Here is a 113,880-nt window from a genome sequence, read left to right on the forward strand (position 1 = left end):
AAAGACCGTGACCTGCCCGTCTCCTGGGTGGTCAACGCCACCGGGCCCGGTTCGGTCTGCGCCCGCGACCCGCTGCTGACCCGGCTCATGGGCGACGGCCTGGTGCGGGCCGACCGGCTCGGGCTCGGCGTGGAGGCCGACGCGCGCGGCCGCCTCGTCGACGCCGTCGGCCGCGCCGACGACCGGCTCGTCACCCTCGGGCCGGTGCTGAGGGGCAGCCGCTACGAGACCACGGCCGTCCCCGAGATCCGCGGTCAGGCCGCGACACTCGCCCCCCACGTCATCGACGCGATCGCGCGCTGCCCAAGTGTGATCTAGATCACATAAGCGAATTGTGTGTTCACCGCGTCTTAATAGCGGGGAAATCACACATTTCAAAGGGGAAAATGTTGCCGATTTCGGGAGCTTTACGACGGGCGGTCATCCGACTCCTGGAGAAACGCGATCAGCGACGGGCCAGAAAGGCGCCACCGCCCGACACACGCGAGATCCGCATTCTCCTGCTCCACGCCTACGGTTTGGGCGGCACCATCAGAACGGTCTTCAACCTGGCCGCCCACCTGGCCGAACGGCATGACGTCGAGATCGTCAGCGTCGTACGCGAACTCCCGGAATTCTTCTTCGAACCGCCGCCCGGCGTGCGCATCACCTATCTGGACGATCGGGTGAACGGCAGAAAAGGGGTGCTCAACCGCTTCCGCAGCCGCCTGACGCCGCCCGACGAGGCCGCCGCCCACTGGTTCACCCTGAAGACCGACCTCGCCCTGGCCCGCTACATCCGCACCCGCCGCGGCGGCGTCCTCATCGGCACCCGCCCGGCCCTCAACCTGCTGATCGCCCGGTTCGCCGGACCCGAGGTGATCACCATCGGCCAGGAGCACGCGAACCTCCCCTCGCACGGCGAGGAGACCACGAAGCAGATCGTCCGCCGCTACGGCCGCCTGACCGCCGTGGCCACGCTCACCGAGACCGACCTGCGGTCGTACCGGAAGGCCCTGAAGAAGCGCCCGGCCCACCTGGTCCGGATCCCGAACGCGGTGCCCAAGCTGAACGCCGCGACGGCGCGGCGCACCGCGCCGGTCGTGGTGGCGATCGGGCGGCTGGCCCACGTCAAGGGCTACGACCTGCTGATCCGCGCCTGGGCCCACGTCCACCGCGCCCACCCCGAGTGGGAGTTGCGCATCTACGGCTCGGGACCCCGCCACGACAAGCTCCAGGCGTCGATCGAGAAGAAGGAGCTGACCGGCTGCGTGCGCCTCATGGGCCCGGCCACCGACGTGGGCGCGGTGCTGGCCGAGGCGTCGATCAACGTGCTCAGCAGCCGCCGCGAGGGCATGCCGATGACCATCCTGGAGGCCATGAGCGTGGGCGTCCCGGTCGTCGCCTACGACTGCCCCACGGGCCCGGCCGAGATCATCACCGACGGCCACAACGGCCTGCTCGTGCCGGCCGGCAAGATCCACGCCATGGCCGACGCCATCGGCCGCCTCATCGCCGACCCCGATCTGCGCACCCACCTGGCCGAGAACGGCCTGGTCACGGCCAAGGAGTACGACATCGCCGCGATCGGCCCCCAGTGGGAGGAACTGCTCACCGCGTGCTCAGCGGCGTCTCCTCGGCCAGACGGGACAGTTTCTCCGGGTTCCTGACGTAGTAGACCTCGGTGATCAGGCCGTCCTCGACGCGCATGGACATCAGCCCGTCGAGGACGCCGTCGAGGTAGGCGAGGAAGGCCGGGCAGCCGTTGGCCTCGACCGGTTCCAGCGTCATCATCGCGCCGTAGGAGCGGAGGATGCCCGCGTAGAAGCGGATCATCTTGTCCGCGCCCACGAGGGGCCGGTGCATGGCCTGGACGTTGCCGCCGCCGTCGGCCAGCAGCACGACGTCGGGGGCCAGCAGGTCGAGCAGGGCCTGCGGGTTCCCCGTCTCGATCGCCTGCCGGAAGGCGGCCATCGCGTCTCTGGCCTGCGTCCGGCTGGGCACGCCGCGGGGGCGGCGGGCGGCCACGTGGGCGCGGGCGCGGTGGGCGATCTGCCGGACCGCCGCCTGGGTCTTGCCGACGGCCTCGGCGACCTCGGCGTACTCGAAGTCGAAGACCTCGCGGAGCACGAAGACGGCCCGCTCGGTCGGGGTGAGGGTCTCCAGGACCAGCAGCATCGCCGTCGACAGGCTGTCGGCCAGCTCGACGTCCTCGGCGACGTCGGGGGCGGTCAGCAGGGGTTCGGGCAACCACGGGCCGAAATAGGTCTCCTTGCGGCGGCCCAGGACCCGCAGCCGCCCGAGGGCCTGCCGGGTGGCGATGGTGACCAGATAGGCGCGCTGGTCGCGGACCGCCGAGAGGTCCACGCCGGTCCACTTCAGCCACGTCTCCTGGACGACGTCCTCGGCGTCGGCGGCCGAGCCCAGCAGCTCGTAGGCGACGGTGAAGAGCAGGGTGCGGTGGGCGACGAAGATCTCCGTCGCGGAATCGGTCATATCCATGAGATGCCGGAACCGGTCGTTTCGTGACATGTCACAAAGAAGTCGCGCCGAGCATCTCCTGTCCGAGGCAGTCGAGACAAGGAGACGGCGATGCAGATCGTGGTGATCGGAGCCGGATACGCGGGCACCTACGCGGCGAACATCCTGGCCAGGAAGACCAAGGCCGACATCACAGTGGTCAACCCGCGTGGCCACTTCGTCGAGCGGGTGCGCCTGCACCAGCGGGTGTCGGGCACCTCCCCGGCGCACGCCCCGCTCACGTCGATGTTGCGCGCCGGGATCACGACCAGGATCGGGACGGTCGAGAAGATCGGCGACGGGCTCGTCACGCTCGACGACGGCGCCTCGCTCGAATTCGACCTCGCGGTGCTGGCCGTCGGCAGCACGGCCCAGCCCATGCCGGGCACCATCCCCGCCGGCACCTGGGAGGGCGCGGAACAGGCGCGCGCCGCGCTCGCCACGCTGCCCTCCGGGGCGGTCGTCACGGTGATCGGCGGCGGCCCGACGGGCATCGAGACGGCGGCCGAGATCGCCGCCGCCCGTCCTGATCTGCGGGTCCGCCTCGTGGGCACCGCGGTCGCCGGCGGCTTCACCGAGGGGCCGCGGCGCCGGGTGCGGGCCGGGCTCGACCGGCTCAGGGTGGAGGTCGTCGAAGACGGCGTCACGGCGGTGGCCGACGGGCAGGTCGTGCTCCGGTCCGGTACGGCTCTCGCCACCGACCTCACCCTGTGGGGCATCGTCTCGGGCGTCCCCGACCTCGCCGCGCGCAGCGGCCTGACCGTCGACGAGGAGGGCCGCCTCGTCGTCGACGAGTTCCTGCGCAGCGTCGACGACCCGCGGGTCTTCGCCGCCGGCGACTGCGCGGCCGTGCCCGGGGCGCGGATGTCCTGCCAGGCCTCGGAACCTCAGGGCGCCACAGCGGCCCTCAACGTGGCACGGACGATCCAGGGCCGCGAGCTGACCCCGCACGTCGTGCGGTTCGTCGCCGTCTGCGTCAGCCTCGGCCGGGCGGACGCGGTGGCCCAGTTCACCCACTTCGACGACTCTCCTCGCCGGGCCTACCTGGCCGGACGCACCGGGGCGGTGCTCAAGGAGCAGGTCACGCGGGGCACCGTCTTCGGGGCGAAGGCGGGTATCCCGTTCAGATAACTCGAAATACATCCGATCTGTGAGCCACAACGACGGGATCAACCGGTCAGGAATCGCCCGATAGTCGAGGAAACATCGGATGCCAAGCCTTGTTTCAGGGTTGTTTCGATGCTATTTCCTTGACTTGACCCCCCTCACCTGACCGGAGGACCCGTGCGCCGAAGATTATGCATCGCCGGATTGGCGGTGTTCGCCATGGTGGCCGGTATGACCGCTGTCACCCAGACGCAGGCGTCCGCGCTGGCCCTGCCGCCCACCGACGACCTGACCCTCTGGTACAACTCCCCGGCCACCAACTGGGAGACGCAGGCCCTCCCGATCGGCAACGGCCCGCTGGGCGCCAAGGTGTTCGGCGGCGTCGCCTCCGAGCAGCTCCAGTTCAACGAGAAGACCCTGTGGACCGGCGGCCCCGGCGCGCAGGGCGGCTACAACCACGGCAACTGGACCTCCCCCCGCCCGGGGGCCATCGACAACATCCAGGCGCAGATCGACCAGCAGGGCCGGATCACTCCTCAGACCGTGGCCAACGCTCTCGGCCAGGGCAAGACGAACTTCGGCTCCTACCAGACCTTCGGCGACCTGTTCCTCGACTTCGCCAACCCGCCCACCAGCACCAGCGAATACCGCCGCGAGCTCAGTCTCCGCGAGGCCATCGCGCGCGTCGGCTACACGGCGGGCGGCGTCGAGTACACCCGCGAGTACTTCGCCAGCAACCCCGGCAACGTGATCGTGGCCCGCATCTCGGCCAACCAGACCGGCCGGGTGTCGTTCACGCTGCGGCACACCTCGCCGCGCAACGACAAGACGGTCACCGCCTCGAACGGGCGGCTCACCATCAAGGGCACGCTGGCCAACAACGGGCTCAAGTTCGAGGGCCAGGTCCAGGTCGTCAACCAGGGCGGCACGCGCACGGACGCCGGTGACCGTGTCACCGTCACCGGCGCCAACAGCGTGCTGCTGGTCCTGTCGGCCGGCACGAACTACTCCGACGTCTACCCGACCTACCGGGGCGCCGACCCGGCCGCCGCCGTCACCTCGCGGGTGACGACGGCCGCGGCCAAGAGCTGGGACGAGCTGAAGGCCGCCCACCTGGCCGACTACAAGAACCTGTTCGACCGGGTGAAGCTGAACATCGGCCAGACCAACCCGACCGTGCCGACCAACACGCTGCGCGCCAACTACACCGGCGGTTCCTCGACGCAGGACCGGGCGCTGGAGGCGATGTTCTTCGCGTACGGCCGCTACCTGCTCATCTCCTCCTCGCGGGAGAACGACATCCTCCCCGCCAACCTGCAGGGCGTGTGGAACAACGTGGTGAACCCGCCGTGGGACGCCGACTACCACGTCAACATCAACCTGCAGATGAACTACTGGCCGGCCGAGCAGACCAACCTCCGCGAGACCACCCGGCCCTACGACCGTTACGTGAACTCGATGGTCGCCCCCGGCCGGGTCACCGCCCAGAACATGTACGGCGCCCGCGGCTGGGTGGTCAACAACGAGACCAACCCCTACGGCTTCACCGGCGTGCACAACTACCCGCAGTCGTTCTGGTTCCCCGAGGCCGCCGCCTGGACGACCCAGCACCTCTACGACAGCTACCGCTTCAACGGCGACGTCAACTACCTGCGCAACGCCGCCTACCCGGCGATCAAGGGCGCGGCCGAGTTCTGGCTCGACTTCCTGCACGTCGACCCGCGTGACAACCGCTTGGTGGTCTCGCCGTCGTACTCGCCGGAGAACGGCGACTTCTCAGCGGGCGCGTCGATGTCGCAGCAGATCGTGCGCGAGGTCTTCACCAACGCCCTGGCCGCCGCCCGCACCCTGGGCGTCGACACCGCGCTCCAGAACGAGCTGACCACCGCGCTGTCGCGGCTCGACCCGGGCCTGCGCATCGGCCGCTGGGGCCAGCTCCAGGAGTGGAAGACCGACTGGGACTCCCAGACCGACACCCACCGCCACGTCTCCCACCTGTTCGCGCTGCACCCGAGCAACCAGATCCTCCCGGGCACGGCCGAGGCCGGCGCCGCCCGCGTCTCGCTGAACGCGCGCGGCGACGGCGGCACCGGCTGGTCGAAGGCCTGGAAGATCAACTTCTGGGCACGTCTCCTCGACGGCAACCGCGCCCACAAGCTGCTGTCGGAGCAGCTCAAGTCGTCCACCCTCGACAACCTGTGGGACACCCACCCGCCGTTCCAGATCGACGGCAACTTCGGCGCGACCTCCGGCGTCGCCGAGATGCTCCTGCAGAGCCAGCACGACACCGTGCACGTGCTGCCCGCCCTGCCGTCGACCTGGGCCAACGGCTCGGTGACGGGCCTGAAGGCACGCGGCGACATCACCGTCGACACGACGTGGAAGTCGGGCGCGGCCGAGACGATCACCCTGCGGACCGCCCGGACCAACCCGATCAAGGTCCGCACCGCCGCCGCCACGGGCACCTACGCGGTCAAGGACGAGACCGGCGCGACCGTCACCGCCACCCGGACCGGCGACACGCTGAGCTGGAACGCGACCGCAGGGAAGACGTACACGATCAGCTTCACCACGGGCGGCGGCGGCACCACCCAGACCGTCGAGGGGGAGGCGTTCACCTCGCAGTCGGGTGTCCAGCCCGCCGGGCACGCCACCGCCAGCGGCGGCCAGACCGTCGGCTACATCGACAACGGCGACTGGGCGGCCTACTCGCAGGTCAGCACCGCGGGCCTGCGCACCTTCAGCGCCCGGGTCTCCTCGGGCGGCCCCGGCGGCACGATCACGATCAGGGCCGGATCGCCGACCGGGACCGTGCTCGGCTCGGTGGCGGTCGCGCCCACCGGAAGCTGGGACACGTTCGCGACCGTGTCGACGACGTTGACCGGGACCGGCTCCGGCCCGCTCTATCTGGTCTTCTCCGGCGGGGCGGGCAGTCTGCTCGACGTCGACACCATCACGGTGTCGACCACCGGCGGCGGTCCCCAGCCGGTGACCGTCCAGGGTGAGGCCTGGACCTCGATGAGCGGCGTGCAGCAGGCCGACCACCCGAGCGCCCAGGGCGGATACTCGGTCGGCTACATCGACAACGGCGACTGGACGGCCTACTCGGGGGTGAACACCTCGGGCCTGCGCAACTTCAGCGCCCGGGTGTCATCGGCCGGGGCCGGCGGCACCATCCAGATCAGGTCGGGCTCGCAGACCGGCACGCTGCTCGGCTCGGTCGCGGTGGCGCCCACGGGCGGCTGGGACACCCACGTGACCGTCTCCACCACGCTGACCGGATCGGCCTCCGGGCCGCTCTACCTGGTCTTCACGGGAGGCGCGGGCTCCCTGTTCGACGTCGACTCCTTCACGGTGTCCTGACGTGAAAGGGGCGTCCCGGGCGGGGCGCCCCTTTCCTACTTCTCCGTACGGACCAGCTCCGGCCGGAAGGCGATGATCAGGCCGAGCGTGGCGTAGCCGACCAGCAGGTGCGTCGCACCGACCACGTCGCCCACCTCCGGGCCCAGGATGCCCATGGCCGGGATCGTCACCACGGCCCAGCTCTCGGCGACCACCGGCCACACGCGGGCCAGGCCGCGCCAGCGCCCGGCGAAGGCGACCTTGATCCCGATCACGAACATGCCGAGCATCGAAAGCGGCCAGAAGACGTCGAGGATGGCCAGCCAGTCGGCGTCGCGCTGGCCGGGCAGGAGGGCGTGCAGCAGGCTCCAGACCATCGCCGGCACCAGCAGCACCCGCTCGGCCTGCAACATGCCGCGGGCCAGCCGGCTCGTCCCGGTCGCCCGGGTGCGGATCATGAGGGCCAGCAGGCACATCAGGCCGAACTGGAAGGCCAGCCCGCCCAGGTCGGTGAGCTTCCAGCCCAGGTCGGTGGTCGGCTGGAAGCCGTAGAAGAGGCTGGCGGCCGACCAGACCAGCGCACCCGACGACAGGCCCAGGGCCAGTCTGCGGGTGGTGGTCTCGGTCTCGGCGGGGGCGGCGGTGAGGGTCATCGTGCGTCCTTCGTCTCTCGGGAACGACGACCATGCTGCGGATCGGGCGGCCCGGACCGTCAGGGCACGGCGTCCTGTTCCGGTGCCCGGTACAAATGGGACACGAGTCCTAGGGACTTCGCTGACCTGCTGCGGGACACTTTCCTGGTGCGGAAGGTGCTCTTCGCGGTCGCGGTGGCCGCCCTGCCCGCCGCGGCCCTCATCGACGTACGGGTCCCGGCGGCCCATCGCGCCGGGCTGGTCCTCCAGCCGGGCGCGTTCGACGCGCTGGCCGGGATCGCGCTGGCGACGGCCGGATTGGTCGTGCTCGGCAGGTTCCCCCGGCACGCGCTCGGCCGGCTGATGTCGGTGTTCGGCGCCTGGTGGGCGCTCGACGGGCTGGCGTCGTCGTGGCTGGCCTACTCGACGCTCGAAGGACTGCCGGGAGACTCGGCGGCCTTCCTGATCTACCAGCGCTTCGGCGCGGGCCTCCTGCTGCTGTTGCCGCTGCTCCTGCTGCTGTTCCCCGAGGGGAGGCTGCCGACGGGCCGGTGGCGGGTGGTCTCGCTCGTCAGCCTGGGTTTGACGAGCCTGCTGCCGCTGGCATTGGTCGCGGCGCCGTCGCGGATCGCCCAGGCCACCTCCGAACCGGGCCCCCTTCCGGCGGCCCTGCGCAGCGTCGACCTCGACCTCCTCTATCTGCCGCTGCCCGACGAGGTCTGGACCGTCGTGTTGCGGGTGGCCCAGCTCTGCGTGCCGCTGAGCCTGGTCGCGCCGTTCGTGGTGGTCGTCCGGCGCTACCGCGCGTCGGCCGGGCTCGACCGGGCGCGGCTGCGCTGGCTGGTCTGGGCGGGCGTGGTCGACCTCATGGTCATGCTGACGTTCCGGCTGCTGCCGGGTTCGTGGACGGCGATCGGCCTCACGGTCGGCGTCGTCCTCACCGCCGCGGCGGTCGCGGTCGGGGTCGTCCGGCCCGACCTGGTCGACGTCGACCGCCTGCTCGGCGGAACCGTCGTGTACGCCCTCCTGCTGGCCCTGACCTTCGTGCTCGACCTGGTCGTGCTGGGCAGCGCCGGGCAGTACCTCGGCTCCCGCCTGAACGACGGCGAACGCCTGGTCATCGCCGTGTTCGCGGTCGCCATCGGCTACGCGCAACTGCGCCACCGGTTGCAGCGGCTGGTCCGCCGCTGGGTCGTGGGCGACCGCGACGACCCCTACCACGTGGTCTCCGGCCTGGCCGAACGGCTGGAGGCGACCGACGACTCCGAGGCGCAGCTCCTCACGCTGGCCCGCACGGTCAGGCGGGCGTTCCGGACGTCGTACGTCGGCGTCGAGATCACCGACGCGCTCCTGGTCGAAGACGGCGAACGCCCGGCGGAGACCCGGGCGCTGCCCATCGCCTACCGGGGAGAACGCGTCGGCCGGCTGGTGCTGCCCGCCCGGGTCACCCGCCCGACGTCGGGCGACGAACGGCTGCTCGCCGACGTGATCCGCCAGGCCGCGGCGGCGGCGCGGGCCGTCCACCTGGCGGAGGAGCTGCAACGCGGCCGGGAGAGAATCGTCTCGGCCGTCGAGGACGAACGCCGCCGCCTGCGCCGCGAGCTCCACGACGGCCTCGGCCCGACCCTGGCGGCCGTCGCCGCCCGCATCGACATGGCCAGGATCACCGCCCGCCGCTCCGGCGACGACGCCGACCAGATCCTCGGCCAGGCCCGCCAGGAGCTCACCGGCCTGCTCGCCGAGGTCAGACGCCTGGTCCACGGCCTGCGCCCCCCGGCACTCGACGACGTCGGCCTGGTCGGGGCCATCCGCCAGCTCGCCCCCGACCTCACGATGCGGGTGGAGGAACACGGCGACCTGACGGGCCTGCCCGCGGCGGTCGAGGTGGCCGCCTACCGGATCGCCGCCGAGGCCGTCACGAACGTCCGCCGCCACGCCCGCGCCACGACCTGCACGGTGACCCTCACCCGCGCCGACGGCGTCCTGAACGTCGAGATCACCGACGACGGCGTCGGCCTGGGAACGGCCACGACGACCGGCGTGGGCCTGGTGTCCATGCGCGAACGCGCCGCCGAACTCGGCGGCACCTGCGTGGTCGCCCCGATGGAGCCGAGAGGGACCCGCGTGCTGACGAGCCTGCCCGCCCGCGACGAGGTGACGGTATGACCATCAGGGTCCTGGTCGTCGACGACCACCCGGTGTTCCGCGAGGGCTTCGCCGCCCTGCTGGGCAGCATCGACGAGATCGACGTCATCGGCACCGCCGCCAACGGCGCCGAAGCGGTGACCCGGGCGGTTCGGGAAGAGCCTGACGTGATCGTCATGGACGTCTCGATGCCCGAGATGGACGGCATCGAGGCCACCCGCCGCGTCCTGGCCGACCGCCCGGAGACCGGCGTGGTCGTCCTGACCATGTCGGAGGAGGACGGCACCATCTTCGACGCCCTCCGCGCCGGCGCCCGCGGCTACCTGCTGAAGGGCGCCGAACCCGACGAGGTCGTGCGCGCCATCACGACGGTGGCCGGCGGAGGCGTGGTCTTCGGCGCCGTCCTCGCCGGCCGCATCGCCGACTTCCTCGCCCCGCGCCCCCCGGCCACCTCGGGCGAGACCTTCCCGACCCTGACGGCCCGGGAGCACGAGATCCTCGACCTGGTCGCGGCCGGCCTCTCGAACGCCCAGATCGCCGCCCGCCTCTTCCTGTCCCAGAAGACCGTCCGCAACCACGTGTACGCGGTCATGGGCAAACTCCAGGCGGCCGACCGAGCCGAGGCCATCATCCGAGCGAGAGACGCCGGCCTCGGCCGCTAGACGGCTACCAGCGGTTCCCGATCTGGGGAGCGATCAGTTCGTCGTAGATCTCGTTGACCGCGGCCAGGGTCTCGCCGCTCAGGGGGGCGAGGTCGGCGGCGGCGCTGTTCGAGCGGGCCTGGCCCGGGTTGCTGGCGCCCGGGATGATAGCGCTCACACCCGGCTGGTCGATGATCCAGCGCAGGGCGAACTGGGCCATCGTGGCGCCCTCGGGGACCAGCGGGGCCAGGCGGCGGACCGCTTCCAGGCCCGTCTCGAAGTCGACGCCCGAGAACGTCTCGCCGACGTCGAAGGCCGCGCCGTGGCGGTTGTAGTTGCGGTGGTCGTTCTCCGGGAAGGTCGTGGCGGTGTCGTACCGGCCGGAGAGGAGGCCGCTCGCCAGCGGGACCCGGGCGATGATCCCGACCCCGGCCTCGCGGGCGGCGGGGAGCACCTCCGCGAGCGGGCCGAGGCGCAGCATGTTCAGGATGATCTGCACGCTGGCCACGCCCGGACGGGCGATCGCCTTCAGGGCCTCCTCGCGGGTCTCCACGCTGACCGCGTAGTTCTTCATGCGGCCCTCGGCGACCATGGTGTCGAGGGCGTCGAAGACCTCGTCGCTCGAGTAGACCGGCGTGGGCGGGCAGTGGAGCTGGACCAGGTCGAGGGTGTCGACGCCCAGGTTCTGCCGCGACCGGTCGTTCCAGGCGCGGAAGTTGTCGAGGTTGTAGTTCTCGGGGGTCTGCTCGACCCGGCGGCCCATCTTGGTCGCCACCAGGATGTCGGGGTGGTCCTTGATGAAGCGGCCGATGAACTGCTCGCTGCGGCCGTCGCCGTAGACGTCGGCGGTGTCGAAGAAGTCGACGCCCGTCTCGACGGCGGTCTCCAGGACGGCGAAGGCGGTCTCCTCGCTGACGTCGCCCCAGTCGGCGCCGAGCTGCCAGGTGCCGAGGCCGACCACGGACACGTCACGGCCGGTCCGGCCGAGTCTGCGGTGTTCCACGTCTTTCCTTCCATAGTGGAATCTGCAGGTCCGAGACTAGTCACCCGAGATCAGGGCTTCCGACTCCAGGACGTCGGCGACGACGTGGTCGGCCCCGGAGCCGCGCGGTTCCCGGGTGACCCAGATCGTGCGCAGCCCGGCCGCCCGGCCGCCCTCGATGTCGGCGGCGTGGTTGTCGCCCACCATCCAGCCGCCGCCCGCCAGGGGCAGGCCGCACCGCTTGGCGGCGATCTCGAAGATGGCCACGTCGGGTTTCCTGATCCCCTCGACCCCGGCCACGGCGAACCCGTCGACCGCGTCGGCCAGCCCGGTGGCGCGGAGTTTGCCGAGCTGGTTGTCGGCCATGCCGTTGGCCACGATCCCGACCTTCCACCCGGCGGCCCGCAGCCGGGCCAGCATGGCCAGCACCTCAGGCCGGCACTCGACCAACTCCGGCATCCGGGCCCGGTAGGCGGCCCACAGTTCCTCGGCGGACGGGGCGAGGTCGAAGTGATACTTGATCCACCGGAACATCAGGTCCCGGTGGGGGATGTCCAGATCGAGCAGCCACCGCACCCCGTCGTCACCCAGGCCGTGGGCGTCGGCGAACTCGGCGGCCCAGGCGCCGAACGCCCCGTCGAGATCGATGAGCGTGTTGTCCATGTCGAACAGGACCAGCCGTTGCACGCGGCCGACTCTATAGAGGTGCCCTGAATGAAGCACGTGCTGGCGGCCCTGACCCTGCTGGCGACCTCGCAGTGCGCGGCCGATCCGGAGGCCGTCTATCTGGTCGCCAACCACGACCAGACGGTGACCGTCCACAACACGATCGGGCTCGCGGTCAGCGACGACCTCAGGCTGCCCGAGGTGGCATACGTCGAGCGCATCTCCGCCGCCGACGACGGTTTCCACGTGCTCGGCCTGACCGGCGACTTCGAGCCGCGCTACTTCCGCCTCCGCCGGCCCGCCTACACGCCCGAGCCCGTCGACGCCTTGAAGGGCGTCGGCACCACCAAGCACGCCTGGGCGATGACCCGCGACGGAACCAAGGTCGCCTTCGAGACGGTCACGAGGCCCTCGCTCGTCGTCCGGGACGTCGGGACCGGTCGCCAGACGGTCACGAAGGTGCCCGACCTGAGCCGGCTGGCCTGGTCTCCCGACGGGAGACGGCTGCTCCTCACGATCTCGCTGCCCTGCACCCCGCTGCCTCCGTCGGAATCGGGCCCCGCCTCCTGCCTGCCGGAACAGCAACTCCGGTTCCTGGACGCCGACCGCCCCCTGAGAACGTTCAAGGAGATCACGGCCGATCCGGTGGTCACCGGCGACGGCATCCTCGTCGGCGTCCCCGGCGAGATCCTCCACCTGGCCCACGACGGCACGATCCTCGACCGGTTCAAGGGAACAGGACGGCTCTCCCTCCGGAAGAACCAGCTCATGATCCAGGGTGGCGGACGCCTCACCATCGGTCCCCTGACCGGCGGAAACCGGCGCGACTTGCCGTGGGAGGACTCGGTCATGGCAACCGCGACCTGGTGACGCCATGATCACGTTCGCCGGACCACGGGGGCCCGGCGGGAACGTGAGGAATGACCGATGAGCTGGGTTCTGGCCGCCTTTCTGCTGGCCGAGGTGCCGGGGGTGCCGACCGTCGCCGAGGCGCTCGACCGATTGGAGACGCTGGAGGTCGCCGAGGAGCGGAACGCGTCGACCTATGACCGGGTGCTGTTCCCCCACTGGTCGACCGTGTCCGGCACCTGCAACACCCGTGAGACCGTGCTCCGGCGCGACGGGGTCGGCGTCGTCACCGACGAGGCCTGCCGGGCGGTGTCCGGCACGTGGCACAGCCCGTACGACGGCGGGATCTGGACCATGGCCGCCGACGTGGACATCGACCACATGGTCCCGCTCAAGGAGGCGTGGCGGTCGGGGGCCTGGGCGTGGACGACCGAGAAGCGGCGGCGGTTCGCCAACGATCTCGACGGGCCGCAGCTCTGGGCGGTGACCGACAACGTCAACCAGGCCAAGGGCGACAAGGACCCCTCGGATTGGAAACCGCCGCTGCGGGACTTCCAGTGCGTGTACGCGAAGTCCTGGATCGCCGTCAAGCACGCGTACACGCTGACTTTGCAGGCCGAGGAGAAGACGGCGCTCCTGGACATGCTGCTCACCTGCTGAGGCAACGACTCGGGAAAATGCCTTCAAACCGCCACGAACAGGTTGTTAGTTTCGGCAGAAAGGGGGGTGGTTGTGTTGACCAGTGCCCGGGAGGTCAAAGACCGCTGCATCGAGGCCTACAACCGGCACGACATCGGCGCGATGTTGCGGGAGTTCTCGCCCGCGGGTGTCCTGGTCACGCCGACGGGCATCCAGGAGGGCCGGGAGCAGGTCGCCTGGTACTACGCCCACTGGTTCGCGGCGTTCTCGGATCTGAAGGTGACCGCGTGGATGTTGCCGACGTCCTGCGACCCGGCCGTCACCGAGTTCACGATCACCGGCACCCATGACGGGCCGTTCCTGCTCGTCGACGGAGCGGAACTGCCCGCCACGGGGCGGCGGATCGCGCTGCGCGGGGTGTCGGTCTGCACGATCGAGGACGGCCTGATCGTCACCGACCGCGACTACTACGACCAGCTGGAGCTCTACAGCCAGCTCGGGCTGCCGGTGGGTGTGGGGGTCTCTTCCTAGACCGCCGGGGCGGGTTTGCGCGCCTCGACGACCAGGGGGAACGGCCGGGGATAGGGGGCGCCCACGCCGAACTGGCCCGCGAGGGTGTCGGCGAAGGCGGCCGCGATGCGCAGTTCGCCCTGGCCGTTGGGGTGGGTGCCGTCCCAGGTGTGGGCCGAGGCGACGAACTCGGCGTGGGTGGCGGCGATGACGATCGGGGAGCGCGCGGTCGTCATGTCGCCGGCCGTGAGGATCAACCGGCGGTTGAACTCCGACACGCGCGCGTTGAACTCGGGGTCGACGGAGGCCCGGTGGGTGTCGAGGACCGTGCCCAGGACGATCTTCACGTTCTGGTTGCCGGTTCTGGCGTTGGAGATGAAGGCGCGCAGGTTGGCCTCGTTCTGGTCGGCGGAGTGGCCGTACCAGAAGAGGTCGTTGATCCCCAGCAGGACCAGCAGGTATTCGGGCCGGTGGGCGGCCACCTTCTGGCCGATCTCCGCCATCTCCAGGCAGTAGGGGCGGCCCCACTGGGCGTTGTGGTCGGGGTCGAAGTCGGGGTCGGCGTAGGTGCCGTCGCCGTCGCCGGGCTCGGGGGTCGCGATGGCGTCGAGGTCGTTGCGGGGGCCGACGAAGTCGAGGGTGACGCCGTGGTTCTTGAGGTGCTTGAACAGCCGGTAGCGCCAGGTCCAGTCGCCGCTGCTGCCGTGGCTGATGGAGTCGCCGACGATCATCAAGGTGACAACGCTCATAATCACTGAATGTAGCTGTATGAACACGGTTCGTCATTCAGGAGTTGTCATGCTGCCGCTGCACATGCGCCGTCAGGAGTTCGACCCGCACCCCGATCTGACCGGGCTGATCCACCAAGAGGGGCTCGCCCGGGTCCCGACGCTCTACGGCGGACCGGAGGCGTGGCTGGTCACCCGCTACGACGAGGTGCGCGACGTGCTGCGCGACCCCGAGACGTTCAGCAACGCGCTCAGCCTCAACCTGCGCTTCCCCGACCTGCCGGAGCCGACCCCGGAGGAGGAGGTCCAGATGCGCGCGGGCGCGATGCTCATGATGGACCCGCCCGAGCACACCCGGCTGCGGCGGATGCTGACGCCCGAGTTCACGATGCGGCGCATCCGCCGCCTGGAGCCTCGGGTGACGGAGATCGTGCACGACCATCTCGACGCGATGGAGGCCAAGGGGCCGCCGGCCGACCTGGTCACCGACTTCGCCATGCCGGTTCCGTCGCTGGTCATCTGCGAACTGCTGGGCGTGCCCTATCAGGACCGGGCGGCCTTCCAGGAACGTACCGCCACGATGATGGACATCGCCTGCCCGCCCGAGAGACGGCTCAGCGCGCAGCGGGAGGCCCGCGACTACATGGCCGACCTGGTCGCGCGGCACACCGCGACCCCCGGCGACGACCTGCTCGGCATGCTCATCCGGGAGCACGACCTGGAGATCGACGAGCTCATCGGGATCGGCGGGCTGCTGCTGATCGCGGGGCACGAGACGACCGCCAACATGCTCGGCCTGGGCACCCTCGCCCTGCTGCGCAACCCCGACCAGCTCGCCGGGTTGCCCGACGACGTCGACGGCGCGGTGGAGGAGCTGCTGCGTTACCTCAGCATCCTGCACGCCGGGGTCGCCAAGGTCGCCACCCGCGACGTCGAGCTCTCCGGCACGAAGATCCGTGAGGGCGACGTCGTGGTGGTCTCGCTCCCGGCCGCCAACCGCGACCCCGCCTTCGCCGAACACCCCGACCGGCTCGACATCGGCCGGGAGAACCACGCGCACGTCGCCTTCGGCTACGGCGCGCACCACTGCCTGGGCGCGCCGCTGGCGCGCATGGAGATGCGCATCGCCTTCCCCGCGCTGTTCGCCCGGTTCCCGGGCCTGCGTGAGACCGGGCCGGGCGCGGAGTTCCGGTCGCATCACTTCGTGTACGGGCTCTCGACGCTTCCCGTCGCCTGGTAGGCGGCGCCGAGAGCCCGAAACTTTCAGCCCACCCGGCAGGAGACGGTGGGCCAGGTGCTGTTGCCGTTGCGCATGATCGTCACGCCCCAGTTGTTGCCGCTGCCGTTCGGGCGCGCGGTCAGCGTCTGGGCGTTGGGGTAGCTCGCGGAGATGTTCCACGTCGAACTGATCTTCGAAGGCGACGGTACGTTCATCGTCACCGTCCAGTTGTTCGAGCCGGTGACCGAGACGTTCAGGTTGTAGCGGTCACTCCACGACTGGCCCGCCGAGAGGCTGGCCGTGCACGAGCCCCCGCCGCCGGTCGGGGTGACGGTCGGCGTGGGGTTCGGGCTGGGGTTTCCGCCGGTCGGGGCCACCGCGCGGCCGGTTGAGGTGGAGATCATGCCGGCGCAGAGGTTGCGGCTGGCCAGGTTCTGGGCGATCTGCGGGATGGCGTTCACGGTGGTGGCGTAGCCGTCGTGCATGAGGATGACCTGGCCGTTCTGCAGGCGGCCGGCCGCCTGGACGATGGCCGAGGTGCTGGCGCCGTTCCAGTCCTGGGAATCGACGTCCCACAGCACCTCGGTCAGGCCGAGCTGCTGCGCGATCGAGCGCACGGTCGCATTGGTCTCGCCGTAGGGCGGGCGGAACAGGCGCGGGGCGGTGCCGGTGGCCGACTGGATGGCGGTCTGGGTGCGGGAGAGTTCCGACTGGATCTGCGAGCTGCTCATCTGGGTCAGGTGCGGATGAGTGTAGCTGTGGTTCGCGACCCACATCCCGGCGCTGACCTGGGCGCGGACCAGCGCGGGGTTGGCGGCGGCGTTCTGGCCGGTGTTGAACATGGTGGCCCGCAGGCCGGCGTTGCGCAGCGCGTTCAGCAGGGTGTTGGTGTTGCCTCCTGGGCCGTCGTCGTAGGTCAGGCCGACGTAGCCGGCGCTGCAGTCGGCGGCCTTCGCCGGGACGGAGACGAGTGCTCCGGCCAGGGCGACTGCCGCGGTGATCAGGATGGTTCTCAGACGCATCGCGAAACCTCCGGGTGGCGTGCGGTTACCGACGCATTCTGAGAACGTGTCCCGAAAATTGTCAATGTGTAACAGAAACTTTCGGGGCTTGACGGGAGCAGGGCGTCCGACGCACGATCATCGTGCCTTCTGGTCAGGAGGAGGCTTTCCGTTCACCGCTCCCGAGCCAGGTGTTTGTGATGCCGAAAATCCTCCTGCGCGCCGCATCTTTGCTGGTGCTGGCGCCGCTCCTCACTCCGACCGCCGCCCATGCCGACCCGCCCGCGCCCGTCCCGGTGACCGTGAACGCCAGGGCCGGGCTCGCCGTCGTCCCCGAAACCGGAATCGGCGCCAACCACGCCATCTGGGACACCACCCTGGGTTCCAACGAGACCGCGGACCTGCTCAAGGACGCCGGGGTGCAGCTCGTGCGCTACCCCGGCGGGTCCTACTCGGACATCTACCACTGGGAGACGCACACCGCCCCCGGCGGCTACGTCGCGCCCAACACCGACTTCGACACGTTCATGGCGGGCGCCCGGCGGACCGGCGCGGTGCCGATGATCACCGCGAACTACGGCACCGGCACCGCCGAGGAGGCCGCGGGCTGGGTCGAGTACGCCAACGTCACCAAGGGCTACGGCGTCAAGTACTGGGAGATCGGCAACGAGAACTACGGCAACGGCCGCTACGGCACCCCCTGGGAGGCCGACAACCGCGCGGACAAGAGCCCGGCCGAGTACGCCCGCCAGGTGGTCGCCTACGCCGACGCCATGAAGGCCGTCGACCCGACCATCAAGATCGGCGCGGTGCTGACCACGCCGGGCGAGTGGCCCGACGCCATCACGGCCTCCGGCGACGCCGGGCCGTGGAACCAGGTCGTCCTCACCAACGCCGCCGCGAAGATCGACTTCGTCATCCTGCACTGGTACCCCGGCGCGACCAACCGCACCGACCGCATCGCCGACATGCTCCAGCTCGCCAAGGAGCAGGTCGCCAGATACACCGGCCGCTCCGACATCGGCATCGCCATGACCGAGTTCAACACCGGCAGCAGCGCCAACGGCGCGACCACCCAGCCCGGCGCGGTCGCCGCCGCCGACTCCTACGCCCAGCTGCTCGCGGGCGGGGTGTTCTCGGTCGACTGGTGGAACGTCCACAACGGCATCGGCGCGATCAGCCAGGTCGCCGGCCACACCGACTACGGCGACTTCGGCCTGCTGTCGAGCGCCGGCTGCACCAGCGACGGCACGGTCTGCGAACCGGCGTTCAACACCCCCTTCGCCCCCTACTTCGCGCTCCAGATGATGAGCAGGTTCGTCCGCCCCGGCGACCAGTTCGTGAAGGCGACCAGCGGCGACCCCGCCGTCGTCGCGCACGCCGCCCGCCGCCCCAACGGCGACCTGGCGGTCATGCTGCTCAACACCTCCCACGACACCGCCCACACGGTCAGCCTCGGCTACCAGGGCTTCACCCCGTCGGCCGCCGCCCCCACGGGCTGGCTGCACACCAACGGCGCGACCGCGTTGTCCACCACGCCCTCCACGACCCTGGCCCCGCTGTCGATGACGACCTTCGTGGTCAAGGCGTCGTCGAACCCGTCCGGCCTCCCGGGACGCCCCGGCCAGCCGGTCGTCTCCGCCGTCACCGGCACCACCGCCACCGTCACCTGGCCCGCCGCCACGGCCGGATCCCGGCCGATCAGCAAGTACGAGCTCCACAACCAGGCCGGCGGCCAGCTCGGCGAGACCACCGGCACCACCCTCAACCTGACCAACCTGACCCCGAACACCCGCTACGTCCTCAACGTGATCACCCGCGACGCCGGCGGCGGCACCTCCCGCCCGTCGGTCCCGCTGGTCTTCACCACCGGCAACCCCGCTCCCGGCGGCTGCAAGGTGACCTTCACCGACGCGTCGAACTGGGGCAACGGCTATGTCGGCTCGCTCGACGTCACCAACCTCGGCGACCCGATCGACGGCTGGACCCTGACGTTCACCTGGCCCCGCCACTGGCAGAGCCTGGGCAGCGGCTGGAACGGGACGTGGACCCAGTCGGGCCAGACCGTGACGGTGACCAACGCCGACTTCAACAAGACCGTCGCGACGGGCAGCACGATCAACATCGGGTACGTGGGGAACTACTCCGGCCCGAACGTCTACCCGACCGGCTTCAAGCTCAACGGCCGCGTCTGCGGCTGACCGCTGATGGGCCGGACCGCCCGATATCCGAACCGGGTCCCGGGCAGGCCCGGCCCGTCACCGACGCGCCCGCAGAGAACCGGACGCGGCCGGCTGATCAAGCCTGTCGGCTGACGCGGAGCGTATTCGCCACCCGATGGAATGTCCGTCGGCGCTCACGGGGAGCGCCGCCGTCGGGTGGCAGAAGCCGGGCTCGGCGGCCGACGCGGAACGGACGGGCGGCTGAATGAGGCGTCTGCTGGTGGCGCTGGCTCTGATGGCGACCGCGGGGAGCTCGGTCGAATGGAAGGCCGTCTACCTGGTGAAGAACCGGGACCACACGGTCCGGGTCTACGACACCGGCGGCGCGGCCGTCACCGGTGTCATCAGGTTGCCGGGGGTGGGCAGGGTGCTGCGCGTCGCCGCCGCCGACGAGGGCTTCCACGTGGTGACCGAGGCGGTGGAGTATGGACCGGACTCCTACTTCCGATTACGGCCACCCGGCTACGAACCCGAGCAGGCCGACATCCTGGCCGGACACGGTCTGGCGGTCACCCGCGACGGGACCAGGGCCGCCTATATGACCGGCATACCCGAGCACCCCACCCTGGTCATCCGCGACCTGCGGACCGGGCGCGAAAAGACCAGGAAGTCCGACCCCGTGATGCGGCTGACCTGGACCCCCGACGGGAGACGGCTGCTCCTCTCGACCATCCCCATCTGCGACGACACGAGTGACTGCATATTCCCGGAGACGCTCCGCTTCCACGACTCCGAACGGCCCGTGAAGACGTTCAGAACGATCACCGCGCCACCCGTGATCGCCGGCGATCGGATCGTCGTCCCAAAGCGCGGCGGAATCGTCGAGTACTACGCGACGGACGGCAGGTTGCTCAGCCGCATCCGGACGCCGGGTGAGATCGCCCAGTTGTCCGTCAGGGACGACCGCCTGCTGGTCGTGATCAAGGGCGACCCGATGAAAAGCGGCGGAACTCGCCTCGTCACCGGTCCGCTGACCGGCGGCGAGTGGCATGACCTGCCGTGGGACGCCACGATCATGGAGACCGCCGCCTGGTGATCAGACCTCCCTCGCCGGGGTCGAGCCGCGGAGGATGATCTCCGTCGGCAGGATGACCTTGCGCGGGGCCGGGCCGCCGCTGATCATGGCGAACAGCATCTGGGCCGCCGTGCGGCCGATGTCGTCCAGGGGCATTCTGACCGTCGTCAAAGTCGGGGTCGTGCGGGCGGCGAAGGAGCGGTCGTCGAAGCCGGTGACCGCCACGTCGTCGGGCACGCGCAGGCCCAGGCTGTGGGCGGCGTCCATGACCCCGGCGGCGATCGTGTCGGAGCCGCAGACCACACCCGTCGGTCTCGACGGGTCGCCCAGGATCTTGAGCGCTTCGGCGGTGGCGGCGTCGGTGTCGAACGGCACGCGGATCTCGCGGGCCGAGGTCACGGCGTCGCCCGCCGCCTGGACGCACTTCCAGAAGCCCGCCGAACGGAGTTTGCACGCCGACACGTGGGCCGGGCCGTTGAGCAGCACGAGTTCACGGCGGCCGGTGTCGAGCATCAGCCGGGTCAGGTCGTGGGCGGCCGAGTCGTGGTCGGAGTCGACCCAGCCGACCCCCTCGCGGTTGGTGCGGTGGCCGATCAGCACGGTCGGGGCGCCGATGCCGGTGAGCTGCTTGATCAGGGGGTCTCGGGGGCCGGCCGCCGGGAGGACCACCCCGTCGACCCGTCGCCGGGTGACCGTGTCGACCACGTGGGCGGCCTTCTCGGCCGACTGGGTCAGCAGCAGGATGTCGTAGCCGGCACGTTCGGCGGCGTCGCCCAGGGCCCCGATCAGAGCCGGATAGATCGGGTGCATGACGACCTCGGAGGCGTGCAGCGGGAAGACGACGGCGAGGGTCTGGCTGCGCCCGGTCGAGAGCATGCGGGCGGTCGGGTCGACCTGGAACCGGTGCTCTTCGATGATCTGCTGGATGCGCTGCCGGGTCTCCTGGCCGACCCCGGCCTGGCCGTTCATCGTGCGGGAGACGGTTCCGGCGGAGACGCCCGCCAGGGCCGCTATGTCCCTGATTGTCAGCTTTCCTTCCTTTTTGACGTTGATCATCCCCTTGTAAGAAACGTGGACGTAACCTCTTGTGCTCCACCTCGGCAAGGTTCACTATACAACGCAACCGGTTGCGTAAACCGGTTGCGTAACCGAGGAAGGATCCTGCCTTGACTGATCTGGGGATCGGCATCGTCGGACTGCACAACCACTACCACGCGTATCCGTTCGCCGACTATCTACGGCGCGGCGTCGACGGCCTCCGTCTGGTCGGGGTGGCGGACGAGCGGGCCGACCTGGCCAAGGAGTTCGCGGCCCAGTACTGCGACGGCGACTGGACGACCGACTACGAGCAGCTCATCCGCCGTGACGACGTGGACGCGGTGATCGTCACCTCCTACACGTCGGCGCACGCCGACCACGTGGAGCTCGCGGCGGCGGCGGGCAAGCACGTGCTGCTCGACAAGCCCATCGCGACCACCATGGCCGACGCCCGGCGGATCGTCGCGGCGAGCGGCCAGGTCAAGGTGATGATGGCCTACCTGCTGCGTTATCTGCCGGCCTACCGGAAGGTGCTCGACCAGGTCCGGCAGGGGGCGGTCGGCGACCTCGTGTCGGGGTTCTACTCGATCCGGTTCCCGGTCGGGGCGATCACCGACAGCCCGAACACCGACACCCAGGGCTGGTACGCCGACCCGGTGCGCGGCGGCGGGGGCGGGTTCCTCGACCACGGGGTGCACTTCACCGACTTCTTCCGCTGGTTCTTCGGCCAGGACGCCGTCTCGGTCACCGCCCACATCGGCTCGCTGACCTACAAGGACCTGGGCGTCGAGGACTACGGGATCGCGACGTACACGATGGACGGCGGCGCGATCGTGACGGTGGAGAGCACCTGGCACGCGCCCGACTACTTCGGCCCCCTGTCGAGCCCCGACCACGCCTCGCTGAGCGGTACCCGGGGCGAGATCGAACTGCACTACCAGAAGAGCCCGCAGGTGGAGGTCCAGGGCGTCGACGACCCGTGGAAGGGCCGGCACTACTTCGACCTGGTCGGCGAGGAGCGCTACGAGGCCTGCTACCGCGACCTGCTGGTCGCCTTCCGCGACTGGGTGAACGGCGCGGACCTCGACGGGGTGCCCACGGCCGAGGACGGGCTGAAGGCCCTGGAGATGATCATCGGCGCCTACGAGTCCCACGAGACCGGCCGCCGCGTCTCCCTGCCCCTCGGGGAGGACACCAAGTGACCGTCAACGTCGCCCTCATCGGTGCGGGGCGGATCGCCCGGGTCCACGCCGACGCCTACCGGGGTGTCTCGGGCGGCCGGCTGGTGGCCTGCACCGATCCCGTCGAGGCCGCCGCGCGGAGCCTCGCGAAGGACTTCGATCTCGAGGTCGCCCCGAGCATGGAGGCGATCCTGGACAACCCCGACATCGACGCCGTGCTGATCGCCTCGCCGAACGCGCTGCACCCCGACCAGACCGTCGCCGCCCTCAAGGCGGGCAAGCACGTCTTCTGCCAGAAGCCCATCGCCCTGACGCTGGAGGAGGCCGACCGGGTGGTCGCCGAGGCCGCCACGGTCGACCGGATCCTCCAGTACGGCTTCATGCTCCGCTTCACCCCGCCGATGCCGCAGCTCAGGCAGCGGATCACCGACGGCGAGCTGGGCACCCTGATCGCCGCACGCGCGGCCGTGTTCGGCTGGGAGCCCACCGGCGACTGGTTCTACGACCCGGCCCAGGGCGGCGGGGTCATCCTCGACACCCTCGTCCACTTCGCCGACCTGGTCCTCTGGTTGTTCGGCCCGGCCGAGAAGGTCTACACCGACGGCGGCGCCTACGTGCTCGACGGGGCCAAGCGCTTCGGCAGCCCCGACAACGCCACCGTCCAGGTCCGCCACTCGACCGGCGTGGTCACCTCCATGTACGTCACCTGGACCGCCGGGCACGGCAACTTCACCATCGAGACCTACGGTTCGGCCGGCAGCGCCGCGGTCGACCTGGTCAGCTCGCAGATCACCCGCACCTTCAACCGGGACAAGGGCTTCGGCTTCCCCGACCTGGTGTGGGACTACGGCTACCGGGGCGAGCAGCAGCACTTCGTCGACCGGATCGCCGGGACGGCGACGGAGGTGGTCGGCGGCGGCGTCGTCGAGGCCCGCGACGCGCTCGCCCTGTGCCTGGCCGCCCAGCGGTCCCTGGACGAGGCCAGGGTGGTGACCTTCCCATGACCATCGGAGTCGTGGTGGTCGGCGCCGGTTTCTGGGCCACCCAGATGCACCTGCCGGCCCTGGCCCGGATTCCCGGAGTGAAGATCACCGGCGTGGTGGCGACCAGCAGGGAATCGGCGGAGAAGGCCGCCGCCCCCTACGGCGCCCGTGCCTACACCGACCTGGACGAGGCGGTCCAGGACGCCGACGTCGTCGACGTCGTGGCCCCGCCGGACGTCCACCTGCCCGCGGTGAAGACCGCCGCCCGCCACGGCAAGCATGCGATCTGCATCAAGCCGCTGGCCCGCTCGCTGGCCGAGGCCGACGAGATGCTCGCGGCGGTCGAAGTGGCCGGGACCCGGCTCTTCTACGCCGAGAACGTGCCGTTCATCCCGGCCGTGCAGGAGGCGAAGAAGGCCGTCGACGCCGGGCGGATCGGGGAGGTCTTCCGGGTCAAGGCGTGCGAGGGCATCGGGAGGCCCCACTCCGACTGGTTCTTCGATCCGGTGCGCAGCGGCGGCGGGGCGATGCTCGACATGGCCGTCCACAGCCTGGAATTTTGCCGATTCTTCGCGAACGCCCCGATCACCAGTGTCTATGCGGATGCGGACACCTATGTGTGGGGCGACCGGACCTCCGCCGAGGACACCGCCCTGCTCACCGTTCGCTTCGGCAACGGGGTTCTCGGCCAGTGCGAGGACAGCTGGAGCCTGGCGGGCGCGATGGACTCCCGTTTTGAGGTTTTCGGCACCGAGGGCCGTATCCTCATCGACAACCTGCACAGACAGCCGTTGCAGGTCGTCGGCGCGACGGGGTGGTCGTTCCCCCTGCCGATTCCGGGGCTGCTCGCCGACGGGCACCTCGACATGCTGACCCATTTCACCAACTGCATCCGGACCGGCGAGCCCTCGGTCTCCGAGGGCCGGGTCGGCCGGGACGTCCTGGCGGTCGTCGACGCGGCGACCCGATCCCTGGCCAGCGGGCGCCGGGAGAACGTACACCACCAATCTGAAGGGCAGTCGTCATGATCCGGGTCGGGATGATCAGTTGGGCCCACGTCCACGCGGAGTTCCGGGCCAAGGCGCTGAGCGAGATCCCCGGCGTCGAGGTGGTCGCGATCTCCGACGATGACGTGGCGCGCGGCCGGGCGGCGGCTGAGCGATGGGGCGTCGCGGACTTCCACGAAGACTGGCGTGACCTCGTCAAACGGCCAGACGTCGACATCGTCATGGTGCACTCCGAGAACTCGCGGCACCGCGACCAGGTGATCGCGGCGGCCGAGGCCGGCAAGCACGTCTTCTGCGAGAAGCCCGTCGCGACGAAGACGGAGGACGCCAGAGCCATGGCCGAGGCCGTCCGGAGAGCGGGGGTGGACGGCACCGCCGCCTTCGTCAGCCGCTTCAGCAAGGAGGCCGACCGGGCGAAGAAGATCGTCGAGTCGGGCGTGCTCGGGAAGGTCCTGCTGACCCGGAGCTTCATCGGCCTGGCGGGGATCGCCGAGATCGGCTGTCCGCCCGACATGACCGAGTGGATGAACGACCCCGTGCTCGGCGGTGGCGGCGCCTGGATCGACGAGGGATCTCACGGCGTCGACCTGCTGCGCTGGCTGGTCGGCGACATCACCGAGGTCACCGCGATGACCGCCAACCGGAACAAGCCCGGCCTCGACGGCGAGGACATCGCGGTCGCGCTGGCCCGCTACGCCGACGGCGGTCTCGCCGAGATCGGCACGGTCTGGAGCCTGTCGGCCGACATCGGCATGCGGAACTCCCTGGAGATCTACGGGACCGAGGGCACGCTCGTCATGCGCGCCACCGACCCGTTCCCCCGGGTGGAGGTCTACCGGTCGGGCGACGACCCCCTCTACCGGGGCTGGACCACGCCGCACATCGAACCCGACGTCAGCGAGCCGCACGACTACGGCTCGTGGCCGCCTCACGTGCACCACTACAAGCGGGAGGTCGCCTCCTACGTCAACCGCGTCCAGCAGGGACTGCGGCCCTTCGGTCCCACACTCGACGACGGCCTGGCCTGCCTGGCCGTCATCGAGGCGGGCTACGCCTCCGCCGCCTCGGGGGGCACGGCGGTGCCAGTGAAACACCTTTGAGTAAGGAGATGCCCGATGTCTCGACGATCCCCCCGGTGGCCGATAGCCCTCTTCACCGCACTGACTCTGACCGCCTGTGGTTCCACCGGCGGCTCCACCACCACCGGCGACCCGAACGCCGCGCCCGCCCAGCCCGGCGGCCCCATGGGGAAGTTCCCCGGCGCGAAGCTCGTGCTCTCCCGGTGGGCGGGCGACCCCTGGACCAGCGGGCAGAAGGAGGCCGCCGCCGAATGGTCGGCGGCCACCGGCGGCACCCTCGACCTCGACGCCGTCCCCTATGAGAACCTGCACGACAAGCAGGCCCTGACCCTGTCGGGGGCCGGCGGCTACGACATCCTCTACGTCCACCCGAGCTGGTTCGGCGAGTTCGCGAAGGCCGGGCACCTGGCCCCGATCGACGGCTACCTCGCCGACGCCAAGCGCAACCCGAGCGGCTACTCCGCCGCCTCGTTCCTGCCCAACGTGCTGGCCCAGGGCGCATACGACGGCAAGCAGTACTGCGTGCCCGACTTCGTGTCGACGACGCTGGTGGCCTACCGGAAGGACGTCTTCGAGGCGGCCGGCATCCCCGCGCCGAAGACCCTCGACGACGTCGCGGCGGCGGCCTCGGCGCTGAACGGCAAGGACGGGATGGCCGGCATCGCCATCCCCGGCAAACGCGCCGGGGCGGTCGCCGACATCATGGGCTCCCTGCTCACCGCGCAGGGCAACTGGTGGTACGGCGCCGACCAGAAGACCACCCTCGACCGCGCGAAGGCGGCCAAGGCCGTCGACTTCTACGTCAAGGCCGCCAAGGCGGCGCCCAGCGGCGTGCTCAACTTCCACGTGGACGAGGCCGCGACGGCCGCCGCCCAGGGCAAGGCCGCGATGATCATCTCGACGACCCCCTCGCTCCAGGCGCTGGAGGACCCGGCCAAGTCGGCCACCGCCGGCAAGTGGGGCTACGCGCCGATGCAGTTCACCGACGGAAAACCGGCGGGCGAGCTCATCTACTGGAACTGGTGCATCGCGGCCGGTTCGAAGCACCAGGACGCCGCCTACTCGTTCCTCCAGTGGTACACCAGCGGCGCGCAGCAGGCGAAGGTGGCGCTGGCCGCCGCCACCGCCGGCGCGACCAAGGACTTCTACACCAACGCCGACGTGCAGGCGAAGCTGCCGTTCCTGACCGCCATGAACGAGGCGCTGACCACGTCGAACCCGCAGCCCAGCCTGCCCTCGTGGCCGAAGGCGCAGGACCGGATCGAGCTCGCCGTCCAGGAGGCCATCCAAGGGAAGCTCACGCCCGACCAGGCGGCCGACGCGATGGTCCGGGCCGTCCAGGAGACGCTGGGCGGTTGACCGAGCAGCGGGCCCGGAGGTCGGCCGGGCCCGCTCACCACGGGAGAAGGCATGCGAAACAAGGGACTGGGGCACTGGATGCTGGCCCCGGCGCTGCTCCTGCTGCTCGCGTTGATAATCGTGCCGCTGCTCTATTCGGCCGGTTTGTCGGCGTACAGCTGGAATCTGACCGACATCGACCTGCCCAAGCAGTTCACCGGGCTGGCCAACTACACGAAGCTGTTCGGCGATCCGACCGTGGGCACGGCGGTCCTCAACACGGTGATCTACGTGGTGTTCGCGGTGGGGATCGAGCTCGTGCTCGGGTTCGTCGTCGCCGCGGCGCTGTTCGAGATGACCAAGGGGCGCAAGCTCGCGAACGCGCTGATCCTGCTGCCGATGATCATCGCGCCGGTCATCACGGCACTGCTCTGGCGCTATCTGCTCGACCCGCAGTTCGGGCTGGTCGCCCAGCTCACCGGCACCTCGATCGGGTGGTTCGGGGAGGCGAACCTCGCGCTGCCCGCGCTGATCGCCGTGGACGTCTGGCAGTGGACGCCCTTCGTCATCCTCATCCTGCACGCCGGGATGTTGTCGATCGGTCAGGAGCAGTTCGAGGCCGCCTCGATCGACGGCGCCGGACGGCCCACCGTCTACCGGCGGATCGTGATCCCGGCGATCGTGCCGCAGATCATGATCGTGCTGCTGTTCCGCACGATGGACACCTATCGGATCTTCGACACGGTGTTCGTGCTGACCAAGGGCGGTCCGGGGCTCTCGACCGAGACCATCGGGCTCTATACGTACCGGACCGGGTTCTCCTATTTCGACATGGGTTACGCCATGGCGCTGAGCATCTTCATCCTCGTCACGGTCGTGATCATTTCGAGCTTCTACATCAGGCTGCTGCGGCGGCGGGAGGTGCTGCGATGAGACGGCGAGACTGGTGGGTCGTCGGGAGCTACGCCGTCGTCGGGCTGTTCCTGCTCTGGGTGCTGGTGCCGATCGTCACGGTGGCGCTGAACTCCGTCAAATCGCCGCAGGACATCTTCTCCTCCTCGCCGACGTTGTCCTTCACCCCGACCGGCGACAACTACGGGAAGGTGCTCGGCGAGCTGAGCTTCCAGACCTTCCTGGTCAACAGCACGATCGTGGCTCTCGGCAGCACGCTGCTGTCGGTCGTCGTCGGGGTGCCGGCCGCCTACGCGCTGGCCCGGCTCCCGGTGCGCGGCCGGGAGTGGTGGGCCTGGCTGATCCTGTTCACCCGCATGGTGCCCGCCGTCGCGCTCGTGGTGCCGATGTTCGTCATCTTCCAGCGGCTCCAGCTGCTGGGCACGTACACCGCGCTCGTCGCCGCGCACACCACGTTCAACCTGCCGATCGTCATCTGGATGATGCGGTCGTTCTTCGAGGAGCTCCCGCGTGACCTGGAGGAGGCGGCGCAGGTCGACGGGACCGGGCGGTTCGGCGCGTTCCTGCGGGTCGCGCTGCCGCTGACCTCACCCGGGCTGGCCGCGACCGGCGTGCTCTGTCTGCTGTTCTCGTGGAACGAGTTCCTGTTCGCGCTCGTGTTGTCAGGCCGCGAGACGCAGACGACGCCGATCGGCGTGGCCTCGTTCATCGGGACGGTCTCGGTCGACTGGGGCGGCAGTTCGGCCGCCGCCGTGCTCGCCATGATCCCCGTCTTCGTGCTGGGGCTGGCGGCCCAGCGGTTCCTCGTACGCGGCCTGACCTTCGGAGCAGTGAAAGGATGACCATGATCATCGGCGCCCAGTACTACCGGCCGCCCAACCCCCCGCGCGCCGACTGGGACCGCGACCTCGGCCGGATGCGCGCGGCCGGGCTCGACACGGTGAAGTTCTGGGCGTGCTGGAGCTGGCTGAACCCGGCCCCGGGAGAGTTCGACTTCACCGACCTCGACGAGCTGATGGACCTGGCCGCCGGGCACGGGCTCGGCGTGGTGATCAACACCATCCTGGAGAACGCGCCCTACTGGCTGGAGGAACGCCTCCCGCACGCCCGGTACGTCGACCACGAAGGCCGCGCGATCCGGCTGACGGCCGCGATGAACACCCCGGGCGGCGGCTGGCCGGGGCTCTGCTTCGACGACGAGGAGGTGTGGACGGCGGCCACGGCCTTCCTGGAGGCACTGGTGAGCCGCTACCGGAACCATCCGGCCCTGCGCTTCTGGGACGTGTGGAACGAACCCCACCTGGAGCCGGCCTCGTACTTCCCGGACCGGATCTACTGCTACTGCCCGGCCTCGCTCGCCCGGTTCGGGACGTGGCTGCGCGCCCGCTATTCGCTCACGGAACTGAACACGGCCTGGTCACGGCGGTATTCGTCCTGGGAACAGGTCGCCCCGCCACGGGTGTTCGAGGCGGTGCCCGACATGATCGACTGGCGGGAGCACTGGTTCGCCAACCTCGCGCGATGGCTCGACCGGCGTTGTGAGATCGTGCGAGGGGCCGATCCCGACACGCCGGTCATGACCCACGTGGCGCTCAGCGGCTTCACCGGCCAGCTCGCGACCCACACGCTCGACGAGTTCGACCTGACGGGTCCCGTCGACCTCTTCGGCACGTCCAGCTTCCCGACCTGGCTGATGGGCGACGACCCGGTCGAGCACCTGTTCAACCTCGACGCGGCCCGGGGAGCCGCCGCCGGAAAGCCCTTCTGGCAGGCCGAACTCCAGGGCGGCCGGGGCCGGCGCGACGGCTACCGCAGCACCGGACACCCGGCCGCCGACACCGTGGGCCTGTGGATGTGGAACTCGATCGCCTCCGGGGCGACGGGCGTCGTCTTCTGGCAGTGGCGGCCCGAACTCCTCGGCCCGGAAAGCCCCGGGTACGGGTTGTGCGCTCCCGACGGCTCGCCGACCGACCGGGTGAAGGCGGTCACCGACTTCGCCTCGGCGGTGCGGGACCTGGGCGAGGTCGTGCCGGAGCCCGGCCGGACCGGCCTGCTGGTCTCCCGGCGCTCCGCGCTGCACGCCTTCGCCACCGACCGGGGCATGGACCTCTACCGGGACGCCGTGATGGGGGCCTACCGGCTGCTCTGCGACGCGGACGTGCCGGTCGAGATCCTCCACGACACCCGGGACATCCCCGACCACATCGAGGCGATCTACTGGCCGATGCCGTCGGTCGCCTCTCCTGGCCTGGCACGGGCCCTTGAGGCGTTCGTCGCCCGGGGCGGCGTGCTCGTCGCCGAGGCGGCGCCCGGCGAATACGCCCCGAACGGCGCGCGGCTGCCGCGCATCGCACTGGAAGACCTGTTCGGCGTGCGCCACCTGGACGCCGATCTGGCCTCCGGGGAGATCGACTTCGCCGGTGTCGCGCTGCCCACCTGCTGGCAGCGCGACCATCTGGAACCGGCCGGCGCGGAGGTGCTGGCGTCCTTCGCCGACGGCTCCCCGGCGATCACCCGCCACGGCACCGCCGTGCTGGTGGGGACGTACTTCTCGCTGGCTTACGGACGGAAGGCCGACGCCGCGCTGCGGTCGGCGGTGTGCGGCCTGCTCGGCGCGACCCCGGGCACGCCCGGCCTCTACACCCGGCCCGTGACGGTCAAGGGCCGCCCCGCCGTCGTCGCGGTCAACTGGACCCACGAGGACCTGGAGACTCGCGTGGGGGAGGTGACGATCACCGTCCCGGCCAGGAGTGGTCAGATCAGTTCCGTCAGGTGAGCGAGCATTCGCTCCACATCCGGCTGCACCCCCGTGAACAGCCGGAACGATCCGGCCGCCTGGAAGACGACCATCCCGCTCCCGTCCAGGGTCCGGCAGCCGAGCCGCCGCGCGTGCCGCAGCAGCTCGGTCTCCAGCGGCCGGTAGACCACGTCGGCCACCCACAGCTCCGCGCGCAGCAGCCCGGCGTCGAGCGGGAGGCCGGGGTGGGCCGCCATGCCGACCGGGGTGACGTTGACCAGCCCGTCGGCGTCGGCGAGGAGCGCGGGCAGTTCGGCGGGACCGGCCGCGCGGAGCCGGCCGGGCTCGGCGGCGTCATGCGGGAGAGCGGCGCGGCGTCCTCGCCCCGCCTCATGGCCGGGCTGGTCGATCGGCGGGTTCAGGCGGGCGGCCAGTTCCGCCGGGCGGGTGGCATCCACGTCCACCACCGTCACGCGGCCCGCTCCCAGGGTCAGCAGGGCGTGGGCGACGGCCGCTCCCGCCCCGCCCGCGCCCAGTTGCACGACGTGCCGGGTCGCCGCCCCGGGCAGCCCGCGCCGGAACGACTCGGCGAACCCCGTCCAGTCGGTGTTGTGGCCGATCGCGCGGCCGTCGCGGAAGAGCACGGTGTTCACCGCGCCGAGCTTCGCCGCGTCCGGGGACAACTCGTCGAGGTGGTCGATCACGGTCTGCTTGACCGGATGGGTGACGTTGAGGCCGTCGTACAGGGACAGCCGCGCGGCCGTGATCAGGTCGCCGATGGGCTCGGTGAGCTCGATGCGCCGGTAGAGGTAGCGGAGCCCGTGGTGGTCGGCCTCGTGTTCGTGGAGGGCGGGGCTGAGGGAGGGGCCGATGCCCGTGCCGATCAGGCCGATGAGGTAGGACGTCATTGCGGTCCTCCTATGTACGAACTAGTGAGTTAACTTATAACCCACTTCGTCACCGCCCGGCACCCTTGAGATAGGCCACGACCATCTCGCCGACCATGGTCCGCAGCCGTTCGCGGTGTTCCGGCGCGGTCATGTCGCGCCCGAAGAGGGCCCCGAAGGTGTGCTGGTTGGCGACCCGGAAGAAGCAGAACGAACTGATCATCATGTGGACGTCGATCGCGTCGGCCTCGGTGGTGAAGTCGCCGCCGGCGTGGCCCGCGTCGAGGATGCGGGAGATCAGGTCGAGGACCGGGGTGCCCAGGTTGGCCAGCACCTCGGACTTGCGGATGTGCTCGGCCCGGTGGACGTTCTCGATGGCCACCAGCGCGATGAAGTCGCGGTGGGCGTCGTGGTGGTCGAAGGTGAGCTGGGCGAGGGTGCGGATCGCCTCGACGGGGTCGAGGTGGTCGACGTCGACCGTCTTCTCGACCGCCCTGACCTCGGCGTAGGCCTTCTCCAGCGCGGCGATGTAGAGCTGCTCCTTGCCGCCGAAGTAGTAGTAGATCATCCGCTTGGTGGTGCGGGTCAGGTCGGCGATCTCGTCGACCCGGGCGCCGGCGTAGCCGCTGCGGGCGAACTCGGCCATCGCCACGTCGAGGATCTCGGCGCGGGTGCGGTCGGCGTCGCGCTGGCGGTCCCCGGGGGTGGACATCGGGCTCCATGAGGTGGGCGGGATCTACTCGCGCCTCATTTTATGGCCGTGCTGCGCCGCCAGCCTGACGGGCGTGTTCGCCGCGCCATAACCGGAATATCGGCCGATGCGCTGCACCACCTCGAAGAAGACCCGGCCGATGGTCGCCGTGTAGAGGTGCAGGAACTCGCCGTCGTCGGTGCGGTCGTAGAGGACGTCGGTGCCGCGCAGATCGGGGGCGCCGGGGAAACGGGCGTCGAGGTCGTCGTAGTAGTTGGCGGGGATGGGCAGCGGCGGCTCGCCGGCCTCCGTGAGCCGCCGGGCCATGCCGACGACGTCGTCACAGGCGACGGCGACGTGTTGCCACGGCACGTTCGAGGCGGTGTCGGCCATGTTGAGCGCCACCATCACGCTGCCGTCGGCGTTGGTCATGGCCCTGCTGCGGACCAGGCCGTAGGGGTCGGGCAGGTCGAGGCTCTCGTGCGGGCGCAGCCCGAGCACGCACCGGCACCACAACGACGCCTCGGCGAAGGGGGCGGTCAGCGCCACATGGTCGATGGCGGACTCGCCCGGTCCGGACGCGCAGAAGACGACGCGCGTGCCGTCGGGGGCGTGGTCCGGAGCCGACAGGGCCGCCACGTGGGCGTCGGCCGCCGCCGGATCGGGGGTGACGATGCCGACCGCGCGCAACTCGGCCGCGTCGCCGCCGTCGACGAGCCGGGCCCGATCGAAGCCGAGCACCTCGACCAGACGACGCAGCCGGTCGCCGTGGCGGCCGGTGGCGAGCTCGACGTAGGCGAATTCGGTCAGGTCGGGCGGAGCGTAGCCCACCAGATCGCCGCCCCCCAGATCGCCGTGCTCCAGGAACCGCAGCGACAACATCGCGTCGGCGGCCGTCCGCGTCGGGTCCGAACGTCGGAACACGTCGTTGAAGACCTCCAGCGACAGCGGCCCCCGGTATCCGGCCGCCAGGACGTGCCGGGTGAAGCCCGCCAGGTCGAAGTCGCCCTGACCGGGGAAACAGCGGTAGTGCCGCGACCACTGGAGGGTGTCCATGGTCAGCCGGGGCGCGTCCGCGAGCTGGAGGAAGAAGATCTTCTCTCCGGGGATGGCTTCGATGCCGCCCGGATCGCCGCCCTTCGACAGGATGTGGAAGCTGTCCAGGCACACCCCGAGCGCCGGGTGCCCGGCCATTCGGACGATCCGCCACGACCGCAGATAGTCGTCGACGTGACGGCCCCAGGCCAGCGCCTCGTAGGCGATCCGGATGCCGTGCCCGGCGGCGCGTTCGGCCAGCAGGCGCAGGTGTTCGGCGGCCAGGGCGTCGTCGTCGATGGTCTGGGGCGACACGTTCGAGCAGACCAGAAGCAGGTCGGCGCCGAGCCGGGTCATCAGCCGGAACTTGTGCTCAGCCCGGCGCAGGCCGGCGGCCAGCCGGTCGGGGGGCAGCGCCTCGAAGTCGCGGAACGGCTGGTAGAGCTCGATGCGCAGGCTCAGGTCGGCGGCCATGCGGCGGATGTCCTCGGGGGAGAGGGGGCAGGCGACGAGGTCGTTCTCGAACAGCTCGAACCCGTCGAACCCGGCCGCCGCGATGGCCCGCAGCTTCTCCGGCAGCGTCCCGCTCACGGAGACGGTCGCGATCGACTTCCGCATAGGGCCCTCACAGATAATGTACGAACTAGTGAGTTATTTGACTCCATCATCTTGACACGCTCATGGTGCGAACGCAGCATTGCGGCCACACGTTATGAACTATCCAGTTAGGACAAGCTTCATGACCCAGGCCACCCCCCGCCGCGCCGCCGTCGCCGCCTGGATCGGCAGCGCCCTGGAGTACTACGACTTCTTCATCTACGGCAGCGCCGCCGCGCTGATCTTCTCCAAGGTCTTCTTCGACGACTCCGACCCCGCCACCGCGACCCTCCAGTCGCTCGCCTCCTTCGGCGTCGCGTACGCCGCCCGCCCCGTCGGCGCCCTCATCCTCGGCCACATCGGCGACCGGTTCGGCCGCCGCCGCATCATGGTCTTCACCCTGGTCCTGATGGGGGTGGCGACGTTCCTGATCGGCTGCCTGCCGACCAGGGAGCAGATCGGCGGCCTCGCGCCCGTGCTGCTGGTCGTGCTGCGCGTCCTGCAGGGCCTGTCGGCGGCGGGCGAGCAGGCCGGCGCGAACTCGATGACGCTGGAACACGCGCCCGAGAACCGGCGCGGCTACTTCACCAGCTTCACCCTGAACGGCACCCAGTTCGGCCAGATCCTCGCCACGCTCGTCTTCATCCCGGTCGCGGCGTTGCCCGAGGAGCAACTGCTGTCATGGGGTTGGCGGGTCCCGTTCTGGTTCAGCGTCGTCGTGGCCGTCGCCGGCTACTTCATCCGCCGCCACCTCGACGAGACCCCCGCCTTCCAGGCGCAGGTCGACGACGGCTCGGTGCCGAAGATGCCGCTGGCCGAACTGTTCCGCACCCACTGGGCCGACGTGCTGCGGGTCGTCGGCGCCGCCCTGATCGCGACGGTCAGCACCATCTTCACCGTCTGGGCGCTCAACTACGCGACGAGCGACGCCGTCGGGCTCGACCGCGGGGTCATGTTGTGGGTCGGCGTGCTGGCCAACGTGGTCGCGCTCGGCGCGATCCCGCTGTGGGCCCGGTTGTCCGACCGCATCGGCCGGCGGCCCGTCTTCCTGGTCGGCGCGATCGGCAGCCCGATCATGATCTTCGCCTACCTGGCCGCGATCAACTCGGGCAACTACGTCCTCATCTTCCTGGTCGGCTGCCTGTGCTTCGGCGTCGTCTACTCGGCGTCCAACGGCATCTGGCCCGCTCTCTACGGCGAGATGTTCACCACCCGCGTCCGCCTGTCGGGCATGGCCATCGGCACCCAGATCGGATTCGCGGTGGCCGGCTTCGCCGTCGCCTCGGCGGCCGGGATCATGACCGAGGACGGCTGGCTCGGGCTGCAGGGCTGGGTCGGCGTGGGCGTCTTCACCGCCGTGCTCTGCGCGGTCAGCACGATCTCCGTGCTGACCGCGAAGGAGACGTACAAGGTGCCGACGGCCGACCTCGGCCGCCGCGAGACCGCCGGAGTCAGTTGACCGCGTCGAGGCCCGGCGAAGTTCAACCGACCCGGGCCTCGCAACGCTCAAGCTGAAGACTGCGGATATAGATTTGAAATTATGGGAGGCCGGGCGCGCAGAAGGGCGCCGAAGCGTCATGCAGCCAGGGGGATCCTTGCGCTGAGCGCCGGCACGATGTTCTTCAGCATTGCCTCCAATTTCGACAGCTTCCCCACGATCTCACAAGTCGTATGTGGGGGACTTGCGTGTCTGGGTGCAGTTCTAGTGGCCATTAACGCCTCGACGGCCAGGCATCCTTTTAAAAAAAGCAGAAGTTGGACTACATCCGAGAATAACTCTACTTGAGATTATTAGGGCTCGCGAACGAATAGCCAGGTCACGGGCTATTCCGCAGTTGTTTTGGGCAACCACACCCGCATCGTCGCCGGACCGTGGTTGCCCCACTGGTAGTAGGGGCGCAGCCGCAGGCTGATCGGCTCGGCCTCGGCTCGCGGGCGCGGGCCGTACGGCCAGGGCTGGTCTTCGGACGAGGTCAGGGTGGCCGAGACCTCGATCTCCTCGTCGACGACCTCGGGGGCGCGGGAGGTGTCGACCGTGATCCGGGTCAGCGGCGGCTGGTCGCCGGGGGACTCGGCGCAGTAGACGAGCGGGCCGCGTTCGACCGCGACGCAGCCGCGCAGCGCGTCGATGCGGGAGTCGGGTTCGACCCAGCGCGGGGTCATGCGCAGGTCGACCGAGACCTCCTCGCCCGGCGCCCAGACGCGGGACCATTCGGCGGTGCCGCCGCCGGCCCAGATCGGCAGCCGCAACGACAACACGCGCAGCCGGTCGGGGGCCTGGACCACGCGCAGAGTCGCGGCGCCCCGCCAGGGCATCTCGGTGTCCACCTCCACCACGAAGCCGTCGTGCTCCACGCGGGCCGGGGTCAGGTGGTGGATCTGCAACCCGGCGTCGGTGCCGGTCGCGACGTAGGCGGGCAGGGCGGCGAAGGTGCGCGCCAGGTTGGTGGGGCAGCAGGACACCGCTCGCCAGGAGGCCCGCAGTCCGCCGTCCGCGCGCGGGCTGACTCCCGATGTGGCCTCTCCGGCGACTCTGACCTGCAGCGGGTTGGTGTAGAAGAACGACCGGCCGTCGAGCGCGGGCCCGGCCGCGATGACGTTGTAGAAGGTGCGCTCGGCCAGGTCGGCGTAGCGGCGGTTGCCGGTGGCCAGCAGCAGGCGGTGCGCCAGCATGAACGACGCCACCCCGGCGCACGTCTCGTTGTAGGCCCGGTCGGGCGGCAGCTCCCAGTCCTCGCCGAACGACTCGCCGTTGTGCCGGGAGCCCATGCCGCCGGTCAGGTGGGTGCGGCGGGCGATGGTCCGCTCCCACTGGCGTTCGACCAGGTCGAGCAGGTCGCGGTCGTTCGTCTCGACGGCCAGGTCGACGACCGCGCCGGCGAGATAGAGCGCCCTGACCGCGTGGCCCCGGAAGACCTCGGCCTTCCTGACCGGCACGTCGTCCTGGAAGTAGGCCCGGCCCAGTTCGATGTCCGCCAGCGCCGGGGTGCCCCGGCGGTCGATGAACCGGCGGGCCATCTCCAGGTAGCGCTCGGTCCGGGTGACCCGGTAGAGCTCGATCAGGGCCATCTCGATCTCGGGGTGCCCGCAGACGCCCCGGTTGTTCATGAACACCGCGCAGACGTGGTCGGCGGCCCGCTTCACCAGCTCGAACAGCTCCCCGCCGCCGGACGCCCGCGCCTGGGCCACCCCCGCCTGGATCAGGTGGCCGTAGCAGTAGAGCTCGTGGCCCCACTCCAGGTCGCTGTAGCGGGCGTGGCCCCACTTGGTGTTCAGGTAGCCGTCGGACTCCTGGGCGCCGGCGATCACCGAGGTCAGCTCGTCGAGGCGGGGGTCATGGGTCCAGGCCATGCCCTCCATCAGCTTGTAGACCTCGGAGTCGCTGAACTCCCGGCCCCGGCGCGAGGCGCCGGTGAAGTTGGCGGCCCAGCCGACCCGGTGGATCCACTCGTAACAGTGATCGATGATCGTCTTGGTGGGCAGCGAACCCCAGAAGCCGGGATTCAGACGTACCGAAGAGACCCCCAGAGGCGTCAGCACGCCGCCCGACGGAACGACAGGACTATCCACGCAGAGCTCCAGACATGAATCCGCGCACGTAGTAGCGCTGGAGAACGAGGAACAGAACCAGGCAGGGAACGGCCATGACCATGACGCCCGCCTGGAGCACGCCGTAGTCGATCGCGCCGAAGGTGCGCTGCGTCATGCTCACCACGGCCACCGGCAGCGGGAAGCTCGCCCCGTCGCTGAGCAGGATCAACGGCGCGAAGAAGTCGTTCCACGACGCCAGGAACGCGAACAGCCCGACGGTCACCAGGCCCGGCCGGACCGCGGGCAGCAACACCGACAGCAGCACCTTGACCGAACCCGCGCCGTCGACGAGCGCCGACTCCTCGATCTCCCGGGGGATCGCCTCGAACGAGTTGCGCATCATGTAGAGCGCGAACGGCAACTGGAACATGACGAACACCAGGCTGAGCCCGAGCAGCGAGTTCTGCAGACCGACATAGTCGAGCAGGACGTAGAGCGGGATCAGGATGGTCGCGTAGGGCACCATGAGGATCGCCAGCGCGGCCAGGAACAGCAGGTTCTTCCCGGGGAAGTGGAACCGGGCGAACGCGTAGCCGCCGAGGGTCGCCACCAGGAGCGTGCCGACGACGGTCATCCCCGAGATCGCCAGGCTGTTGCCGACGTAGGTGGCGAGCCCCTCGCCGAACCCGGTGATGCTCCGGTAGTTGGCGAGCGTGAGCCCGTCGGGCCCCTGCACGGAGGCCCAGCCGCTCCAGATCAGCGGGAACAGGAAGATGACCGCCAGGGCCAGTCTCGGCGAGTAGTACCTCATCGGGTCGTCGCCCCCCTGAGGATGCGCATCTGGACGGCGTTCAGGGCGACCAGCACGACCAGCAGCACCACCGACAGCGCCGCCGCGCCGCCCAGGTCGAAGCGGAAGAAGGCGTTGCGGTAGACCACCATGACCATCGACACCGTGCTGTTGTCGGGCCCGCCGTTGGTGAAGATGAAGAACTGGTCGAACGCCAGCAGCGACCCCGTGATCGACAGGATCAGCATCAGCGCGAGCGTCGGTCGCAGCAGCGGCAGGGTGATCCGGGTGAAGATCTGCCACCGGTTGGCCCCGTCGGCGCGCGCCGCCTCGTACACCTCGACCGGGATGGCCTGCAGACCGGTCAGCAGGATCAGCATGTTGAACCCGGCGAACCTCCACAACACCAGCAGGATCGTCGAGGTCAGCGCCATGTTCGGGGAGCCGATCCAGTTCACCCCGAGGAAGCCGAACGGCCCGAAGTCGTTGTTCAGCAGGCCGTAGAACAGCAGCGCCGCCGCGGCGAACCCGACCGCTCCGGGCAGGAAGAACGCGGTACGGAAGAAGCCGACCCCCGGCCGGCGGTCCTGCACCAGCAGCGCCAGCCCGAGCGCCACGGCCGAGAGCAGGATCGTGATGATCACCGTGTACTTCAGGGTGAACAGCACCGAGTCGAGGAACAGCGGGTCGTCGGGGATCTTCGTGTAGTTGGCCGGGAAGTTGGGCCTGGCCGGGCCCAGCAGCGGCCACCGGTGCAGCGACATGATCACGACGAGCACCAGCGGCGCGACGAACAGCACCGCCACGATGACCGCCGTGGGAGCGGCGTACGCCCACCCGGCCAGCGCGCGGCCGCGCCGGAGCCGGGGGGCGGTCGAAGACGGACTGCTCACTGGGTGAGCGACTGGTTGAGGGTCTCGTTGAGTTCGGGCAACTTCGCGACGTCCCCGAACAGCGCCTCACGGGCGAACCGCAACCACGGCCCCTGCGGGTCGTTGTACGTCTCGCCGAACTTCAGCGCGTAGGGCGTCTGGCCCTTGCCCACCAGCGAGTTGATCAGCACCACGCGGGGGTCCTCGGCCGAGTACTTGTTGTCGGCCAGGTCGGTGCGGGCCACCACGTCCTTGTTCTTGGCCATGATCTCCACCTGGGCCTCGTCGGAGACCGTCCAGGCCAGGAACTCCCAGGCCGCGTCGACGTTCTGCGAGGTCGCGGAGATGCCGACCGAGTCGCCGCCGACGAACGTCGATTCGCCGCCGTCGGGCCCGGCGATGGGGGCGACGCCGATCCTCATGTCGGCGGGCATCGAGCCGAGCGTGGTGGACGGCATCGGCATGACGCCGATCTCGCCCTTCGGGAAGAAGCCGGTCCAGGTCGGGCCCTGCTCCTCCTTCGTGGTCGGGCCGGTGACGCCGTTGTCGTACAGGCTCCGGTAGATGGAGAACACGTCGGTCATGGGCGGGGAGGCGACCGTCGACTCGGTGCCCTCGGCGTTCATGACCGTGCCGCCGGCCGCCCAGACCGAGGGCCAGAAGGTGAAGACGTAGCAGCCGCCGCAGTTGCCGCCGAAGAACGTGCCGTGCACCTTGCCGTCGGCGCCCAGCTTCTCCTGCACGGTGGTGGCCTGCTCGGCGAACTCCTTCAGGGTGGTCGGGCCCTTCTCGGGGTCGAGCCCGGCCTTCTCGTACAGGTCCTTGTTCCAGAACCAGACCGACAGGTCGAGGGTGTGCGGCAGGGTGTACCGGCGGCCCTCGTAGGTGCCGAGCCTCATGTGCGAGGGCGCCAGCGCGTCCTTGAACGGGAGCGCCGCGACGCGGTCGCTGATGTCGGCGAACAGGCCCTGCGAGGTGTAGTTCGGCACGAAGATGACGTCGGCCGCGAACACGTCCGGAAGCTGCTTGGCCCCGGCCGCCGCGGCGATGCGCGGCTGGTAGTTGTCCGTCGGAATGACGGTTAGTTTGACCTGGTTCGTGTGAGACTTGTTGTACGCCTCCACCAAGCGCTCACTCTGCGCCTGGGTGGCCGCCCGGGTCCACATCGTGATCGTGGTCGGACCGGCGGCGCTGGGTTCCTGGGCGGCAGAACCACATGCGGCCATGGATGTCGCGAGGAGTGCCGCCGCGGCGAGCGCGGGGAGTCTTCTGGGCATGGGGGGTTCCTCTCGACCGAAAAACTGAAAAGGTTTTCGGAAATGTAGCCGCAACATACGCCCCGATCGGGGACGTGTGAAGCCCTTGCTCTGTCACAAATGCGCAGCTACCTTCTGCGGGTATACCACCACTACGGAAAAGGCTTTCGATGCAACGTATCGCCACGATCAGCGATGTGGCCCACCTGGCCGGGGTGTCGATCGCCACTGCGTCGAAGGCGCTCAACGGCAAGGACCAGGTCCGCGCCGAGACCCGGCAGCGTGTCCTGGAGGCGGCGGAGCAACTGTCGTTCAAGCCCAATCCGGCCGCCCGCAGCCTCCTGGGCGGCCCCACCCGGACCGTCGGCCTGCTGACCAGCGACAGCGTCGGCCGATTCGGCATCCCGGTGATGCTCGGAGCCGAAGACGCCTTCGGCGCCGGCGAGATGGCCGTGCTGCTCTGCGACGCGCGCGGCGACTCCATCCGCGAGCAGCACTACATCCGCACGCTGCTGGCCCGCCGGGTCGACGGCATCATCGTCGTGGGCGAGAGCACCGACTCACGCCCGTCGATCAGCCGTGACCTGGGCGTCCCGGTCGTGTACGCCTACGGCCCCTCCGACGACCCCGACGACGTGTCGTTCGTACCGGACGACCTCGAAGGCTCCCGCACGGCCATCAAGCACCTGGTCACCCTCGGCCGCCGCCGCATCGCCCACGTCACCGGCCTGGCCACCTACCAGGCGGCGCGGGAACGCGCGGAAGGCGCCGCCGACGCGCTCGCCGACGCGGGGCTGGAACCCGGCCCGGTGTTCTGGGGCCAGTGGTCGCAGCGCTGGGGCCGCCAGGCCGCCGCGATGGTGCTGCACGCCGACCCCGAGGTCGACGCGGTGTTCTGCGGCAGCGACCAGATCGCGGCCGGGTTCGTGGAGGCCGCCAGGGAACGCGGGCGGCGCATCCCCGAGGACATCGCCGTCGTCGGCTACGACAACTGGGAGGTGCTGGCCGCCGAGAGCCGCCCCCCGCTGACCACCATCGACCCCAACCTGGAGGTGCTCGGCCGCACGGCGGCCCAGCATCTGTTCGCGGCCATCGACGGCCGTGCCACCCCGGGCGTGCACCGCATGCCGGTACAGCTCGTCATCCGCGACTCCACCTGATCCTCGCACCGCCACCCGGGCGGCGCTCTGGAGATGTTAGCGCTAACATCGAGGAAAGGAACCGCTCCCGTGAAACGCCGATTAGCCGTCCTGACGCCCCTCCTGCTGTTACTCGGCCTCACCCTCCCCGCTCAGGCGGCCGCCCCCATCACCACCCAGATCTACACCGCCGACCCCGCGGCGCTCGTCGTCGGCGACACGCTCTACCTCTACACCGGCCACGACGAGGCCTCACCCACCGGCCAGAACTTCGTCATGCGCGACTGGCACGTGTACTCCTCCACCGACGCCGCCACCTTCACCGACCAGGGCGCCCGCCTGGCGCTCTCCAACTTCTCCTGGGCCGGCCTCGACGCCTGGGCGAGCGAGGTCGAACGCGGCGCCGACGGGCGCTACTACTGGTACGTCTCCGTCAACGGCAACGGCCCCGGCTGGATGAACATCGGCGTGGCCGTCGGCAATAGCCCCACCGGCCCGTTCACCGACGCCATCGGCGGCCCGCTGATCAGCGACTCCACCCCGAACTCCAGCCCGCTCAACATCGATCCGACCGTCTTCACCGACGACGACGGCCAGGTCTACATGTACTGGGGTTCCTACTACGGCCTGCGCGCGGCCCGACTGAACAGCTCGATGACCTCGCTCCAGGGTTCGGTCGTCACCCCTTCGGGGGTGTCGAACTTCTGGGAGGCGCCGTGGATGTTCAAGCGCAACGGCGTCTACTACCTGGCCTACGCGGCCAACGACTCGGGTTGCGCCAGCCCTGGCTACGCGTGTATTCGCTACGCGACCGCGTCGAACCCGCTCGGCCCGTGGACGCACCGCGGCGTCGTGCTCGACATGGTCAGCTCGACGACCAACCACCCGGCGATCATCGAGTACAAGGGCCAGTGGTACATGGTCTACCACAACGCCGCCGCGCCGGGCGGCGGCGACTTCCGCAGGTCGGTGACGCTCGACAAGCTCTACTTCAACGCCGACGGGACGATGCGGAAGGTCGTCCAGACCTCGGGCGGCACCTCGTCGAACCTGGCGGCCTCGGCGACGGCCTCCACCTCCTACGTCTCCTCGTGGGAGACCTTGAACGCCGTCAAGGACGGCTTCACGCCGACCAGTTCGGCCGACCGCTCCCACGGCGTCTACGGCAACTGGAACCAGCAGGGCACGCAGTGGGTCGAATACCGCTGGCCCACCGCGCAGACCATCTCGAAGAGCGCCGCCTACTGGTTCGACGACGACCAGGGCATCGACCTGCCGGCGTCGTGCCGGCTCCAGTACTGGAACGGCTCGTCCTACGTGAACATCGGCTCCTGCGGCGTCGCCGCCAACCAGTTCAACACGATGACCTTCCCGCAGATCTCGACCACCCGGCTCCGGCTCAACATGACCTCTCGTACCGGTTTCTCGACCGGCATGATCGAATGGACGGTGGGCGTGTGAGGTTCCTCCGCGTTTCCGCAGCTCTGGCACTGTTAGCCGGGCTGATCGTCGCAGGACCGGCCGCCTCGGCGGCGCAGACGATCGGCTTCCCCACGTTCAGCGGCGGGACCGTCCCGGCCGCACCGGTGTCCTACACGACCGGCGACATGATGCGGGCCGTGTACGACGCCGAATCCTCCGGCACCGACTTCTGGATGGACCGCCTCCTCGGCAGAACAGGCAGCGACCCGGCCGGGAACTGGCTGATGACGCGGGGCCGGGCGCTCTACATGAAGACGCACAACCCCGGCACGCTCGGCTTCTCCGGCCAGGTGGCGTACTGGGAGGCGATCGGCGGGTCCTCCGCCTTCACGGTCGCGATCACCCCGGGGACCTTCTCCGAGCAGGTCTCCCAGCGGTTCCAGGCGCCGTCGTACTGGCGCAGCGTGCACACGAGCGGGTCCCTCGTGGTGACGCAGCAGAAGTTCATCACCGACAACAACGTGGCCGTGGCGAACCTCTCGATCGTCAACAACGGCTCCTCGTCGTCGACGCTCCAGATCAGGGCCACCTCGCCTTACGCCACCAGCGGCTCGGGCAACGAGCTGACGGGGCAGGTGAACGCGTACAACAACCTGACCACGCTGTTCCCCCGGCTCAGCGGCGACAACTTCACCGTCGCCGGCGGCGGCCTGAACCGGTCGGTCACCGTGGCGCCGGGCGCGACCGTCACCGCGAAGGTCGTGATGGGCTTCGTGACCAACGAGATCCCCGAGTCGCTCACCGAGTACAACGCCTACCGGGGTTACCCGAACGCGACCGCGTTCGCGACGCACGTGCGGGCCTACAACCTGTGGTGGGCGCAGAACCTCCCGTACATCGACCTGGCCGAACCGGCGATCAAGAAGAACGTCTACTACCGCTGGTGGTTGATGCGCTACAACAACCTCGACGCGGACATCCCCGGCCAGACGTTCCAGTTCCCGGTGTCGATGGAGGGCGTGCTCGGCTACAACAACGCGATCGCGCTGACCCAGCCGATGCACATCGACGACCTGAAGTACCTCCGCACGCCGCTCTACGCCTACGGCAACTGGTTGTCGACGGGACAGACGTCCAGGAACGGCCGGTTCATGGACAACCCCGGCGACCCGGAGAACTGGTCGAACAGCTACACCCAGTACATCTCCGAGGCGGCCTGGCGGGCCTACCAGATCCACGGCGGCCAGCCGGCCATCGCGGGCGCGCTCGCCAGGTATGCCGAACGTGACGTGAAGGGCCAGCTCAGCTACTACGACACCGACGACAACAAGCTCATCGAGTACGACTGGGGCGCCCTCACCGGCAACGACGCCGACGCGGTGTCGTTCCACTGGAAGCCGGGCCGGATGGACCGCGCCGAGTCGGCCTACCAGTACAGCGGTGCGCTGGCCGCCGCCCAGGCCTACACCGCCGTCGGGAACACCGCCAAGGCCGCCGAGATGCAGACGCTCGCGACCGACATCCAGAACGCCATCGTGAACGTGCTCTGGAACCCGTCGCGCCAGCTCTTCGAGCACCGGCTGAAGTCGACGAACGAGCACGTGCCGTGGAAGGAGATCAACAACTACTACCCCTTCGCCGTGGGCGCGATCCCGAACACCGCGACCTACCGGCAGGCGCTACGGCTCTACGACGACCCCGCGCAGTATCCGATCTTCCCCTTCTACACCGCCAACCAGGTCGACAAGGCCGCCGCGGCGGCCCAGGGAGAGCCGGGGTCGAACAACTTCTCCACGATCAACTCGACCGTGCAGTTCCGCCTTTATTCGTCGGTCCTGCGCAACTACCCCAACGCGTGGATGACGGCCAACGACTACAAGAAGCTCCTGTACTGGAACACCTGGGCCCAGTACATCGGAGGCAACACCGCCTGGCCCGACGCCAACGAGTTCTGGGCCGACTGGAACGGCTCCTCGGTGCAGTACCGCTCGTGGATCCACCACAACATCCTCGGCAGCAGCAACTGGACGGTGATCGAGGACGTCGCCGGCCTGCGCCCCCGCAACGACGCGAAGGTGGAACTCTCGCCGATCAACATCGGCTGGACCCACTTCACCGTCAACAACCTGCGTTACCGCAACGCCGACCTGACCATCACCTGGGACGACCCGGCCGACGGGGTGACCCGCTACCCGGGCGTGCCGCAGGGCTACTCGATCTTCATCAACGGCACCCGCGTCGCCACGGTGAACTCCCTGGTGCCGTTCACGTGGGACCCGGCGACCGGCGCCGTGACGACGTCGGGCACCGTCGCCCACAACCAGGCCTATTCGGGCCTCCAGACGCCGTCGCAGGTGTCGTTCACGGGAGGCCGGATGGCCGACGTCCTGGCCAAGGCCGGGATCAACGTGGCCGCCGGCCTCATCCCCGCCACCGGCAGCGCCTCGACGACGGCCTCGGGCAGCAATACGGCCGGCGCGGTCGACGGCCTGCCGGTCAACGAGCCGTTCTGGGGCGGCACGGGCGCGACGACCGACTGGTACGAGCTGAACCTGGGCTCGTCGCAGCCGGTCAACGAGGTGCGGTTGTGGTTCAGGGACTCACGGCCGGCCTCGGCGACCTACCGCGCGCCGTCGGCGTACACGATCCAGTACCTGAACGGCTCGACATGGACGGCCGTGCCCTCCCAGACGAAGACACCGGCGACGCCGAGGGCGAATTACAACGTGGTCACCTTCCCGTCGGTGTCGACGGCCCGGATCCGCGTGTCGGTGACCAACGCCGGAAGCGCCAAGACAGGCCTGACCGAGATCGCCGCCTACAACCGCGGCGGCACCCCGCCCCCCGTCACCAACCTGGCCCTGTCGGCGACGCCGTCGGCGTCCTACACCTCCTCGTGGGAGTCGGTGGCCGCGCTGAACGACGGCATCCAGCCGCCGTCGTCGAACGACACCGTGAACCCGCGGTGGGGAACCTGGCCGGAGACCGGCCAGCAGTGGGCGGAACTGACCTGGCCCTCCGCCCAGACGCTCGGCCGCGCGGAGGTCTACTTCTTCGACGACGAGCAGGGCATCGACATGCCGTCGGCCTGGAAGCTCCAGTACTGGAACGGGTCGTCCTACGTCGATCTGCCGGGCACCTACGGCCTGGCGAAGAACCAGTTCAACTCCGTCTCCTTCACGCCCGTGAGCAGCACCCGCCTGAGAGTGGTGCTGACCAGCACGGGCACGGCGTCGCTCGGGCTGCTTGAGGTCAGGGCGTTCGCGAACTAGGTCCACCGGCGGGTGCCGTCACTCTCCTGGACGGCACCCGCTCTCACCTGTCCCTCAAGATGGGAGCGCTCCCGAAATGCGAACATCCATTCTGGCCGTGGCCTTCTCGGTCATGGCCGCACTGGGCGTGATCACCGCCCAGCCCGCGCAGGCGGCCGTCGCCTGCTCCGTGTCCTACGCGAAGACGTGGGACAACGGCGGCGCCTTCGGCGCCAACGTGACGATCGACAACCACGGCGATCCCCTCAGTTCGTGGACCCTGCGGTTCACCTGGCCGGGCAACCAGAAGGTCGGCCAGGGCTGGAACGGGACGTGGACCCAGTCGGGCCAGAACGTGACCGTGACCGCACCGGCATACGCGCCCGTCCTGTCCACGGGCGCGAGTGTCACGGTCGGGTTCAACGGAACCTACAGCGGGGCCAACGTCGCGCCGGGTTCTTACTCGGTCAACGGGGTGACCTGCGGCGGGCCCGGCACTCCCAGCCCCACCCCTACTTCTTCGACCGGGTGGAATCCGCCCACGAACCTCGTCACCCCGCTCAACCAGGTGTGGTCGCACGTCGAGAGCACCTACGGGAACCTCTACGGCTTCCGCAACTACGGCTGGGACCAGGTCATGGCCAACCGGGGTTACGTGAACTACTGCGTGCGCTGGGACTCCCCGGCCTCGGTGACCGCCGCGCAGCGCGACGCCATCCACGCCGCCCTGCAGCGGCAGTTCAAGAAGTGGATGGACGTCATGGCCGGGCACAACGCCTGGCCCTACACCGACGTGCCGGTGCGGGTCGTCGGCTGGGCCATCAGGGACCGGGCGCAACTCCAGTGGACCGACAACTCCGTCGACGTCTACGTGGGCGACATCCGCGAGAACGCGCCGCAGTGCGCTCCGCCGTGCGGGCGGTTCTTCAACCAGGGCGGGACGTACCCGAACTGTCCGGGCGGGGCGGCGCGGCACTACGACATGTCGTTGTGGCTGACGGCCGGGATGGGCGGCGGAGCGGGAGGTGACTGGGGGCAGCGTATGGGGTCGGAGTACTTCATGAACAACATCAACGCCTCCAACATGCACATCTTGCTGCACGAGATCGGGCATACGTTCGGGCTGGACGACTTCTACGACTGGACTCCTACGGGGGTGGGCGGGTTTCTGATGAAGGCCGGCAGCGCATCCCAGATCACGGAGTTCGACGCGTGGATGTTGCGTGACTTCTGGCGTCACGTGAAGAGCAGGTATGGGCTCTGATTAGGGAGAGGGTGCGCTCCTTCGGCCGGGCGCACCCTCATCTCGCGCCCCTCTGGATAGTCGTCGAGTTTGATCGCCTGCAGGGCGCGGGCCCTCCGAGGCGAGCTCGCGGATGGGTTCGTCTTTCTCCGTCATACCGCGAGGATTGCCCGGCTATCCATCATGAGGTTCGTTGGGTGAAGGTGCTGCGCCGTTCGAGTTCGAAGACCTGGGCGGTGGCCGCGCAGTGCGCCAACGCATACCGCCATTTTGGTCGGTGGCGCGGCGCACCATCATGGGCATGGCCATTGGCGGGAGATTGCAATGAACCGTCGAAGTCCTTCTTGTGGCCTTCGACTCGTGCAACGCCTGTCGAGCAGGCTCCCTTGCCAAAAGGTTCGCCGCCTTGATAGGGCTGTGGCGCTCCTTCGAAGATCTGAATCGCCTGAAGTGAGGACTAGCGGAAAATATCCTCTAGCCGCTCCGCCGAAATCGCGCGTTGTGCCCAGATCTCAAGTTTGTCGGGGTCGGTGCACTCGGCGATCTGCGCACGCATCTCGGCGGTCAGCACGAAACCGCGATGTTCGGCGGTGAACAGCAGCATCTTGCGGAAGGTCTCGGCCTGGCCGGCCGCGTAGTTCGTCACCGCGACGATGCTGTGGCGTTCGGGCTCGATCATCGTCATGAGAGTCTCCAGCTCCCTCTTCGCGGCCTCAGACAGACGCTTGGCCACGTACTCAACGTACACGACGGTCTTGGACGGCTCGATGGCGTTCAACGCGTGGACGACGGCTTCGAGCACGTCACGGTTGTGATCCCCGTGAACCGCGCCGGACAGCACGGCCAACTCGGGCGACTCGCGGGCGACCTTGGGGTCGGTGATCACGGGGACGGCGTCGGGGCCGATCACCAGCGGGGTCAGGGTCAGGCCGGGATGGCCGATCGGGATGGGGGCGGTGTAGCGGCGGGCGGTTTTGCGGTCAGGGGCGTACACCACCAGGGTGGTCGGGCAGCGGCGGCGGGCCCAGAGGTTGGCGACGTAGGGAAACCAGTCGTAGACCTTGTCCTTTTCGAAGCGCAGCTGGACTTCGACGATGACGGCCATGACGACCTTGTCGCCGTCGAGGAGGAGTACCACCGAATCGCAGTGGTGCTCGGTCACCTTCGTCTCGTTCAGCGCGGAGGAGTCCAGACGCAGCGAGGTGTGTTTCGGGGGATCGACTCCTAATTCGCTGAGAAATCGGGTGACGAGGGAGGGGGAATCCCGGATGAGCTCCAGGGGGACCTCGTGCTCGGTTGACACCATGGCGAGGAATTTACCTCAGCCGTATCGAACTGGCGATCGAACATTTCCCTCGAAATTCGGGCCAATCCCACCAATTCACGAGTGAAATATCACGGGCGCCCGCTAAGCCGTCTGCCCACCGTCAAGCGGAATACGGGCCCCGTTCAAATACCCCGATTCATCTCCGGCGAGGAACACCGCCATGTCGGCGACGTCCTCCACCGTCCCGATCCGCCGAGACGGGATCGCCTCCAGGTCGACATGCTCGCGGGCGGCCAGCGACATCGGCGCGTCCACGATGGGCAGCGTCAACGCGTTGGCCGTCAGCCCATAAGGCCCGTACTCGTGCGCCCATGTCTGCGTCAGGTTCTCCAGCGCCGCCTTGCTGGCGTTGTAAACGGACGCCCCCGGCCACGCCCGCGTCACCCCGATGCTGGAGATGTTCACGATCCGCCCACCGGGCTTCCTGATCAGGTACGGCACCACGTCACGCGTCACCAGGAACGCCGCCCGGAAGTTGAGCCCCACGATCCGGTCGAAGTCGTCGTCGGTCACCTGGTCGGTCACCGTGTCCCCGAAGGCGGCGGCGTTGTTGACCAGCACGTCCAGCCCGCCCTGCGCCTCGACGGCGGCGACGAGGGCGGCCCGGGTCTCGGCCGAGGTCAGGTCACCCGGCACGAACGTCGCGGCCCCGATCTCCGCGGCGATCCGTTCCCCGAGGTCGGCCCGGCGGCCGGTGAGCACCACGGTCGCCCCTTCGGCGCCGAAGCGCCGCGCGATGCCCTCGCCGATCCCCGAGGTGCCACCGGTGACGAGCGCGATCTTTCCTGAAAGTCTCATGACTCCGACGCTAGAAGCGCAGCGTTCATAAGATCAAAGACCGTTTCTCAATGCGTGGATAAGCTGAACGCATGAACTTCGAGCTGCGCCATCTGGAGGGCTTCGTCGCCCTGGCCGAGGAGCTCCACTTCGCCCGCGCGGCCGAACGCCTCCACATCGCCCAGCCGGCCCTGTCCCAGCAGATCCAGAAGCTGGAATCGGTCCTGGGCGTGCAGCTCCTCATCAGGGAGAAACGCCGCACCCGCCTCACCCATGTGGGGGAACTGTTCCTGGTCGAGGCCCGCCGCACCCTCACCCAGGCGAAGACCGCACAGGCCGTCGCCGACCGGGCCAGACGTGGTGAGTTGGGCCGGTTGAGGGTGGCGTACATGCCGACGACCTCGTCGGGCCCCTTCCTGGCCATGCTCGCCGACTTCCGCGACCGGCACGCCGGGGTCGAGGTCGACCTGCTCGAACTCCCGCTGGGCACCACGAGCCAGCCGCCGGACGTGGACGTCGCCTTCATCTCCCGGATCGGCAGCATCGACTGTCCAGAGGGCGCGATCCTCTCGGTCGAACCGTTCATCGCGGCCCTCCCGGCGAAACACCGCCTGGCGTCCCACGCGGTCATCGAGATCGCCGACCTGGCCGACGACCCGTTCGTCTTCCTCGACCTGGCCGACTGCGCCGAATGGGGCCGCACGGTCCACGACATGTGCACGACGGCCGGCTTCCGCCCCCGCGTCACCCACCGCGTCTGCCAGGTCTCCACCCAGCTCATGAGCGTCGCGGCCGGGCTGGGCGTCGCCCTGGTCCCGGCCTCGACGGAAGGCCTGCGAAGAGAGGGCGTGGCCTTCGTCCCGCTGAAGGGGCCGACTGCGAAGATCACCGGAGCGGCACTGTGGCGCGGCTCCGACTCGTCACCCGTCCTGGCGAGGTTCGTCGCGAGCCTGCGCACGGAAGACGTTCGCGGCGTGCCAGGCGAAGTAGTCCCTGCTTGAGCCGGTCCACGCCGCGACCGGGCGACCGGCCAGGCGGCGGGCGTGCTCGTTCAGGTGGGGGTGCCCGATGAGCTCCGGGCTGAGCTCGACCACGCCGTCGTCCGAGATCCCGATGTAGCCGTGCTCGTAGAGGCTGTCGCAGCCCAGCGTGCAGGCCAGCATGGCGACGTTGTCGAGGTCACGCCGCTCCCGCTCGTCACACGCGGTGCGCTTCTTGATGTGTGCCGCCACGAGGAGGCGTTCCGGCAACTCGGCGCCGCACAGGGCGCACTGCGACGCGCCCCGGGCCAGCAGCAGACGGCGCAGCACATGCTGTTCGCCACGTCGCAGGACCACTACGTCATAGCCCAGCTTGCCGGTGTAGGCGGTGCGCCGGCGCGCCTCGACCGCCAGTGCCGTCGTGCCGAGGCCGACGGCTGTCAGCAGAGGTCGCTCGTCGGTGCCGTCGAAGTGGTCGAGCAGCAGCCGGTCGACGGCGGTGCTCACGGCCAGCCGGGAACCGGTGAACAGCTGGTGGCTCTCCTCGGTCAGGCCGCCCGTGGTCTCGGGGTGGGCGTTGAGCCATCTCAGCCGGGGGTCACCGTGCTTTCCCTTGGCAGGCGGGGTCGCCGACAGCTCCCATAATCCGCTTCCGGCCAGGGCGAGGAACGGCAGGTGGGCGTTCTTGGGGGAGTCGGTCGGGTGGCCGAAGTCGTCGATCAGGGATGTGATCGCGGTCCGCGCCTCCCGCCAGGGGACCTGGCGCGCCTTTCCCTCCACGGCGCGGCCGATCGCCCACAACAGCGTGAGGGGCTGGTGGCGCTTGGTGGTGCCGTCGGGAGAACGCTGGACGTTCAGCGCGTCGAGCGACAGGAGCATCTTCTCGACCGGGCTTTCCACGTCTCCGGACAGGTCTCTGGCCAGCAGCTCAGGGGTGTATCCCGGCACCGCGACCCGCAGTCGCAGGCGTTTGCGTTCGTTGCCCGACTTCCTGGCGTCCGGATGCATGCCGATCCGGCCCTGCTTCCTGGTCAGGAGCAGACGGATCTCCTCGTCACTCGCCGTCGTGGTCGCGAGCGGCAGCGGCGTGTCGATCAGCCGCCGGTCGGCCTCGTTCAGCGAGGCGGTCTGCGCCGAGTCGACGAGTGCGTCCTCGATCACCGCGCCGAGTTCTCTGAGCCGGGAGATGAGCAGGACGAGCGCCCGGGTGTAGTCGGAGTTCCGGGATGCGCCGGTCTTCGTCTTCCCGCCGGCGCTCTCAAGGATGATCGCCAGGAGATCGCCGTCCTGCTCCACCGACCAGGCGGCGTTCAGTACGGTTCCGTCGAGCTCCGTCAGCTGCATGGGAGTCGATTTTCCCGGAAAGGGCCGTGCGGCGAAATGCCACACGGCCCTTTCGTGTACTAGCGGCGAGGTCTGGGCTGGACGTGCGGCGGGCCCGCGAACACCAGATCAGACTTGATCGAGTTGTAGGCCCGCTTCGGCTGGTAGTTCTCGTCGTACAGCGTCGCCAGGCCCTCCGGCGGGTCGGTGAACCACGTCGGCACCCACGAGTGCTTGTCCGTGAAGCCCCACACCGTGTACGACAGGCAGTTCCGGTTCAGCAGGCACGCCTGCAGCAGCACGCTGAAGTTCGACGCCGACGCCTGCAGGCGCGGGTTGATCTCGTTGGAGTCCCCGGCCTGCACCCCGGCCGTCATCTGGCTCCGCACGTCGACCTCGGTGAACGCCGACACCATGCCGAGGTCCGAGAACGCGTCCAGGACCTCCTTCACCTGGAAGGCGTCGAAGTTCCCGTACTGCGTCCCCAGGTGCCCCTGGGAGCCGAAGCCGTCGATCGGCACGCCCTGGGCGCGCAGGTTCTTGATCAGGTTGTAGATGAACCACACCTTGTCGGAGGGGCCCCGGTCGCCGAAGGCCTCCATGTTGTAGTCGTTGTAGAAGAGCAGCGCGTGGGGGTCGGCGGCGCGGGCCCAGCGGAAGGCGTCGGCGATGTAGGTCGGGCCGAGGTTCTGGGCCCAGAAGCCCTTCAGATGGATCTCCGACGGGCTGTCCCACGGGTCGCTGGCGGCCTCGTTGACGACGTCCCACTGCCAGATCTTGCCCTTGTAGCGTTTCACGACGGTCGTGATGTGCTTCTTGAGCAGGTCGCGCAGCTCGGTCTTGGAGATCGTGCCGTTGGCGACGCCCTCGGTCAGCCACGCCGGGAGCTGGTTGTGCCACACGAGCACGTGCCCGCGGACCTTCTGGTTGTTCTTCTTCGCGAAGTCGATCAACGCGTCGGCGGGGCCCCAGTTGTAGGTGCCGCGTGTGGGTTCGAGGCTCTCCCACTTCATGGCGTTCTCGTGGGTGACGCTGCTGAACTGCTGGGTGGCGATGGCCTTGTACTGGGGTTCGGCCAGGGCGTCGTTGCTGATGGCGGTGCCGATCGCCAGGTTGTGCCGGGCGGCCAGGGCCTTCAGGCTCTGGTCCTGTACGGCCGGAGGCCGGCCGTTGGCCGACACGGGTCCCTGGCTGAGCACAGCCACGAGTCCGAGCGCCGTGGCCGCGATGACCACCAGTCGTCTCATCGAACTCTCTCCTTTGGGGGGTCAGGCTCCAAAATGTTTCGGAGATGTTCCGAAACCGGATGCTAACCGTGTCGGGCAAAGTGAGAAAGACCCAGTTTGAAACGCCGAAAAGTTTCGATGGTATTGACAGCCGGGGCGTTTGTTAAACTAGGCGGCAGGTCGAGAGGCGCTGCAACGGGCTGGTCAACGCCCGCCACGCTCGGCTGGAACCACCCCGACAAGGTCGCCTCTTCCATCGTTCGGAGGAGGCTCAGTGGATCTTCGTCAGCTGCTCGCCGACCGGGTCGCGGTGCTCGACGGCGCCTGGGGAACCATGCTCCAGGGCGCCGGGCTCACCCCCGCCGACTATGGCGACGAGCGCTATGCGGGCGACCCCGACATGCTCAACGTGACCCGGCCCGACGTGATCCTCGACGTCCACCGGCAATATCTCGCCGCCGGCGCCGACATCACCACGACCAACACCTTCACCGCGACCAGCTTCGGGCAGGCCGACTACGGCGCCGAGCAGTACGTGCGGGAGCAGAACCTCCAGGGCGCGCGGCTGGCGCGGCAGGCGGCCGACGAGTTCGGCGGGCGGTTCGTCGCCGGCTCGGTCGGGCCTCTTAACGTCACGCTCTCGCTCTCGCCGAAGGTCGACGACCCGGCCTACCGGGCGGTCACGTTCGACCAGGTCAAGGCGGCCTACGTCGAGCAGATCGCGGCGCTCGCCGAGGGCGGGGTCGACCTGCTGCTGATCGAGACGATCTTCGACACGCTCAACTGCAAGGCGGCCATCGCCGCCGCCCGCGAGGTCGCGCCGCAGCTGCCGCTGTGGATCTCGGTCACCATCGTCGACCTGAGCGGGCGCACCCTCTCCGGGCAGACCGTCGAGGCCTTCTGGCGGTCGATCGAGGCCGCCGAACCGCTGGTCGTCGGGGTCAACTGCTCGCTGGGCGCGACCGAGATGCGGCCCCACGTGGCCGAGCTCTCGAAGATCGCGGGGGTGTACGTCGCCAGCCACCCCAACGCCGGCCTGCCCAACGCGTTCGGCGGCTACGACCAGACGCCCGAGGAGACCGGCGCGCTGCTCGGCGAGTTCGCCCGGCAGGGCATGGTCAACATCGCCGGCGGGTGCTGCGGCACCACCCCGGCCCACATCGCCAAGATCGCCGAGGCCGTGAAGGGCCTCAAGCCGCGTGTGGTGCCCACTCCCGAGAAGGCCACCCGGTTCTCCGGTCTTGAGCCGTTCGCGATCGGGCCCGACACCGGGTTCGTGATGATCGGCGAGCGCACCAACGTGACCGGTTCGGCCAAGTTCCGGCGGCTCATCGAGGGCAACGACCACCAGGCGGCCGTCGACGTCGCGCTGGAGCAGGTGCGCGGCGGCGCCAACCTGCTCGACGTCAACATGGACGCCGACCTGCTCGACAGCGAGCAGGCCATGACGACCTTCCTCAACCTGATCGCGACCGAGCCCGAGGTGGCCCGGGTGCCGATCATGGTCGACAGCTCGAAGTGGTCGGTGCTCGAAGCCGGGCTCAAGTGCGTCCAGGGCAAGGGCGTGGTCAACTCGATCAGCCTGAAGGAGGGCGAGGAGGTCTTCCTCGACCACGCCCGGCAGATCAAGAACTACGGCGCCGGCGTCGTCGTGATGGCCTTCGACGAGCAGGGCCAGGCCGACACGACCGAGCGCAAGGTCGCGATCTGCGCCCGCGCCTACGACCTGCTCACCCAGCGGGCCGGGTTCGCGGCCGAGGACATCATCTTCGACCCCAACGTGCTGGCCGTGGCGACCGGCATCAGCGAGCACAACGCGTACGCGAAGAACTTCATCGACGCCCTCCCGCTGATCAAGGAACGCTGTCCCGGGGTCCGGATCAGCGGCGGCATCTCGAACCTGTCGTTCTCCTTCCGGGGCAACGACGTCGTCCGCGAGGCCATGCACTCGGCGTTCCTGTTCCACGCCGTCAAGGCGGGGCTCGACATGGGCATCGTCAACGCCGGGCAGCTCGCCGTCTACCAGGACATCCCCGCCGAGCTGCTGGAACTCGTCGAAGACGTGATCTTCGACCGGCGTGAGGACGCCACCGACCGGCTCGTCTCCTACGCCGAGACGGTCAAGGGCAGCGGCACCGCCCGGACCGTCGACCTCTCCTGGCGCGAGGCGCCGGTCGAGGAGCGGCTCGCGCACGCGCTCGTCCACGGCATCGTCGACTTCATCGTCGAGGACACCGAGGAGGCGCGGCAGAAGTCGGCCCGGCCGCTCGACGTCATCGAGGGGCCGCTGATGGACGGCATGAAGATCGTCGGCGACCTCTTCGGCAGCGGCAAGATGTTCCTGCCGCAGGTCGTGAAAAGCGCCCGGGTGATGAAGCGCTCGGTCGCCTACCTCGAACCGTTCATGGAGCAGGACAAGTCCGAGACCGGCCAGGGCACGGTGGTGCTGGCGACGGTGAAGGGCGACGTCCACGACATCGGCAAGAACATCGTCGGGGTCGTGCTGGGCTGCAACAACTACAAGGTCATCGACCTGGGCGTGATGGTCCCGGCGGCCAAGATCCTCGAAGTCGCCGAGGCCGAGGGCGCCGACGTGATCGGCCTTTCCGGCCTGATCACGCCCTCGCTCGACGAGATGGTGTCGGTGGCCGCCGAGATGTCCCAGCGCGGCATGTCCACGCCGCTGCTGATCGGCGGCGCGACCACCTCCAAGCAGCACACCGCGGTCCGCATCGCGCCCGCCTACGACGCCCTCACCCTCCACGTGCTCGACGCCTCGCGCGTCGTCGGCGTGGTGTCCGACCTGCTCGACCCGGCGCGGGCCAAGGAACTGGCGATCAGGTCCAAGGCCGACCAGGCCCGGCTGCGCGAGCAGCACGAGACCCGCATCCGGCAGCCGCTGCTGTCGCTGAGCAAGATCCGGGCCAACCGCACCGCCGTCTCCTACGACGACCTGCCGGTCCCCGAGTTCACCGGGGTGCGCCGGGTGAGCCCCTCGATCGCCGAGCTGCGCGAGTTCGTCGACTGGCAGTTCCTCGGCCTGGCCTGGGGCCTCAAGGGCAAGTACCCCGCGATCCTGGAGCGGCCCGAGGCGCGCGAACTCTACGACGACGCGTTCGCCATGCTCGACCAGATCATCGCCGACGGCTCCTTCCGGGCCGAAGGGGTCTACGGCTTCTGGCCGGCCCACTCCGAGGGCGACGACATCGTCATCGGCGACCGCCGGTTCCCGATGTTGCGGCAGCAGACCCAGAAGCCCGAAGGACGCCCCAACCGGTGCCTGGCCGACTGGGTGGCCCCTGAGGGCGATCACATGGGCGGCTTCGCCGTGGCCATCCAGGGCGCCGAGGCCCTGTCGGCCCGCTACGAGGCCGACAACGACGACTACAAGTCGATCATGGTGAAGGCGCTGGCCGACCGCCTGGCCGAGGCGTTCGCCGAGTGGATCCACCTCAAGGCCCGCCGCGAGTGGTTCGAGCCCGGCGCCGAGCCCGCGCTCGAAGACCTGCACGCCGAGAAGTTCCGCGGCATCCGCCCGGCGCTCGGCTACCCGGCCACCCCCGACCACAGTGAGAAGCGCGACCTGTTCGAGCTGCTCGGGGCCGACGAGGTGGGCATCGGCCTGACCGAGTCCTACGCGATGACCCCGGCGGCGGCGGTCAGCGGCCTGATCCTGCAGCACCCCGACGCCCGCTACTTCACGGTCGGCCGCCTCGACAAGGACCAGATCCACGACTACGCCGCCCGGCGGGGCATGCCGGTCGACGAGGTGGAGCGCTGGTTGCGCCCCAACCTCGCCTACGAGCCCTAAAGAGCCCCGAAGGCCTTTGACGGCCGCCGAGGTGCCGGTTCGGGCACCTCGGCGGCCGTCGCTCAGGCCGTGGCCGGGCCGGGCGTCGCGGATGGTTCACTCATCCGCGTGCTTCATGGGGAACGAGTGGTGCTCGTGGGCGATCTGCCACGCCCCGTCGATCTTCTTGAGCCCGAAGGTGAGACGCAGCCGCGCCGGGCCGTCGTCGGCGGCGTCGGCGCAGCGGGCCAGGGCGTAGGCGAACGCCACGTCGGTCCCTTCGACGACGTCGAGCGACTCGAGCTCGAAGACCGCGCCCGAGCGCTGCCACTCGAAGAACTCGGGCCAGGTGGCCCGGTAGGCGTCGAGGCCGTAGACCCCCTCGTAGGGAGGGGGCACGTCGAACATGGCGACGTCGTCGGTGTGGTGGGCGGTGACCTGCTCCAGGTCGCCCTCGTGGGCCGCGCGGGCCCAGGTCTCGATCAGCTTGCGGATGTCATCCATACCCCTACAACCCGCAGAACTTCACGAATTCGTCGCCGATGAACGAGACGACCGAGGATATTTTGGCGCCACGGAAGACGAGGATGTCGAGGCTGGCGGGAAGCTCCACGCCGTCGTCGATCACGTAGGTGACCCAGACCTTCGGCGAGGCGGTCGGCACGAACCGCCAGCCGTACTGGAGCGGCCCGTCGGCCAGGAACTTCCGGATCTCCGCGTGGCCGTGGTAACGCTCGTCGAACGGCGGCATCGTGAACCTGGCGTCGTCGGTGAGCATCGAGACGATCGCCTCCAGGTCGCCGGCGGTCCAGGCCTCGGCGTAGCGGGCGGCGGCCTCCCGCTGGCCCTCCTCGCCGAGCGAGTCCTGTTCGGCCAGGACCGCCCGTGCCCGCCTGACCGCGCTGTGCACGGCGGCAGGCGAGGTCCCGAGCATGTCGGCGGCCTCACGGGCCGAATAGCCGAGCACGTCGCGCAGCAGCAGCGCGGCCCGCTGCGTCGGGGTCAGGTGGTGGATGGCGGCCACGAAGGCCAGCTCGACGCTCTCCCGGACGAGCACCTGCGCCTCGGCGCTGTCGACGAACATCGGGGGGCCGAGCTCGACCGGCTTCTTCCGCTGCCCGATGAGGGTCAGCGCCCGGTTGGTCGCGATCTTGTAGAGCCAGGGCCGCAACGAGCCCTCGAACCCGTCGAGGTTGCGCCAGGCCCGCTGGAGGGTCTCCTGTACGGCGTCCTCGGCGTCGTCCATGGAGCCGAGCAGGCGGTAGCAGTGGGCCCGTAACTCGTCGCGGTAGCCGGCGACTTCCTCGAAAGACGTCACCCCGCCGATTCTGCCGAACCGGCGGGGTGAGAGACGGGCGTCAGTCGCCCAGGTTGATCCCTCCGAGGACCTTCGGCGCGAAGCTGAAGTCGGCGTCCTCCAGGTCCAGCACGTACTTCTCGGCCGGAGCGTCGATCCAGACCTTCTTGCCCCAGTTGGTCAGGTGGGTGTCGGAGGCCAGCACGACCTTCTGGGTGCTCTTCGCGCTGGGCGACTCGAGCTCGTCACGGGTCGTGATGCGGCGGATCAGGCCGTCCTTCGTGCCGATGTACAACTTCCAGTTGGTCGTCCACAACAACGGATAGTCGGGCAGGCCGAGGTCGAGCTTGATCTTGCCGGCGTAGACCGTGGTCGCCACCCCGTCGACGACGCCGCCCGGCTTCTTCGACGTCGTCGTCTTCAGCAGCGTGCGCAGCTCCTGGGGCGACAGGACGTTGACGGCCGTGCTGCCCAGCCCCGACGCGTTGCCCTTGCCCTTGACGCGGAGCCAGCTCTTGCCCGGGGGCATGTCGAAGAGGTCGACGAGCCCGCCGCTCAGGTAGGTCGCGCCCTTGAGGTTGATCGTCTGGGACGAGGCGTCGGGGAGCTCGCCGAACAGGTCGGTGAACTCCTTCGGCAGCTCACCGTCGGCGGAGCTGGTGGCGATGGTGTTGCTCGCCGTCACCCGCGAGCGGCCGAACTGCAGGTCGCCGTAGGTCCGGCTCTTGAATCCCAGCGAAGGGGTCAGCTTGCTGACCGAGTTGAAGTGGACGCCGCGGGCGCTCGTGAGTTGCGCCGCCAGCGCCGCCACCGGATCTGCCGCCTTGGCCTGCGCCGCCCCCGTGGTCAGCGCGGTCACCATGACGAACGCCGCGGCGGTCGCGATTAATCGCCTCATTGTTGTGTGCCACCCCGTTGGTTGTGATGTGCCGGTAACCCTGTCCTATCCGGACAGGGTTATCAAGCGGACGTTACGAAATCGGTTCCATTAGTTAGTCGAGGTGACGAATCGCTGGTCAGGGGCGTAAATCCAGACCTGCTTGCCCCATTCCGAGAGATGGGTGTCGCGGACCGTGCGGTCTTTTCCATCCTTTTTCGCCGTGTCACTCGTGACCCGCCGAATCAGACCGTCACCGCCGATCCAGACTTTCCAGTCCGTCACACGGGTCTTCCCGCGTATGCGGCCTTCGTAGACCGTCGTCGACACCCCGTCGAGGACGCCCCCAGCGGATTTCTTCTTCGCCGATTTCAGCAGTGCACCGATCTCCGCCACCGAGAGCGCGTGGACGGCGGGGTCGTCGAGCCCCGCGGCCGTCACGTCGCGCTTCAGCTTCCATCCGCCGTTGTCGTCGTCGTGGTAGACGTCGTCGCCGACCCAGATGGTCTCGCTGATGTTCTCGTGCCGCTCTTCCTGCGTGGCGGTGGGTCCGAGGACCCGCTCCACGATGGCGCGGTTGGCCTTCACCCGGGACCATCCGAACTGGAGGTCACCGTAGATCTTGTAGGTGGCGTCGTCGGTTCTCTGCACCGTCTCGTAGTGCACCCCGTGGGCGCTTTCGAGTCTGGCCGCGAGTGCCTGGAGGGGGTCGGCGGGCGCGGCGGCGGCCGGGGTGGCGAGAACCGTGCCCACCATGGCCGCACTCCCGGCGAATGCGATTAATCGCCTCATGGCGGACAGCGTATTGGTGCGAAGTCCTCAGGTGTTGAACTTCCTGACCGTTATCACGAAACCTTCACATCAGACGCCGTCGCCGAGGTCGGTGAGCACGTCGCGCAGCAGGTCGGCGAGGGCGCGCAGGCGTTCGGGCGGGACGGGCGACAGCAGCTCCCGATGGGCCTTGGTGGTCTCCAGCGCGAGCTGTTCCGACTTGGCCACGCCTTCGGGGGTGAGCCGGACCCACGACGACCGGCCGTCGGCCGGATCGGGTTCGCGGTCGACCAGCCCGGCCGACTGGAGCCGCTGGAGGATGTTGCTGGTGCCGCCCGTGGTGAGCATCAGGTGGTTCGCCAGGCCGCTCGGTTTGAGGCGGTAGGGCGGGCCCTCGCGGCGCAGGGTGGCGAGCACGTCGAAGTCGGCGTAGGTGAGGCCGTGGGCGCCCAGGACGCGGGCGGTGACCTCCTCGATCATGCCCTTCAGCCGGGCCGACCGTTTGACGATCTCCAGTTCGGTCGTGGCGGCCTCGGGGAGCTCGGCCCGCCACCTGGTGATCATCTCGTCCACACGATCCATGGCTTGAGTCTAGATGCCTTGCCTGATAGCTTTCTAAAAAGCTTTCTCGAAAGGAATCTCGTCATGCGCACCCTCATCACCAACGCGACCCTGCTCGACACCGACCCGGAGCCCCGCGTCGTCGACGGCGACCTGCTCATCGAAGACGGGCGCATCGCCGCCGTCGGCCGCGGCCTGAGCGCCGACCACGTCGTCGACGCGGAGCGGGCGATCGTCATGCCCGGCCTGGTCGACGCCCACAGACATGTCTGGCAGAGCGTGCTGAGATCGCTGAACCCCGACGCGACGCTCGGCGAATACCTCGACCTCGTGCTCGGCCGGCTCGGGCCCTCCTTCACCGAGGACGACGTCCACGCCGCCAACCACTGGGGCGCGCTCGACGCCCTCGACGCCGGCATCACCACCCTGTACGACTGGTCGCACGTCCCCCACCCCGAGGCGGCGCTCGACGGGCTGGCGAAAGCGGGCGTGCGGGCCGTGTTCGCCCACCCCGACCGCGAGGCGCTGACCCGGCTCCGCCCTCCGGCGCACGTCACCCTGGCCCTGGCCGCCACCGGTCCCGTCTACGGGCCGGTCGAGGAGGCCGTACAGGACTGGAAGACGGCTCGTGAGATGGGCCTGCACATCAGCCTGCACGCCACGGGGACGGGCGCGGTGGAGAGCATGCACCGGCACGGGCTGCTCGGGCCCGACGTGATGGTCGTGCACGGCAACGGCTTCACCGACCAGGCCCTGCGCATGATGGCCGACGCGGGCGCCACCGCCACGGTCACCCCGGCCGTGGAGGCCCAGATGGGGCACGGCGCCGCGGAGACCACCAGGTTCCGGGCCAGTGGGATCGCGACCGGGCTCGGGGTCGACACCGTCGTCACCGTGCCCGGAGACCTGTTCTCGGTCATGCGGGCCGCGCTGCCGGGCACCCCGGCGGCCGAGGTGCTGAAGATGGCGACCATCGAAGGCGCCCGCGCCATCGGGCTCGACCGGGAGATCGGCTCGCTCACGCCCGGCAAGCACGCCGACCTGGTCATGATCTCCACCGACACGCCCGGAATGGCGCCGGTGGGCGACCCGGTGCGAGCGGTCGTGGGGTCGGCGGGCCGGGCCGACGTGCGGGCCGTCTTCGTGTCGGGCCGCCGGGTCGAGACGACCTCGGCGCGGGCCAGGGAGCGGGCCGAGGAGGTCAGGGCCCGGCTGACCGCCTAGGAGTGGCCGCCGTGCTCGGCCGTCTCGACGTGCCCGCCGAGGCGGGGGACCAGCCCGGTCAGCTCCTTCTCCGGGCCGACGACGACCCAGCGGGTGCCGACGAGGTAGGTGCCGCCGTAGGCCTGGGCGCCCTTCAGCCAGTCGGTCTGGTTCTTGTCGGCCGCGAAGGTCAGCACCACCGACTGGTAGGTCGGGGCGGCACACATCGCCTGGCGCATGTCGGGCTGCTTGCCCTGGATCTCCGGCGTGCAGCCGATGACGCCGGTGATCTCCTCCAGGGTGTGCGCCGGGGCGACCGCGTGGTGGCCGGTGGCCTGGGACTCAGCGCCCCCGATGGCCCACCAGATCACGGGGATCGCCGCCAGCGCGAGGATCGGCAGCGTCCAGCGTCTGGTCACGACTAGCGGCATGACCGTCCTCCTTCTTCGGTGAGAGCCGCGCCGTCGCGACGGCGACGGCCGCGATCGCGGCGTAGATCAGGGCGCCGAGCCACTGGTCGCCCACGGGCAACCAGGTGATGTCGCCGAGCTGCGAATACCAGCCCCGGCCCTGGTCGGGGCCGAACAGCAGATAGAGGGCGACCAGCGCCTGGGTCCCGGCCATGACCGGCCAGATCCCGCTGCAGAGGGTCGTGTACGCCGCCACGGCCAGCCCCAGCAGCACGAGCAGCCGGACCGCCTGCACCGACTGCGACAACTCGAACAGCGGCGTGGTGAACAGGGCAAGCGAGGGCACCGTCGCGGTCACCAGGCCCACCCAGGCCGGTGGCCGCCACGGCCGCCACGCCATCGCCAGCATCGCCGGGACCAGCACGCCCACGATCGCCCACTGCACGAGCTGCGCCGACACCATCGCGCGGGCGTAGGTGCCCAGGCCGCCCACGGTCGCGTAGGCGAACAGGGCCAAGCCCGCCGCCCACATGACGGGACGCCGCCGGTCGGACCAGCGGAAGTAGGCCGCGCAGGCGAGCGCGACGGCCAGCAGCAGGATCGGGTCGGGCCGCCATTCGGTGACGAACCGTCCGGGGGCCAGGATCGGCAGGTAGAAGCCGAGCACGCCGTGGGCCGGCGACTCCCCGGGCGGCGGCGGGGTGCGCGAGAGCGCCACGGCCAGACCCATCGTGGCGGCCATCAGCACGACCTCCCCGGCGGCCAGCCGCAGGAAGGGACGCCTGGTGGTGGTGAGGGCCGCGATGGTGCGGGTCCGGTGGCGTAGGCCGAACCACCCCAGCGCGCCCATCGCGGCCAGCTTGAGGAGGACGAGAACGCCGTACTCCGACGTCCAGAGCAGCTCCACCCGGCCCAGCCGCACCCACGCGTTCAGCAGGCCCGACAGGGCGACCGTGACGTAGCACCACAGGGCGAGCGTGCTGAACCGCTCGACCGCCCTGACCGGCGCGTCCCGCATGAACACGAGCAGCCCGAACAGCCCGCCGACCCACAGGACGACCCCGCCGAGGTGGACGAGCAGGCTCGACACCGCGAAGTCGTGGTCGACGGCCGAGGCGGAGTGGCCCGCGTAGGCGGGCGGCAGCACCGCGGCCACCGCCACGGCGAGCAGCACCCACGGCCGCCCCCGCGCCACGAGGCTCAGGAGGACGATCGCGAGCGCCAGGACGTACACGACCAGGAACGACAGGCCCTGTGGGACGTACAGGACGAAGGTCGAGAGCATGCCCGACCGCAGCGCTTCGAGCACCGGCGCGCCGACGAAGTCCGACAGCGTGAGCAGCACGGTCGCCGCCGCGCTGCCCGCCCACGCCAGCGCCCAGCGGGGGACCGCCCGCGCCACGACGTCCTTCTCGCCCAGCAGCACCGCCGCCAGCAGCGACCCGACCGTGCCGACCGCGCACAGGTCGTGGACCAGCCGCATGATCGGCAGCCCCCACGTGGTGAAGGCGCCCGGCGACGGGAGCCCCCGGATGGCGGGCAGGTCACGCGGCCCGCCGAACAACTGGACGAGCACGAGGGCGCCCAGCCCCGCGGCCAGGGCCAGCGCGCACACGAGCACGGGTCGCCTCACGCCCGGAGATACGCCGCCCGGCGCGATCGGGTTCGGCCAACAAAAAGGTAACAATGTGCGATGCCTGCCGCCGACCGGCCCGCGCCCGCATTGAGCTGCGCTTTTCCGCCACGCACAGTGGAGGCATGGTGACCTCCTACCGCGAAGTCGTCGACCGCATCTACACCCTGGCCCGGTTACATGCGCTGTCGGTCAGATGGCGCGAAACGACGACGGCGAGTCGCCTACTCTTGCTGTACGACGGAACCGAGGTGGTCGTGGGGCGGTCGTTGGTCCCGATACGGAACATCACCCGTGCGGCTCTTGACGACGTCGAGCACGACCTTGAACACGTCTTCGGAAGGGGCTGGTTGCGGTGACCACCGCCGTCCACCGGCTGACCGTCAGGGTCAGCAGGGAACGTGCTCTCGACCGGGACGTCGAGGTCTGGTACGCCCGCCCGGTGGACGCCCCGATCCGCTCCGGCGTGTCGGCCGAGACCCTGACCGAGCTCCGCGAGGCGGTCGACGGCGTGAAGCACTTCATCCTCGACGTGTCCGCCGACACCATGGTCGAGGTCGACTATCAGTACGACCTCCCGGGCGTCTCGCCCGAGGTGTGGCAGGCCCACCGCGAACTGCTCGCCCACCTCGACAAGGCCGGCCTGTCGGCCGCCGACAGGGCGGCCCTGCTCGCGGGGTGACCCGGGTGTTTCACGTGAAGCCGAGCCGCCGTCTGATCTCCGTGATCTGCTTCGGCGTCGTGCGGCAGCAGCCGCCAATGTGGGTCGCGCCCGTCCAGTCGCCGACGGGGAAGCCGTCGCCCACGCCCTCCCACGTGCGCTCCCGGGCGTTCCAGGTCTCGCCCGAGTTCGGGTAGACGACCCGCGCCCCCAGCGTGATCAGGTTGGCGATGTAGGCCGGGTTGGTGCAGTTGGCCCCGACCGGCACGTCCATGGCGGCGGCGGCTTCGGCGAACGGGGTTCCGTCGCTGATGGTGTGGTCGTCGCGGCACGAGAAGCTGATCCAGCCGTCGACCCCGGTCTCGTGGAAGAGCCGCAGCAGCGCTCTGGCCTCGGGCAGCGAGGGGACGGTCTCGGCCACCACCAGGTCGGCGCCCGCCCCGGCCAGCAGGTGGAAGCGGTCGCGGTGCCAGGTGTACAGCTCGTCTTCGGTCAGGCCGCCGTAGTCGCCCGTGTACTCCTGGCCGTCGGCCAGGTAGGCGCCATAGGGCCCGACGCTGGCCGCGACCAGGCCCGCGCCGTGTTCGTCGCGGGCCTGCCGGGCGAGTTCGACCGACGACACGATCAGCGCCTCGGCCTCGGCGACGGACGCGCCGTGCCGGGTGAAGCCCTCGACCGTCGCCTGGTAGCTGGCCGTCGTCGCGACGTCGGCCCCGGCGGCGTAGAAGTCGAGGTGGGCCCGGCGGATCACGCCGGGGTCGTCGGACAGGAGCCGGGCCGACCAGAGGTCGTCGCCCAGGTCGGCGCCGAGGGTCTCCAGATGGGTCGCGAGCCCGCCGTCGAGGATCATGCGAGCGCCTGCATGACGGGCGTGTAGACGCGGGAGACGTCGGTGGTCATCGGGGTGCCGTATTCCATGATGGTCGTGCTGAAGGCGGGGGTGAGGCCGTGGTCGCGGGCCCAGCGCGCGGCGGCGGGCAGGAACGCCTCGACGCGGATCGGGCCGGTCGCCTCGGCGGCCAGGTCGGAGAGCAGGTCTTCGGCGTCGGCGGCCGAGGCCGCCACCACCGGGCCGAGGATGGTGATATGGCCGTTGTGCCAGGAGGCGCCGAAGCCGCCCTCGGTGACCCGGAAGCTCTCGCAAAAGCCCGGCAGCCGCGCGAACAGCTCGGCCCGGGGTGCGCCGTAGACCTCCTCGTCGAGCTTGACGACCGCCGCGAGGTCGGCCAGTTCGGCGGTACGCCGGGACGCCGTGCCGGTGAACGTGCCGGTGTAGACGTCGCAGACGCCGGTCGCGCGGAAGCCGAGGCGTTCGTACAGGGGGCGGCCGTAGGCGGTGGCGGTCAGGGTCGCGGTGTCGGTGCCGGCCACGTCGAGGGCGTGGCGCATCAGCCGGCCGCCGAGGCCCTGGCGTTCGTAGCGGCGGGCCACCAGCATCATGCTGATCGCGGTCACGCGGGTGCCGAACCGGACCAGCGCGACCGTGGCCGCCAGGCCGTCGCCGTCGGGGGCGTCGACGCCGTGGACCTCGCCGATCTCGTAGAGGAGCCGGCACTTCTCGCGTTCGGGCGTCCAGTCGCGCTGGACCGCGAGGTCGAGGAAGTCGTCGAGCCGCTCGACGCCGAGCCGGTGGATCGAAAACGTCATTCGTCAATCAATCGGTCGAAATAGACACGGTCCGCACCCGGGCCATCGTAGTCGGCGATCGGTTCGCTCACGCGGAACCCCATCGCGGTGTGGAAGGCGATCGAGCGCGTGTTGCGCGGCGAGGTGATCGCGGCGACACGGGTCCGGCCGGCCGAGTGGACCAGGGAGAAGAAGCGCCGGTAGAGCTCGCGCCCCACGCCGCTGCGCCGGAAGGTCGGGGCGACCCCGACGTAGTGGATGTAGGCGAGGTCGCGCTGCCCCTGCGAGAGGAAGCCGACGAGGAAGGCCACGAGGTGGCCGTGGGCGTACACGACGAAGCTCGTGTTGTGGAAGTGGTCGAGGAACAGACGCGTCAGCCCACCCTGGACCGGCGCGCCCCACCACTCGTCGACGACCGCCTTGATGGCGTCGTAGTCGGAAGGCTTCGCCGGGCGAACCTCTATCTCGGACACGAGCCTATTGTGGGGCGCATGCGACAGATCAGGGCCAACGACCTCGGGGTGGCGGCGATCAGCTTCGTCGAAGGGGTGCGCGACGGCCGCCCGTGGGCCGACTACCTGGAAGTGATCGGCCCCGGCGCCGTCGAGGTGATCCTGACGCAGCTCAAGGGCTGGGCGGTCTCCACCGACGTCGACCTCGGCCGCGAACTCCTCGCGCGGGGCGCCCGCAGGCTCCGGCACGCCCACTCCATGTACGCCGACCTCACGGCCCTCCCCTCCGCCCCCGGCACCCCGCCCGAGGGGGTGCGGTTCACCCCGGTCGACCGCTCGCCGGAGGACATCTATCCGGCCATCAGCGCGGCCTACCCGCCCGGCCACGTCGACCACCACGCGCACGACCGCGACCAGGCCATCGCGACCGAGCTGATCCCGCTCCTCGACGGCACCATGGTCGGCCCGCTGATGCCGTGCAGCGCGCTGGCCGTGAACGACGCGGGCGCCGTCGTCGCGGGCGTGTTCGTGAACGACTTCAAGACCGTCCCGTGGGTGACCGAGGTCTTCCGCCACCCCGGCCTGTCGGTCCCGGGCACCGGCGGGCGGCTGCTCCGGCACGTGCAGCTCAAGGCCGCCGCCGACGGGCTCGACCGGCTGGGCCTGGCCGTCAGCGACGGCAACCCGGCCCAGCGGGTCTACAGCCGGCTCGGGTTCGCCGTCACCCACACCTCGTTCACCGTGGTGATCGGAGAAAGTCCCTGACCGCCCGCTCGTAGGCGTCGGGGTCGACGTTCCACGACCCGGTGTGGCCGCCGCCCTTGGTCTCGACCAGCGTGGTGAGGTCGGGCCTGGCCCGCGCGAACGCCTGCGCGCGGTCGACCGGCACGGTCGCGTCGTCGTGGTCGACGAAGATCAGGATCGGCAGGTCGAACTCGGCGGCGTGCTCGACGTGGTCGAGGTCGTCGAAGCTCAGCCCGGTACGGGCCATGATCACCCACTGGCCGACCGTGGTGAGGAAACCGGGCACCCCCATCTGCCGCGCGCCCAGCGCGATCGGCGAACGCCAGTCGAGCACCGGGCTGTCGAGGATCAGCGCCGTGACGCCCGCGCCGGGCAGCCGCCTGGCGGTCATCGCGGAGATGCCGCCGCCCATCGACCAGCCGTAGAGGACGAACTTCTTCGCGCCCTGGCCGCGCGCGTAGTCCATGGCCGCCCGGACGTCCTCCCACTCGGTGTCGCCGAGGTGGAACCGGCCGTCGGGGCTCGCGGGGGCGCCCTCGTCGTTGCGGTAGGTGATCGCGAGCACCGGATGGCCCAGGTCGTGGAGCGTGGGCAGGATGCGCAGCGCCTCGCCTCGGCCGCCGTTGCGGCCGTGCACCGCGATCACCCACGTGTCCGACGTGCCCTCGGTGCGCCAGGCGGGGAACACGCCCAGCGGCGACTCCACCCCGACCTCCTTGTAGGGCACCCCGACCGACTCGGGGGTGCCCGCGCCCCACATCCAGCGGTCGAGGTAGGCCGACACGCCCGGCCGCAGGTCGCCGCTGCGCACCTTCTCCACTTCGCGGGTGACCGTGCCGGCCCCGACGGAGATCGCCTCGCCGAGCACCGCGTTGCCGCCGGCCCAGGTCAGGCCGTAGGTCCCCGGCGCGTCGGTGTCGCCGCCGCCCTTCAGCGTGACCTGGCCCTCGCCGACGGCGGTGACCTCGATCGGATAGTTCGAGGTGTGGACGGGATCGATCACGAGACCCGAGTAGTAATAGCCGGCCGCGCCCAGGGCGAGCGCCACGACGACGACCGTGCCGGTCGTGCCCAGCAGCACGCGGCGCCGCCATTTCGTCCGCATGGGTGCAATTTATACGTGGGCCTAGCATCGCTGGCATGGAAAAGCACGAGACCAGAGCCTTCTTCGCGGTCCGCGCCGCGACCTGGGACGACACGTTCCCCGACGACGGCCCGGCCTTCGCCGCGGCCATCGCGCACCTGGGGCTGCGACCCGGCCAGGTCGCTCTGGACGCGGGCTGCGGCACCGGCCGCGCGATGCCGTTGCTGCGCGAGCACACCGACCGGGTCGTGGGGGTGGACCTGACGCCGGAGATGGCCTCCAAGGCTCGGGAACGCGGGCCGGCGCTGATCGGCGACGCCTTCGAGTTGCCCTTCGCCGACGCGACGATCGGCGGCATCCTGGCCGCCGGCCTGATCGGTCACCTGGGCGACGCCCGGGTGACGCTGCTGGAGTTCGCCCGCGTCGCCCGCCCGGAGGCCCGGCTGGCCCTGTTCCATCCGGTCGGCCGCGCCGTGCTGGCGGCCCGGCGGGGCCGCGAACTGTCGCCGGACGACATCCGCGCCGAACACCGGATCACCCCCCTGCTCCGGGCCACCGGCTGGGAACCGGTGCACTTCCACGACGACGACGACCACTACCTGGCCGTGGCGCGGAGGACTGGTTAGAGGTGCCCCTCACTCGTTGGATGCGAGAGCCGAGCGGCCGGTTGGCGCCGGGTACGGCGCGGGCGGGGGGGCGGCGGGCGGTGCCGGGTGGGCGGAGCCGTAACGGGAAGAAAGCTGGCACAAGCAAGGTGTTAGGCGTGGAATCGTTGGCATTTGCGGCCTAAGGTGAGAAGGTGCTGAAGCGTCTGGTCGTCGTCGTGTCGATGTTCGTGCTTGCGGCCTGCGGGTCGTCGTCGTCCCCTGCCGAGACCGAGCTGACGGTCTTCGCGGCGGCGTCGCTCACCGGGACCTTCACCGAACTCGGCAAGCGGTTCGAGGCCGCGAACCCCGGCACGAAGGTGACCTTCAACTTCGGCTCCAGCGCCACGTTGGCCCAGCAGATCACCCAGGGCGCGCCCGCCGGCGTGTTCGCCGCCGCTTCGCCTGCGACGATGAAGACCGTGGCCGACGCCGGCCTCGCGGGCACGCCGACCGTGTTCGTGAAGAACAAGCTGGAGATCGCGGTGCCGCCGGACAACCCCGCCAAGGTCGAGAACCTCAAGGACCTGACCGATCCCGAGGTCAAGGTCGCCCTGTGCGCCGAGCAGGTGCCGTGCGGCGCCGCCGCCGTCAAGGCGCTCGACGCGGCCGGGCTGAAGGTCACCCCGGTCACGCTGGAGCAGGACGTCAAGGCCACCCTCACCAAGGTCGAACTCGGCGAGGTCGACGCGGCGCTCGTCTACAGGACCGACGTCATCGCCTCCGCCGGCAAGGTCACCGGCATCCCGTTCCCCGAGGCCGACCAGGCGGTCAACGACTACCCGATCGCCACCCTGAAGGACGCCTCGCCCCTCGCTCGGCGGTTCGTCGACCTCGTGTTGTCCCAGCAGGGCAAGGACGTGCTGACGAAGGCCGGTTTCGAAGCGCCGTGAGAAGCCGTGTCCCCTGGCTGCTGGTCGTCCCGGCCGTACTGGGGATGGCGTTCCTCGTCCTGCCGCTGGCGGGGCTGCTCGTGCGGGCGCCGTGGTCGACGTTGCCGCAGCGGCTCTCCGAACCCCAGGTGCTGGAGGCGCTGCGGTTGTCGCTGATCACCGCGTCCGTCGCGACGGCGGTCTGCCTGGTGCTCGGGGTGCCGCTGGCGTGGTTGCTGGCCCGCACCGACTTCCCCGGCCGCCGGCTCCTTCGGGCGCTGGTGACCGTGCCGCTGGTGCTGCCGCCAGTGGTCGGCGGGGTGGCGCTGCTGCTGGTGCTCGGGGGGCGCGGGCTGGTCGGGCAGTGGCTGGAGTCGGCGTTCGGGTTCTCGTTGCCGTTCACGACGGCCGGGGTGGTCGTCGCGGAGGCGTTCGTGGCGATGCCGTTCCTGGTCATCGCGGTCGAGGGGGCGCTGCGCGCGGCCGACGTGCGTTACGAGGAGGCCGCCGCGACCCTGGGCGCCTCCCGTTTCACCGTGTTCCGCCGGGTGACGCTGCCGCTGGTCGCGCCCGGCGTGCTGGCCGGGGCGGTGCTCTGCTGGGCGCGGGCCCTGGGGGAGTTCGGCGCGACGATCACGTTCGCGGGCAACTTCCCGGGCCGCACCCAGACGATGCCGCTGGCCGTCTACCTCGCGCTGGAGACCGAGCCCGAGGCGGCGATCGTGCTCAGCCTGGTGCTGCTGGCCGTGTCGGTGCTCATCCTGGTCGCGTTGCGCGACCGGTGGGTGGGGGCGGCGGCATGACGCTGCGCGCCCGGATCGTGGTGCGACGACCGGCCTTCCGGCTCGACCTCGACCTGACGGTCGGCCGGGGCGAGGTCGTCACGCTGCTCGGCCCCAACGGCGCCGGCAAGACGACGGCCCTGCGTGCCCTCGCCGGTCTGATCCCGCTGACCGAGGGGTCGATCGAGCTCGACGGTGTGCGCATCGAGCGCGAACCGGCCGAGCGGCGTCCCGTCGGCGTCGTCTTCCAGGACTACCTGCTCTTTCCCCACCTGTCCGCGCTCGACAACGTCGCCTTCGGCCCCCGCTGCCAGGGAAGGTCGAAGACCGAGGCCCGGTCGCTGGCCCGGGAACTGCTCGACCGCATGGGGCTCGCGGAGTTCTCCTCGGTACGCCCCCGCAGACTCTCCGGCGGCCAGGCCCAGCGGGTGGCGCTGGCCCGGGCCCTCGCCGTCGAGCCGCGCCTTCTGCTGCTCGACGAGCCGCTGGCCGCCCTCGACGCCCACACCCGCCTGGAGATCCGCTCCGAGCTCCGCCGCCGCCTGACCGGCTTCGACGGCGCGACCGTGCTGGTCACCCACGATCCGCTCGACGCGATGGTGCTGGCCGACCGGCTCGTGGTCGTCGAGAACGGCGCGGTGGTCCAGGAGAGCACGCCGGGGGAGATCGCCCGCCGTCCCCGCACCGACTACGTGGCCCGGCTGGTCGGCCTGAACCTCTTCCGGGGTGAGGGCGACGGCGACCGGGTGAGGGTCGGCGACCTGGTCTTCGCCGCCGAGGAACGGGTGAGCGGCCCGGCGTTCGTGGCGTTCGCGCCGGGCGCGGTGGCGCTCTACCGCACCCGTCCCGACGGCAGCCCCCGCAACCTGTGGGAGGGCCGGATCGACGGCATCGAACGGCATGGCGACCACATCCGCGTCCACGTCGACGGCCCGGTGCCGGTCGCCGCCGACGTCACCCCGGCCGCCGTGGCCGAACTCGACCTGACGCCCGGCCGCCGCATCTGGGTCTCGGTCAAGGCCACCGAGACGCACGCCTACCCGGCCTGAAGCACCTCGTCGGCGAGCCGCTCGGCGGCGTCGGGGCGGCCGTGGCGCCGGGCCTGGGTGGCGAGCGCCGCCCGGCGCGCGGGGTCGGCCAGCAGCGGGGCGACCGCCGCTTGTAGCTTCTCGGGCGTCACCTCGCCGAGCAGCGCGACCGCGGCCCCGGCCCGCTCCAGGTAGGAGGCGTTGTGGGCCTGCTCGTTCCCGGCCGAGGTGGCCAGCGGGATCAGCACGGCCGCCTTGCCGAGCGCCGTGACCTCGGCGATGGTGCCGGCGCCGCTGCGGGAGACCACCACGTCGGCGAGCGCGAGCACGTCGGGCAGCTCCGCGCCCACGAAGCCCTTGACCTGGTAGCGGGCCGCCAGGGCGGGCGGCAGGGTGCGCGCCGCGGCGGCGACCTGCTCCTGCTCGGCCGGGCCGCACTGGTGGATGACGTTCGCCCGCTCCAGCAGCCACGGCAGGATCGCCGTGACGAGCCCGTTGATCTGCCGGGCACCCTGGGCGCCGCCGGTGACGTACACGGTCGGCAGGGCGCGGTCGAAGCCGTCGGCCGGCGCGCGGTCGGCCCGGCCGGTGAGCACCTCGGCCCTGACGGGGTTGCCGGTCACCACGGCCCGTCTGCGCGCCGGTCCCGAAAGCAGCTCCAGCGACGCCTCGGCCGTCACCGCGACGCGGGCCGCGCCCCGGGCGAGCACCCGGTTGGCCAGCCCGAGCCGGACCGTCTGCTCGTGGATGACCAGCGGCACCCGGCACACCCGCGCCGCCACGCCGACCGGCACCGCGACGTAGCCGCCGGTGCCCAGCACCACGTCGGGACGGAACCGGCGCACGATCGAGACGGCCTGGAAGACCCCGAGCGGCACCCGGAACATGTCGCGCACGTTCTCGGCCGACACCATCCCCAGCACACTCCGGGCCCGGCGCACCTTGCCCGTCGCCACCGGCGCGAACGGGATGCCCTCGGCGGTGGCGACCCGCTCCTCCAGGCTCCCGGCCGCGCCGACCCAGAGCACCTCCAGCCGCCCGCCGGTCCGGGCCCGCAGCGCCCGGACGGTGGTCAGCGCCGGGAAGGTGTGCCCGCCGGTGCCGCCCCCGGAGACGATCAGGCGGAACGGTTCTGCCTCGAAGATCACGACCTGGGACGATAGCAGTCAGATCCGCAACCGGGTGATCCCGCTGGGCCGGCGGCCACCCACGCGGGCGGCCGCCGTCCGCCGGGTCGGTCACTCCTCTTCGAAGACGTCCTCGAAGACCTCTTCCACGACCTCGCCGAGGATCATGCCGCCGACGACGCCCGCCGCGGCCCCGGCGACCACGCCGCCCATGCCCATGCCGCCGCCGTGGTGGTGGTCGTCGTGGTGGCCGTAGTGGCCTCCGTGGTGACCGCCGTGGTGGCCGTAGGAGCGCTGGGCCAGCCAGTCACCGAAGACCGACGTCCAGTCGGTGCTCAGGGCCTCCTGGTGGGTGGTGGGGAAGCGGCCGATCGCGTCGTGGCCGCCTTCGATCACGATCTCCAGGTGGTGGGGGTCGGAGATGAAGGTCACCTCGATCTCGCCGTACTGGTGGGAGGTGAACTCGATCTCCTGGTAGAACGGCAGCGTCTGGCGGGAGCCGGCGATGTGCCCGGCCTCCAGGTCGGCCGAGCGGAAGTGGAAGCCCAGCCGCGACAGCGACTCCAGCACGTGCACCTGCGCGGGCAGCGGCGCGACCTCGATCATGTCGAGGTCGCCCTTGTCGACCGCCTTGGCGATGGCCAGTTCGGTGCGCACGCCGACCGCCATGCCGCGCAGGCCCTCGCTGATCGGCGTCTCCCACGGCACCGGGAGCTGGAACGGGATCGTCCGCTCCTCGCCGGTCCGGAGGGTGAACGGCCCGGAGACCGGGAAGCCGAAGAACTCGCGCAACCCGCTGCTCTCGCCTTCGCTGTGCTCGATCTCGACGCGGGCGACGAGGCTGAGGGTGATGTGCTCGATCTCCGCGTCGACCTCGCCACCCTTGATGCGCACCTCGCCGGAAAGGGCCCCGCCGGGCTGGGTGCGGGGGTTGTGCAGAACGGTGTCCACCGAGGGGGCGCCGACGCCGAATGCGCTCAGCATCCGTTTGAAGACCACGATTTCTCCTGTCGAGTTGGACGTCTCGGCCGCACGCCAGAACGCTCAGCGGCGGCGTACGGTTCCGCGTTCGAGAAGAAGATCGAGTTTGGCGTGGAGTGCGGCGACCTCTTCGCGAAGTTCGACCAGCTCGGCCTGGGCCAGCTCCTCCGACGGCGACGGTTCGGCGTCGTTCATGGCGTTGACCACGACGGCGATGAAGAGATTCAGGGCGACGAACGTCGAGATCAGGATGTACGAGATGAAGAACACCCAGGCCCACGGCTTGTGCGCCATGACCTCCTTGGCGACCGTGCCCCAGTCGTCGCCGGTCATGATCTGGAACAGGGTGAACAGCGAGTCGGGCAGCTCGTCGAACCGCTCGGGCGCGATCTCGCCGAACAGCTTGGTCGCGATCACGGCCGCGATGTAGATCATCAGGAGCAGCAGCCCGATGATCGACGCCATCCCCGGCACGGCCGTGAGCAGCGCGCTCACCACCCGCCGCATGCTCGGCACGGCCGACACCAGTCGCAGCGCGCGCAGGATGCGCAGCGCCCGGAGCACCGATGTCGGCCCGGACGCGGGGACCAGCGCGACCACCACGATGATCAGGTCGAACCAGTTCCACGGGTCGGTGAAGAAGTCGCGGCGGTAGGCGTAGAGGCGGGCGAGGATCTCGACGGCGAAGACGGCCAGGGCGATGTGGTCGATCGTGACGAGCAACCAGCCCACCTGGGCCATGAGGGTGGCGCTGGTCTCGCAGCCGATGGTTATGGCGTTGACGACGATGAGGACGACGACGGCACGCTGGACGGCCGGGCGTTCGAGGAACCGGCGAACACGTTCATGTCTGGCTAATTCCACGCGAAAGATCATCCCACCGGACGAGTCGGTCAACCCCTCCCGGGTCAGAGCGCGGAACCACCACCGTCGACGGGCACCACGGCCCCCGTCATGTACGAGGCCTTGTCGGACGCCAGGAACGCCACCACCTCGGCGATCTCCTTGGGCGCCGCGGCGCGGTGCAGCATCGTGCCCTCGTCGAACTCCTTGGCCCGCTCGCCCAGGCTGTGGTACATCGAGGTCTCCACCGGGCCGGGCGCGACGGCGTTGACCCGCACGCCCCGGTCGGCGAACTCGGCCGCCCAGGTGCGGGTGAGCTCGTTGATGGCGGCCTTGGTGGCGCCGTACACCGACAGGAACGGCACGGCCACCACGGCGGCGATGGTCGAGATGTTCACGATCGCGCCACGCCCGCGCTCCATCATCCCGGGGACCAGCGCCTGGGTGAGGAAGTAGGGCGCCCTGAGGTTGAGCGCGAGGGTCTTCTCGAAGACCTCGGGATCCTGGCCGACGGTCGCGGAGACCGGCGCCATCCCGGCGTTGTTGACGAGCACGTCGACGTCGCCCGCCTCGGCGGCCAGGTCATGGAGCTCGTCGAGGTCGGTCAGGTCGGCGGGCACGAACCGGGCCGAGCCCCCGTTCTGCACGATGTCGTCGACGACCATGGCGCCCTTGGCGGCGTCGCGCCCGGACACGATCACGTCGTCGCCCTGGGCGCCGAAGACACGGGCGCTCTCGGCGCCGATGCCCTCGGTGGACCCGGTGATAAGCACAGATCTCATGGAAACCCCCGATGAACGGTCCTAAAGGACATAACCCCTGAAACAGGGTATTCGTTCCGCTCGATTCACATTGACCACAGCCGCAATCGGGAGTTCCAAATTCGTTTTCAGGCATTTGGTGGACAATCATCACCAAAAACGGACTTCGTGGCTACTCAAAGTTTGGGTATGTGTCTTTTGGGGTGTAGTTTGCTGAACGCTACGAATCGATGACGTTTAAGGGTGTATCCGCGGATGGATGATCGTATACCGGTCAACTGGCCCAGAGGCACCCTTATGGACCGACTCAGTCCTGACGATCAGAAGGCGCTGTTGGCGCTCGCCCCGGCCACTCCACGGATGGCGGGGGACCCCATCATCTATCAGGGTGATCGCGAGACCTCCGATGTTTTCTTGCTCAGATCCATGCCTGGCCAGCGGCACACCGCATGCGTGAAGGTGACGGCATACCTGGAATCCGGTGGATCCGCCATGCTCGGCATCCGAGTGGCCGGCGACGTGGTCGGCGAGCTCGCGGGGCTGCGACGTCAGCCCAGGGTGGCCATGGTGACGGCGTGCAGCCCGATGATGGTGCACGCGATCAGGTCCCAGGCCTTCACTGACTTTCTCGACCGAAGTCCGGCCGCCTGGAATGCGGTGGCCCGGATGATCGCCGATCGTCTCGATTGGGCCAACCGGCGAAGAACCGACTTTGCGCAGTTCAGCGTGCCAGTGCGGGTCGCTCAGGTGCTGGTCGAGCTGTCCGGTCGTCACGGGGTCGACACGGCTGACGGGAAGCGGGATATCGGCATTGATCTCACCCATGAGGAGATCGCCAATCTCGTCGGCGCTCGCAAAGATGCCGTATTTAAAGCCGTCCGACGTTTCAAAGATCTCGCACTGATCACCAACCACGGCCGAAAGATCGTCATCAACCCAATCGGTCTGGCTGATTTCCGGTAAAGCGTACTGGTACGTCCCGCTCTGGTGTGATCTTCGCCAGACTCCTCTACCGAGATCTTCTTCTCGAAACACCAGAAGGTGACGTGATGCTTGCTTCCGATTTTCACCGCAACCTGGTCGTGGCGTTCGACGCCATGAGATACGGCCAAGGCGACGACCTGTGGCACGCTTCGGTCCAATCCGGCCTGTCCCACGTCTTCGACCGGGGCGCACGCGAGGCCGGATTACGCCGAGAGACCTGGGCCCGTCAAGAAGCCGGTGACGGCGAGGTCAGCGTGATCCCGGAGACCGAGCCCGAGCTGAAGATCATTGACGATCTGATCCGCAGGGTCCGCAAGGCGCTGCATGATCACAACCGCGATCGTCGTGACGATGCCCGTCTGCGGGTGCGTATTGCGATCGGACACGGCGTGGTGAAGCGCGGGGAACTGGGCTTCGTGGGCCAGGTCGTCGTTACCACCTGCCGGCTGCTCGACGCCGCTGCCGCCCGCGCCGCCCTCGTCGCCAATCCGCGCGCCGATCTCGTGCTTCTCCTCACTGACCGGCTTTACGAGGACGTCGTACGTCAGCTTCACACCTCCTACCGCCCCGAGTCATTCACCCGGCTGGAGGTGCCGACCAAGGAACGCACGGAAATCGCCTGGATGTGGATCCCGTCCGAGGATTTCGACCAGAAAGGAACCCCTGACATGGACAACCTCCCCGAGGTCGCCGACACCCTGTGGAAGCTCGTCGCTGGAGGCGCCCTCGAACGTCTCGGCGCCTACGGCACCGAGAACGGGATCGGCGGAGCCCGTCGACTGATCACGAGGATCCGAGAATTCCGCGCGAAGCACGGTCGCCCCTCCGAGCCGGAGTCTCGCGACGATCTTCTGGAGTCTCTGGAGGCGCTGGTGCGCGTCGACGCCGCGGCCGAGCGGATGGTGCAGCAGTTCAACGCGGAGCAGATCACCGTCACCACGATCCATGGGGGCGTGCACGGCCGGGAGATCAACTTTGGCATCCGAAACTGACGGCCCGGCCGAGGAGGTTTCTGCAGAACCCGACGAGTCGCCGGAGGTGACCGACGAGGGATTCGCGCACTTCTATCAAGGCCAGATCGTCATCAACCACATACACGACAAGATCGGCCAGGCGTCTTTCGGCATCTCCGGCTCGCGGCCCGAATCCCGGCGCACGTCCGGACCCGTGCCCGCGTACGAGATGACGGAGGCCCGCACCTGCTTCGTCCGCCATGACGTCTATGACTCCGCGGGCGAGAGACTCGAGATCGACTACTTTCTGGCTCTCGTCGGCGGCCCGGGCACGGGCAAGCGGACGGCGGCGCTCAACCTGCTCGACGGTGTTCTCGGCGGGCGGGACATCGTCGAACTCAGCCCGGCCTACACCCTGGAGAAGCTGGCGGCCCGCGAATACCGGCGCGGTCATGGCTATCTGCTGTGCGGCTGGCCAAAGGACGACGTCGACGAGGGCGTGGCCGACTTCCACGTGCGAGAGATCCGGCGTCGCGTCCGCGACGCGAGGGCATATCTGGTGATCACCGCGAGGGAGACCTCGCTGCCAACCGGTGACCAGGTGCTCTGGTCGCCGGCGCCCGCCCGCGACATCCTGCTGGCCCACCAGGTCACCCAGGAGGTGGCCGACATCGCGGCGAATCGCATCACGCCCGATCACGCCATGGCCGACGTGGTTGCCCTGGCGCGCGAGTTGTCCCGCGGGACGTCGCTCAACGAGGCGCTCGACGGCCTGGAGTCGGCTGGACGGCGTGACGTCGTCGCCTGGTTCGGACAGCCGCGGACCAGGGGCGAGATCTTCGAGATGGCGGCCATGGCTTTCGCGGCTCGCGTGCCGGAACGCGAGTTCGAGACGCTGCACGCGAGGCTGGAGTCGATCGCCGGTTTCGGCGAGGAGAAGGTTGAGTCCATCTCGGGCGACGATCTGATGCCGACGCGGCACCGCCTGAAGGAGGACGCGCTTTTCAGCCTGTCGCAGGGGCGCAGACTGGAGTTCCGGGTGGAGGGCCATCGAATCCACGTGATGCGCGAACTCCAGCAGACGCAGGGTATGCGCCTCTGGGATCCGGTGACCGAGTGGCTGCATGAATGTGCCGCCCTGCGCGCCCCCCTGACCCAGTTGGAGATCGCCCGAGGGGTGGCGATCCTGGCTCTGGTCACGGACTACCCGTACGTCGAGAGCACCTTTCTCACGCCCTGGGCAGCCGGCGAGGGCATCATGCGGAGTCAGGCCGCGGCGGCGATGGCGATCTCATGGTTGTGCCTCGATGAGACCACTCGTCCCCAAGCCCTGCGCACCGTCAACTGGTGGGCGAACTCCTCTGTTGTTCGGCTCAGGTTCACCGCCATGCTGGCCTACTCCGGCGAGCTGGGCATCCGATTCCCGTTGGAAGCGGTGCGGCTGTTGTGGAGTCAGATCAGGGAGTCGGGCGGTCGCGCCCGATATGCCGAGAGCGCCTTGGCCCGCCTGTTCACCTCACTCACCGAAGCCACCGGCAACGCGCTGCCGATGCTCGACTGGCTGGTTCGCCAGATCACGAATGACAAGCGGGTGGGCCGGGTGATCGATCCGTTGCTGAGGGCGATCAACGGCTTGCTGGCGGCCCGTGCCGACGGCTACGGGGTGCCCGCAGCCACCGCCCACCTGCGCAGCCGGCCCGACTCGTCCGGGCCGCTGGCCGGCCTGTGGGCGCGAGTCCTGGTGAACCGCCCTCACCGCAAGCGCGCCCTGGCCGCCCTCTACGACACCGTCTGCGCGTTCGACGAGAAGGACGAGGAGGACAGGGAACGTGTGCGGGCGCTGTTCGCCGCGCTCGTGGCCGCGCTCCCCGCCCACGAACGGCCGCCGCTCGCCCGTGACCTGCGGGCCTACGCGGTCTCACACGACACAGAAGAAAGCCGACTGGAGATTCTCCTGTCGCTCCTCCGGGTCTTCCTGCACCCGGCCGCCATTTCCCCAGATCCCATTGGAAGACGTTCATGAGTTACCCCATGGTCAGCCAGGTCCCCCTCGATCCCGTCACGAAGCAGGGGTTCCTGAGCAGACCCCGCCGCCAGATCTCCACCATGCCCCGACCCCTCCCGCACCAGCGACTCGTGTTCGAGTACGACGGCGCGTTTCTGCTGGCCGACCGCCTGTTGAAGGGCGACGAACCCTACGTCGTGAACGGCCAGAGCATCAGCGTCGTCGACGTCACCCGGGACCACCCGGTGACCGTCGAAGTGCGGATCGGCTCGTCGGGCGCCCACGAGTTCCTCGTGTCGGTGCAGTTCCGCTGCACCGTCGACGAACCGATCGAGGTGGTCCGGGCCGGCCTGACCGACGTCAGGAGCAATCTGTCGACCTACCTGCGGGCCTACCACCGCCTGTTCGAGCTGGGCCGCGACTACGGCCTCGACCAGGTCCAGGAGCTGAGGAAGGTCGTGCATGCCCAGGTGAAGGCGTACGGCGCGGTGGTCCCGCCGGTGTTGCCCGGCATGTCGGCGGAGTTCACCGGCCTCGACGTCTACGCCCCTCAGGAGATCGTGAAGGGCCGGCAGACCTATGAGACCAGCCTGGCTCAGATCCAGGGTGAACACGGCCTTCGGGAGGCGGAGCGTCAGCTCGCGTGGGACCTGGACCTCAACGAGCAGGCCTATCTCAACCTCAAGAACCGCAACGCCAACGATTTCACCCGACAGGAGTTGTCGCTCGACCGCACCCAGCAGCTCCACGACGCCACCCGGCTGCGTGACTTCCTGAACAGCGGCCCCGGCGCCGCCGACGGCCTGTACGTCGCCACCCCCGGTCTCAGCGCCGAGCAGGTGGCGTCCCGGTACGCCCTCCTCGGCGATCGTGACTACGAGCAGGCCCGCCGGGGGGTCGAACTCCAGAGCAACCTGGAGGTGGTCGAGGCACGGGCACGTGCGGAGGTCATCCGAGTCGGCATAGCGCAAGGCCTCTTCAACGAGGTGGACGGCCGCGAGCTGCTGGCCATCGTCGACCGTGTCCAGCAGCAGCAAGCCGTACAGCCTGAGGACCTGCCGGAGATCGAGGGCCGGGCGGAGTCGGGCGTTGGGGATCCTCCGGACGAGGAGCCGTTCATGGAGGAGGACGTCCGTGGTTGACACTCTCCATCGCACCAGGCCGGTCGACCGGCAGGTACGCCCTCGGCGCACGTGGCGGTTCTCCCCTGGAGCGTTCCTTCGCCGGTTCACCGGGGTTGACGAGAAGATCCTCGCCAGCGTGCCGGAGGAGCGGCCGCGCTACACCAGTCTGGGCGGGATCGTGGTCAGCACCGCTCTCATCGCTGGCACCTCGGTGCTCGGCGCGCTGACTCTGATGACCGACGTGTCCCCATGGCTGCTGCTGCCGATAGCGGGCGGATGGGGCCTGATCATCGCCAACGTCGACCGATTTCTCATCACGAGCCTGCACGGTGATCAAGCCGGCTGGTTGCGCCTGGGCAACGTGCTGATCCGGTTGGCCCTCGCGATCGTCATCGGTGTTTTCATCGCCGAGCCGCTGACTCTCAAGATCTTTCAGGAGCGGCTCGACCGGCAGATCCAGATAGAACGCGACGACCGCATAAGAATCGCGGAAAGCCAGTTCAAGCTGTGCAATCCCAGCGACGGAAAGGTCCCGGCAGGCGTCGACTGCACTCGTCATCTGCTCAACGGCGGCGACCAGGCGTTCGCGGTCAAGGAGGAGCTCGCCTCGCGAGAGACGCAGCTCAAGACCGCCGAGACCAAACTGGTCAAGGACATGGGAACCCATCAGAAGCTCAGCGGCCGAGTCGACCGTGAATGCTTGGGCGTGAAGGCCGCCGGCACGAGTGGCGTGGCCGGAAACGGCCCGAGGTGCATGGTCTACACGAACGACCTTGAGACCTTCCTGGCCGGCCACGACCTCAAAGCGCAGCAGACGGAGGTGAGCCGGATGAAGGAGGTCGTCGGCGGACTCCGCACGAGACTCACGAACCTGGAAGAGAACCGGGAGAGCGCGCTGAGCAGGCGCATGGAAGAGCACCGGAACTCGCAGACGGAGGCCTACGCCGCCATCGGCATCCTCGATCGCTGGGAGGCGCTCGGCACGGTCGCCGCCCAGAACGGGATGGTCAACTTCGCCCACTGGTTGCTGCGCCTCATCTTTGTTCTGCTGGACTGCATGCCGATCATTTCCAAGGTCCTCAACGGACGAACGGAGTATGACCGCGTCCTGGCGGCGCAACTCCGCAGCGGCTCGGCCCGGCACCTGGCCAACCTGAAAGCGGGCGACCGTGAGATCGAGACCCGTCTGTACGAGGAGGAGTGCCGCCTGCGGGCCGAACGGGCCCGCATCGACCGGGACCACCGCATCAACCAGGTGTCGAGAGACGAGGAGATCGACCGGCTCGCCCAGAAGTTCATGAACGAGCGGCCGGACGCACCATAACGGCTGGCACCGGTCGGTCTATCTCAATACCCTCGACCGCATGGCCCACGTCGAGATCGCCCATATCACCCATGTCCTGCCCGACGGCCGGCCATTGCTCAACGACGTCTCCTTCCGCATCGGCGAAGGCGTCAAGGCCGCCCTCGTGGGCCCCAACGGCGCGGGCAAGACGACGCTCATGCGGCTGATCGCGGGCGACCTCCAGGCGGTCGAGGGCACGGTCGCCAGTTCCGGCGGCCTCGGGGTGATGCGCCAGTTCATCGGCAGCATCCGCGACGGCCGGACCGTCCACGACCTGCTCCTGTCGGTCGCCCCGACCCGCGTCAGAGACGCCGCCGAACACCTCGCCAAGATCGAGCTCCTGATGATGGAGCGCGACGACGAGAAGACGCAGATGCGCTACGCGCAGGCGATCACCGACTACACCGACGCGGGCGGCTACGACATCGAGGTCCTCTGGGACACCTGCACGATGGCGGCGCTGGGCATCCCCTACGACAACTGCAAGTACCGCGAGGTCAACACCCTCAGCGGCGGGGAGCAGAAACGGCTGGTCCTGGAGGCCCTGCTGCGCGGCCCCGACCAGGTCCTCCTCCTCGACGAGCCCGACAACTACCTCGACGTGCCGGGCAAGCAGTGGCTGGAGCAGGTCCTGCGGGAGACCCCGAAGACGGTCCTGCTGGTCTCGCACGACCGCCAGCTCCTCGCCAACGCCGCCGACCGCATCGTCACGGTCGAGTCGGGCAACATCTGGGTGCACGGCGGCGGTTTCACCACCTACGCCCAGGCCCGCAGGGAGCGCAACGAGCGCCTCGACGAGCTGCGCAGACGCTGGGACGAGGAGCACGCCAAGCTGAAGCGCCTGGTCAACATGCTCAAGCAGAAGGCCACCTACAACGACGGCATGTCGGCCGCCTACCACGCGGCCCAGACCCGGCTCCGCAAGTTCGAGGAGGCGGGCCCGCCCGAGATGGCGGCCAAAGACCAGAACATCAACATGCGGCTGCGCGGCGGCCGCACCGGCAAGCGGGCGGTCATCTGCGAGGGCCTGGAGCTGACCGGCCTGATGAAGCCGTTCGACCTGGAGGTCTGGTACGGCGAACGGGTGGCCGTGCTGGGCTCCAACGGCTCCGGGAAGTCCCACTTCCTGCGGCTCCTCAGCGGCGAGGACGTCGCCCACACCGGCGTCGCCCGGCTGGGCGCCCGGGTCATCCCCGGTCACTTCGCCCAGACCCACTCGCATCCCGAGCTGATGAAGCGCACCCCGTGCGAGATCGTGATGACCGAGCACGCCCGGCTGAAGAACGAGGCCATGAAGATCCTGGCCCGCTACGAGCTGGCCGGGACCATCGCCGAGCAGCGCTTCGAGACCCTGTCGGGCGGCCAGCAGGCCCGTCTCCAGATCCTCCTGCTGGAGTTGTCGGGCGCGACGCTGCTGCTGCTCGACGAGCCGACCGACAACCTCGACCTGGCCAGCGCCGAGGCGCTCCAGGAGGGACTCGACGCCTTCGAGGGCACCGTCATGGCGGTCACCCACGACCGCTGGTTCGCCGCCGACTTCGACCGCTACCTCGTCTTCGGCGCCGATGGGAAGGTCTACGAATCGTCAGAGCCCGTCTGGGACGAGGGGCGGGTCGTCCGCGCGCGTTAAAGATTGGGTCCGCTGTTGGCGGGTCGAGGTGAACGGGGCCGCACGTACGCGTTATCACGGCCTGGTGACGCACCGTATGACAGCCCTGGCCCTGTCGTTCCTCTCCGTGACGCTCCTGGTCTCCGGGTGCTCGGGGGACGAGGAGACCAAGAAGACCGAACTCGCCCCGCTCGCGCTGAAGGAGCAGACCTCCTCGGTCGTGCAGGCCAGCGGGGGCTACCTGGTCAACTGGGCCGCCGTGCTCAACAACGGCAACAAGTGGCACTTCGGCGAGAACGCGGTCGCCACGATCACCGGGAAGGACGCCGCCGGCAAGGAGGTCGTCCGGATGGAGCAGCCGCTCGACGCGGTCGCGCCCGGCGGGTCGCTGGCGTTCACCGGTGAGGCGCTGGCGGTCGAGAAGCCGGTCAGCGTCAAGATCGACTACAAGCCGGCCTCGTGGCACCAGGCGGCGCGGGTGCCGTCGGCGTACAAGACCTTCCCGGTGACCCGGGTGTCGACCGAGAAGTTGGGCGCCTCGTCCTACCTGATCACCGGCTACGTCGAGTCGCCCTACACGCGGCCGGCCGGGAGCCTGGTGGTGACGGGGCTGCTGCGCGACGCCGCGGGCAAGCTGATCGGCGGGGGCACCGCCTTCGTCGACGACGTGCGGCCGGGGGCGAGCCGCCGGTTCATCATCACGGTCGAGAGCGTCAGCGCCGGGGTCGCCGCCGCCACCGCCGTCACGGCGCGCACGTGGGGCGCCACCGCCAAGCCCTACGAGGACCTGGCCGCCGGCGGGGCCGCGCCGATCTTCACCCAGGCCCCCAAGACGGCGCCGTTCGCCAAGGACCGGGGCTACACCGTCATCACCGAACAGAAGCCGTGAACCGCTGAGGTTACGGTAATGGCATGACCACCCCCCGTATCGTCCTGTTCGGCGCCACCGGCTACACCGGGCGGCTCACGGCGAAGGCGCTGGTCGCGCTGGGCGCCGAGCCTCTCCTGGCCGGGCGGGACCCCGCCCGGCTGGCGGATCTCGCCGCCTCGCTGCCGGGCACGCCGCCCACGGCGGTGGCCGACGCGACCCGGCCGCGCTCGGTGGCGCGCCTGCTCGAACCCGGCGACGTGCTGGTCTCCACAGTGGGACCGTTCCTGCGGTGGGGCGACGCGGCGGTCATGGCGGCCATCGAGGCGGGCGCGGTCTACCTCGACTCGACCGGCGAACCGCCGTTCGTCAAGCGCGTCTTCCAGCGCCACGGCCCCGAGGCGGCCGCGGCGGGCGCGACCCTGATCCCGGCCTTCGGGTACGACTACGTCCCCGGCAACCTCGCCGCCGCCCTCGCCCTCCGCAAGGCCGGCAACGACGCGGTCCGGGTCGACGTGGGCTACTTCCTGCGCGGCAACGTGGCCAAGAGGGCCAGCGCCGGAACCCGCGCCTCCGCGCTCAGCATGATCCTCGAACCCATGTACGGTTTCCGCGACGGCCGCATCGTCCGGGAGACGGGCCGCACCCGGGCCTTCGCCTTCGGCGCGCGGAAACGTCACGGCATCGCCATGGGGGCCAGCGAACACTTCGCCCTGCCGCGCACCCACCCCCGGCTGCGCGAGGTCAACGTCTACCTGGGCTGGCTCGGCGGCCTGACCCGCGCCGCGGGCGTCTTCGCGAGGGCCACGCCGGTCCTGAGGGCGCTGCCCGGATCGAGGCGGCTCATGGCGGCCATGGCCGAGCGGGCGGCCCGCTCGGCGAACCAGGAGGCCCAGCCGATCGCCTCCCAGACCATCGCCGAGGCCTACGCCCACGACGGCACCCTCCTCGCCACCGTTCGCCTCAACGGCGGCGACCCCTACGACCTCACCGCCAGGCTGCTCGCCTGGGGCGCGACGAACGCCCTGGTCAGCGGGGTGGGCGGCATCGGCGCGCTCGGCCCGGCCGAGGCGTTCGGCCTCGACGCCCTCGCCGAGGGGTGCGCGTCCGTCGGGCTGACTCCGTGAATCACCAAGAAACCGCGCGTCGCGGAGGTATCACTCAGCGTTCGTGATATTCCCCCGAATAAGGCTCGATCTTTCTTCCGGGGGCGATTGCCATGAAGAACCTCAAAGTACGGCCTACACCGCGATTCGGGCGTGGCACCGCCTCCACGAAGGACCTCATGACCTCCTGGGCCCTCGTCGAGGCGGCGGTGGCGCGGCGCGACGCCCCGTACACCTCGGTCGTCTGGACCGCCCGGCTCGGCTACCTCTCGCTCCCGCTGCTCTTTCTGGGCGGCGTGGGCGTCTTCCTGGCGATCGGCGCGCTGGTCATGGGCGTGCGGGCGCTGCGCGAGATCGCCGACGACCACCCCCGGTCGATCAACCGGGGCGTGGTCGAGACCGCCATGGTCTGCGCCGGGGTGACCCTCGCGCTGGGCGCCTCGGCCGCCGCCGCGGCGGGCCTGGCGATCGTGGCCGGCGGGCTGGCGTGAGACCTCGCCCATGGGCGAGGGCGGTGTCTTACCGGCGGATTCGACGCGCGTGCCACGGCCGTGCTCCGGCCGTCCGGGTCTCGCTGGCCCTCGCCATCGTGGTGGCGCTCGGCTGCGGGCCGGTCAGCCACGTCGAACCGCCCCCGCCGAAGCCGGTGCCGAAGGTGCTGGTGATCGGCGTGGACGGGGTGCGCACCGACCGCGTGCTCACCACCGGGGCGACCTATCTGCGCGCCCTGATGAGCGAGGGCCTCTACGCCACCGGGCAACTCGATCTGGCCCCCGGCGTGAAATCGCTGAGCGGCCCGGCGTGGTCGACCATTCTCACCGGCGTCAATCCGGAAAAGCATGGCGTACGCGACAACACCTTTGCCGGACGCCAATACACGAGATATCCCGATTTCCTGACCCGGCTGGAAAGGTTGCGGCCCGACCTCGACACCCTGGCGGTCACCCTCTGGCGGACCTTCTTCGACACCGGCCTGCTCCACCAGGTCGACTGGCACGCCACCCTGCGGCCCGGCGTCGACTACGCCGAACACCTCAAAGACGAGATGATCATCCGCCGGATGACCGACCTGATCGCCCGCCACCGGGTCGACGTCGTCTTCCTGCACCTGGTCAACCCCGACAAGGTGGCCCACAAACACGGCCCTCTCGGCCCCGAGTACGTCGCCGCGCTCGACACCATGGACCTCGGCATCGGACGCCTCGTCGACGCCGTGAGGCGGCGGCCGACGTACCGGAACGAGAAGTGGTCGGTCATCGTGGTGACCGACCACGGGCACCGCGACGAGGGCGGCCACGGCGGCCTCTCGCCCGAGGAGCTCCAGATCTTCCTGCTCGCCGCGGGCCCCGGAATCCGGCACGAACGCCGCCACGAGGCGAAACTCGTGGACGTCGCGCCGACCGTTTTCGCCCAATTGGGGATGCGAATTCCGGCCGACTTCGAAGGCGTTCCGCTCGGTGGAGAATTGCCGGGAAAATAGCGGCCGAGAATGCGGCGGAAAGCCTGAACTCCAAGTTACGGATCCATTACCTTCGGTGACATGACCGATCGCGATCTGGTTCAGGCCCTGCGCGCCCGCGATCCGGGTGCTCTCGCGGCTCTCTACGACGCCCACGCCGAAGGCGTCTATCGCTTCTGCTGGTTCATGCTCGGCCCCGAGGGCGCCCAGGTGGCCTTACGCGACACGATGATCGCCGCAGAGGCCCACGTCGAGGCCCTGCGCGACCCCGACCGCCTCTACGTCTGGCTGCTCGCGCTGGCCCGCGCCGAGTGCCGCCGCAGATGGCAGGCCGGGTCGCCGGCCGAACCCGAGGAGGCCCCCGACGCCGCCGCCTGGCACGCCGTCCACGGCCTGCCCCCGGACGACCGGGAGATCCTCGAACTGTCCCTGCGCCACGGCCTTGCCGCCGCCGATCTGGGCATGGTGCTCGGGCTGAGCGCCCGCCACGCCGAGGCCCTGCGCGAGTCGGCCTCGCTCCGGCTGCAGGACGCGATCACCGCCGAGGTGCTGGCCCGCCGCGACCCCGGCGACTGCCCGGCCCGGTCGGTCCTGGTCGCCGACGCCGAGGGCGGCGACCCCGATGAACGCCGCGCCCGCGTGGTCAACCACATCTTCAGCTGCGAGACCTGCCGCCCCCACCGGGCCCGCCAGGTCTCGGCCGGCAAGGTCTTCGCCCTGCTGCCCCTCCCGGTCATGCCCGACACGGTCCGCGTACGGGTGATGAGCTGCTTCATCGACCCCGAACTGCTGGCCTATCGCCGCTACGTCGCCCGCCGGGCCGGGCCGCTCGACCCCGACGGCTTCCCCGGCACCCGGGTCCGGCGCGGGCGCCACCTGGCCGTGGGCGCGCTGGCCGCCGTGGCCGCCGCCGCCGTGGTGGTCGTGCTGGTCATGCAGGTCACCGGGGAGCCGATGGACAACCGCGCCGGCGTGGCCGCGCCGACCGCCCGGCTCTACACCCCCGCCGCGACGGTCAGCGACTTTCCGCCGAAGGCGCCGCCCAAGGTGCCGCCGCCAATCCGCACCCTCGACCCCGTCGAGGAACCGTCGGAGAGCGCGACGGCCCGTCCCCGCCCGACCGTGCTCGGCGTCCACTACCCCAGGCCCGCACGCGCCGTCGTGCCCCGCCCGCGTCCCACCAGGACCGCCCAGGGCGAACCTCCGCACACCCGCCCGCCGGGCCCCCGCCCGTCACCGACCCCCGTCGCCACGGTGACCCCGGCGCCCGAACCGGTCGACCTCGAACTGGCCTCCACCACCCAGACCGACGACAGCGACCACGAGCACGAGCACGTGAAGGACGAACGCCATGGCCGCCGACGGCTTTGCCGTTCGTGATCGCCGGGTCTACCCCGACCTGCCGCCCGCGCGCCTGGCCGACCTCGTCACCAAGGCCCACGAGGCGGCCTGGCCGGTCTGGCTCGACCCGGGGCCCCGGATGCTCCGCGACGTCCTCGACCTCAGCCGCCTCCAGGCCGCCAGGGCCCTGGCCATCCTGACCTGGCTGGCCGAGGCCCACACCCCCGACGACGTCGCCTGGCTGCTCTCCCCGCGCCGCCTGACCGGCCCCCGCCAGGACCGCATGTACGGCGAGGCCGCCCGCCTCCCCGACCCCGTGCTCAACCTGGTCGTCGCCAACTGGACGTGGGTGCAGAGCACCCCCCACGGCGGCAGGGTCACCGCCCCCTACCTGGCCGGCACCGCCTACCCCGACGACGGCTACGCCGCCGCCCACGCCGCCATCACGCTGGCGCAGATCCACGAACGCCACCCGGAGGCCCGCCCGGCCCTGTCGGTCGCGTGGGCGGCCTGCCGGACCGCCGCCGACTGGTGCAAGGCGGCCGAACTGAGGGCCACCCACGGCGGCGACGCCCCGGTCTTCGCCTACCCGCGCGGCCCCGACCCGGTGACCACGGGCATGCGCCCCTGGATCGCGCGGCTGCTGAAACTCATGTGAACCTCTTTGCAATTGAGGCCCGTGTTCCTTGAGTGACCTGCGGGAATGGGCCTGCGCATGCCGAATCGCAGGTCACGGGCGCTGCCCGCGACACTCGTGGTCGCGGGTCTGCTGGCCGGGACGCCGGGCGCGGCCGCCGCGACGCCGGGCCCCCGCGACACGATCAGCGCGCAGGTCCGGGAGCTCGCCCGCAACCAGGTGAAGCTGGCGCGGGCCAAGGAGCGCCGCCGCGAGCTCGTCCGAGACGCCGAACGCCTCATCGAGGCCTACAACGGCGAGCTCGTCACGGTACGCCGGGCCCAGGCCGAGCACGCCGAGGTCACCGCCGACCTGAAGACGGCGGAGCAGGCCGTCGAGGAGGCCAGGAGCCGGGCCGCCGCCCTCGCCGCCGACGCGTACGGCGTCGACCTCGCCAACCCGATGATGGCCCTGCCGGGCGCCCCCGACGCGCTGATGCGCCGGGCCAGCCTGGTCACCCAGATCGGCGACGAGCGCGCGGCCGTCATCGACCGCCTCGACGACAGCCGCGAGGTGCTCCGGATCCTGCAGAACCAGGCCGCCGACATGCTCGACGAGGCCCATCGGGCCGCGGCGGAGGCCGAGCGTCTCAAGACGGCGGCGGAGGAGGCCGTGAAGACGCAACTGGCGGAGACCAGGGAACTGCGCAGGGAGCAGCGGGAGATCGAGGAGCGGCTCGACCTGGCGGGGTTCCGGCTCGGGGCCGCCAGGGCGGCTCCCGCCTGGGCGCTCACCGCCGGGGGCGCCGGTGGGGAGGCGGCCCGCTGGGCGCTGGCCCAGCTCGGCAAGCCCTACGTGTGGGCGGCCGACGGCCCGGAGAGCTTCGACTGCTCAGGTTTGACGATGCGGGCCTGGGAACGGGCCGGGGTGCCGCTCGACCACTGGACCGGCACGCAGTGGACCGCCGGGCCGCACGTCGAGTCCGACGACCTGCGCCCCGGCGACCTGGTCTTCTTCGGCGACCCGATCCACCACGTCGGCCTGTTCATCGGACGCGGCCTGATGGTCCACGCCCCCCAGACGGGAGACGTGGTCCGCATCGCGTCGATGTGGCGGCCCGACTACGTCGGCGCCACGAGACCGGGCTGATTCAGTGCTTGGCGCGCTTGTAGGAGCGCTCGATCTCGGCCTCGGCCTCGGTCCGGCCGACCCAGTTGGCGCCCTCGACCGACTTGCCGGGCTCAAGGTCCTTGTAGACCTCGAAGAAGTGCTGGATCTCCAGCCGGTCGAACTCCGGGACATGGTGGATGTCGCGGATGTGCTCCTGGCGGGGGTCACGTGAGGGAACGCAGAGGACCTTGTCGTCGCCGCCCTTCTCGTCGGTCATCCGGAACATCCCGACGGCGCGACAGCGGATGAGACACCCGGGGAAGGTCGGTTCCTGGAGGAGGACGAGGGCGTCGAGGGGGTCGCCGTCCTCGCCGAGGGTGTTCTCGATGAAGCCGTAGTCGGCAGGGTACTGAGTGGACGTGAAGAGCATCCGGTCGAGTCTGATCCGGCCGGTCTCATGATCCACCTCATATTTGTTGCGTTGCCCTTTGGGTATCTCAACGACAACGTCGAACTCCACTGCCATTTCCTCCGCTCAAGCCATCCGAGTGGTCCCGGAGTGGCGTTAGTGTCTCGTAGGCGTAACTAGGGAGAGGTCACGTGGTGCGACGCGAGCGTTGGGTGGTTGTCGCCACCCTCGCGCTGCTACAGATGTTCGTCATCGCCGCTGGCGTCTACCTCGTGGTCAACGGCACCGAGCGGATTCCGATACAGGCCGCGGCCCCCAAACCGGCCCCCACACCGATCGTCACGGCACCGCCTGTTCTGGTCGCCGCGCTCGACGGCCCTCTCCCGGCTAAGAGTACTTTGACCACCCTCCTTCGTGACGCCATGGGTGACCCGGGAATCGGTGGCAAGGTCGCAGGTACCGTCATCGACACCGAAACCGGGCAAACGCTGTTCGATGAGGGCTCGACCACCGCGCTGACCCCCGCGTCCACCACCAAAGTGGTCACCGGCGCCGCGGCGCTGGCCTCGATCGGCGCCGATGTGACGTTCGCCACGACGGTCGTCCAGACCGCCCCCGGCAAGATCGTCCTGGTCGGCGGCGGCGATCCGACCCTGGCCGGGCCCAAGGCCGACCCCCGCGACCACTATCCGCGCGCGGCCAGCCTCCAGACGCTGGCCTCCCGCACCGCCAAGGCCCTGAAGGCCGCCGGGATCAAGTCGGTCACCCTGTCCTACGACGCCTCGCTCTTCCAGGGCCCGGTGACCGCCCCAGGCTGGAAGCCGACCTACGTGCCCGAGGGCAGCGCCTCCCCGGTGACCGCGCTGGCCATCGACGAGGGCCGCGTGGTGCCCCGCCAGGACGCCCCGCGCTCGGCGAACCCGCCGGCCGACGCGTCCCGGGCGTTCGGCGACCTCCTCGCCAAGTACGGCATCAAGGTCGGCAAGACCATCAAGCCCGTCAAAACCGCGCAGCCCGGCCAGGAACTCGCCCGGGTCGAGTCGGCCCCGGTCTACGCCCTGGTCGAGCGCATGCTCACCGAGAGCGACAACGACCTGGCCGAGGCGCTGGGCCGCCACGTGGCCATCGCCGAGAAGCAGCCCCACACCTACGCCGGCCAGGCCAAGGCCTACCGGGCCGTGCTGACCCGCCTCGGCATCACGCAGGGCGTGGAGGTCCACGACGGCAGCGGCCTGTCGACCGCCAACAAGATCACCCCGGCGGCCCTGGCGAAACTCGTCGCGCTCGGCGCCTCCCCGCAACACCCGCAGCTCCACTCGCTGATCAGCGGAATGCCGGTCGCCGGCTTCACCGGCACCCTCCACGGGCGCTACGGCGACGGCGACTCGAAGGCCGGCGCCGGATTGGTCCGGGCCAAGACGGGCACGCTCGACGGAGTGAACACACTGACGGGCCTGGTCCACACCGCCGACGGAAGGCTGCTGAGCTTCGCGTTCATGGCCAACGGCGTCACCGACCCCGGCAAGACCGTCAAGGCGCTCGACCGGCTGGCGACCCTGGTCTCGCGCGCCGCCTGAACCGACGACATACGGTGGTGAACATGCAGGTGATCGACTGGGATCTCGCCGTCGCTACCGGAGTCCGGCTCGTCCGCCCGGGGCCACAGGTGAGCCGTGAAGAGGCCAGACAGGCCGTCAGCGAGCTTCGGCGCCTGTCGCGCGAGGCCGAGGTCCACGTCAAGGAGTTCACCGGGATCGACTCGGCGCCTCCTGAGGAGGCCACCGTCGTCGACCGCCCCGGCTGGATCCGGGCCAACGTCGAGGGGTTCAAGGTCGTCCTCGAACCGCTGTCCGAGAAGGTCGGCAACGTGCCGGCCATCGTCAGCGCCGTCGGCTCCCGGATCACCGGCGTCGAGGTGGGCGCCGTCCTGGCCTTCCTGGCCAGCCGGGTCCTCGGGCAGTACGAACTGTTCCTGCCGCCCGACCCCGAGGGCAACGCCCCGACCGGCCGTCTCACCCTGGTGGCCCCCAACATCGTCAACACCGAGCGCGAGCTGCGCGTCGACCCGCGCGACTTCCGCCTCTGGGTCTGCCTCCACGAGGAGACCCACCGGGTCCAGTTCACCGGCGTCCCGTGGTTGCGCGAATACCTCCAGGCCCAGATGAAGGAGTTCCTCACGATCTCCGACATGGACCTGTCGACCCTCCTCGGCCGCATGCGCGACGTGACCGACGCGGTCGCCGACGCCTTCCGCGGCGGCGAGGGCAACCTGATCGAGGCCATCCAGACCCCCGAGCAGAAGGCCGTGCTCGACCGGGTGACCGCCGTGATGACCCTGGTCGAGGGCCACGGCGACTACGTGATGGACGCCGTCGGCCCCAGCGTGGTGCCCTCGGTGGCCGACATCCGGGCCAAGTTCCAGCAGCGCCGCGCCGGCGGCTCCCGCGTCGACCAGGTGATCCGCCGCCTGCTCGGCGTCGACCTGAAGATGAAGCAGTACGCCGAGGGCTCCACCTTCGTGACCACCGTTGTCCAGGAGGCCGGCATGGACGGCTTCAACCGGGTCTGGACCTCCCCCGAGACCCTGCCCACCCGCCAGGAGATCGCCGATCCCCACGCGTGGATGCGCCGGGTCCTCGCCACCAACACGCTGGAGCCCGACCACAAGTCCGCCTGATGGGTCCTCATCCGGCGGTCGCCGACGTCCGCCGCGCGATCCGCGAATCGCTCTCCGACCTCGACGAGGGAAGCCTGGTGCTCGCCGCCTGCAGCGGCGGCGCCGACTCCCTGGCCCTGGCCGCCTGCCTCGGCTTCGTCGCTCCGCGACTCGGCCTCCGCGCCGGGCTGGTCACCGTCGACCACGACCTCCAGCCCGGTTCCCGGTCAAGAGCCGATGATCTTGTACGGCTCTCGCCCAGCCTGGGCCTCGACGTCGCCGAGGCGGTGACGGTCCAGGTCGGCACCTTGGGAGGCCCCGAGGCGGCGGCCCGGATCGCCCGCTACGCCGCCCTCGACGAGGTGTCGGCCCGCCTCGGAGCCGTCGTCCTGCTGGGCCACACCCGCGACGACCAGGCCGAGACCGTGCTGCTGCGGCTGGCCCGGGGCAGCGGCTCCCGCTCGCTTTCCGGGATGGCCGAGGTCTCGGGCGTCTACCGGCGGCCGCTGCTGGGCGTCAGCCGTGCCAGAACCGAGGAAGCCTGCGCGGCGCTCGGCCTGATCCCCTGGCACGACCCCCACAACGACGACCCGAGGTTCACCCGGGTCAAGGTGCGGCAGACCCTGCTGCCCCTCCTGGAGTCCGACCTCGGCCCCGGCATCGCCGACGCGCTGGCCCGCACCGCCCGGCTCTGCCGCGACGACGCCGACGCCCTCGACGACTGGGCCGACCGCGTCTACGCCGAAGCGAGAGACCTCGGCACCGGCCTGTCCACCGCGCTGCTCGCCGAACTGCCCGCCGCGGTACGCCGCCGGGTGATCCACCGGGCCGCCGTCGCCGCCGGGTCGCCGCCCTCGGCGCTCGCGGCCGTGCACATCGAGGAGGCCGAACGGCTGATCACCCGCTGGACGGGGCAGAAGGGGGTGCACCTACCCGGAGGGGTGGGTGTGGTGCGCCGATATGGCAGGCTGATGTTCACCAGCTCCCTCTCGTAAGGAATTCGCAGGTGGACGCAGCCGACATGGGCAGAGACTTGTCCAAGGTCCTCATCTCCGAGGACGAGCTCCAGACCAAGATCAGGGAACTCGCCGGGAAGATCGACGCCGACTACGCGGGCCACGAACTGCTGATCGTCGGGGTGCTGAAGGGCGCCGTCATGGTGATGGCCGACCTCGCCCGCGCGCTCCACGTGCCGGTCCAGATGGACTGGATGGCGGTGTCGTCCTACGGCGCGGGCACCAAGTCGTCGGGTGTGGTGCGGGTGCTGAAAGACCTCGACACCGATATCGCGGGCCGTCACGTGCTGGTCGTCGAGGACATCATCGACTCGGGCCTGACCCTGTCGTGGCTGCTCAACAACCTCCAGTCGCGCAATCCGGCGTCCGTGGAGATCTGCACCCTCCTCCGCAAGCCCGACGCGGTGAAGGTCCCCCTTGACGTCAAATACGTGGGATTCGACATCCCCAACGAGTTCGTCATCGGCTACGGGCTCGACTACGCCGAGCGCTATCGAAACCTCCCATTCATCGGCACTCTGGCGCCACATGTCTATGGCGGCGAATAAGCCCTGAGCGAAGTGGCCCCTCCGGAGGCTTGATATTTGCTCTCCGCGAAGGGAACACGCCTGTCCCTGACGTACGTTGGATGAGCAATGCCCGAGCCTGCCGGGCGGTGACCCTCACCGGCGGCTCGGTGTACCTTCTGATAACCCGGGGGCGGCCCTGGGTAGTCAGAAGGAGCGGCAAAGGGTGCCGCGACCCCCTTTACCCAAAGGGGGCCAGGCCTTGGTCAGGAAGGGACGGGCCCGCCGGGGTTCCGCATCGGATGGATCTCAAGCGATTTACACGTGGGCCACTGCTGTGGATCCTGGGCATCGTCGTGCTTCTGCTGCTCGTCACGACGTTGATGAACACCGGCGGCAATTACACCACCGCCGACACCTCCACTGTTCTCCAGCAGATCAACAGCGGCAATGTGGTCAGCGCCAAAGTGACCGACAGAGACCAGGTCGCGCAGGTGACCCTGGCCAAGCCCATTCAGGTCGGCACCAAGTCGACCGACCGCATCCAGGCCTCCTGGGTGACCGGTCAGGGCGTTCAGATCACCGAGGCCCTCGCGAAGGCGAACCCGAAGAACGGGTGGACGGTCGAGGTTCCCAAGGAGAACTTCTTCGTCACCCTGCTGTTGAGTTTCCTGCCGATCATCCTGATCGTGCTCTTCTTCTTGTTCTTCCTGAACCAGATGCAGGGCGGCGGCTCCCGGGTGATGAACTTCGGCAAGTCGAAGGCCAAGCTCATCACGAAGGACACCCCCAAGACCACGTTCGCCGACGTGGCCGGCGCCGACGAGGCCATCGAGGAACTCCACGAGATCAAGGAGTTCCTGCAGGCACCCGCCAAGTTCCAGGCCATCGGCGCCAAGATCCCCAAGGGCGTCCTGCTCTACGGCCCGCCCGGAACCGGTAAGACGCTGCTCGCCAGGGCCGTCGCCGGCGAGGCCGGGGTGCCGTTCTACTCGATCTCCGGCTCCGACTTCGTCGAGATGTTCGTGGGTGTCGGCGCGAGCCGCGTCCGCGACCTGTTCGAGCAGGCCAAGGCCAACGCCCCCGCCATCATCTTCATCGACGAGATCGACGCCGTCGGTCGTCACCGAGGCGCGGGCCTCGGCGGTGGTCACGACGAGCGCGAGCAGACCCTGAACCAGCTCCTCGTCGAGATGGACGGCTTCGACGTCAAGGGTGGCGTGATCCTCATCGCCGCGACGAACCGGCCCGACATCCTCGACCCCGCGCTGCTGCGTCCCGGCCGGTTCGACCGGCAGGTCACCGTCGACCGTCCCGACCTCGAGGGCCGCAAGGGCATCCTCAAGGTCCACGGCCGCGGCAAGCCGTTCGACGACAGCGTCGACCTCGACGTCATCGCCCGCCGCACGCCCGGCTTCACCGGCGCCGACCTGGCCAACGTGATCAACGAGGCGGCGCTGCTGACCGCCCGCCAGGACAAGAAGCTCATCACGATGGAGATCCTCGAAGAGTCGATCGACCGCGTGATGGCCGGCCCCGAGCGCAAGTCGCGGGTCATGTCCGACCAGGAGAAGAAGATCATCGCCTACCACGAGGGCGGCCACGCCCTGGTGGCCCACGCGCTGCCCAACTCCGACCCGGTCCACAAGATCACGATCCTGTCGCGCGGCCGCGCCCTCGGTTACACGATGACGCTGCCGATGGAAGACAAGTTCCTGGCCACCCGCTCCGAGATGAACGACCAGCTCGCGATGCTGCTGGGCGGCCGCACGGCCGAGGAGCTCGTCTTCCACGAGCCCACGACCGGCGCGTCCAACGACATCGAGAAGGCGACCTCCATCGCCCGCCGCATGGTCACCGAATACGGCATGAGCGAGAAGCTCGGCGCCCGCAAGTTCGGCTCCGGCAACGGCGAGGTCTTCCTCGGCCGCGAGATGGGCCACGAGCGCGACTACTCCGAGCAGATCGCCTCGTCGATCGACGACGAGGTCCGCCGCCTGATCGAGTCGGCCCACGACGCGGCCTGGGAGATCCTGGTCGAATACCGTGACGTGCTCGACAACCTGGTCCTGGAGCTGATGGAGAAGGAGACCCTGTCCCGCGAGCAGGTGCTGGAGATCTTCAGCCCGATCGTGGTCAGGGAGAAGCGCCCCTCCTACGCCGGCTACGGCAAGCGGCTGCCCTCCGACCGTCCCCCGGTGATCACTCCCAAGGAGGTCGCCGCGGCCAACGGCCACGGCACCCCCGCCATCGCGTCCGGCAACGGCTCCGCTGTGGCGCAGCCCGCCCCCCAAAAGGACGAGGCGTAACAACAGTGGTTGGCAAGCCTCTCCAGGTCGACAGCGCCCGGATCGAAGCGGCCGTACGCGAGATTCTGATCGCGATCGGCGAAGATCCGGGCCGTGAGGGCCTGGTCGAGACCCCGGCGCGCGTCGCCCGAGCCTACGCGGAGCAGTTCGCGGGGCTCGGGCAGAAGCCGGAAGACGTCCTCACCACGGTGTTCGACGCCGACCACGACGAGATGGTCCTGGTGCGCGACATCGAGATCTACTCCACGTGCGAACACCACCTGGTGCCCTTCCACGGGGTGGCCCACATCGGCTACATCCCCAACGACAAGGGCCAGGTGACGGGCCTGTCCAAGCTGGCCCGGCTGGCCGACCTCTACGCCCGCAGGCCCCAGGTCCAGGAGCGGCTGACCTCCCAGGTCGCCGACGCCCTCATGGAGGTCCTGAAGCCCCGTGGCGCGATCGTGGTCATCGAGGCCGAGCACATGTGCATGACCATGCGCGGCGTCCGCAAACCGGGCGCGAAGACGATCACCTCGGCGGTCCGCGGCATCTTCCGCGAAGACGACAAGACCCGCGCCGAGGCGATGTCCCTGATCATCGGCCGCTAGTTTTCGATCGTTATCCACAGGTGCCCCCCGGGCGGCGGATCGTGCTGCCGGAACGCCTAGGCTTGATCCCGATCGACCACATGAGGAGCCGTTGATGAGCGCGTTCACCGTGCCGGGGCTGCCCGACGCCGGGCGCTGCCTCGTCATGGGCGTGGTCAACGTCACCCCCGACTCCTTCTCCGACGGCGGCCGCTGGTTCGACCCCGAGATCGCCATCGCCCACGGCCTCGCCCTGGTCGAGCAGGGTGCCGACATCGTCGACGTGGGCGGCGAGTCGACCCGTCCCGGGGCCGCGCGGGTCTCCCTCGACGAGGAGCTGCGCCGGGTCGAGCCGGTGATCCGCGCCCTGTCCGCCGAGGGTGTGGCCGTGAGCGTCGACACGATGCGCGCCGAGGTCGCCGAGGTGGCCGTGGCCGCCGGGGCCCGGCTGGTCAACGACGTGAGCGGCGGCCTGGCCGACCCTGCGATGCCCCGGGTGGTGGCCGCCTCCGGCGTCGCCTATGTGGTCATGCACTGGCGGGGCCACAGCAGAGACATGGAGAGCCGGGCCATCTACGGCGATGTGGTCACCGAGGTGAGCGAGGAGCTGCGCAAGCGCGTCGACTCGGTGCTCGCCGAAGGTGTCCGCGAGGAGCAGCTGATCCTCGACCCCGGCCTGGGGTTCTCCAAGCAGGCCGACCACAACTGGGCGCTCCTCGCCGGTCTCGGCCGGCTTCAGGAGCTGGGCCGTCCCCTGATCATCGGGGCGTCCCGCAAACGTTTCCTCGGCCGGCTGCTCGCCGGTCCCGACGGCGAACCCCGCCCGTTCGCCGAGAACGACGACGCGACCCTGGCGGTCACGGCGCTCGCCGCCCGAGACGGCGCCTGGTGCGTTCGCGTCCACGACGTCCGACCCAACGCCGACGCCGTACGGGTTGCCGCGGCGTGGAGGGCAGCCGATGAAAGAGGTTGAAGACCTCAACCAGGCCTTTTACGCCGCGATCGAAAGCGCCGACCTGGATCGGATGTCGGAGATCTGGGTGGAGGACGTGCCCGACCACCTGGTGGCGATGTGCGTCCATCCCGGGTGGCCGATGTTGTCCGGGCGCGGTGAGGTGCTGCGCTCGTGGGCGCTGATCATGGCCAACACGCCTTATATCCAGTTTGTGCTCACTGACGTACAGACGACGGTTTTAGGGAATGTCGCGGTGCTGACCTGCGCCGAGAACATCCTCACGGCGGCCGACGCCGAAGACGTGGGAGACACCGGGTTCGCGGCCGGGCGCGTGGTGGCGACCAACACCTTCGTGAAGACGGCTGGCGGCTGGCGGTTGTGGCACCACCATGGGTCGCCGGTGCTGCAGACGGGCGACGACGACGAAGAGGAAGAGACGTCCTGACCTGGGGCACCACCTAGCGGGCGCTTGATGCCCGTGCTGCGGGTGGAGGCAGGTACTCCGACGGCGCGAGACGAGCTCCCAGATACGGATGGTGCTCAGAGGTAGTCGCGGCAGAACGGGACGGTGGCTCGGGGTGCCCGATCTTCGGGATGCTCGGGCCGGAGGTCGACGCCGTAGTAGATGATGTCGATGCCCCACATCGACAGCACGGGGTGGCCGAAGGTGCCGTGTCCTGCGGGCAGGAATCTGTGCGCATACACGGGGACCATCCGGGGCGTCCCGGCCAAGTGCGACCGTGCGAGGTCCACGACCGCGTCCCCGGAATCCGGCCGCTCGCCCCAGGCGGAGTGCCAGTGCCCGTGCCGGACGTCGTGGAGCAGGAAGTCGGCCAGTCGAGGTGTCGGCGGAGGTCGCCGTTGCGCCAGTCCGGCCATGGTCTTTCCCAGGTATAGCCGGTGCCCGGTTTCACTTCCCGTGGAGGGCAGTCCGGCGGCGAACTCTAATCCGTATTCGTGCTCGATTCGGGCGAACTCCGCGTCGGTGAGGCCCTTCTCGATCACGCAGCAGTCGTGCCAGGCGCTGCGCGGCTCGTCTGCCAAGTCGGGCCGCCCCCTCGCTGATCATGTTCGGACCGTATCGCCCATGCCGGGCCGACGGGCGGTTGTCCTTCGGTGGAATGTGCGTTCGGGTGGGGGGCGTTGTGATCGGCGGAATCGGTTGGTTGTAGAAAGTGATCTCGGACGTGGGATCGGTGCGGAGGTGTCGTGGGCCTCGATACGGTGAGCCTGAAAGGGCTTCGGGCCAGGGGGCGGCATGGTTGCCTGCCCGCTGAGCGTGAGCTGGGGCAGGAGTTCGTCGTCGACGCGACGCTGTTCCTCGACGTGAGGCCGGCGGCGGCCGGTGACGATCTGACCAAGACCGTCGACTACGGGGCGCTGGCGCTCGAGCTGGTGGCCGTGGTCGAGGGGGAGCCGGTCGATCTCATCGAGACGCTGGCCGAGCGGCTGGCCGCGGTCTGCCTGCGCCATGAGCTGGTGGAGAATGTCGAGCTCAGTGTGCACAAGCCGGCGGCGCCGATTCCGTTGCCGTTCGACGACGTGGTGGTGACGGTCAGGAGGTCGCGGTGAGGGTCGTCTTCTCGCTGGGCTCCAACCTCGGGCGGCGGATGGACTATCTGCAGAGCGGCCTCGACGCGCTGTTCGACGCGCCCGGCATGGCGTTCGTGGCGCTCTCGCCGGTCTACGAGACCGATCCCGTCGGCGGGCCCTCCCAGGGGGCCTACCTGAACGCCGTGGTCATCGCCGAGACCTCGCTCGACCCTCGCACCCTGCTCGACCGGGCCCTCGGGGTGGAGGACGCGTTCGGACGGGTCCGGAAGGAGCGCTGGGGGCCGCGCACGCTGGACGTCGACATCATCATGGTCGGCAACCTGATGTCCGACGAGGCCGAGCTGACCCTGCCCCATCCGCGTGCCCACGAGAGGGCCTTCGTGCTGGTGCCGTGGGCGCAGGCCGACGCCTCGGCCGTGCTTCCGGGGCGCGGGTCGGTGGCGGCGCTGCTGGCCGGTCTCGACCAGAGCGGCGTGCGGCTCCGGGCCGACCTGTCGCTGCAACCCCCGCTTTAGGAGTCGTGTCGTGAAGCCCAGCAATCCCGGTCTGCTCGTCGGCGTCGTGGTCGTGTTCGCCGTCGTGACCTGGGCGTTTCTGCAGGGCGCCTACGCGAGTCTGCCGCAGGTGCCCTGGACGGCCATCCCGACGTTCCTGCTGCTGGCGATCGGCGAGGCGTACACGGGGTGGCTGACCCGGGGGCGGATCATGCGGAAGGAGGACACCACCCCGCCCGAGCCGCTCGTGGTGGCGCGGCTGGCCGCGCTGGCCAAGGCGACCGCCCTCGCGGGGGCGGCGTTCGCGGGGGTGTTCGCCGGGTTCTTCATCCACACCCTGGGGATGTTCGACATCCCCGGGCCACGGCAGGACGCGCTCGTGTCGGCGGGGTCGCTGATCTCGGCGGTCCTGCTCGTCTGCGCGGCGCTGTTCCTGGAGTTCTGCTGTCGGATCCCGGACGACAAGAACAACCAGAACCAGCGGCCCGCCTGATCACTTGTCGATGTCGCCCACGACGAAGAACATCGAGCCGAGGATGGCGACCATGTCGGCGACCAGGTGGCCGGGCAGCATCTCCCTCAGCACCTGGATGTTGTTGAAGCTGGCGCTGCGCAGCTTCAGCCGCCACGGGGTCTTCTCGCCCCGGCTGACCAGGTAGTAGCCGTTGATGCCCAGAGGGCTCTCCGTCCAGGCGTAGGTGTGGCCTTCGGGCACCTTCAGGATCTTGGGCAGTCGCTGGTTGATCGGGCCCGGCGGCAGGTCGGCGAGCCGGTCGAGGCAGGCGTCGGCGAGGTCCAGCGAGACCTTGACCTGGTCGAGCAGGACCTCGAAGCGGGCGTGGCAGTCGCCCGCCTCCCGGGTCACGACCTTCACCGGAAGCTCGCCGTAGGCCAGGTAGGGGTCGTCGCGGCGCAGGTCCCAGTCGACGCCGGAGGCGCGGGCGATGGGGCCGCTGACGCCGTACTGGCGGATCGTCTCGGGGGTCAGGACGCCGACACCGCGGGTGCGGGCCAGGAAGATCTCGTTGCCGGAGATCAGGTTCTCGATGTCGGGGAGGCGGCGGCGGACGTCGGCGACCGCCTGGCGGGTGCGGGACATCCAGCCTTCGGGGAGTTCCTCCTTCAGGCCGCCGACGCGGTTGAACATGTAGTGCATGCGCCCGCCGGAGATCTCCTCCATGACCGCCTGGAGGGTCTCGCGCTCGCGGAAGGCGTAGAAGAGCGGGGTGATGGCGCCCAGTTCGAGGGGGTAGCTGCCGAGGAACATCAGGTGGTTCAGCACACGGTTCAGCTCGGCGAGCAGGGTCCGGGCCCAGACCGCGCGTACGGGGACCTCCATGCCGAGCATGCGCTCGACCGCGATGACCACGCCGAGTTCGTTGGCGAAGGCCGAGAGCCAGTCGTGGCGGTTGGCCAGCACGATGATCTGGCGGTAGTCGCGGACCTCGAAGAGTTTCTCGGCGCCGCGGTGCATGTAGCCGATGATCGGTTCGGCGGTGCCGATGCGTTCGCCGTCGAGGGTGAGGCGCAGCCGCAGCACCCCGTGGGTCGACGGGTGTTGCGGGCCGATGTTGAGGATCATGTCCTCGGTCGCGAGCTCCTTGGCGCCCGCGCCCATGCCGACCATGATCTCGCTCATGGTGTCATCGTGCCACGACCCGTTTAGCATGTGAAATGTGCGGTTTGACCCTTGGAACCCGGATTTCGTGGCCCATCCTTACGACGTCTACGCCGATCTGCGCGCCGACGGGCCGGTTCACTACTTCGACAAGACCGACCAATATCTGATCCCGCGCTACGAGGACGTCAACACCCTGCTGCGGGATCGCCGCCTCGGGCGGTCGTACCTCCATCTCGAAGACCACTCCGTCTTCGGGCACGAGCCGGAGCCGGAGTTCCAGGAGCCGTTCTGGCGGGTCGTGCGGGCGGGCATGCTCGACGTCGAGCCGCCCGTCCACACGCGGCTGCGGCGGCTGGTGTCCAAGGCGTTCACGCCGCGCATGGTCGAAGGGTTGCGGCCCCGGATCAGGGTGATGGCCGCCGAACTGGCCGACGCCCTGGCCGCCAAGGGCGGCGGCGACCTGATCGCCGAGGTCGCCGAGCCGCTGCCGGTGACGGTGATCGCCGAGATGCTGGGCGTGCCCGAGCAGGACCGCCCCTATCTGAGGCCGTGGTCGGCCGACATCTGCGGCATGTACGAGCTCAACCCGTCCCTCCAAGCGCAGCACACCGCCGCGCGGGCGGCCGAGGAGTTCGCGTCCTACCTGCGCGACCTCGCCCGCGTCCGTGCAGAGAACCCCGGCGACGACCTGATCAGCGCGCTGACGCAGGTCGGGCTCACCGATGACGAGCTGATCGGCACCTGTGTGCTGCTGCTCAACGCCGGGCACGAGGCGACGGTCAACGTGACCGGCAACGGTTGGTGGTCGCTGTTCCGCAACCCCGGCGAGCTGGAGCGGCTGCGCCAGGACCGGTCGCTGCTGCCGACGGCGGTCGAGGAGATGATGCGCTGGGACACGCCGCTGCAGATGTTCGAGCGGTGGGTGCTGGAGGACATCGAGGTCGGCGGCACCCCGATCCCGCGCGGCAGCGAGGTCGCCCTGCTGTTCGGCTCGGCCAACCGCGACCCGTCGGTGTTCGCCGAACCCGACCGGTTCGACGCCGGGCGCAGCGACAATCCACACATCTCGTTCGGGGCGGGCATCCACTTCTGCCTGGGCGCGCCGCTGGCCCGCATCGAGCTCATCGAGTCGTTCGGCGCGCTGCTGGACCGGGGGATCGACCTGGTGGAAGAGCCGGCGTGGAAACCCGGCTACGTGATCCGCGGCCTCACCGAACTGCGGGTCTCCACAGGCTGATTCCGTTACGGCTCCGCCCACCCCGCACCGACCACCGCCCCCGGCACCCGCCGCATCCGGCGCTCCGCAGCCGCTCCCGGCCCACAGCCGACGACTAAAGGTTCCCGGTTATCCACAGCCTGTGGACAACCGGGATCCCGTGGTCAGTGCGTGGCGGGCGTCGACTTGGTCAACGCGGCCACCAACGGCGCCGTCAACCGCGCCGCGAGCGGCCCGAAGGCGGCCAGGATCAGCACATAAGCCGCGGCGAGCGGTCCCAGGTCGGGATGGGCCCCGGCCGCGACCGCCAACCCGGCGATGACGATGTTGAACTCGCCCCGGGGGATGAGCGCGATGCCGGCGCGCACCCGTCCGGCCTTGCCGATGCCGGCGCGGCGGGCCGCGAATGCGCCCGTGGCGAGCTTGGTCACCATGCTGACGAAGGCCAGGATCGCGGCCAGCCACAACACCGGCACGATCTTCGCGGGGTCGGTCTGGAGACCGAAGAACACGAAGAAGACGGCCGCGAACAGGTCTCTGATGGGCATCAGGAGCGCCCGGGCGTCGTGAGCCAGCTCGCCCGACAACGCGATGCCGACCAGGAACGCGCCGACCGCCGCCGAGACCTGGAGCTGCTGGGCCAGACCGGCGACCAGCATGGCCAGGCCGATGACCTTGAGCAGCAGCACCTCGGAGTTCGGGCTGGCGACGAACTTCTCGATCCAGTCGCCGAACTTCAGCGCCACGACCAGAACCACCGTGACCGTCGCCAGGGCGATCGCGACCGTGACCGCGCCGCTCAGCAGCGACACCCCGGCCAGCAGGGCCGTCAGGATCGGCAGGTAGAGCGCCATCGTCAGGTCTTCGAACACCAGCAGCGACAACACGACCGGCGTCTCGCGGTTACCGATCCAGCCCAGATCCGACAGGACCTTCGCGGTGATGCCCGACGACGTCGCGTAGGTGACGCCGCCCATCGCGACCGCCGCGACCGGGCCCCAGCCGAGCAGCAGCGCGGCGATCACGCCGGGGGCCGCGTTGAGGATCAGGTCGACCAGGCCGCTGGGCGCGTTGCTCTTGAGGCTGGTCATGAGCTCGTCGGCGTTGTACTCCAGGCCCAGGGTGAGCAGCAGGAGGATCACGCCCAGTTCGGCGCCGGTGGCGATGAACTCCTCGCTGGTCGCGAGCGGCAGGATGCCGCCCGTGCCGAAGGCGAGACCGGCGACGAGGTAGAGGGGGATCGGCGAGATGCCGACACGGAGGGCCAGGGCCCCGAGGATGCCGAGCGCGAGAATAACCCCGCCGAGCTCGAGGAAGAGTATCGCGGTGTGGTGCACGCGCCCTACCCGTCAGCCAGGATGTCGGCGACCGCCGCGGTGTTCTCGGCGTCGCCGACCACCACGACCACGTCTCCGGCCCGGAACCCGAAATCGGGCGTCGGGCTGGCGTGCACCTGATCACCGCGCACCACGGCCACCACGGAGGCGCCCGTGCGGGTGCGGATGCGGGCGTCGCCGAGCGTGCGACCCTCGTAGGGGGAGCTCGGGGTCACCGGGATCTGCACGCTGACCAGGCCTTCGACCTCGCGGTGAAGGGCGTTGAGACGCTGGACGATGCGGGGAGCGCCGAGGAGCTCGACGAGGGCGTCGGCCTCCTCGTCGGTGAGTTGCACGCTCTCACATGCCCGATCAGGATCGTCGCGGTCGTAGATGATCAGATCGCGTCTGCCGGAACGGTGCGACACGATTCCGATGCGACGACCTGTGTGGGTCGTGAACTCGTGTTTGAGGCCGATTCCTGGCAATGCGGTCTGCTCGATCTCCACACCCTTTACCGTACCTGTTCTAACCAGCCGAAACCTCCCAGCCCCCGAGGGTCGATGAGCTCGGCTTCGGCCGAGGCGCGGGCCAGCGCGCGGAGGTAGCCCGGCGGGTCTTCCGAGGCCAGCGCCAGCGGCGGGCGGGCGCCGGTCAGGCCCAGGTCGCGCAGGGCCTCGCGCTGGGTGGTGAGCAGGCCCTCCCCCCGGGCGCAGGCGTCGAGGGCGACGTGGGCGGTGATGTCGCAGGTCCCGTCCGGTACGGGGGGCACCGCGTGGCCGTCGCGGTAGCCGGTCAGGGTGCCCAGGGCGGGGCGGTCGGCCAGGGTGTGGGCGTAGTCGACGGCGACGCACGTGCCGCGCGAGAGGCGGGCGAGCAGGGCGTCCCACGCCTCGTCGCGCGGGCTGCCGATCTCGGCTCGCAGTCCGACGCGGGGGAGCGGCCACCAGGCGGCGAGCCAGGCGAGGTCGGCGGGGTCGGTGAGCAGGGGCCCCAGGCGCTCCGCGCCCGTCTCGGGGTCGACCAGGACGACCCGGGGACCGTCGTGGGTCTGCTCGACCACGTCGAGCGGCACGTTGTCGAGCCATTCGTTGGCCACGACCAGACCGGTGATCTCCTCAGGGGCCTCCCCGGCCCACTCGATCTCCGAGGGGAGATCGGCCGGCCGCGGCGCCACCTCGACCGCGGTCACCCGGAGCCGGTCGTCGCCGAACGCCGCCAGCACCCCCGCCGCCAGGCGCCCGTCACCGGCCCCCATGTCGACGAAGTCGAGCCGCGCCGGACGCCCGAGCCGCGCGTCGACCCGGCCGAGCAGCCGCGCCACCGCCTCGGCGAAGATCGGGGAGGCGTGGACGGACGTGCGGAAATGCGCCGAAGGGCGCTCCTTCAGGTAGAACCCGCCGGCTCCGTAGAGCGCCCGATGGGTCGCCTCCCGCCACGAAACCCACATCCGCACGACCTTACCCAGGAAGCGGTGTCCGAATGTGGACACTCGTGATCGCCGCGACCCCCCGACCCTTACGGCTTCCAGTAACTCCCCGCCGTTACTCTGGCGGTCGGGAGGACGGCATGGACACAAGCGATCGCCCCGCGCGGCTCAGCGTGGGGGTGCTCGGAGCCGGACGGGTGGGTTCCGTTCTCGGTGCCGCTTTGGCCCAGGCGGGACACCGAGTGGTGGCCGCCAGCGGGGTATCCGACGCGTCCCGGCGGCGGGCCGACGACCTGCTGGGCGTCGAGCTGAGCAGACCCGACGAGGTCATGCGCAGGGCCGAACTGATCCTTTTGACGGTGCCCGACGACGTGCTGCCCGGCCTGGTGTCGGGGCTCGCGGCCACCGGCGCCGATCTGCGCGGCAAGCTGCTGATGCACGCCAGCGGGGCCTACGGCCTGGGCGTGCTGCAGCCCGCGACCGACGTGGGCGCGCTGCCGCTGGCGCTCCACCCGGTGATGACCTTCACCGGGCGCGGCGACGACTTCGGCCGGCTGAACGGCTGCACGTTCGGGGTGACCGCGCCCGACCAGCTGCGGCCGGTGGCCGAGGCGCTGGTGATCGAGATGGGCGGCGAGCCGGTCTGGATCAACGACCGCGACCGCCCGCTCTACCACGCGGCCGTCGCGGGGGCGGCCAACCACATGGTCACCCTCATCGCCGAGTCGCAGGACCTGCTGTCGCGCATCGGGGTCGAGCACCCCGGCCGGATGCTGGGGCCGCTGCTCGGGGCCGCGCTCGACAACGTGCTGCGGCTGGGCATCACCGGGCTGACCGGGCCGGTCGTCCGGGGAGACGCCGAGACGGTGCGCAAACACGTCGACGCCCTGATCCTGGCGGCGCCGGAGGCGGCCGACGCGTACATCGCGCTGGCCCGGCTGACCGCCGACCGCGCACTGGCCGCGGGCCTGTTGAAGCCCGAGGCGGCCGAACGGCTCCTCGACGCGCTGGGAGGCAACATATGGACCTGACGGTCGCCGGGAACCGCGCGGAGCTGGCGGCCGCGCGCCGGCCCGGCACCTACGCGCTGGTGCCCACGATGGGCGCCCTGCACGACGGGCACCGGTCGCTGATCCGGCTGGCCCACGAGCAGGCCGACCACGTGATCGTCAGCGTCTTCGTCAACCCGCTCCAGTTCGGGCCGGGCGAGGACTTCGGGCGTTATCCCCGCACCTTCGACCACGACCTCGAAGTGTGCGGCGAAGAGGGCGTGAGCGTGGTGTTCGCGCCCGCCGTCGACGACATGTACCTGCCCGACCGGCAGGTCTCGGTGTCGGCCGGGGCGATGGGCACCGTCGCCGAGGGCGCGTTCCGGCCGGGGCACTTCGACGGAGTGCTTACGGTGGTGCTGAAGCTGTTCAATCTGACCCGGCCCGACGTGGCCGTGTTCGGCCAGAAGGACGCCCAGCAGCTCGCCCTGATCCGCCGGATGGTCGCCGACCTCGACGTGCCGGTGACGATCGTCGCGGGTCAGACCGTGCGCGAACCCGACGGCCTGGCGCTGTCGAGCCGCAACCGCTACCTGTCGGCCGACGACCGGGCCACCGCGCTCTACCTGTCCAAGGCGCTCAGGGCGGGGGCGGCCAACCCCCACCGGGCCAAGGAGGCCGCGAAGGCGGTGCTCGAAGAGGCTGCCCGGCTCAAGCCCCCGCTGCTGCTCGACTACCTGACGCTGGCCGACCCCGCCACGTTCGACGAGGTCCCCGCGGGCCACCGGGGGGAGGCGATCCTCGCGGTGGCGGCCAAGGTCGGGACGACCCGCCTGATCGACAACGTTGTAGTGAGTCTCTGAAGGGATTCCGATGCTCAGGACCATGCTCACGGCCAAGATCCACCGGGCCACCGTGACCCAGGCCGACCTCCACTACGTGGGGTCCCTGACGGTCGACGAAGACCTGCTGGACGCGGCCGGCCTGCTGGCCGGTGAGCAGGTCCACGTCGTCGACATCGACAACGGGGCGCGGCTTGTGACGTACACCATTCCGGGCCCCCGGGGTTCGGGGGTCGTCGGCATCAACGGGGCCGCCGCCCGCCTGGTCTCGCCGGGAGATCTGGTGATCATCATCGCGTACGGGCAGCTCACCGACGCCGAGGCGCGGGTGTTCACGCCCAGGGTGGTGCACGTCGACCGCGACAACCGCATCGTCGATCTGGGCACGGATTTGGCCGAAACGTTGCTTCCCGGTTTGGAAAGGGGCGACGAAGTGGCCACCCGGGGATGAGCCCTTCGATCGCGGGCGTTATCGTCATATTGACGAAAGGGGCTCGCGATGACCGACACCACCCTCCCCCGCAGACTGACCGCGCCGCCTCCCGGCTGGACGACGTCCGCCGACGTGGTCGTGGTCGGCTCCGGGATCGCGGGCCTGACCGTGGCGCTGCGCTACACCGAGCTCTCCCCGGCCGGTCGTGTGCTCGTCGTCACCAAAGACGTCCTGTCGGCCGGATCGACCCAGTGGGCCCAGGGCGGCATCGCCGCCGTGCTGGCCCCCGGCGACACCCCTGACGAGCACCTGAGCGACACCCTGCTGGCCGGGGCCGGGCTCTGTGACGAGGAGGCGGTGCGGGTCCTGGTCACCGAGGGCCCCGACGCGCTCAAGCGCCTCATGGAGCACGGCGCCCGCTTCGACCGCGACGACCGCGGCGAGCTCCAGCTCACCCGCGAGGGCGGCCACCGCCGCAACCGGATCGTGCACGCCGGCGGCGACGCCACCGGCGCCGAGGTCCAGCGGGCCCTCGTCGAGGCGGCCGGCCAGGAGCCGCGCATCGAGATCATCGAACACGCGCTGGTCCTCGACCTGCTCACCGACGCCCAGGGCCGGGCCTGCGGCATCACCCTCCACGTCATGGGCGAGGGCGCCCGCGACGGCGTGGGCGCGGTCAGGGCGGGCGCGGTGGTCCTGGCGAGCGGCGGCATGGGCCAGGTGTACGCCTCCACGACCAACCCCCTGGTCTCCACCGGCGACGGGGTGGCGCTGGCGCTGCGCGCCGGGGCGGTGGTCCGCGACCTGGAGTTCGTCCAGTTCCACCCGACGGTCCTGTGGCTCGGCCACGAGTCGACCGGGCAGCAGCCGCTCGTCAGCGAGGCGGTCAGGGGCGAGGGCGCGGTGCTCGTCGACTCCGCCGGCGAACGCTTCATGCTCGGCGTGCACGAACTGGCCGACCTCGCCCCCCGTGACGTCGTGGCCAAGGCGATCATGCGGCGGATGGCCGAGACCGGCGACGACCACGTCTACCTCGACGCGCGGAGCTTCGGCGAGGAGAAGTGGCAGGCCCGCTTCCCCACGATCCTGGCGATCTGCCGGGAGCACGGCATCGACCCGGTGACCGAGCCGATCCCGGTCGCCCCGGCCGCCCACTACGCCAGCGGCGGCGTGCGCACCGACCTGTTCGGCCGCACCAGCGTGCCCGGCCTCTACGCGTGCGGCGAGACGGCGTGCACGGGGGTCCACGGGGCCAACCGCCTGGCGTCCAACTCCCTGCTCGAAGGGCTCGTGTACGCCGAACGCATCGCCTCCGATCTGATCACCCCCCGCGCGGAGCCGGGGCCCGACGTCTTCGACGGACGGAGCGGACTCGTCGACCCGCGCACGCGCGGCCGGGTCCAGGCGTTCATGAGCCGGGGCGCCGGGGTACTGCGGAGCGTGGAGAGCCTCTCCGGAGTCGCCAAGGCGCTGCGCGACGCGCAGTGGACCCCGATCGCCGTCGAGCCCTGTCTGGAGGCGTGGGAGGCGACCAACCTGCACACCGTGGCCACCGCCCTGACGCGGGCCGCCGCGGCCCGGCAGGAGACGCGGGGCTCCCACTGGCGGGAGGACTTCCCCGACCGCCGTGACGACACGTGGCTCGGCCACCTCGACATCACGCTCACCGAGAAGGGCGAACTGGTCATGGAGCACGTACCGCACGTCAGCGCCGACGCCGACCTGCTGGCCGCCGGGCTCGACCCGGCCGAGATCCACACCCTCATCGAGACCGCCTTCCGCGAGGACCTGGCGACCGGCGAGGACGTCACCTCGGCCGCGACCATCCCGGCCGGGCAGAAGGCCGTCGGCGACATCGTGGCCCGCCGCTCCGGCGTGGTCGCCGGCCTGCCGGTCGCCGCCGCCGCGTTCCGCCACGCCGGCCTGGAGGTCGAGCTCCGCGCCAAGGACGGCGACCAGGTCTGCTACGGCGACGTGCTGATGACCGTCAGGGGCGAGACCAGGGAGCTCCTCACGGTCGAGCGCACCGCGCTGAACCTGCTCACCCACCTGTCGGGCGTCGCCACCGCCACCGCCCAGTGGGTGAAGGCGATCGACGGCACCGGCGCCCGGGTCAGAGACACCCGCAAGACCCACCCGGGCCTGCGCTCCCTGGAGAAGTACGCCGTCCGCTGCGGCGGCGGCGTCAACCACCGCATCGGCCTCTACGACGCCGCCCTGATCAAGGACAACCACGTGGTGGCCGCCGGCGGCGTCGCCGAGGCGTTCCGCGCGGTGCGCAAGGCCTACCCCGGCCTCCCGATCGAGGTCGAGGTCGACCGCATCGACCAGATCGAGCCGGTGCTCGCCGAGGGCGCCGAGGAGATCCTGCTCGACAACTTCACCGTGCCGCAGCTCAAGGAGGCCGTGGAGCTGGTCGCCGGGCGTGCCCGCCTGGAGTCGAGCGGCGGCCTCACCCTCGACACCGCGCGGGCGGTGGCCGAGACCGGGGTCGACTTCCTGGCCGTCGGAGCGCTCACCCATTCGTCCCCCGCGCTCGATATTGCACTAGATCTTCGTGGTGCATAATCGGGGCATGCTCCTCACCATCGACGTCAGCAACACCCACACGGTGCTTGGCCTGTTCGAAGGTGAAGAGGTCATCGAGCACTGGCGCATCGCCACCGACGCCCGCCGGACGGCCGACGAGCTCGCGGTGATCCTCCAGGGGTTGCTGGCCCAGTCGGCCATCCTCAAGAACACCGACATCTCGGGCATCTCCATCTGCTCGACCGTGCCCTCGGTCCTCAACGAGATGCGCGAGATGTCCCGCCGCTACTACGGCGACGTGACCTCGGTGGTCGTGGAGCCCGGCGTCCGCACGGGCGTGCCCGTGCGGATGGACAACCCGAAAGAGGTCGGCAGCGACCGCATCGTCAACGCGCTGGCCGCCATCAGCCTGTTCGGCGGCCCCTGCGTGGTCGTCGACTTCGGCACCGCGACCTCCTTCGACGCCGTCTCCGCGAGGGGTGAGTACGTCGGCGCGGTGACCGCCCCCGGGCTGGAGATCAGCGTCGACGCGCTGGCCGAGGCGGGCGCCCAGCTCCACAAGGTCGAGCTCGTCCGGCCCCGCTCCGTGATCGCCAAGAACACCGTCGAGGCCCTCCAGTCGGGCATCATCTACGGCTTCGCCGGGCTGGTCGACGGCATCGTCGACCGCATGACGGCCGAGCTCGCCGCCGACCCCGACGAGGTGACCGTCGTCGCGACCGGCCCCGGGGCGCCCCTGGTGGTCAGCGAGGCGCGCACGATCGACGTACACGAACCCTGGCTCACCCTCATCGGCCTGCGGCTGGTCTACGCCCGAAACACCGCCTAAACGCCGCTAATCTGTAGTGCCGTGAGCGAAGAGCTGAACGAGCTTCCGGAGCAGATGCGCGTCCGCCGCGAAAAGCTGGACCGTCTGATCTCCGAAGGCGTCGACCCCTATCCGGTGAACTACCCGCGGACCGCGACCAACGCGGAGGTCCGTGCGAAACACGCCGGCCTCGAGGCGGGCGCCGCGACCGGCGAGACCGTCGGCGTGGCCGGTCGCGTGATGCTCTCCCGGATCGGCGGCAAGCTCTGCTTCGCGACCATCCGCGACGGCTCGGGCGACCTCCAGATCATGTTGTCGCTCGACCGGCTCGGCGAAGAGTCGCTGGCGGCCTGGAAGCGCGACGTCGACCTGGGCGACCACGTCGGCATCACGGGCGAGGTCATCACCTCCAAGCGCGGCGAGCTGTCGATCATGGCCGACTCGTGGGCGATCACCGCCAAGTGCCTGCGCCCGCTGCCCGAGAAGCACGCCGGCCTCAGCGACCCCGAGGCCCGCGTCCGGCTGCGCTACGTCGACCTCATCGTCAACGACGAGGCCCGCAAGATGGCCCACATCCGCAGCGCCACCGTGCGCGCGGTGCGCGACTTCTGGCACGAAGAGGGCTACCTCGAGGTCGAGACGCCGATGCTGCAGCCGATCCACGGCGGCGCGGCGGCCCGGCCGTTCAAGACCCACATCAACGCCTACGACATGGAGCTCTACCTTCGCATCGCGATCGAGCTCTACCTCAAGCGGCTGGTCGTCGGCGGCATCGAGAAGGTCTTCGAGATCAACCGCAACTTCCGCAACGAGGGCGCCGACTCGACCCACAACCCCGAGTTCACCATGCTCGAGGCCTACGGCACCTACCTCGACTACAACGACATGGCCGACCTGACCCAGCGCATGTACCAGAAGGCCGTCGTGGCCGCGCTCGGCACCAGCGTCGTCCGCCACGGCGACCAGGAGATCGACCTCGGCCTGGCCGAGTGGCCGCGCATCACCCTCTACGGCTCGGTCTCCCAGGCCCTCGGCGAGGAGATCACCACCGAGACGCCGCTTGAGGCGCTGCGGAAGCTGGCCGACCGGCGCGAGATCCACTGGGACCCGAAATGGGGCCAGGGCAAGCTCGTGCAGGAGATCTTCGAGGCGCTCGTCGAGCACACCCTCGTCCAGCCCACGTTCGTGATGGACTATCCGCTGGAGACCTCCCCGCTGACCCGTCAGCACCGGGAGAATCCGCTGCTGACCGAGAAGTGGGACCTGATCGGCTTCGGCACCGAGCTCGGCACCGCCTACTCGGAGCTGGTCGACCCGATCGAGCAGCGCCGCCGCCTCACCGAGCAGTCGATCCTGGCGGCCGGCGGCGACGCCGAGGCGATGCAGCTCGACGAGGACTTCCTGCAGGCCCTGGAATACGCGATGCCCCCCACAGGCGGTATGGGAGCGGGCATCGACCGCATGATCATGGCCTTCACAGGAAAAAACATTCGCGAAACAATCCTGTTCCCGCTGGTACGCCCCAGCCATTGATTTCGCGTTCAGCAGCAGGTGAGGCCCCCACGGAACGTGGGGGCCTTGTGTTACCAGGCGTTCACATACGCCTGAGCGTGTCAATACCGCTGCTTGACGTCCTTTCTCCCCGACGTTTACCTTCCCTGAGGGGTGGCGAGAATCATCCGTCGTGGGAGAGGGGCTCACGATGTCAGTTTCCGAGACCGAGCGCGTCGGCCTGACCGACGACGAGTTGCTGCTGCTGGCCGAACTGGCCAAGGGCGTGACCGTCGACCGTGTCGGGCGAAGCCTTGATGTCAGCGGCCGGACGGTTCGTCGTCGGCTGCGCGGCATCTGCGACCGCATCGGCGTCGCCACCGCCATCGAGGCCGTCGCATGGGCGGCCCGACGGCGTTTGATTTAGTCGGCGATCCTCACGGCACCCGCGAACGGCCTGTTGCCGATCGCCGCGACCCGCACGACGTCACCCGTGCGAGGAGCGTGGATCATGTAGCCCCCTCCGATGTAGAGGCCCACATGGTGCAGGTCGTTGTAGAAGAACACCAGGTCGCCCGGGCGCATGTCCTCGCGTGAGACGTGCGTGCCCGCCGTCCACTGGCTGCCGGTGTAGTGGGGGATGCTGATGCCGACCGTGGCGTAGGCCGCCATGATGAGGCCGGAGCAGTCGTAGGAGTTGGGTCCTTCGGCGCCCCACACGTAGGGCTTGAGCTGCTGGGTGAGCGCCCACCTGACCGCCTGGGCGGCCTTGCCGTCGCCGACGACCGGCAGGCTCAGGCGCTTCGCCACCGACACCTGGCCGGCGACCTGGGCGTACAGCCGGCTCTCGGTCTTCTTGATCAGGCCGCGGATCGTGTTCTCGCGCTTGTCGAGGCTCTTGATGAGCTTGCTCACCTCGTCCTGGCGGGCCTTGGCGCTGACGCGCGCCCGCTCGGCGGCCTTGCGCGCCTTGGTGAGCTGGACGACCTCCTCGCCGCTCTGCAACTGGAGCGCGTAGGTCGTGGAGGCGACGTCCATGTAGGCGTCGGGGTTGGGGGCGTTCATCAGCGAGATCCCGCTGGCGCCGCCGGTCATGTAGGCGTTGGTGGCGAACACCATCGCGCGCTTGCGGCGGGCCTCCAGGTCGGCCTCACTGGTGTCGAGCGTCTTCTTGGCCGCCGCGGCCGAGCGCTTGGCCTCGTCGAGCCTGACGCGCTCACCGTTGTACTGCTCGGTGAGCGACTCGATCTCC

The 113,880-nt window shown here is 69.8% G+C and carries 107 protein-coding genes (2 of these 107 running past the window's edge); 67 read left to right on the forward strand and 40 right to left on the reverse strand.

Features of this window, described 5'->3' with window-relative positions; genetic code table 11:
- Positions 1-318: the 3' portion of an FAD/NAD(P)-binding protein gene (locus tag QSK34_RS15370; protein WP_285584621.1), read on the forward strand. The gene continues 984 nt to the left of window position 1, outside the view; only the last 318 of its 1,302 coding nucleotides appear in the window; its start codon lies beyond the left edge, outside the window; its stop codon occupies positions 316-318.
- A gap of 200 nt (positions 319-518) precedes the next feature.
- Positions 519-1,649 (forward strand): glycosyltransferase family 4 protein, encoded by a 1,131-nt coding sequence (locus QSK34_RS15375; protein WP_285584623.1) that lies wholly within the window; start codon positions 519-521, stop codon positions 1,647-1,649.
- Here the strand turns inward: QSK34_RS15375 and QSK34_RS15380 are convergent.
- Positions 1,591-2,475: an RNA polymerase sigma-70 factor gene (locus QSK34_RS15380; protein WP_285584625.1), complete on the reverse strand. Its 885-nt coding sequence runs from the start codon at positions 2,473-2,475 to the stop codon at positions 1,591-1,593. The two genes, QSK34_RS15375 and QSK34_RS15380, sit on opposite strands and share 59 nt — an antisense overlap.
- Positions 2,476-2,571: 96 nt before the next feature.
- Between QSK34_RS15380 and QSK34_RS15385 the strand changes: the two genes are divergently transcribed.
- A complete protein-coding gene (locus QSK34_RS15385) occupies positions 2,572-3,630 on the forward strand; it encodes an NAD(P)/FAD-dependent oxidoreductase (protein ID WP_285584627.1) in 1,059 nt (352 codons plus the stop codon).
- Positions 3,631-3,837: 207 nt separating this feature from the next.
- A complete protein-coding gene (locus QSK34_RS15390) occupies positions 3,838-6,969 on the forward strand; it encodes a glycosyl hydrolase family 95 catalytic domain-containing protein (protein ID WP_285584629.1) in 3,132 nt (1,043 codons plus the stop codon).
- A gap of 35 nt (positions 6,970-7,004) precedes the next feature.
- Here the strand turns inward: QSK34_RS15390 and QSK34_RS15395 are convergent, their stop codons facing one another.
- Complete coding sequence (locus QSK34_RS15395) at positions 7,005-7,601, reverse strand: acyl-CoA synthetase family protein (protein ID WP_285584631.1); 597 nt, start codon at positions 7,599-7,601, stop codon at positions 7,005-7,007.
- 147 nt (positions 7,602-7,748) lie between these two features.
- Between QSK34_RS15395 and QSK34_RS15400 the strand changes: the two genes are divergently transcribed.
- Together QSK34_RS15400 and QSK34_RS15405 are read left to right on the forward strand one after the other, a co-directional pair.
- Positions 7,749-9,746: a sensor histidine kinase gene (locus QSK34_RS15400; RefSeq protein ID WP_285584633.1), complete on the forward strand. Its 1,998-nt coding sequence runs from the start codon at positions 7,749-7,751 to the stop codon at positions 9,744-9,746.
- Positions 9,743-10,387, forward strand: coding sequence for a response regulator (locus QSK34_RS15405; protein ID WP_285584634.1), 645 nt, complete (start codon positions 9,743-9,745; stop codon positions 10,385-10,387). Before QSK34_RS15400 ends, QSK34_RS15405 begins: the two co-directional genes overlap by 4 nt.
- Before the next feature lie 4 nt (positions 10,388-10,391).
- Here the strand turns inward: QSK34_RS15405 and QSK34_RS15410 are convergent, their stop codons facing one another.
- Positions 10,392-11,369: an aldo/keto reductase gene (locus tag QSK34_RS15410; protein WP_161480895.1), complete on the reverse strand. Its 978-nt coding sequence runs from the start codon at positions 11,367-11,369 to the stop codon at positions 10,392-10,394.
- 36 nt (positions 11,370-11,405) lie between these two features.
- The gene (locus tag QSK34_RS15415; RefSeq protein ID WP_285584636.1) at positions 11,406-12,035 is read right to left on the reverse strand and encodes an HAD family hydrolase; all 630 of its coding nucleotides are present in this window, start codon (positions 12,033-12,035) and stop codon (positions 11,406-11,408) included.
- Between the two features lie 27 nt (positions 12,036-12,062).
- Here QSK34_RS15415 and QSK34_RS15420 point away from each other — a divergent pair, with 27 nt between their 5' ends.
- The 3 genes from QSK34_RS15420 to QSK34_RS15430 all read left to right on the forward strand — a co-directional run bounded on the left by QSK34_RS15420 (position 12,063) and on the right by QSK34_RS15430 (position 14,033).
- Complete coding sequence (locus QSK34_RS15420; protein ID WP_285584638.1) at positions 12,063-12,884, forward strand: hypothetical protein; 822 nt, start codon at positions 12,063-12,065, stop codon at positions 12,882-12,884.
- A 57-nt stretch (positions 12,885-12,941) separates the two neighbouring features.
- Positions 12,942-13,523 (forward strand): HNH endonuclease family protein, encoded by a 582-nt coding sequence (locus QSK34_RS15425; RefSeq protein WP_285584640.1) that lies wholly within the window; start codon positions 12,942-12,944, stop codon positions 13,521-13,523.
- 72 nt (positions 13,524-13,595) lie between these two features.
- Complete coding sequence (locus tag QSK34_RS15430) at positions 13,596-14,033, forward strand: ester cyclase (protein ID WP_285584642.1); 438 nt, start codon at positions 13,596-13,598, stop codon at positions 14,031-14,033.
- Here QSK34_RS15430 and QSK34_RS15435 read toward each other — a convergent pair.
- Positions 14,030-14,761 carry a GDSL-type esterase/lipase family protein gene (locus tag QSK34_RS15435; RefSeq protein WP_285584644.1) on the reverse strand — a complete coding sequence of 244 codons (732 nt, stop codon included), beginning with the start codon at positions 14,759-14,761 and terminating at the stop codon, positions 14,030-14,032. The two genes, QSK34_RS15430 and QSK34_RS15435, sit on opposite strands and share 4 nt — an antisense overlap.
- A gap of 49 nt (positions 14,762-14,810) precedes the next feature.
- On the opposite strand from QSK34_RS15435, the gene QSK34_RS15440 reads away from it, so the two are divergent.
- The gene (locus tag QSK34_RS15440) at positions 14,811-15,980 is read left to right on the forward strand and encodes a cytochrome P450 (RefSeq protein ID WP_285584646.1); all 1,170 of its coding nucleotides are present in this window, start codon (positions 14,811-14,813) and stop codon (positions 15,978-15,980) included.
- Between the two features lie 23 nt (positions 15,981-16,003).
- Here the strand turns inward: QSK34_RS15440 and QSK34_RS15445 are convergent, their stop codons facing one another.
- Positions 16,004-16,981, reverse strand: coding sequence for a polysaccharide deacetylase family protein (locus QSK34_RS15445; protein ID WP_285584648.1), 978 nt, complete (start codon positions 16,979-16,981; stop codon positions 16,004-16,006).
- Between the two features lie 179 nt (positions 16,982-17,160).
- Here QSK34_RS15445 and QSK34_RS15450 point away from each other — a divergent pair, with 179 nt between their 5' ends.
- Positions 17,161-19,161, forward strand: coding sequence for a cellulose binding domain-containing protein (locus tag QSK34_RS15450; RefSeq protein ID WP_285584650.1), 2,001 nt, complete (start codon positions 17,161-17,163; stop codon positions 19,159-19,161).
- A 226-nt stretch (positions 19,162-19,387) separates the two neighbouring features.
- A complete protein-coding gene (locus QSK34_RS15455; protein WP_285584652.1) occupies positions 19,388-20,218 on the forward strand; it encodes a WD40 repeat domain-containing protein in 831 nt (276 codons plus the stop codon).
- Here the strand turns inward: QSK34_RS15455 and QSK34_RS15460 are convergent, their stop codons facing one another.
- Positions 20,219-21,253, reverse strand: coding sequence for a LacI family DNA-binding transcriptional regulator (locus QSK34_RS15460; protein WP_285584657.1), 1,035 nt, complete (start codon positions 21,251-21,253; stop codon positions 20,219-20,221).
- Positions 21,254-21,363: 110 nt separating this feature from the next.
- Between QSK34_RS15460 and QSK34_RS15465 the strand changes: the two genes are divergently transcribed.
- From QSK34_RS15465 to QSK34_RS15500, 8 genes are read left to right on the forward strand one after another with little or no spacing between them, the layout of a single operon-like run.
- Positions 21,364-22,437, forward strand: coding sequence for a Gfo/Idh/MocA family protein (locus tag QSK34_RS15465; protein WP_285584660.1), 1,074 nt, complete (start codon positions 21,364-21,366; stop codon positions 22,435-22,437).
- Positions 22,434-23,420: a Gfo/Idh/MocA family protein gene (locus QSK34_RS15470; RefSeq protein WP_285584663.1), complete on the forward strand. Its 987-nt coding sequence runs from the start codon at positions 22,434-22,436 to the stop codon at positions 23,418-23,420. The genes QSK34_RS15465 and QSK34_RS15470 overlap by 4 nt, the downstream gene beginning before the upstream one ends.
- Complete coding sequence (locus QSK34_RS15475) at positions 23,417-24,427, forward strand: Gfo/Idh/MocA family protein (protein WP_285584666.1); 1,011 nt, start codon at positions 23,417-23,419, stop codon at positions 24,425-24,427. Before QSK34_RS15470 ends, QSK34_RS15475 begins: the two co-directional genes overlap by 4 nt.
- Positions 24,424-25,506, forward strand: coding sequence for a Gfo/Idh/MocA family protein (locus tag QSK34_RS15480; protein ID WP_285584670.1), 1,083 nt, complete (start codon positions 24,424-24,426; stop codon positions 25,504-25,506). The genes QSK34_RS15475 and QSK34_RS15480 overlap by 4 nt, the downstream gene beginning before the upstream one ends.
- A gap of 15 nt (positions 25,507-25,521) precedes the next feature.
- Complete coding sequence (locus QSK34_RS15485) at positions 25,522-26,844, forward strand: extracellular solute-binding protein (protein ID WP_285584673.1); 1,323 nt, start codon at positions 25,522-25,524, stop codon at positions 26,842-26,844.
- 51 nt (positions 26,845-26,895) lie between these two features.
- Positions 26,896-27,756, forward strand: a complete 861-nt coding sequence (locus tag QSK34_RS15490) for a carbohydrate ABC transporter permease (RefSeq protein WP_161480911.1) — start codon at positions 26,896-26,898, stop codon at positions 27,754-27,756.
- Positions 27,753-28,577, forward strand: a complete 825-nt coding sequence (locus tag QSK34_RS15495) for a carbohydrate ABC transporter permease (RefSeq protein ID WP_285584678.1) — start codon at positions 27,753-27,755, stop codon at positions 28,575-28,577. The genes QSK34_RS15490 and QSK34_RS15495 overlap by 4 nt, the downstream gene beginning before the upstream one ends.
- On the forward strand, positions 28,574-30,511 hold the full coding sequence (locus tag QSK34_RS15500; protein WP_285584681.1) for a beta-galactosidase: 1,938 nt from the start codon (positions 28,574-28,576) through the stop codon (positions 30,509-30,511). The genes QSK34_RS15495 and QSK34_RS15500 overlap by 4 nt, the downstream gene beginning before the upstream one ends.
- Here the strand turns inward: QSK34_RS15500 and QSK34_RS15505 are convergent.
- Genes QSK34_RS15505 through QSK34_RS15515 form a run of 3 tightly spaced genes read right to left on the reverse strand, consistent with a single transcriptional unit; the run spans position 30,490 to position 33,703 of the window.
- The gene (locus QSK34_RS15505) at positions 30,490-31,380 is read right to left on the reverse strand and encodes a shikimate dehydrogenase (protein ID WP_285584684.1); all 891 of its coding nucleotides are present in this window, start codon (positions 31,378-31,380) and stop codon (positions 30,490-30,492) included. The two genes, QSK34_RS15500 and QSK34_RS15505, sit on opposite strands and share 22 nt — an antisense overlap.
- A 49-nt stretch (positions 31,381-31,429) precedes the next feature.
- On the reverse strand, positions 31,430-32,071 hold the full coding sequence (locus QSK34_RS15510; RefSeq protein WP_285584686.1) for a TetR/AcrR family transcriptional regulator: 642 nt from the start codon (positions 32,069-32,071) through the stop codon (positions 31,430-31,432).
- A 24-nt stretch (positions 32,072-32,095) separates the two neighbouring features.
- Positions 32,096-33,703: a sugar phosphate isomerase/epimerase and 4-hydroxyphenylpyruvate domain-containing protein gene (locus tag QSK34_RS15515; protein WP_285584687.1), complete on the reverse strand. Its 1,608-nt coding sequence runs from the start codon at positions 33,701-33,703 to the stop codon at positions 32,096-32,098.
- A gap of 121 nt (positions 33,704-33,824) precedes the next feature.
- Between QSK34_RS15515 and QSK34_RS15520 the strand changes: the two genes are divergently transcribed.
- Positions 33,825-35,141: an MFS transporter gene (locus tag QSK34_RS15520; RefSeq protein WP_285584689.1), complete on the forward strand. Its 1,317-nt coding sequence runs from the start codon at positions 33,825-33,827 to the stop codon at positions 35,139-35,141.
- A 365-nt stretch (positions 35,142-35,506) separates the two neighbouring features.
- Here QSK34_RS15520 and QSK34_RS15525 read toward each other — a convergent pair whose 3' ends face one another.
- The 4 genes from QSK34_RS15525 to QSK34_RS15540 are packed head-to-tail and all read right to left on the reverse strand — an operon-like array spanning position 35,507 to position 40,152.
- Positions 35,507-37,252, reverse strand: a complete 1,746-nt coding sequence (locus QSK34_RS15525; protein ID WP_285584691.1) for a glycoside hydrolase family 127 protein — start codon at positions 37,250-37,252, stop codon at positions 35,507-35,509.
- On the reverse strand, positions 37,245-38,024 hold the full coding sequence (locus QSK34_RS15530; RefSeq protein ID WP_285584693.1) for a carbohydrate ABC transporter permease: 780 nt from the start codon (positions 38,022-38,024) through the stop codon (positions 37,245-37,247). Before QSK34_RS15530 ends, QSK34_RS15525 begins: the two co-directional genes overlap by 8 nt.
- Positions 38,021-38,896, reverse strand: a complete 876-nt coding sequence (locus QSK34_RS15535) for a carbohydrate ABC transporter permease (protein ID WP_285584694.1) — start codon at positions 38,894-38,896, stop codon at positions 38,021-38,023. The genes QSK34_RS15530 and QSK34_RS15535 overlap by 4 nt, the downstream gene beginning before the upstream one ends.
- Positions 38,893-40,152: an ABC transporter substrate-binding protein gene (locus tag QSK34_RS15540; protein WP_285584696.1), complete on the reverse strand. Its 1,260-nt coding sequence runs from the start codon at positions 40,150-40,152 to the stop codon at positions 38,893-38,895. The genes QSK34_RS15535 and QSK34_RS15540 overlap by 4 nt, the downstream gene beginning before the upstream one ends.
- A gap of 149 nt (positions 40,153-40,301) precedes the next feature.
- Here QSK34_RS15540 and QSK34_RS15545 point away from each other — a divergent pair, with 149 nt between their 5' ends.
- From QSK34_RS15545 to QSK34_RS15560, 4 genes are all read left to right on the forward strand, one after another.
- Positions 40,302-41,291: a LacI family DNA-binding transcriptional regulator gene (locus QSK34_RS15545; RefSeq protein WP_285584698.1), complete on the forward strand. Its 990-nt coding sequence runs from the start codon at positions 40,302-40,304 to the stop codon at positions 41,289-41,291.
- Positions 41,292-41,360: 69 nt separating this feature from the next.
- Positions 41,361-42,731, forward strand: a complete 1,371-nt coding sequence (locus QSK34_RS15550; RefSeq protein ID WP_285584700.1) for a glycoside hydrolase family 43 protein — start codon at positions 41,361-41,363, stop codon at positions 42,729-42,731.
- Entirely contained in the window at positions 42,728-45,964 is a 3,237-nt protein-coding gene (locus tag QSK34_RS15555) for a discoidin domain-containing protein (protein ID WP_285584703.1), read from the forward strand. The genes QSK34_RS15550 and QSK34_RS15555 overlap by 4 nt, the downstream gene beginning before the upstream one ends.
- Before the next feature lie 76 nt (positions 45,965-46,040).
- Positions 46,041-47,207 carry a cellulose binding domain-containing protein gene (locus QSK34_RS15560; protein ID WP_285584705.1) on the forward strand — a complete coding sequence of 389 codons (1,167 nt, stop codon included), beginning with the start codon at positions 46,041-46,043 and terminating at the stop codon, positions 47,205-47,207.
- Between the two features lie 436 nt (positions 47,208-47,643).
- Here the strand turns inward: QSK34_RS15560 and QSK34_RS15565 are convergent, their stop codons facing one another.
- Together QSK34_RS15565 and QSK34_RS15570 are read right to left on the reverse strand one after the other, a co-directional pair.
- Positions 47,644-48,492, reverse strand: coding sequence for a hypothetical protein (locus QSK34_RS15565; protein ID WP_285584706.1), 849 nt, complete (start codon positions 48,490-48,492; stop codon positions 47,644-47,646).
- 102 nt (positions 48,493-48,594) lie between these two features.
- Entirely contained in the window at positions 48,595-49,311 is a 717-nt protein-coding gene (locus QSK34_RS15570; RefSeq protein ID WP_285584708.1) for an SDR family NAD(P)-dependent oxidoreductase, read from the reverse strand.
- Positions 49,312-49,382: 71 nt separating this feature from the next.
- Between QSK34_RS15570 and QSK34_RS15575 the strand changes: the two genes are divergently transcribed.
- Positions 49,383-50,291, forward strand: a complete 909-nt coding sequence (locus QSK34_RS15575) for a LysR substrate-binding domain-containing protein (protein WP_285584710.1) — start codon at positions 49,383-49,385, stop codon at positions 50,289-50,291.
- Here QSK34_RS15575 and QSK34_RS15580 read toward each other — a convergent pair.
- Both QSK34_RS15580 and QSK34_RS15585 read right to left on the reverse strand, forming a co-directional pair.
- Positions 50,211-51,614 (reverse strand): phosphorothioated DNA-binding restriction endonuclease family protein, encoded by a 1,404-nt coding sequence (locus tag QSK34_RS15580; RefSeq protein ID WP_285584712.1) that lies wholly within the window; start codon positions 51,612-51,614, stop codon positions 50,211-50,213. The two genes, QSK34_RS15575 and QSK34_RS15580, sit on opposite strands and share 81 nt — an antisense overlap.
- 59 nt (positions 51,615-51,673) lie before the next feature.
- Positions 51,674-52,840: an endo-1,4-beta-xylanase gene (locus QSK34_RS15585; RefSeq protein ID WP_161480919.1), complete on the reverse strand. Its 1,167-nt coding sequence runs from the start codon at positions 52,838-52,840 to the stop codon at positions 51,674-51,676.
- A 253-nt stretch (positions 52,841-53,093) separates the two neighbouring features.
- Here QSK34_RS15585 and metH point away from each other — a divergent pair, with 253 nt between their 5' ends.
- Positions 53,094-56,630, forward strand: coding sequence for a methionine synthase (gene metH / locus QSK34_RS15590; RefSeq protein ID WP_285584714.1), 3,537 nt, complete (start codon positions 53,094-53,096; stop codon positions 56,628-56,630).
- Between the two features lie 96 nt (positions 56,631-56,726).
- On the opposite strand, the gene QSK34_RS15595 is transcribed toward metH, so the two are convergent.
- The 5 genes from QSK34_RS15595 to QSK34_RS15615 all read right to left on the reverse strand — a co-directional run bounded on the left by QSK34_RS15595 (position 56,727) and on the right by QSK34_RS15615 (position 60,136).
- The gene (locus tag QSK34_RS15595) at positions 56,727-57,113 is read right to left on the reverse strand and encodes a nuclear transport factor 2 family protein (protein WP_285584716.1); all 387 of its coding nucleotides are present in this window, start codon (positions 57,111-57,113) and stop codon (positions 56,727-56,729) included.
- A 4-nt stretch (positions 57,114-57,117) separates the two neighbouring features.
- Entirely contained in the window at positions 57,118-57,927 is an 810-nt protein-coding gene (locus QSK34_RS15600) for a sigma-70 family RNA polymerase sigma factor (RefSeq protein ID WP_285584718.1), read from the reverse strand.
- Between the two features lie 40 nt (positions 57,928-57,967).
- Complete coding sequence (locus QSK34_RS15605; protein WP_285584720.1) at positions 57,968-58,804, reverse strand: hypothetical protein; 837 nt, start codon at positions 58,802-58,804, stop codon at positions 57,968-57,970.
- A 90-nt stretch (positions 58,805-58,894) separates the two neighbouring features.
- On the reverse strand, positions 58,895-59,575 hold the full coding sequence (locus tag QSK34_RS15610; protein WP_285584722.1) for a hypothetical protein: 681 nt from the start codon (positions 59,573-59,575) through the stop codon (positions 58,895-58,897).
- A gap of 69 nt (positions 59,576-59,644) precedes the next feature.
- Positions 59,645-60,136 carry a MarR family winged helix-turn-helix transcriptional regulator gene (locus tag QSK34_RS15615; protein WP_161480924.1) on the reverse strand — a complete coding sequence of 164 codons (492 nt, stop codon included), beginning with the start codon at positions 60,134-60,136 and terminating at the stop codon, positions 59,645-59,647.
- A gap of 63 nt (positions 60,137-60,199) precedes the next feature.
- Here QSK34_RS15615 and QSK34_RS15620 point away from each other — a divergent pair, with 63 nt between their 5' ends.
- Complete coding sequence (locus QSK34_RS15620; protein WP_285584725.1) at positions 60,200-61,339, forward strand: amidohydrolase family protein; 1,140 nt, start codon at positions 60,200-60,202, stop codon at positions 61,337-61,339.
- Here the strand turns inward: QSK34_RS15620 and QSK34_RS15625 are convergent.
- On the reverse strand, positions 61,336-61,749 hold the full coding sequence (locus QSK34_RS15625; protein WP_161480926.1) for a hypothetical protein: 414 nt from the start codon (positions 61,747-61,749) through the stop codon (positions 61,336-61,338). The two genes, QSK34_RS15620 and QSK34_RS15625, sit on opposite strands and share 4 nt — an antisense overlap.
- Positions 61,661-63,361 (reverse strand): CopD family protein, encoded by a 1,701-nt coding sequence (locus tag QSK34_RS15630; protein WP_285584728.1) that lies wholly within the window; start codon positions 63,359-63,361, stop codon positions 61,661-61,663. Before QSK34_RS15630 ends, QSK34_RS15625 begins: the two co-directional genes overlap by 89 nt.
- A 125-nt stretch (positions 63,362-63,486) precedes the next feature.
- Here QSK34_RS15630 and QSK34_RS15635 point away from each other — a divergent pair, with 125 nt between their 5' ends.
- Together QSK34_RS15635 and QSK34_RS15640 are read left to right on the forward strand one after the other, a co-directional pair.
- Positions 63,487-63,720 carry a hypothetical protein gene (locus QSK34_RS15635; RefSeq protein WP_030452918.1) on the forward strand — a complete coding sequence of 78 codons (234 nt, stop codon included), beginning with the start codon at positions 63,487-63,489 and terminating at the stop codon, positions 63,718-63,720.
- A complete protein-coding gene (locus QSK34_RS15640; RefSeq protein ID WP_285584731.1) occupies positions 63,717-64,043 on the forward strand; it encodes a hypothetical protein in 327 nt (108 codons plus the stop codon). Before QSK34_RS15635 ends, QSK34_RS15640 begins: the two co-directional genes overlap by 4 nt.
- A gap of 10 nt (positions 64,044-64,053) precedes the next feature.
- On the opposite strand, the gene mmuM is transcribed toward QSK34_RS15640, so the two are convergent.
- The 3 genes from mmuM to QSK34_RS15655 are packed head-to-tail and all read right to left on the reverse strand — an operon-like array spanning position 64,054 to position 66,121.
- The gene (gene mmuM / locus QSK34_RS15645) at positions 64,054-64,872 is read right to left on the reverse strand and encodes a homocysteine S-methyltransferase (RefSeq protein ID WP_285584733.1); all 819 of its coding nucleotides are present in this window, start codon (positions 64,870-64,872) and stop codon (positions 64,054-64,056) included.
- Complete coding sequence (locus tag QSK34_RS15650) at positions 64,869-65,669, reverse strand: GNAT family N-acetyltransferase (protein WP_285584735.1); 801 nt, start codon at positions 65,667-65,669, stop codon at positions 64,869-64,871. The genes mmuM and QSK34_RS15650 overlap by 4 nt, the downstream gene beginning before the upstream one ends.
- A complete protein-coding gene (locus QSK34_RS15655) occupies positions 65,666-66,121 on the reverse strand; it encodes a GNAT family N-acetyltransferase (protein WP_030452922.1) in 456 nt (151 codons plus the stop codon). The genes QSK34_RS15650 and QSK34_RS15655 overlap by 4 nt, the downstream gene beginning before the upstream one ends.
- A gap of 18 nt (positions 66,122-66,139) precedes the next feature.
- On the opposite strand from QSK34_RS15655, the gene QSK34_RS15660 reads away from it, so the two are divergent.
- Entirely contained in the window at positions 66,140-66,865 is a 726-nt protein-coding gene (locus QSK34_RS15660; protein WP_285584737.1) for a GNAT family protein, read from the forward strand.
- On the opposite strand, the gene QSK34_RS15665 is transcribed toward QSK34_RS15660, so the two are convergent.
- Entirely contained in the window at positions 66,837-67,949 is a 1,113-nt protein-coding gene (locus tag QSK34_RS15665) for an alpha/beta hydrolase (RefSeq protein WP_285584739.1), read from the reverse strand. The genes QSK34_RS15660 and QSK34_RS15665 overlap by 29 nt on opposite strands.
- A gap of 35 nt (positions 67,950-67,984) precedes the next feature.
- Between QSK34_RS15665 and QSK34_RS15670 the strand changes: the two genes are divergently transcribed.
- From QSK34_RS15670 to QSK34_RS15685, 4 genes are all read left to right on the forward strand, one after another.
- Entirely contained in the window at positions 67,985-68,554 is a 570-nt protein-coding gene (locus QSK34_RS15670; protein ID WP_285584740.1) for a class I SAM-dependent methyltransferase, read from the forward strand.
- Between the two features lie 203 nt (positions 68,555-68,757).
- Complete coding sequence (modA, locus tag QSK34_RS15675; protein WP_285585300.1) at positions 68,758-69,465, forward strand: molybdate ABC transporter substrate-binding protein; 708 nt, start codon at positions 68,758-68,760, stop codon at positions 69,463-69,465.
- A 44-nt stretch (positions 69,466-69,509) separates the two neighbouring features.
- Positions 69,510-70,247 (forward strand): ABC transporter permease, encoded by a 738-nt coding sequence (locus QSK34_RS15680; protein WP_285585301.1) that lies wholly within the window; start codon positions 69,510-69,512, stop codon positions 70,245-70,247.
- Complete coding sequence (locus QSK34_RS15685) at positions 70,244-71,275, forward strand: ABC transporter ATP-binding protein (protein WP_285584742.1); 1,032 nt, start codon at positions 70,244-70,246, stop codon at positions 71,273-71,275. Before QSK34_RS15680 ends, QSK34_RS15685 begins: the two co-directional genes overlap by 4 nt.
- On the opposite strand, the gene murG is transcribed toward QSK34_RS15685, so the two are convergent.
- From murG to QSK34_RS15705, 4 genes are all read right to left on the reverse strand, one after another.
- A complete protein-coding gene (murG, locus tag QSK34_RS15690; protein ID WP_285584744.1) occupies positions 71,263-72,402 on the reverse strand; it encodes an undecaprenyldiphospho-muramoylpentapeptide beta-N-acetylglucosaminyltransferase in 1,140 nt (379 codons plus the stop codon). The two genes, QSK34_RS15685 and murG, sit on opposite strands and share 13 nt — an antisense overlap.
- Positions 72,403-72,492: 90 nt before the next feature.
- A complete protein-coding gene (locus QSK34_RS15695) occupies positions 72,493-73,380 on the reverse strand; it encodes a sporulation protein (RefSeq protein WP_285584746.1) in 888 nt (295 codons plus the stop codon).
- 45 nt (positions 73,381-73,425) lie between these two features.
- Entirely contained in the window at positions 73,426-74,226 is an 801-nt protein-coding gene (locus tag QSK34_RS15700) for an ion transporter (protein WP_285584747.1), read from the reverse strand.
- Between the two features lie 44 nt (positions 74,227-74,270).
- On the reverse strand, positions 74,271-74,987 hold the full coding sequence (locus QSK34_RS15705; RefSeq protein WP_202610192.1) for an SDR family NAD(P)-dependent oxidoreductase: 717 nt from the start codon (positions 74,985-74,987) through the stop codon (positions 74,271-74,273).
- A gap of 276 nt (positions 74,988-75,263) precedes the next feature.
- Here QSK34_RS15705 and QSK34_RS15710 point away from each other — a divergent pair, with 276 nt between their 5' ends.
- The 13 genes from QSK34_RS15710 (at position 75,264) to QSK34_RS15770 (ending at position 89,525) form a co-directional block, all read left to right on the forward strand.
- Positions 75,264-75,929, forward strand: a complete 666-nt coding sequence (locus QSK34_RS15710; RefSeq protein WP_285584753.1) for a Crp/Fnr family transcriptional regulator — start codon at positions 75,264-75,266, stop codon at positions 75,927-75,929.
- Between the two features lie 26 nt (positions 75,930-75,955).
- Positions 75,956-76,942, forward strand: coding sequence for a hypothetical protein (locus QSK34_RS15715; protein ID WP_285584754.1), 987 nt, complete (start codon positions 75,956-75,958; stop codon positions 76,940-76,942).
- Positions 76,926-78,926 carry a hypothetical protein gene (locus QSK34_RS15720; RefSeq protein ID WP_285584755.1) on the forward strand — a complete coding sequence of 667 codons (2,001 nt, stop codon included), beginning with the start codon at positions 76,926-76,928 and terminating at the stop codon, positions 78,924-78,926. The genes QSK34_RS15715 and QSK34_RS15720 overlap by 17 nt, the downstream gene beginning before the upstream one ends.
- Positions 78,923-80,050 carry a hypothetical protein gene (locus tag QSK34_RS15725; RefSeq protein WP_285584756.1) on the forward strand — a complete coding sequence of 376 codons (1,128 nt, stop codon included), beginning with the start codon at positions 78,923-78,925 and terminating at the stop codon, positions 80,048-80,050. Before QSK34_RS15720 ends, QSK34_RS15725 begins: the two co-directional genes overlap by 4 nt.
- Complete coding sequence (locus QSK34_RS15730; protein WP_285584758.1) at positions 80,043-81,356, forward strand: DUF4407 domain-containing protein; 1,314 nt, start codon at positions 80,043-80,045, stop codon at positions 81,354-81,356. The genes QSK34_RS15725 and QSK34_RS15730 overlap by 8 nt, the downstream gene beginning before the upstream one ends.
- A 40-nt stretch (positions 81,357-81,396) precedes the next feature.
- On the forward strand, positions 81,397-83,007 hold the full coding sequence (locus tag QSK34_RS15735) for an ABC-F family ATP-binding cassette domain-containing protein (protein WP_285584760.1): 1,611 nt from the start codon (positions 81,397-81,399) through the stop codon (positions 83,005-83,007).
- A 76-nt stretch (positions 83,008-83,083) separates the two neighbouring features.
- Positions 83,084-83,875, forward strand: a complete 792-nt coding sequence (locus QSK34_RS15740) for a hypothetical protein (RefSeq protein ID WP_030452934.1) — start codon at positions 83,084-83,086, stop codon at positions 83,873-83,875.
- Positions 83,876-83,898: 23 nt separating this feature from the next.
- A complete protein-coding gene (locus QSK34_RS15745; RefSeq protein ID WP_285584763.1) occupies positions 83,899-84,981 on the forward strand; it encodes a saccharopine dehydrogenase family protein in 1,083 nt (360 codons plus the stop codon).
- A 158-nt stretch (positions 84,982-85,139) separates the two neighbouring features.
- Positions 85,140-85,451, forward strand: a complete 312-nt coding sequence (locus tag QSK34_RS15750; protein WP_161480940.1) for a hypothetical protein — start codon at positions 85,140-85,142, stop codon at positions 85,449-85,451.
- Positions 85,452-85,474: 23 nt separating this feature from the next.
- Positions 85,475-86,440 (forward strand): alkaline phosphatase family protein, encoded by a 966-nt coding sequence (locus QSK34_RS15755; RefSeq protein WP_285584767.1) that lies wholly within the window; start codon positions 85,475-85,477, stop codon positions 86,438-86,440.
- A gap of 60 nt (positions 86,441-86,500) precedes the next feature.
- Entirely contained in the window at positions 86,501-87,799 is a 1,299-nt protein-coding gene (locus tag QSK34_RS15760) for an RNA polymerase sigma factor (RefSeq protein ID WP_285584769.1), read from the forward strand.
- On the forward strand, positions 87,771-88,418 hold the full coding sequence (locus tag QSK34_RS15765) for a hypothetical protein (protein ID WP_161480943.1): 648 nt from the start codon (positions 87,771-87,773) through the stop codon (positions 88,416-88,418). The genes QSK34_RS15760 and QSK34_RS15765 overlap by 29 nt, the downstream gene beginning before the upstream one ends.
- Before the next feature lie 57 nt (positions 88,419-88,475).
- Positions 88,476-89,525, forward strand: a complete 1,050-nt coding sequence (locus QSK34_RS15770; protein ID WP_285584771.1) for a C40 family peptidase — start codon at positions 88,476-88,478, stop codon at positions 89,523-89,525.
- Between the two features lies 1 nt (position 89,526).
- Here QSK34_RS15770 and QSK34_RS15775 read toward each other — a convergent pair whose 3' ends face one another.
- On the reverse strand, positions 89,527-90,006 hold the full coding sequence (locus QSK34_RS15775; RefSeq protein ID WP_030452941.1) for an inorganic diphosphatase: 480 nt from the start codon (positions 90,004-90,006) through the stop codon (positions 89,527-89,529).
- 83 nt (positions 90,007-90,089) lie between these two features.
- Here QSK34_RS15775 and dacB point away from each other — a divergent pair, with 83 nt between their 5' ends.
- From dacB to QSK34_RS15815, 8 genes are all read left to right on the forward strand, one after another.
- Complete coding sequence (gene dacB, locus QSK34_RS15780; RefSeq protein WP_285584774.1) at positions 90,090-91,472, forward strand: D-alanyl-D-alanine carboxypeptidase/D-alanyl-D-alanine endopeptidase; 1,383 nt, start codon at positions 90,090-90,092, stop codon at positions 91,470-91,472.
- Positions 91,473-91,495: 23 nt separating this feature from the next.
- Positions 91,496-92,572, forward strand: coding sequence for an Rv3626c family coenzyme F420 biosynthesis-associated protein (locus QSK34_RS15785; protein ID WP_285584776.1), 1,077 nt, complete (start codon positions 91,496-91,498; stop codon positions 92,570-92,572).
- Positions 92,569-93,546, forward strand: coding sequence for a tRNA lysidine(34) synthetase TilS (gene tilS, locus QSK34_RS15790; protein ID WP_285585302.1), 978 nt, complete (start codon positions 92,569-92,571; stop codon positions 93,544-93,546). The genes QSK34_RS15785 and tilS overlap by 4 nt, the downstream gene beginning before the upstream one ends.
- An 11-nt stretch (positions 93,547-93,557) precedes the next feature.
- The gene (gene hpt, locus QSK34_RS15795; protein ID WP_030452945.1) at positions 93,558-94,115 is read left to right on the forward strand and encodes a hypoxanthine phosphoribosyltransferase; all 558 of its coding nucleotides are present in this window, start codon (positions 93,558-93,560) and stop codon (positions 94,113-94,115) included.
- 260 nt (positions 94,116-94,375) lie between these two features.
- Entirely contained in the window at positions 94,376-96,382 is a 2,007-nt protein-coding gene (gene ftsH / locus QSK34_RS15800; RefSeq protein WP_285584779.1) for an ATP-dependent zinc metalloprotease FtsH, read from the forward strand.
- A gap of 5 nt (positions 96,383-96,387) precedes the next feature.
- Positions 96,388-96,972 (forward strand): GTP cyclohydrolase I FolE, encoded by a 585-nt coding sequence (gene folE, locus QSK34_RS15805; RefSeq protein WP_030452947.1) that lies wholly within the window; start codon positions 96,388-96,390, stop codon positions 96,970-96,972.
- A 94-nt stretch (positions 96,973-97,066) separates the two neighbouring features.
- Positions 97,067-97,924 (forward strand): dihydropteroate synthase, encoded by an 858-nt coding sequence (folP, locus tag QSK34_RS15810; RefSeq protein ID WP_285584780.1) that lies wholly within the window; start codon positions 97,067-97,069, stop codon positions 97,922-97,924.
- Complete coding sequence (locus QSK34_RS15815) at positions 97,911-98,351, forward strand: nuclear transport factor 2 family protein (protein ID WP_285584781.1); 441 nt, start codon at positions 97,911-97,913, stop codon at positions 98,349-98,351. The genes folP and QSK34_RS15815 overlap by 14 nt, the downstream gene beginning before the upstream one ends.
- A gap of 95 nt (positions 98,352-98,446) precedes the next feature.
- Here QSK34_RS15815 and QSK34_RS15820 read toward each other — a convergent pair whose 3' ends face one another.
- Positions 98,447-98,950: a hypothetical protein gene (locus tag QSK34_RS15820; protein ID WP_285584783.1), complete on the reverse strand. Its 504-nt coding sequence runs from the start codon at positions 98,948-98,950 to the stop codon at positions 98,447-98,449.
- Between the two features lie 165 nt (positions 98,951-99,115).
- Between QSK34_RS15820 and folB the strand changes: the two genes are divergently transcribed.
- The 3 genes from folB to QSK34_RS15835 are packed head-to-tail and all read left to right on the forward strand — an operon-like array spanning position 99,116 to position 100,447.
- Positions 99,116-99,478 (forward strand): dihydroneopterin aldolase, encoded by a 363-nt coding sequence (gene folB / locus QSK34_RS15825; RefSeq protein WP_285584785.1) that lies wholly within the window; start codon positions 99,116-99,118, stop codon positions 99,476-99,478.
- Positions 99,475-99,975 carry a 2-amino-4-hydroxy-6-hydroxymethyldihydropteridine diphosphokinase gene (gene folK, locus QSK34_RS15830; protein WP_285584787.1) on the forward strand — a complete coding sequence of 167 codons (501 nt, stop codon included), beginning with the start codon at positions 99,475-99,477 and terminating at the stop codon, positions 99,973-99,975. Before folB ends, folK begins: the two co-directional genes overlap by 4 nt.
- A gap of 10 nt (positions 99,976-99,985) precedes the next feature.
- The gene (locus QSK34_RS15835) at positions 99,986-100,447 is read left to right on the forward strand and encodes a DUF3180 domain-containing protein (protein WP_285584789.1); all 462 of its coding nucleotides are present in this window, start codon (positions 99,986-99,988) and stop codon (positions 100,445-100,447) included.
- Here QSK34_RS15835 and QSK34_RS15840 read toward each other — a convergent pair whose 3' ends face one another.
- Positions 100,448-101,593 (reverse strand): NADH-quinone oxidoreductase subunit D, encoded by a 1,146-nt coding sequence (locus QSK34_RS15840; protein ID WP_285584791.1) that lies wholly within the window; start codon positions 101,591-101,593, stop codon positions 100,448-100,450. It lies immediately after the preceding gene.
- 37 nt (positions 101,594-101,630) lie between these two features.
- Here QSK34_RS15840 and QSK34_RS15845 point away from each other — a divergent pair, with 37 nt between their 5' ends.
- Complete coding sequence (locus tag QSK34_RS15845) at positions 101,631-102,812, forward strand: cytochrome P450 (RefSeq protein ID WP_285584793.1); 1,182 nt, start codon at positions 101,631-101,633, stop codon at positions 102,810-102,812.
- Between the two features lie 143 nt (positions 102,813-102,955).
- On the opposite strand, the gene QSK34_RS15850 is transcribed toward QSK34_RS15845, so the two are convergent.
- From QSK34_RS15850 to QSK34_RS15860, 3 genes are read right to left on the reverse strand one after another with little or no spacing between them, the layout of a single operon-like run.
- Positions 102,956-104,128, reverse strand: a complete 1,173-nt coding sequence (locus QSK34_RS15850; RefSeq protein ID WP_285584794.1) for a cation:proton antiporter — start codon at positions 104,126-104,128, stop codon at positions 102,956-102,958.
- Between the two features lie 5 nt (positions 104,129-104,133).
- Entirely contained in the window at positions 104,134-104,616 is a 483-nt protein-coding gene (locus tag QSK34_RS15855) for a cation:proton antiporter regulatory subunit (RefSeq protein WP_030452956.1), read from the reverse strand.
- A 5-nt stretch (positions 104,617-104,621) separates the two neighbouring features.
- The gene (locus QSK34_RS15860; protein WP_285584799.1) at positions 104,622-105,557 is read right to left on the reverse strand and encodes an SAM-dependent methyltransferase; all 936 of its coding nucleotides are present in this window, start codon (positions 105,555-105,557) and stop codon (positions 104,622-104,624) included.
- 119 nt (positions 105,558-105,676) lie between these two features.
- On the opposite strand from QSK34_RS15860, the gene QSK34_RS15865 reads away from it, so the two are divergent.
- From QSK34_RS15865 to QSK34_RS15895, 7 genes are all read left to right on the forward strand, one after another.
- A complete protein-coding gene (locus QSK34_RS15865) occupies positions 105,677-106,567 on the forward strand; it encodes a Rossmann-like and DUF2520 domain-containing protein (RefSeq protein WP_161480955.1) in 891 nt (296 codons plus the stop codon).
- Positions 106,558-107,388: a pantoate--beta-alanine ligase gene (gene panC, locus QSK34_RS15870; protein WP_285584801.1), complete on the forward strand. Its 831-nt coding sequence runs from the start codon at positions 106,558-106,560 to the stop codon at positions 107,386-107,388. The genes QSK34_RS15865 and panC overlap by 10 nt, the downstream gene beginning before the upstream one ends.
- A gap of 10 nt (positions 107,389-107,398) precedes the next feature.
- Positions 107,399-107,818, forward strand: coding sequence for an aspartate 1-decarboxylase (panD, locus tag QSK34_RS15875; protein WP_285584803.1), 420 nt, complete (start codon positions 107,399-107,401; stop codon positions 107,816-107,818).
- A 48-nt stretch (positions 107,819-107,866) separates the two neighbouring features.
- Positions 107,867-110,368, forward strand: coding sequence for an L-aspartate oxidase (locus tag QSK34_RS15880; protein ID WP_285584805.1), 2,502 nt, complete (start codon positions 107,867-107,869; stop codon positions 110,366-110,368).
- 7 nt (positions 110,369-110,375) lie between these two features.
- Entirely contained in the window at positions 110,376-111,158 is a 783-nt protein-coding gene (locus QSK34_RS15885) for a type III pantothenate kinase (RefSeq protein ID WP_030452962.1), read from the forward strand.
- Positions 111,159-111,212: 54 nt separating this feature from the next.
- The gene (gene lysX / locus QSK34_RS15890; RefSeq protein WP_202610285.1) at positions 111,213-112,670 is read left to right on the forward strand and encodes a bifunctional lysylphosphatidylglycerol synthetase/lysine--tRNA ligase LysX; all 1,458 of its coding nucleotides are present in this window, start codon (positions 111,213-111,215) and stop codon (positions 112,668-112,670) included.
- Between the two features lie 169 nt (positions 112,671-112,839).
- Positions 112,840-113,055 carry a LuxR C-terminal-related transcriptional regulator gene (locus QSK34_RS15895; protein WP_030452964.1) on the forward strand — a complete coding sequence of 72 codons (216 nt, stop codon included), beginning with the start codon at positions 112,840-112,842 and terminating at the stop codon, positions 113,053-113,055.
- Here QSK34_RS15895 and QSK34_RS15900 read toward each other — a convergent pair.
- Positions 113,052-113,880 carry the 3' portion of a C40 family peptidase gene (locus tag QSK34_RS15900; protein WP_235966848.1) on the reverse strand. 143 nt of this gene lie beyond the right edge of the window, so 829 of the gene's 972 nt are visible here — the last part of the coding sequence; its start codon lies beyond the right edge, outside the window — the gene reads right to left on this strand; the stop codon is at positions 113,052-113,054. The genes QSK34_RS15895 and QSK34_RS15900 overlap by 4 nt on opposite strands.

Origin of the sequence: Herbidospora sp. NBRC 101105 (assembly GCF_030269205.1) — a bacterium.
GTDB lineage: Bacteria > Actinomycetota > Actinomycetes > Streptosporangiales > Streptosporangiaceae > Herbidospora > Herbidospora solisilvae.

Bases quoted from the DNA above. Each gene is read 5' to 3' on its own strand.
- QSK34_RS15380 (WP_285584625.1), bottom strand. From the start codon at position 2,475: ATGACCGATTCCGCGACGGAGATCTTCGTCGCCCACCGCACCCTGCTC.
- QSK34_RS15385 (WP_285584627.1), top strand. From the start codon at position 2,572: ATGCAGATCGTGGTGATCGGAGCCGGATACGCGGGCACCTACGCGGCG.
- QSK34_RS15390 (WP_285584629.1), top strand. From the start codon at position 3,838: ATGACCGCTGTCACCCAGACGCAGGCGTCCGCGCTGGCCCTGCCGCCC.
- QSK34_RS15395 (WP_285584631.1), bottom strand. From the start codon at position 7,601: ATGACCCTCACCGCCGCCCCCGCCGAGACCGAGACCACCACCCGCAGA.
- QSK34_RS15405 (WP_285584634.1), top strand. From the start codon at position 9,743: ATGACCATCAGGGTCCTGGTCGTCGACGACCACCCGGTGTTCCGCGAG.
- QSK34_RS15420 (WP_285584638.1), top strand. From the start codon at position 12,063: ATGAAGCACGTGCTGGCGGCCCTGACCCTGCTGGCGACCTCGCAGTGC.
- QSK34_RS15425 (WP_285584640.1), top strand. From the start codon at position 12,942: ATGAGCTGGGTTCTGGCCGCCTTTCTGCTGGCCGAGGTGCCGGGGGTG.
- QSK34_RS15435 (WP_285584644.1), bottom strand. From the start codon at position 14,761: ATGAGCGTTGTCACCTTGATGATCGTCGGCGACTCCATCAGCCACGGC.
- QSK34_RS15440 (WP_285584646.1), top strand. From the start codon at position 14,811: ATGCTGCCGCTGCACATGCGCCGTCAGGAGTTCGACCCGCACCCCGAT.
- QSK34_RS15445 (WP_285584648.1), bottom strand. From the start codon at position 16,981: ATGCGTCTGAGAACCATCCTGATCACCGCGGCAGTCGCCCTGGCCGGA.
- QSK34_RS15450 (WP_285584650.1), top strand. From the start codon at position 17,161: ATGCCGAAAATCCTCCTGCGCGCCGCATCTTTGCTGGTGCTGGCGCCG.
- QSK34_RS15455 (WP_285584652.1), top strand. From the start codon at position 19,388: ATGAGGCGTCTGCTGGTGGCGCTGGCTCTGATGGCGACCGCGGGGAGC.
- QSK34_RS15460 (WP_285584657.1), bottom strand. From the start codon at position 21,253: ATGATCAACGTCAAAAAGGAAGGAAAGCTGACAATCAGGGACATAGCG.
- QSK34_RS15475 (WP_285584666.1), top strand. From the start codon at position 23,417: ATGACCATCGGAGTCGTGGTGGTCGGCGCCGGTTTCTGGGCCACCCAG.
- QSK34_RS15480 (WP_285584670.1), top strand. From the start codon at position 24,424: ATGATCCGGGTCGGGATGATCAGTTGGGCCCACGTCCACGCGGAGTTC.
- QSK34_RS15485 (WP_285584673.1), top strand. From the start codon at position 25,522: ATGTCTCGACGATCCCCCCGGTGGCCGATAGCCCTCTTCACCGCACTG.
- QSK34_RS15490 (WP_161480911.1), top strand. From the start codon at position 26,896: ATGCGAAACAAGGGACTGGGGCACTGGATGCTGGCCCCGGCGCTGCTC.
- QSK34_RS15495 (WP_285584678.1), top strand. From the start codon at position 27,753: ATGAGACGGCGAGACTGGTGGGTCGTCGGGAGCTACGCCGTCGTCGGG.
- QSK34_RS15500 (WP_285584681.1), top strand. From the start codon at position 28,574: ATGACCATGATCATCGGCGCCCAGTACTACCGGCCGCCCAACCCCCCG.
- QSK34_RS15505 (WP_285584684.1), bottom strand. From the start codon at position 31,380: ATGACGTCCTACCTCATCGGCCTGATCGGCACGGGCATCGGCCCCTCC.
- QSK34_RS15510 (WP_285584686.1), bottom strand. From the start codon at position 32,071: ATGTCCACCCCCGGGGACCGCCAGCGCGACGCCGACCGCACCCGCGCC.
- QSK34_RS15515 (WP_285584687.1), bottom strand. From the start codon at position 33,703: ATGCGGAAGTCGATCGCGACCGTCTCCGTGAGCGGGACGCTGCCGGAG.
- QSK34_RS15520 (WP_285584689.1), top strand. From the start codon at position 33,825: ATGACCCAGGCCACCCCCCGCCGCGCCGCCGTCGCCGCCTGGATCGGC.
- QSK34_RS15530 (WP_285584693.1), bottom strand. From the start codon at position 38,024: ATGAGGTACTACTCGCCGAGACTGGCCCTGGCGGTCATCTTCCTGTTC.
- QSK34_RS15540 (WP_285584696.1), bottom strand. From the start codon at position 40,152: ATGCCCAGAAGACTCCCCGCGCTCGCCGCGGCGGCACTCCTCGCGACA.
- QSK34_RS15545 (WP_285584698.1), top strand. From the start codon at position 40,302: ATGCAACGTATCGCCACGATCAGCGATGTGGCCCACCTGGCCGGGGTG.
- QSK34_RS15560 (WP_285584705.1), top strand. From the start codon at position 46,041: ATGCGAACATCCATTCTGGCCGTGGCCTTCTCGGTCATGGCCGCACTG.
- QSK34_RS15565 (WP_285584706.1), bottom strand. From the start codon at position 48,492: ATGGTGTCAACCGAGCACGAGGTCCCCCTGGAGCTCATCCGGGATTCC.
- QSK34_RS15570 (WP_285584708.1), bottom strand. From the start codon at position 49,311: ATGAGACTTTCAGGAAAGATCGCGCTCGTCACCGGTGGCACCTCGGGG.
- QSK34_RS15575 (WP_285584710.1), top strand. From the start codon at position 49,383: ATGAACTTCGAGCTGCGCCATCTGGAGGGCTTCGTCGCCCTGGCCGAG.
- QSK34_RS15580 (WP_285584712.1), bottom strand. From the start codon at position 51,614: ATGCAGCTGACGGAGCTCGACGGAACCGTACTGAACGCCGCCTGGTCG.
- QSK34_RS15585 (WP_161480919.1), bottom strand. From the start codon at position 52,840: ATGAGACGACTGGTGGTCATCGCGGCCACGGCGCTCGGACTCGTGGCT.
- QSK34_RS15595 (WP_285584716.1), bottom strand. From the start codon at position 57,113: ATGGATGACATCCGCAAGCTGATCGAGACCTGGGCCCGCGCGGCCCAC.
- QSK34_RS15605 (WP_285584720.1), bottom strand. From the start codon at position 58,804: ATGAGGCGATTAATCGCGACCGCCGCGGCGTTCGTCATGGTGACCGCG.
- QSK34_RS15610 (WP_285584722.1), bottom strand. From the start codon at position 59,575: ATGAGGCGATTAATCGCATTCGCCGGGAGTGCGGCCATGGTGGGCACG.
- QSK34_RS15615 (WP_161480924.1), bottom strand. From the start codon at position 60,136: ATGGATCGTGTGGACGAGATGATCACCAGGTGGCGGGCCGAGCTCCCC.
- QSK34_RS15620 (WP_285584725.1), top strand. From the start codon at position 60,200: ATGCGCACCCTCATCACCAACGCGACCCTGCTCGACACCGACCCGGAG.
- QSK34_RS15625 (WP_161480926.1), bottom strand. From the start codon at position 61,749: ATGCCGCTAGTCGTGACCAGACGCTGGACGCTGCCGATCCTCGCGCTG.
- QSK34_RS15635 (WP_030452918.1), top strand. From the start codon at position 63,487: ATGGTGACCTCCTACCGCGAAGTCGTCGACCGCATCTACACCCTGGCC.
- mmuM (WP_285584733.1), bottom strand. From the start codon at position 64,872: ATGATCCTCGACGGCGGGCTCGCGACCCATCTGGAGACCCTCGGCGCC.
- QSK34_RS15650 (WP_285584735.1), bottom strand. From the start codon at position 65,669: ATGACGTTTTCGATCCACCGGCTCGGCGTCGAGCGGCTCGACGACTTC.
- QSK34_RS15660 (WP_285584737.1), top strand. From the start codon at position 66,140: ATGCGACAGATCAGGGCCAACGACCTCGGGGTGGCGGCGATCAGCTTC.
- QSK34_RS15665 (WP_285584739.1), bottom strand. From the start codon at position 67,949: ATGCGGACGAAATGGCGGCGCCGCGTGCTGCTGGGCACGACCGGCACG.
- QSK34_RS15670 (WP_285584740.1), top strand. From the start codon at position 67,985: ATGGAAAAGCACGAGACCAGAGCCTTCTTCGCGGTCCGCGCCGCGACC.
- modA (WP_285585300.1), top strand. From the start codon at position 68,758: ATGTTCGTGCTTGCGGCCTGCGGGTCGTCGTCGTCCCCTGCCGAGACC.
- QSK34_RS15680 (WP_285585301.1), top strand. From the start codon at position 69,510: ATGGCGTTCCTCGTCCTGCCGCTGGCGGGGCTGCTCGTGCGGGCGCCG.
- QSK34_RS15685 (WP_285584742.1), top strand. From the start codon at position 70,244: ATGACGCTGCGCGCCCGGATCGTGGTGCGACGACCGGCCTTCCGGCTC.
- QSK34_RS15705 (WP_202610192.1), bottom strand. From the start codon at position 74,987: ATGAGATCTGTGCTTATCACCGGGTCCACCGAGGGCATCGGCGCCGAG.
- QSK34_RS15710 (WP_285584753.1), top strand. From the start codon at position 75,264: ATGGACCGACTCAGTCCTGACGATCAGAAGGCGCTGTTGGCGCTCGCC.
- QSK34_RS15725 (WP_285584756.1), top strand. From the start codon at position 78,923: ATGAGTTACCCCATGGTCAGCCAGGTCCCCCTCGATCCCGTCACGAAG.
- QSK34_RS15735 (WP_285584760.1), top strand. From the start codon at position 81,397: ATGGCCCACGTCGAGATCGCCCATATCACCCATGTCCTGCCCGACGGC.
- QSK34_RS15740 (WP_030452934.1), top strand. From the start codon at position 83,084: ATGACAGCCCTGGCCCTGTCGTTCCTCTCCGTGACGCTCCTGGTCTCC.
- QSK34_RS15745 (WP_285584763.1), top strand. From the start codon at position 83,899: ATGACCACCCCCCGTATCGTCCTGTTCGGCGCCACCGGCTACACCGGG.
- QSK34_RS15750 (WP_161480940.1), top strand. From the start codon at position 85,140: ATGACCTCCTGGGCCCTCGTCGAGGCGGCGGTGGCGCGGCGCGACGCC.
- QSK34_RS15760 (WP_285584769.1), top strand. From the start codon at position 86,501: ATGACCGATCGCGATCTGGTTCAGGCCCTGCGCGCCCGCGATCCGGGT.
- QSK34_RS15765 (WP_161480943.1), top strand. From the start codon at position 87,771: ATGGCCGCCGACGGCTTTGCCGTTCGTGATCGCCGGGTCTACCCCGAC.
- QSK34_RS15770 (WP_285584771.1), top strand. From the start codon at position 88,476: ATGCCGAATCGCAGGTCACGGGCGCTGCCCGCGACACTCGTGGTCGCG.
- QSK34_RS15785 (WP_285584776.1), top strand. From the start codon at position 91,496: ATGCAGGTGATCGACTGGGATCTCGCCGTCGCTACCGGAGTCCGGCTC.
- ftsH (WP_285584779.1), top strand. From the start codon at position 94,376: ATGGATCTCAAGCGATTTACACGTGGGCCACTGCTGTGGATCCTGGGC.
- folP (WP_285584780.1), top strand. From the start codon at position 97,067: ATGAGCGCGTTCACCGTGCCGGGGCTGCCCGACGCCGGGCGCTGCCTC.
- QSK34_RS15815 (WP_285584781.1), top strand. From the start codon at position 97,911: ATGAAAGAGGTTGAAGACCTCAACCAGGCCTTTTACGCCGCGATCGAA.
- QSK34_RS15840 (WP_285584791.1), bottom strand. From the start codon at position 101,593: ATGAGCGAGATCATGGTCGGCATGGGCGCGGGCGCCAAGGAGCTCGCG.
- QSK34_RS15860 (WP_285584799.1), bottom strand. From the start codon at position 105,557: ATGTGGGTTTCGTGGCGGGAGGCGACCCATCGGGCGCTCTACGGAGCC.
- QSK34_RS15865 (WP_161480955.1), top strand. From the start codon at position 105,677: ATGGACACAAGCGATCGCCCCGCGCGGCTCAGCGTGGGGGTGCTCGGA.
- panC (WP_285584801.1), top strand. From the start codon at position 106,558: ATGGACCTGACGGTCGCCGGGAACCGCGCGGAGCTGGCGGCCGCGCGC.
- panD (WP_285584803.1), top strand. From the start codon at position 107,399: ATGCTCAGGACCATGCTCACGGCCAAGATCCACCGGGCCACCGTGACC.
- QSK34_RS15880 (WP_285584805.1), top strand. From the start codon at position 107,867: ATGACCGACACCACCCTCCCCCGCAGACTGACCGCGCCGCCTCCCGGC.
- QSK34_RS15885 (WP_030452962.1), top strand. From the start codon at position 110,376: ATGCTCCTCACCATCGACGTCAGCAACACCCACACGGTGCTTGGCCTG.
- lysX (WP_202610285.1), top strand. From the start codon at position 111,213: ATGCGCGTCCGCCGCGAAAAGCTGGACCGTCTGATCTCCGAAGGCGTC.
- QSK34_RS15895 (WP_030452964.1), top strand. From the start codon at position 112,840: ATGTCAGTTTCCGAGACCGAGCGCGTCGGCCTGACCGACGACGAGTTG.